The organism is Halocynthiibacter sp. SDUM655004 (assembly GCF_026015885.1).
GTDB classification, from domain to species: domain Bacteria; phylum Pseudomonadota; class Alphaproteobacteria; order Rhodobacterales; family Rhodobacteraceae; genus Falsihalocynthiibacter; species Falsihalocynthiibacter halioticoli.
Genome location: NZ_JAPDUG010000004.1, coordinates 1 through 115343 on the forward strand (window position 1 = coordinate 1; position 115343 = coordinate 115343).

The window sequence follows — 115343 nt, forward strand, 5'->3', positions numbered from 1 at the left end:
CTATCAATCCTGATGAGCACGGGAAAGGTACCGAACGCTCGCCGCGCTGAGCGCCCGATGTGGCAAAAAAATGAAACTGATAAATTACAGGGCGGAAACCAGACGTTCGCGGCGAACCGTACCAGTGTCCGCTAAGGGCCGTTCATGTATGTGCAGTTACGCTCGTTTCGAGGAGCTGCTTCGAGCAATCTAACGGCAGCAATGAACCCGATCCGGACGCAACTAGAATACACCGTTTGCGCCCGCAGTATCTCCAGTTCCGTATGGAATGCGATATCCTTTCGGCTCTGATGCTGTAACCACGTGCGACGGCGTCTGATGTGCCAATGTGAGTTGGTCGCAATACGCATTGGAGCCGGTTATGTCAGAGATTGTGAGTACAGCTCGAATTCGCTTCCGAACACAACATTCAACATGGTGGGCGAACACTGTTCTCAGCGATGCTTTGGAAAGCTCGCCAGCATAAGAGATTGCCATTTCAGTTTCGGGCTGTTCTTCAAGTGCTCTGCAATCTATCCTGCCCGCTTGAGAAGCTGAACAACAAGGAGCGTTTCGCATGAGACAGTTCTTTACCAGCCGCCCCATCGCCACTTCGCTGGTTGTCGTTGCGGGTTATTTCACCATCCTCGCAGCGCCGGCGATATGGTCTTCTCAGGCTTTCGGCGGCGATCCCTCCCGGTCGCCACAACAGGCTCCGATCGATCAATTGGCCGCCGAAATCCTGCTTGCGGCTTCTGCCGTTGCGATCGTTTTCCTCCTCGGCTGGGCGAGACAGGCGAGACTTACGTCACGTCCGGCGTGGAGCGGATTGGGGTACGCATTGGTTCCGGCGATGATCACGCTTGGTCTGTTCGGCGTGGCCATTCTTGCCGCCAGCCAGGGCGAAGCCGACTTCTCTGCCTTGATCTCCAGCGGCCTCCCGCAATCGATTCTGCTCCTTGTTCTATTTGTTGGAATTTTCGAGGAAGTTCTGTTTCGCGGCATACTGCTGCATGGATTTGAGCTCCGTATCGGCCCCGTGGCGGCGCTTTTTGCGTCCTCATTCGTCTTCGGAATCAGTCACTACGTTAACTGGATCAACGGGCAAAGCTTTGCAGCAACCCATCCACAGGTTATCCACGCCGGACTTTCTGGCATCCTCTATGGTGCAATTGCCCTCCGCACGCGATCGATCTGGCCCGGGGTGCTTCTGCATGCGCTATGGGATTTCGTGGTGACCATGAACCATGCCTTGATTGGCGATACTTTCGGCGCTGACCCAGATTCAACGACAGGTGGCGCTTTAGTGCAGGTCTTCGGCTTCTTGTTGCGCCACTTTGAACCGCTTCTGGGGTTGATCGTCCTTGCGGGGTGGTTTCGTTGGCAAAGGCGTCAGGCCGATCAGATGCAATGATTGTTTTCTCTGATCTGGATGACGGCCTCTGTCGATGGACACGAACCTGTCCCGCACTATTTGCCTATTTGGACACTCTAACGTACCCTCAAGGGACCCCGCAATCGAAAGGGACCCCCTAATCGAATCGTGCAACCAAAGTAATCGGAGACACCCATGTTCAAACAAATCGGACTATGCGTCGGCCTCGTCATTGCCGCCGGCGCGGCTCAGGCCTTTGACCGGCAGACAACCAACGCTCTTAAAGCCTGTCACGACTACATCTGGGATGTGCCGGAATTCAAGGACCTGCCGAATGCGGCGATATCAGTCTTTCCGGGCTCGGAGAATGGCGACAAAATCGTGGTCAACTGGAATGTGAACTGGGATCAGCCGGCTGTTCAGGCCGCTGGCAACTGCACGGTCATCAGCGGCAATGTTGAAGGTTTCGAGGACTATACCAAATGAAGCTGCGCGAAGAATCTACTGGTGCTGTAGTCGAGAACGACCGAAAACAATCGCGTGGACTGCGACTGCCCCTGTTGGCGGTGTCTGCATTCGGGCTCATCACCCTATGGGGATGTGGCGCAACGGAAGATGAGGTACGAACGGCCGCGACCGTCGGTGCTTCGGCTGCACTTGCTGCCGAAGCCTCGGAGGAGGCGAAGAAGGCCACAGACTATGACGCTATTGCAAAAGAAGCAGTCGCCGATGTCGATACCACCGGTTTCGATGCTCTTACCGACTAGACAATCCATCGCAGGGATCGCCGAGAGATGGGATCATTGAAATGGGCGGCTTTGCCGATAGGCGTGGCCCTTGTCATCACCCTGCTGTCTGTTCCCCAGGTTCGGTTCCTGTTCTTCGGGATGCCGGAGCAACGGTTGGATGGGCGCTCGATCGCGCTTGACGTTGCCGATGCGCCGTCAACGTCAGCGCCGCTTCGCAGCAGCGTTGAGCGGGCCTTGACAGATGCCGGGCTGAGCGCGGAGCCACTGCTCGGCGACATTGCAACCTCCGGACACCTCGCGCGCCTGGATGCGGGAGAGGTAACAGTAGACCAATTGCTGAACTATGCGGAGCATCTCAATGCACTGGCGCTTCGCACCAAGGAGGCGGGTCGCCAGATCCCGTCTACCTTCTGGGATGCTGAGACTGACCAGATGCGCGTCGATGGATGGACGCCATATCGGGTTGTTGCTGCACTAGCATCGACAGAAGGCCGACCATATATCGACGCGCTTGGAGCCGCCTTTTCCCGTTTCTATGATTTCAAGACTTCCGAGCCCGATGCCGGCGATACGGCTCTCGATACGGCTTTGGATTTGTTCGAGCCAGCCATCAGACTGATCGACGAAGTGCCGCGGGAACACATGCTTGAGACATCCGAGTACATCCGCAACAAGGAACAGGCCGCTCTATATCTTTGGCAGCAGCTCGTCGTCGGATCGTCGCGCCGCAATCCCCTGACACATATCAAGCTGTTCAATCACGGCTTCGCCCAGCGGTTTCATGTCGGGACCATCTGGCAATATGATACCGGAATAGCCCAGAATAATTCTGCGATCTGGGGAGTGTCTGGTTTTGCGCCTCGATATGTCGGCCCGCCTGAGAACAACAACCAGGTCGAGCACATGTCGATCAGCATGACCGTTCAGGGCATCCTGCGCGAACCGCTTCAGGTCCTTCAGGCCTTTGAAGAATTTGAACGTCTTGCGGGGCCCGTGAGTTCGGCAGAAACCGCTGCAGACGAAGCGTTGAATACTGCGGTTCGGCAAACTTTCGTTTCGAACCTTGAGAAAGGCCTGCAAGCCGCGGTGTCTGCTTTGAGAGAAACCCTCCGCGCCCCTTGAGCCCTTGCTTCACGTCCTTTGGCACCGTCGTCCCGGGTTGTTGATGCAGACCTCAATAACACCAGATTGAAGGCTCGTTAGCGCGTGCGAATTGATCGCGGCACACGAAGGCCCGGAGCACGGAAAGATATGCTCCTCGGGATGGTTGCCTTGTCCAGCAGCTCGATTGTTGAAGCCGACCGCCGCGAAGGAGAGGCTTTGACTCGCCCGACTCCGATACCATCGAATGGCTGGTCTCGTGAAGCTGCAACGCTGTACATAATGGCGGAATGGATGGCAGGTCTGGGCCGTTCGTGTCGTGTGACCTCGGTTGATTACCTATGATACTGCAAAGCGGAAAATGGCAGGAATGAGTCCGAAGCGGAAGTGGTTTGGCTTTGATGCTCGCAGGTGCTGCAAGCTGATCACTGACGCCGTGCGGGCACCACAGAAAGAAGAGCGGCCTTTCGTTGTAATCGCAGCGAAATCTGAAAGGGCAGGGACCGAGTTGCGATAAAGAACAGCGCTTGACACGCGACTATGCTTTACGCAGCCTATTGCTATCCTGGAGCCCGGGCGGGTCCGTTAGCTTAGCAATGCAGATAACGACGTGAAATTTCAAAAGTTTGTGTTTGTTGAGCAAATACCCGAGCTTTTCTTATACTGATATTCTGGATAGCAAAGACCGATATGTCTGAATTTTGTGGAACTCTAGACAACAATTATCTGCACGTGGCACTAAGCGATAGTGCCGTGGGCTGCCTTCGCGCGGCTTGCCAGTCAGGTGCGATGCCGGGCACTGTTATTGGCATCCCAGATGATCTCAGCCATGGCCCGCTGGACGATCTGCAAGTACGCCGCAGCTACTTTCAGAACTTGTTTATTCAAAGTGGCGCAAGACGAGAAGAGGCATGTGACATTCTTGCGTCCTGGCGCTGTCTTATGGCTGAAGCTGGCAGAATACAGACAAGGGAAGTTGTCGTTTGGGCTGGCGAAAACGTATCAGAGACTATGTTTCTTCACATGTTTTGCGACTGGATGCACGTTACCGATATTAAGCTATCGCATGTCAATGTTTCTGAAAGCAGCGACCAGCACTACGTCGCTATGTGGCAGCCGTCATATCTGGCCGGTATTTGCAATAACGCTCGCGAATTGAATAACGCAGAGCGGGAACATCATTCATCTGAATATCGGCGCCTTTGCGCAGAAAAGGGTGTATTGCGCCGATGGTCAGCGGGACGTGTCGCTACAATGCAATCCAACTTCTATGATGACCTGCTCTTGTCAAGCTGCACGACCGATTGGTCCGTTGCCGGTCGGGTCGTGGGTCTTGCAATGAGCCGGTGCGACGCACATAATCGGTTGAGCGATCTCTTTTTCGCCAGTCGACTGGCGGCCCTGATCGAGAACGGCTTGATTGAGGTCCAGAAAAAGACAGGTCGATTGTTTGAAAACAACATTCGCATGTCGGCATCGAGTCCAGCGCATGAATCGAAGGCTTGGCGCGGCTAGCCGTTTCCCAGGCTTTGCGCAGATAGTGCGTCAGCCACGCGAATTTGAGGATTCGTGCCCGATAGCGTCGCTCGCAGGAGCTCTCTGCAACTGAAACATGCAGCGCCAGACCAAGCCAGTAGAAGAGTTTCGAGTCGACCTGAGCGCGAAATTTGGGTTACGCTTGCCGAAGCGAACGTTGGCTTGAAAGTCTTGGGAGTGAAATATGAACTGTTGGGTATTGGTGGCAGTCATATTGATGGGGAGCTCGGGCAACCCGGCAGTAGCACAACCGCTTGAAGAAGAACCAAGGGCGTTCAATCCCTATAGCGAAACGGCCTTGGCGATTACCGGGCCAGTGATTTTGTCGACCAGCCGAATGGTCTTTGAGACAGGTAAGTTTCTAGAACTCGAGACCGTCAACCAAGCTGCTTCGGGTGCCTGGGGAGTTTCCGGTGACGTGCCTGTGGCACAAGTGTTCCAAGTTACAGGAGACGTAGGACCTCTTCGACGGGACAACAACCTCTGCGGAGATCAGAGCATAACCTACATGGCAGCTTGGGCGGAGGAACTCTCCGGCTTCGAGTACCTGGGAATCGCGATGTTCAGCGGTGCGGAGATGCCGGGTGGCGCAATCGCAGACGGCACCTGCGGGACCTATTTCTATTCGATCGATATTACAGAGGCACTAGCCCAAGCACTCAGGTTTGGACCGATCCTGGTCACAGAACGCGATCTGGTCAGGCTCGAGGTTCGGTATGAATCAAGCAATCAAGCACTTGTCCACTTTACTTTGGAACAAGGGATCGCAAGCGCGTTGGCTGCCTTTACCTCCGCCTCGGTTGGACAACACTTGGACATCTGGGTCGGCAACCAAATGTTGAACTCTGTCTACATTGCTGAAGCCGTCACGGGGGACCAATTCATCTTGCCGCTAAGCAAGCTACAAGCGGAGAACCTCGAACGGTTGCTAGGCGCAGAAATTCGCTAAGTGTCTGCCTTCAATTCATTTTAAGGACACCAAGGGTGCTGTCAGACGAATTCGAACTCGTCTCGACTAGGCCATTGAGTCTGCCCTTTTTGTCGCGCAAAGACCGCGCCACTCGATAAGCGCGACCGTGCGATTTAGCTTGAAATGATCTCTTTGGGAAAGGCTGCGATCCTGATTGAAGTGATTGAAAATGGATGCATGGACGGAGACGAATTTCTGCAAACTTCGCATCCTGCGAAAGCGGTGCATAGCTCGTTCCCTTCGTCGAAACGGGAGATGAGAATTCTCAGCGCGTTTGTTCTTCCAGCGTCCCGATTCCTGCTTAGTCGCATTACCAATTTCTTTCATCGCCGCGCCGTAGGAACGCAATTTATCCGTGACGACCACACGTGACTGACCATCCGCTTCATCGCGTTCTTCAAGAATTTAAGGGCTGAATCGCGATCCCGGCGCTTGGTGACATAGCTTTCCAGCACTTCGCCTTCGTGATCGACTTCCCGCCAGAGGTAATGTCGCTCGCCGTTAATCTTCACAAAAACTTCATCCAAATGCCACTGCCAATTCGAGTAACACGCTTTCTGCGAATCTCAGATGCAAACATTGGACCAAATCGGTTCCACCAAAAACGGATCGTTTCGTGGCTCACATCGACGCCGCGTTCATGCAGCAAGTCTTCGACATTCCGAAGCAAAAGCGGAAACCGGACATACATCATCACCGCAAGTCGGATGACCTCAGGACTGGTTTTAAAATAACGAAAAGGGGAACGTTTTGTCATGGAATGAGGTTAATGTCCCGCCCTACGCTTCACAACCGAGTTTCCTCTGACAGCGCCCCTCGGAAGGTATGGTGAACCCGCCAGTCGGCGCCGGTCAGGTCTATATGACGGCAAAACGCGACAGCAATGGCGAGCTTCTGCGCGCGGACCGGACGTACCGGCTGCATGTGCTGGCGGATGCGCCGATCAAGCAGTTCTGGTCGGCAACGTTGTACAGCGAAAACACACGCCGGCCGTACGACAACGGTGGCACCGAAATCCGTGACGGCAGCCTTGGCAGCCGGACCGAAGGCGTGAAGGTATTTGACGACGGCAGTGTCGATCTCTATTTTGGCCCGGAAGCGCCTGATGGCATGGAAAGCAATTTCCTCAAGACGGTCGGAGATGATGGCTGGTTCATCTACTTCCATATCTACGCACCGGAACAGCCGTTCTTTGACAAGACGTTCCAGCTACACGATTTCGAACTGATCAAGTGAGGACTTTCCCAAGATTGCCCAAACATCGAAGCTGGCCGGAGCTGCCGCGATCGCAACAGCGACGGCTCTCGGGTCCGCGAATGCTCAAGTTGACAACATCTCTGCCATTGCAGAGGAGGCATATATCTTCGCCTACCCAATGCTCTACAACTATCAAACGCTGTACAATCAGACCCAGGACGCAATGGACGCCGGTTACATCGGTGGGTTTTCGGAGTATCGCCACTACTCCCATCCCTACTCTCCAAAGGACACTGACATTGTCACGCCAAACAATGACACGACCTATTCCTGGGCTTGGCTGGATCTGCGTCGAGAGCCGATTGTGTTTGAGACGCCGGATCTCGACGAAGGACGTTACAACGTCTTTCAGTGGGTGGACCTTTACACCCACGTTTTTGCCAGCCCCGGCTCACGCCTCAATGGCGATGAGGGCAAAACTTTTCTGTTTGTCGGGCCTGACTGGGACGGTGACGTGCCCGACAGTATCGATGAGGTGTTGAAGAGCGAAACAGATTTTGTCGGCACCCTGACACGGACCAGCATTGTAGGCGTGGATGACATTCCGGCTGTGAAGGCGATCCAGCACGGCTATCGGTTCACACCGCTGAGTGCCTATGTAGGCAAGAAGCCACCCGCGCCCGCACCGGAGCCAAACTTCCCGGTCTGGCATGGGGCACTGGCACAATCGCCCGCCTTCATCACCTATTTGAACTTTCTGCTGGGCCATGTGGATCCGCATCCTGACGATGCAGAAGCGCTGGCCTCCTTTGAAGCAATCGGCATTTCGCCGGGGGCCGTGTTTGATGCCTCTGCTCTGGACAAGGAGACCCACGACGCGATCCAGTCCGGCATCGATGCGGCGCTGAAACGTCTTGAAGATCGCACGGCTACCAACAAGGACAACATCGGCCTGTTTGGTTCGCGCGCTTATCTCGGCACGGATTACGAATCCCGTGCTGTGGGAGCAATGATTGGTATCTATGGTCAGAATGAGGAGGAGGCAGTCTACTTCTCCTATTCCGCCGACACCGATGGCAACCCGTTGGATGGGTCCAAAACCTATACGATGAAGTTCGACCAACAGCCGGAGGTGTCAGAATTCTGGTCCCTGACCATGTACAACCTGCCGCAGCGGCTGCTTGTGGACAACGAGATCGATCGCTACTCCATCGGCGACCGCACGGAGGGGCTTGTCACCGATGGCGACGGCCTGACCATAACGCTCGGCCCGGATGACCCGGGCGAGGGGCAGAACTGGCTTCCGACCCCTGACGGACCCTTTTTCATGGTGATGCGCATGTACGGCCCCGGTCAGAGTGTCGTCGAAGGTACCTGGCCGCGCCCGGAACCGGGGTTGAGCTCGAACTGAACCAGGCAAGACAGAAGGCGGATCTGGCGGGAAACACCATCGTCCGCGCGCCTCCTGTCGAACGGCTTTGTCGATGCTGACTAGCCCTTGGCAGCGGCGTGCAGAAGACGGCGGCCTTGTCCGCTAGCTTCCCGATCGTGTGGTCCGCCTCGCATGTCCAGTTCTCGCCCGTTGTTTTGGTTCTCGATCGGAAATCGTGGGAACGCTGAGGATACGGCGAAGGTCCGGAAGGTCGGCATTCTACCAGCCCGTCCGGACCGTAGAATTGGTTACTCTGGGCTCTTCACTGCCGCTCACCGTTTCCACCCTGGAGGTCTGCTTCCGGTTACGAAGGTGATGCTGCACGTGCAAAGCGTTCTTGAATCTTGTCCGGCAGCTTTGCGCAGGTAGCGGAACAGTGACTCTCGGCCTCGAACGGCAGCAACGTCCGCATTGCAGTCATCGGTTTGCCTATAATGCTGCGCTTCACTCCCAATTTCCGCTTTGGAGAAGCTGCGGTTAGGCATCAATGATCTGAGCCAATGTCTGCAAAGGGCCGTAAACAGCAGCGTTTGCAAACGGCAGAGACGATGATGCCGTGAACGGCTTAGGGCCACTGAGGGCCCAAGAGAGCGCTATCCGGCCTCTCGTAAAGCATCAACAACCGATTGACGGCGACATTCGTCCTCAAAATGGACAACACGCTTCATTTCCATAATATCGGCCATCTGATCCGTCGAGAATAGTTCATTGATTGGTAGTAACGCATCAAGCAGGGGTTCATTCACAACCGCAAGCAATTCAGGCATGCGCGTTAACAGCGGTTTACCAGGGCCGACCTGAAAGAATGCTGCAGAAGTGTCTAGCTGTTCTTTGGTGAAACTCTGAACAAGAAAGGCTTGCCCTTCATCGCTTCGGTAATAATTCGCTAACAGGGCGAGTTCTTCGGGCGCTAAAACCTCTTGAAAGGCGATGATTGCATTTTCTTGGATTTTTTGCTCCAGATCTTGAAAATATGTACCGCCGATTTCATCCCATAACCTATCAGGGGCGATGATTTCTGCGCCAAGACGCTCAAATGCGGGCTCAACCTTGGCCAAGATGCTTTGTGATAGCAACTCCAGTTTTTCCTCATAATCTCCCAATATCATGTGTTGTCGAACGATATAGGCAGCGTCTTCCTCCGTGTCCGCCCGAGAGAAGGATGCTGTTCCAATAGCTAAACAAGTCATGAACGCAAAAAACTGTTTCATGATGCGATGCTTACCGAGATTTCTGTCAAAAGTAAGACGTCAGCCGAGTTCAGCGGATTAGGCTAGGGGTGACTTGTCAAGCGATGTCCGCCACAGCAAATTGCAGGAGAGGTGCGGGCATCAAGCGAACCCCAATGATTTGAAAGGAAAAGAGGAACTAGGCGCGGCGGCTACAACGCGAAACGGGATGACGGAAACAATATCAAGTTAGGGCCTTCCTTTTAGGCGTTGCTACGCCCGTTTCGAGGATCTGCTGCGAGCAATCTAACGGCAGCAATGAGCCCATACCGGGCATCTATTACGCTTTAGTGTTGGCGGCCGGTGTACGAGAAACTAATCGTCTACCGAACGAAGTTCACGCGCCGGGTTGCCCGCAACGATCATCCGCGACGGGACATCTTTCGTAACAATCGAGCCAGCAGCGACGACCGCGCCCTCTCCAATCGTAACTCCTGGCATGATGATTGCTCCTGCGCCGATCCAAGCATGATTTTCGACCGTAATTGGTAACGCGTAGTTTACAACTCTGAACGGAAGGGGGTCGCCCTCCTTTGGGGGTTGAAACCGGTCTTCTGGCCGAACGGGATGGGTGTCTGTAATGAACTGGACATTGGGCCCAACTGCAACAAAATCACCTAATGTTATGATGTTTGAGTCGAGAAATGTGGCGCCATAATTTACGAAAGACCACTTTCCAAGCTTTACATGTCGTCCGTACTGGATAGTAAAAGGTGAAAGAACTATCGACGGTCCACTTCCTTCTGCAAACAAATCTTTTGCAGCCTCAACTCGTGCCGGCAAATCATTGTTGGAGACAGCATCCAGCCGCGCCTTGGCCTTGCTCGCTTTAGATTTCAGTTCGAAAAGAAAGGGGTCGGCCCCATTGTGATGGCGTCCAGCCAGCATGTCCTCGTAATTCTTGTTTGTCATATAATCCATATCTCCACAGAGGATACGATGTGCGTCAGCCATTACTTTACTTGTTTTAGACTTTTCTAGCGACTGTTCAATGAAGCGCGGCTTCTAGCCCTTAATCCAAGAACGGCTTCGTCCGCGCTTCGGTCATTGATCTCCCAAGAATGCGGCGTTTTAGATGAACGTCCGCTTCTAGGCAGCTGCATTGCAGCGACGTCTAGATGTAGACGGCAGCAAAGGGCCGATTGTGTTAATCCTATCTGGACCGCAAGCCTTTGATACTGCAAAGCAGAGAATGGCATGAACGAGCCCATAGTACCAGATGCTGCGCCTTGGAGGAATGTCGGCTCTTGGTGATGTGTGGCCCGAGCCGGAAATTTCTGAGACGGCGCTGCTCATAACTTCGCTGGTAGATGTGGCGCTCACATTGCCAGAGATGGCGGGAATATTCATGCTGTCCGCGAAGGATGCTTGCCAGCGACAGCTCGGTCTCCCTGAAAAAACAGACGAAGATCGTTAACATCAAAAGCCAAGCAGATTGCAACGGTGAGAGAAAGCAGCATCGAATAGGCGGACCTATCTGGTATGAAGACTAACCACGCCAAGAGCGGAATCCACGGTACCAGATGCGCCAGCCCGAGAATGCGTCGAAGCCCCCCATCGTATCCCACCTGTCCCGCCAAAAGCGGGGCAGTCGCGAGGTAAGCCAAAAGCGTAACTTCGCCTATCCTATCGGGCAGCAAGGCAAATGCAGCTATGAACACACCATTCAGAAGTACCAGCCAAAGTCTAACCCACAGCGGCAGGGCCAACCAGGATGTCACAATTGCCCTAAAGTGTTGCTTGCTCGTGTGCCCATGCGCCTGAAGGCCGCAAGTCCATAGTTGTGCAACCCCAAGTCCCGCTACAAATGTGGCGACGATTACCGCCGCGGCGATGCCCCATGTCGTCGTTATCCAAAAATTTGTGACAATCAGTGCAAGTGTGGCGAGCCACCAACCAAAGTCGCCAATTGAAAACCAGATAACTTCAAACTCGCGGACTGTTTTGCGCCGAGAAGCGACAATCAGATGGACACCATTGGCCAGCAACCCGATGCCAAGGCCGAGGATAACTACTTTGGGAACCGCACCCAAGAAAGCCGCAATCACATGCGGAATGATGATGAAAAGTGAGCCAAATGAAATGCAGCTTGTTGCACGGTAGAGGCTTCATGGGTCTCACACAAAGTCAGTTGAGCTTTCTCAGCGCGCTGGATTGCGGGCCAAACAGCGCCTCGCAGATTGCAAATGATCTTGGAATTACCCGCCAAGCTGTCCACAAAACGGTCAAAGAGCTTGAAGTCTTGGGATGGTTGAATAGCGAAGCTGACCCGATCCGTCGCAATCAACGCATCATCACCTTCACGGATGAAGGGGAACGTTTGATGTCAGAAGCTCGCGCACTGTTTGAGCAGTTGGATGAACGACTTTTCGCCGGCTGGAAATCAAGTGAAATAGAAGCGGTGTTCTCGCTCTTACGAAGCCCGTTAGACGGCTAAGAATGTTTTCGCCGTATCGCCTTCCCCTCGTCGTTAGGAATACGTAACTTTGTATATGGCAGCAAAAGCGGACATTGTTGGGTTATGCTCTGCAGAATCCTGGTCATTATACAGATTTATTGGGCTTAGAGGTCAATCTATGCTGTCGGCCCGCGAACATAGCTGGTGGGTTAGATAAGCATTACTGGGTGACGACTGATACAAGGTCAGCTGGTATGGGAGCCAACCCCTATATACGCCCGGCAAAGAATATGAACGATGGGGCATACCAGTACAAATTACTGATCACTCTCAAGATAAGCCCACGCAATGCAGCGTGATGAGTAACGTCGATGAGCAATGTGTAAATGAAGAGCTCGTTATTGGGACACCGCTTGGGCGATTTACACCCCCGTTTAATCATTGCCAAGCATTTGCATATGGAGTGGTAAACCGTTGTCGATATGGACCACAGTATGGCATAGGTGTCCCGTCACCTACAAAAGGAGACTTTGGTGGCATCTCTATTCCCAGACACCCGACCCCTTGAACTGTGCAATGGGATCACGGCATGACATCCGCTGGACTAAAATAAATCTCCAGACGAACCCTGAAAGATAAGTATGAAAATAATGAAAGGTTGGCAAAAAATAGCTGTAGCTCTCTTTTCTGCGTTCGCCGCTTTCTTTTGTGTAGGGCAGGCGATTGCATTTTCGTGGCTGTCGTCTTTCCCTGAACGATCTGAGTGGCTTACAGCATATCAGACGTACTTTTGGGGGTTCAGTGCGCTCGCTCTTTGCTCACTTGGAGTGTCGATTTATGCGACTGTATCATTCTTTAGGAGCAGGTCACCGAACCAGCCCTAGACAGGTAAATTTCTACTGCACCTGGATTCGAATAGGAGCACCTTAAAGTATGACTGCAAGAATCGTCCTACGCCTCGCTTTTATAGCATCCATGGCCCTCTTTTCGAGCAAGGCTTGGAGCAATGAACTTCGTGACGCCCCATTTTGGGCAAATCTCCAAAGTCTCAATGCGTTGGTTCCAGAGCATCTCGCAGATAAAGGGTTAGGGGTCATCTTCGTCGACGTGCCGACTCCACGATTTTCATGGTTTCTTTGGCCTAAAGAAAGAAAAAGGCATGCTATTCTTTGGTTTAAAGTTTCCCATGAAACACATCTCTATGGTGGCCTATTTTTGACCGTATTGGATGCGGAAGGCTCCCCATTTTTCTTCCCTGTAGACCCTGTTATTTCATTGCCTTGTATTGATATCGATGAAGTGGTGAGATCTGTGGACGTCTTGGACCCCATTGACAGCTTCATTCGAAGCTTTTGTACTCAGTGATAGAAGAATCCGGTGTAAATATCGCTAGATATTCACTTAATCTAGCGCATTGAAACTTGCTTTTTGCAGTAAGCTAAAAAGCAACTCCAACGTTCTTGGGGGACTTCCTTTGGCTGTCGTTTTATGTGCAAGATCCATCCAGTTCGCGTGCAACACATGGTAGTCCTAGCCCTTTTTGCGTGCGATTTCTTCGGCCCATTCCGGCAGGGTAATGTCAGCAATGGTGGTGACGCGGGTCTGGTGCGGTCGGAAGATAACCAGGCCTTGCGGGGTTAGCTCTAGCTTATAAAAAGGGGTGTTATCTTGGCCCCCTAAAACAGCGCCACTATTTGTTGACGAAGGGAGTTCCAGAGAACGGCACGGAAACGGTATTCAGATGAAGATGCGCTTAAGATATTGCGCGAGATTGATGTCCATTTACACGATGGGCTTAATGTTGTTAGCGCGTGTCGCAAAGCGGGTATTTCCGATAAGACTTATTACTATTGGCGCAAGAAGTTCGGCGGTCTGGGGCGCCCGCAGCTTTCCGAGTTGAAGGCACTCAAGAAGGAAAACGATCGGCTGAAGTAAATTGTTGTGGAACTTCAGCTGGACAAGGTGATCCTGAAGGAGAGCCTTGATTATTTAAAGTCGAAGGTCTGACGATTGATGGGGTGCGTCAGGCCGTGATCCACACCCGTCAAAGGTTGAGCACTTCAGAGCGTCGAACCTGCGCCGTTCTGGGACCACTTCACAACCAAGAACCTATTCATCTAAAACAAAAAGAACCTTACTTGCAGTATGATTTTATATACTCAGATAGCAACTGAGCCAGTTTAGGTTCGGTTTTCTTTGAGACAACAACACCAGCTGAAATGTGAACGTCTTGCTTAAAAGCGTCCCCATCGCAGTGATACATAGTTTTACTTTGACGAACCCTGACAGGCAGCCCCATAACCGCGGATAAGAAGTTTTTCTTCGATGGCCAGAACCCAACATGCATGTCACCGTGGACTGGTGATATCCTCACACGCTCAACTGTCGAAAGGTCTATTGTCCACACCGTCTTTGCAATCTTTGAAGATTGTTGTGACGATTTGTCGTGCATTGAGCAATTTCTTGGATAGGCGTTGATAATCTCCAGCTCGCATTCTCTTAACTGGGACCTAATAATACTCGCCTCAGCTGTATTGGAAAATGTTGATTCAATTGCTTCAATTAAGCCATTTTTAGACTGAGATTCAAATGCGACCACCGACTGAGCGCAAAGATAAGCCATCAAAAACAAGATTAGTTTCTGCATGCGGGAAATCCTATCGAAGCAATAATTGATGATATGTATCACACACTTTTACACCTTATAAAACACACCCGATGTGAACTGGTCGCTTGTCGCGGGCGAGATGACTTTGGCTTTAGCCCCAGTCCGAACTGATTGGCCTCCGAAGTACACGGCTATGGGCTCTTCGTGATCCAGCTTGGACACACCTAGCCGCACGCCCCCTTCCCTCAAGGGGAGGGTATGGCTAATGTTGCTCAAACTGGGACGCGCTAATTTGGAGCAAGACATGAATTTATTGAGATGTCAGATAGGTCCCGTAATTGGGGCATGCTGTCTAACGCGATTTTCGTGCTTCAAGAAAGTATCACCTAGACTTGCTTGTGCCGTTTTCTTACACTCTCCTTATGGGCGAGTGGCCAACATACTCCAAAAAACAATGGGTTAAGGCGGTAAACTTTTCTGCGCTTTTTGGGTGGGCACTAATCTCAGTCCCCATGTCCGCTGCAACCGGTTTAAGCACTATTATATATGCAGCAATATATGGTTTACCCCTCTCTTTTTTCTGTTGTTGGTTGGTTGGTGGCTCTATCTTGTGGCGTGCTATGCGCTACCGGGTAACCTGGCTTAAAGCGATGTCGCTCGGCGGATGTATTGCGTTGATCCTTGCCATCGTACTTAATGCCGGAACTGCTTTCGGACACTACTTGGATTGGAAAAAGTCGATCGAACTAGTCACTTACTACTCGGGCGGCGAAGCTCAATCCTTGAATATTGAAAGCATATTTACCGCTAGTGAGTGGTTATTTGTCGCTTTGTCGACAGCTGCCCTCGTAGGTGTGGGTTCATTTGTCGCGTTTGTTGCCTGGCTGTTCGTGGGCGAGCCCGAAACACAGTCATCTTAAACTTAAGCTCTCTTTTTCTAATGAATTGATTCACCTGCTTCGGTTTGTGGCTTAGTTCCACTGTGTTGCGATTGCCCCGAAAGGGTGCTCGAAAGTATAGCGAGTGTTTCATTTGAAAAGGCTGCTTGGTGGTAAAAACTTTCATGGTCAAAATGAAGGGAAAGCTCCGCCCTACAAAGCATGATCCCATGCGCTCAGATGGATTGTTGCACGCGTAGTGATGAACACGATGAACTCAGAAAATCATATAGTGCGCAACGTGAAAATGCTAAACTAAAAAGCCTTGTTGGTCATAAATTTGCGTGGCATGGTCTCAGCATGCTGCGCATTGTTGGCCACTTATTTTTCGTTCTAACTTTGACAGTTCTCACCCAACTTGGCGGTCTGGCGTGGCTCATTGCCGCTTTCTTTCAACGGAAGATTTTCGCCTTCGCGGTCGTCTATTCCGCTTTAACCGTTTCAGCCGTGTGGGTTGCGCCGAGCTTTGGGCGGGTCGCTTTGAATTGTTTTGATGACGGGCCGCTTGAAGTTCAAAGCTGGATGTACTGTGTACTCAATCGCAACTATGTCGTCCCGGAGCTCCGTGACATTCTTGTTGAGACCGCAAACGAATTGGAGCGCCAGTTTCCGGGCACAAAAACGATTGTCCTAGACGCGAATTTCCCCTTCCTGAACGGGTTTCCCCTATTGCCGCATTTGTCGCACGACGATGGCGAGAAAGTCGACCTCGCCTTCTATTACAGAGACAAAACTGGGTATCTGCCGGGAGCGACGCGCTCTCCGATAGGGTACTTCGCTTTCGAGCAAGGCCCGACGGAATGCTCGGCAGCATGGCCGACTCTCAGGTGGGATTTAGCCGCGTTGCAACCAATGTGGCAGATATACGAACTGGAGGAAAAGCGTACCGCTGCCCTTATTCGGCTTCTCTCAGATCACAGGAGAGTACGAAAAATATTCGTGGAACCACATCTTGTGCACGACTTAAATGTAGCGAGCTCAAATGTCCGCTTCCAAGGTTGCAGAGCGGCACGGCATGACGACCACATTCACATCCAGATCAGGTAGCTTCTAGGGGCTGATATGGGGTAAGTGACCCTTAATCAGCGAGAATGTTTTTTTCGTCTTCAAACAAAGCAGCAACGGCTCCCAGTCGACATGAATTTCGTGGCTTGCAAATGTATTGCGACGCGACGAAAGTCGGCTAACGCATTCACTTGCCGGGGATTTTTAGTAATGAAGCAGGTTTTCTGTGGCTTTATTTTGCTCTTAGTCGCATCTCCAGCACTTACAGAGGTTTGTGGCACGACGCACCTAGATTTGGAGCCAAACTACGGCATCACCAATCAGTTTAAGGAGATGTTTGATTTCTTCTCCTCCCCGCTTGGTGTTGGTTTGATTGTACTGATCGTAGTAACCCTCCGCGTCAAAAGGCGATGGCTCTCTGTTTTTTCGGCAGCCCTAGTTCTTTTTGCAGCAGTTCTCGCGGCTGTTGATTGGTATCTGCTCAGAGATGAAATAATTCACGCCTCCCAGAAAGAAGTCAGTGCTGCCCCACCGTTCGCTACAATAGGATTGTTGCTATTACTCTCTATATGGCTTTTTCAACGCGGGAGACTACGCATTACGCAACGCCTAAACACTATTAACCTAAGCGACGATTATGATGACGTTGAAATGCTAATGGATATTGAAGAAGCATTCTCAATAAAAATCGAAGACAGCGAAGCGGAAAAACTTGAAAACATGGGTGACCTTTATGAGCTTGTGAGTGGAAAACTTAAGCCCCAATCAGATATTGATCCCGTTTGGCTACTGCTCTGTAGAATTGCACGAATTTATTCTGGATCAAAAGACCCAATAAACAAGAAGACAACGTTCTTTCCAGAGTCTGCAGAAAAGCGCGTAGAACTTTCCCAAAAGACAAGTAAATTCTCGGGCCAAGATTAGGCGTTTGCAGATGAATTTAGAGGCTTTCCTGATCCTGGAAATGGAACTCATGCGGTCGAGCGGCAAAGGCTAAGAACAGCGGTTTTGATGCCGAAACGCACGATTACAACGCAACGCAAGCATTGTTCGCTAGTTGAACTTTCCGGCGCGACGATCTCATTTTCGTTGGCTGGCTACAATTGCGTAATGCAATCTGAGGAAGCGAAACTGCCCAACATCTGTCGCAGCGCATCAGAATCTGCATGTTGTTTAACTATTTGATGTAACTCAAATTTTAGACTAACACTGGGTCAGATTCCGATATCGCCAATCTGACAAATTCGGGTAGACAATGACAAACTTGAATAAGGAAATGTTAGCAAAGCTAGATGGCTACGATGGGTATGAAATCGACGCAAGCGATGACCAGATAACCGTCTCCTGCAACAACCCCGAAAGCTTCGACGTGTCGATCTTTGCTTTTGACGAACAATTTCAGGTGAACTTCGCAGGTTGGCACGAGGTCTTTGACGATCAAGAGGAGGCAATGCGTTGTTTTGCGTTTGGCCTTTCACAACAATGTCGCCTCGAGGTGGTAAAACGTGGCAAGATGGAATGCAGCTGGACCATGCAGTTTTTGCAAGATGACACTTGGGTCGATGACAGCGTTACTGGTATGTTCTTAATCCCATTCTGGCGGCCAAAACAGATCGAATATAGGTTCAATCTTATCAAGAGAAAACCGTGCTAAAACCCCTTGAGCCGTGGTCCAATTTGGTGAGCGCAGTGTTGACTGGCCTCGAGTGTTCTGTTGATCAACTAAAAAGGCTTCTCAGAAACGTAACTACTCTTAGAAATTCGGGTGTAGATCGAAAAGACGCGGATGGCTCTGTTGTCCGAGATAACCACACAAGATGCGTAGAGTGTACTGTCACCGACGGAACCAGTGCAAGTGAATCAAAGATCCTGACTGAGCTATTGGTTTTTGGTTCTTTGCTGCTAATTAGTGTTGGGTACAATGCTATGGCACAACAAGTTGTTATTACGACTGATGGTGAATTCGGTGGCTTAGTTATTGGTCAATCAAAGCAACAAATTTTTAACGAACTCGTAAGTAGGCCAGATGTCCTGAGTGTTTGGCCCTCGACGGTATCACGCGTGTTTGACGTCAGCGCCTATGGGTCCAAATAGGGCAATTTGATAAGAGAGAGTTTATGGCTCATCGTCACCACTGAGGAGTGGACGATGAGAAAGACAACAAAAAGCCCTGGCGAGAAGATCGTCAAAGACATCAAACGTGCTACGCGCAAGCAATATTCATCCGAAGATGAAGATCAGGATCGTCTTGGAAAGCCATAGGCGTCCTCTGTCACCTCTGTATAGCGATTGCAGAGCAGAGTCTTGAGTTCCGTGACCGTACCTCTCCAACGCTTGTCATCCTGCATGAGCTTGAGGATCGCCAAGCCCACAGGGTGACCTTCCACAGTGGCGCAGTCGCTCCGGCATCGATTAGCCGCGTAGGACTCCAGAAACGCCCCGTCAGGCCATCCGCCCAATTGGCAAAGTCCACCATCCGTGGCCGCTCTGTGAGCGTCTCAGCAGGGAGGTTTCCAAGCGCGGTTGAGACAGCATCCAGCAATCCGTCCAGAATCCGTGGTCTTATCGCTGACCTGAGCCCCAAGTTTCCTCCAGCCTTCGGAGAGTCCTTGGGGTATACTTGATGGCGGCAAGCGGCCAGTTCGGCAGCGCCGTTGGTTTCAAGTTAAGTGAAACACCCTGCGACAACGGTTCATTCACGGATGAGTAGCCTTCACAGTTCGCATCCCGGGCGTGAGTAGATGTCATAGGTTCCGACCATGCCGCGGTGTTGATAGGTGTTCCAAGCGATGGAAAATTTGTCAACCTGTTGAAAATAATCCAAATAATCGAATGCGGCACCGTTAAAATAGGCTTTGTCAGGGCTGGTATCGACAATAACCACCTGCGGGCGTGTGCGAAAGAAATCGTCCAGAACCATCTCGCGGGCGTCATTGAGAATAGCGCGGTAGTTTGCTTGCTCAATCGAGTTTTCAGTCTGACTCAGCAAGTAGCTGGCACCAGGGAAAAGCCACAAAGTGGGCGCGCGGTTTGCCGGTTCTGCCTGTGCTAAATTGGCCAGAGGGAAGCCCGATGATACTGTTGAACTGAAAATTTGAAAACTGCGTTGGCCTGGCGGACAGATAAAATACGGCGCGGCATTGGTGGCGAAAGTGTTGGTATACGGTCCAGCCCTGAGCGCAGGCACCAATAGCACTCCGATGGCCAGAGTGGCGGACAACATCGGCCACCAATGTTGTCGTGCATGCGCGAGGCCCGTAGCGGCCCATGTCACCGCCAGCACCACGTAAAAGTTGGCGGGAATGCGTTGGTAATTCCAACCCTTGGATTGAAACAGGTAGGCTGCGATAGCGCTCGCGCCAACAAGGATCACGAGAGCGGTGGCATGGTTTCTCTGCGGTGTCAGCGCCATAAGTACCAAGGCGAATGCCAGTACCGCGATCAAGGTATTGGAGCGCACCAGCATATCTGAAAAGGGCGTGTCAAAAGCGCCATAAAGCTGAAGCGTACGAGGAATAACACTGTCAAAATAGGCTGGGTGCAGGATGTAAGAGGCTATAACATAAGCAACTAATAGCGCAGCGGGCAATACAAATTCGATCCTTAGCGTCGGGCGCAGGCTGCGAGCGCTCAGGACCTTGTAGATCAGGATTATCAGCGGTAACAAAAGGAAGTAATGCTTGAGCGCGACACCTAAAACCGCCCATATGGCGATGCCTGCACGTTGTGCCTTGCTCGGCGGATTTTCGAGTAAACTCATCACCAGAAATGGCAAAAAGAAGATCGTAAAAAGGTGGTCGCGTTGCCCGAAGTCACCAATTGGAAGCAAGACTAAACCGACCGCAGCGACGCCAAGAAAGATCCGACGTGAAAGAGGTGTTATCGTTGGTGAGTTCCGAAACAGGCTCCATGTCGTCAAAAGGGATACTGAAATCAGGGCAAAAACAAATGCTTTATAAACTGCGATTTCTGATAACCCAGAAACACCAGAAATCCAGACGGGTATAGCAGTCAGATAGAACGCCAAAGGCGGATTTAGCTCAAAGATTTCTTCATAGATCGGAAGGCCGTCAAGCCACCAGCGGGTTGAGATCAGATACCAGCTAATGTCGTGGCTTAGCATTGTGCCGGATAGCAAAAAGACGCCCAGCATTATGACGCAGATAGGGAAAAATAGATCGCGTGTCATGTGCGGAAAACAAAAAATTTCATCATTATGAACGAACATAACGGAATCACTATCAGCACCGACAAGAAGGACACCACCGGAGCAAAGCGGTAAAGCAACACCGGAATGATTAGCGATAGTACCAACCCCATAAATGTTGCGGCGGCGAACCTACAAGCTTCAAAAGGCGCCGCCCCAACGTTTCGGAATGTCAGGTGTTTGTGACCCAGGTATGCGAAAACAGCGGCGAATGCGTAAGCAATGACCGACGCAGTAATTGTATTGAGCCCCAAAAGGCTATTCAGTGTGGCGGCACAAAGAAAGTAAAGCGCCGAGTTGGCAGCACCCACTCCGACAAATCGAAGTGCCTCCCCTGATACTGATCCGAAAATCATGATACTTGCCCAATGGCCGCGTACTGTGCCCCAAGAGGTAGCCAATGCAATCGGCGCTCAATTTTTCTGAAGCCTGACTTGTTGGACGGGAAAAACACGAAATTGCGGGTTGCAACATCAATTAGCCCAGCCTTTCGCATGCGACGGCGCATATTGCGTGTACCGAGCAAAACAGCGTCGGCATCAAACGGGCAACGAGCAACGGACAGACGCGTGGCGGGATTGAGAGGGTTGTGTTCAATCAGGCAAACCAAACCGCCGGGAGATACAACTCGGTTTAACTCTGCCATGAAATTATCCCAATGTGCAGGCGGCACATGATGCATAACGCAAATTGACAGGCACATGTCAAAACTGTCGTCGTCGTAAGGTAGAGTTAGCCCGTCGTAGACTTCGTATTTGCGATCTGGGTTTTCGGTTCGAGCGCGAGCAATACTATCGATTGATACATCAACTCCTTCAACCGAAGAGAACATTGGAGAAATCAGAGGATGCAGCGCGCCTACACCACAACCAACATCCAAAAGCTTGGGATTCGGGCGCTCACTTAGGCGCAGAGCCAAAAGATCTTGAATCATCAGCGCTTTGGAGTGCTGAAAGAAACCATGCGACAGGCCAGAGAAGCTTATAGACTGCTCCACCGTGTCTATATAGCGATCACTGTAGGCATCAAATTGATCCTTAGCCATTGGAAACTCGATTTGAACTTGGCATTTGAACAACTTCCGCTACGCCGATGCTTTCCGTGACGAAATAAAGGGGGCGTTGTTTGCTCTCGTTATGGATGCGGCCAACATAAAGGCCGATTACGCCACTGATCAACAGGTTCATGCCTGAAAGGAATGACAATATAACGATCGTTGAGGCCCAGCCATCTATGAGCTCGTCCGTAAAAAGCGCCATAGCAAAAATGTATGCGCCATAGGTCATGGCACCCAGCGAAACGAGCGCACCCAACCAAAGTGCAAGCCGCAGAGGTGCGTCAGAAAACCCAACAACACCGTCCATTGCCAATCTCAGCATCTTCTTAAACGGGTATTTGGTTTCGCCGGCCACGCGCTCAGGGCGGTCAAACTGCACAATGGTCTGACGGAACCCGACCCACGCAAACATACCACGTAGGAAGCGATCGCGTTCTGGCATGGATTTAATCGCTTGAATAACCTTTGAGTCAACCAATCTGAAATCACCAACATCACGTGGAATTTCGACCGACGATAATTGCGACAAAATGCGATAGTACAAACTGGCAGTGAACTTCTTAAAGCGCGTTTCCCCTTCACGCGCTCGGCGTTGAGCATGAACGATTTCGTAGCCCTCCTGCCATTTTGCAATCAGGTCATGCACAACTTCAGGCGGGTCTTGAAGATCGGCGTCCATGATAATCACGGCTTTTCCACAAACTGTGTTCAACCCTGCTGTTACTGCAACTTGATGGCCAAAATTTCGTGACAAGCGGATCATTTTAATACGCGGATCTTGTGCTGTATATTCGGCTACAATGACAGCGCTTTGATCTCGGCTCCCGTCATCGACAAACACAACTTCACTTATCCCATCGATCTTGTCCATTAGTGCTGTTATCCGCTCCAACAGAGCAGGCAAAACTGCTTCTTCGTTCATGAATGGTATAACAAAGCTGTATGTGACGAATGAATTCATTGTTGTCTCTATGTGCATAGATGCTACCTAATGCGGTAAGGGTCCGCGATCTAATACAGAGTCTTATAGGAATGAGGCAGGATTTAGACTGTTTCTTGTCGTGAAATGGTTTTGAGTGAGAATAAATATTGTTTCTATTTTTTGGTTTCTAAAAGCAACGCATTCGAAACAGCAGAGACTAAAGCTCAGGTATGAATTATGAATGAAACAACCTCAGGCGGAGGCGAAGCTCACTTCGGAACGCCGCCGCTGACTTGGGTGCTGAGTTTCAGTCTGATCGTGAGCTACGCGCTGCTTTACCCTGTCACACAACCGGATCATTATAAATATCTTGTTCCCTGGTTGAGGGCGATAACCGGTTCTGACGGACATGATGTCTTTGCTACGGAATTTTCAAACTATACGGGCGGCTATATTAGTTTTCTTTGGCTGGTGAGTTTAGCCAAACCACTCCTGTCTGAACTGGCGGTCATCAAGATTACTGCAGTCATCGGCAGCGTTCTGGCCGCATTTGGTGTCACGCAATGCCTGGCCGCCGCAGGGTGGGCGGGACGAGCCCGCCTAAACGCAGGATTGGCGTTCTTATTGCTGCCGACGACAATGCTCAATGGCATTGGGTGGGGGCAGGCAGATGCATTTTTTACAGCCTTTATTTTGTACTCCATGGCCGCCGTTCTCCGGCAGCGGCCGTTGCTGGCCGGTCTGATGTTTGCCATCGCCGTGTCTTTCAAACTGCAGGCGATGTTCTTCGCCCCCTTTTTACTAGGGTATTTGCTAAAGTCTCCTGGTCGGATGCTGATATCTGCGGGCATACTTTTTCCCGTCTATCTATTAGTTAACGCCATCTATCTGGCAGCTGGGCGTGACTTATTGGAGGTTCTGACTATCTATGCTGGCCAAGCCCAGACATTTACCCGCTTGTCGATGAACGCTGGGAACTTCTGGTTAATGCTTGATATGCTTGGCCCGAACGAGCTTCTAAGCACACAGCATCGATCATTTGTGCTGGCTGGCTTGACTGCTGCGTTGGCTGCTGGCGTTGCGATTGTTTTCAAGGTTCTCAAAGCGCCGTTTACTCTACATGCAATGATCTATTACGCCAGTCTTTCTGCGATTTTAATGCCATTTCTGCTACCCAAAATGCACGAGCGGTTCTTCTTCCCCGCTGAAGCACTATTGTTTGTTGCCGCGCTAATGTACCCACGGTTTCTGCCTGTAGCAGTATTAACGCAACTCTCTGGAATCGCGATGTATTCGGTTTATCACGATACTCTTGGTGTAAGGGCGATACTTGGCTGGCCTTGGGTCGCGATTGCGGGGATCGTATTGATGGCGGCTGCTATCTACTTACTGTTGCGTTGGGGAAGAGTGGGTGGGGAAGAGAATGAATTTAGACGATGATTAGAATTTCTTGACCCAACCGCATAATTAACTGACTATGAATTCCTTAGACAAGGATGCCTAAAGCCAATAATTTTCCCGGAGTAGTCGCCTTTTCTCAGCGTTAAGCAGGCAAAGCCGAACCTCGCCATGTTGTGGCGGCCTTTTTGTGATCACCTAATTGGCTGTAGGATAACGCTCCCTGCAGAACCTTCAGTTCTAACGCGCAAAGGCATCATGCTACGAAAGCTAGCTAAAAAGTGGTTTGGCGCCATTTCAGCAACCACCCGGCATCTGTGTCTACTGTCTGACTGTATTAAGAGCGCACTCACAGCGAATTGTCGGCTTGAAATCTACTGAGATCGACAGAGCGGAATGACTTGGACGGGGAGATTCGCTGTATCGCCGAAGCCTTGCCGCTGCAGGCGCAAAAAGCGTGTTGAACATTCAGTACCTGTATCCACTACGATCGCAGACGTCCGCTTAGTCCCGCACAGCCGAGCTTGCCCCTACGCAAATGCTGCATGATGTTCTAACGGCCGGTCTGGTGAGGCCGCGCTGCAGCAAAGACGTCTTTGATGAAAGGCAGGTTCGGGCCGACTTCTGCCCCTAAACTTTGCTCGACAGCATAGTTCGACAACGGCGGTTGCGTACTCCCGTAACCAAATTTAAAAAGTACTTACAATAACTTACGACCAGTGAGGCGATAGCTTCGTTGGTCCCGTTTCCTCGCGGTTCTACAAGGCCCAGTGAAAAGGGCAGGTTCCAGTCATTCGCGGCAGGCGCGAATTCTGCATGCTGCCACGCTAATAGCATACACCGAGAGTTCACACTCTCATGAAGGCGATCAGTTGGCGAAGCTATTGGTTCGGCATTTCGACTACGCGTTGAATGTACTGGTCTGTTCGAGTTGTGACGAACTGTAACCGCGTCGCGCTACGGCGTTTTCGCGATTGATTGGCGAAGACCCAATGCAAGCCGAGAAGGTCATATTTCCTGTCAACCGCGATGATCTCGCCGAATTTGTAAGCGTGATGCGCAACTGCATTACCAGAATACTCCACCTGTCGCTGCAGAAGGGTGCATTGAATACGGCTATGGGCAGGTTACGATCACCCACAGGGCCATCGGAGTTTTCCGCGAAAAGCGCTTGACCTAGAGCGCACAGATTGCCTCTGTAGACATTGCGATGGACCAAATCACAGGTTTGTTCCTTCGCACAATAGTTCAAACAATGCTCTACTGGGGGCACGAAGAGGCTCGACAGGAGAATTCAGTGATGCGGGTTAATATCTGGACGGTTTTATGCGTACTGACTGCGACAGTCCTTCTTGCCGTTCCGTGGCTTGAGCTGGCTGGCGACGGTGTGGCGCTCCCTTGGGGCATTTATCTTCAGTTGCTCTTTGCCACTGGGTTTTTGTCAGTGACGTTAATGTCTGTCGCGATGGTACTGTCATTGCGAAACCCGCGGGTTGAGAATTGGGTCGGCGGGCTTGACCGAAGCTACCGCCTCCATCGGCGGGCAGCGCAGTGGGGCGTTGGTTTTGGGTTGGCCCATTACCTTATCAAGCTGGGTTCAAAGCAACTCCGCAAAGCCGAGCTTCTAACGAAACCGGAGGGTTATGACAGCGGCATCCCGGCATTCTTCGACCCATTGCACGATCTCGCCAAACTTGCCGGAGAATGGGGGCTGTATGTCGCGATTGCGCTTGTCGCGGTGGCTCTGATTCAAGCGATTTCCTATCGTCAGTTCGTGCGTCTACATCGTATCTTTCCAGTGATCTACCTCGGGTTCGTTCTGCACGCAGTCGTGTTTATGCCACTGGCCTACTGGATAAATCTAACGGGTGCGGTTCTGTCGGTGAGTGTGGTTGGAGGTCTGATTGCCAGCGGGCTAAGTCTATCTGGAAGGATCGGGCGATCCAGACAGGTGCAAGGGCGGGTTACTCAGGTTCAGCCCATCGGCAACGACGTTTTGGAAGTGATTATAGAGCCCGGCCCGGCCTGGCCCGGACATCAAGCAGGGCAGTTTGCCTTATTTACCTTTGACACCAAAGAGGGCTCTCATCCGTTCACACTTGCTTCCGCCTGGGAGAGCGGCGCGGGGCCGAAAAAGATCAGAATCGCCATAAAGGCTCTTGGGGATTACACCTCGACCTTGCCTGGGTCTTTGGCAGAGGGCGCGCCGGTCAGGATCGAAGGCCCCTATGGGCGGTTCGACTTCGATAATGGCAAAGGTAGGCAAATCTGGATTGCTGGCGGAATCGGGCTGACACCGTTTGTGGCTCGGCTGGAACACCGTACGGCCCAACCGATGGCGCTGGAGCCCGTAGATCTGTTTTTCAGCACACGCGGGGTATCATCAAACCTCCTAGATCGTATTCAAAAGATCGCAGAGGCCGGTCATGCACGGCTACACGTCGTCGACACAGGGCATGACGCGCCTATCGACGCAGCGTTGATCATGCAGGCAGTACCGGATTGGCATATCGCAAGCATCTGGTTTTGCGGCCCAGCAGGATTTGGTGATGCATTGGAAACGGCGTTCCACGACGCAAGCCTGCCGCGCGGGAAATTCCACCGCGAAGCATTCGCGTTCCGGTAGTCCATTTGCAAGTGCCATAAATAGGGCCGAACACACAGAGAAGTTGAAAACAGAGATGCGTGAGCAAGCATATTCAGTCCAACTCTCGATAGCCTCGCATGGCATAAAGCAGACGTTGAAATTGAGGGCAACTTAGTTCGCGCTCAAGCACGTCGTGCGATGGCAGAGCTAGAAGAACTTTTGCGAAGAGAGTTTCGGTGAGGCAGGACATTGGGCTTGGTCACCGGTATGTTCGTCCTGCTTGATTAATGAAGAAACTATCTTCAGATCAAAAAGTAGCTGGTGGAAATATTACCCCACCAGCAAAGATTTCGACCGTCGTCAAACTTTGACATTGTTCTTGGCCAAGCCATGATAGAACAGGCCGCCAAGAATGGCACCAATGACCCAAGCATACCCCGAAAGGAACGACAACCAAGGCACCCAGACAGTGGCAACCGAGAAGATGGCCGCCAAGCCAAAAGCCTTGACCGCGGCGTTATTCCATCCGTTCTGGTAATGGTATGTGCCACCGTCCAAGTTGTAGAGGTCTTCAACATTCAGGTGTTCTTTCCGATGCCAATAGTAGTCAACGATCATTATCCCGAAGATTGGCGCCAGCGTTGCGCCTAGGGTGTTGACGAAGCCGCTGATCCCGAACTGGCTGATGAAGCTGTTCCAGAAACCACCGATAACAAGCGCAAAGATTGATGTGATAAGACCCGCATTCCGAAAGCTGATCTTCTTGGGCGCCAGATTGCAGATGCCGTTAACAGCCGGAATGAAATTTGCCACTAGGTTGATGCCGACAGTAGCGGCAAAAAAGGTGATGGCCGCGATCACGCCCAGAAGCACACTGTCGGTGCGCTCGACGATTTCGGTCGGGTTAATGATTGCTTCACCGTAGACCACCGCCGCACCACCGGTTGTCATCAGCGCCAGTGCCGAGAACAGGATCATATTCAGGGGTAGACCCGCGAGGTTGCCCTTGATCATTGCCGGCTTGTCTTTTGCATACCGCGAGAAGTCGCTGAAATTGATCATCACCGCAGCAAAATAGGCCACCATCGTGCCGACAATGGCAATGAAACCCTTAAGTTCGGTCCAGAATGTTCCCTCGGGATTGGCGAAGATCGTTAAGGTTGCTTCCAGAAGCTGCCCGTCAGAACGTTGCCAAAGCACGATCACGAGGCCAATCATCACGAGATAGACAAAGGGACCAGCTATATTGAGGAAGGTTTCCACCCAACCCATGCCGCGCCAGAATATGAAGATGTGGAAGGCCCAAACGATCAGGAAAGAGAGCCAGTCGATACCTGTGAGACCCATGATTTGAGCGCCGCCCGCTTCGGCGCCGGTGATCGTCCGGATCAAAAGGGCAAGTGCCGTCGAGGCGAAGTAAACCTGTACCCCGTACCAGAAAACGGCGACCGTCGCCCTGAGGATGGCCGGCAGGTTTGACCCAGCGGTGCCAAGGCTGGCACGAGCGAAAACTGGGTAGGGAATGCCGTACTTCTCGCCCGCGGCACCGGACAGGTTCACCATCCACATCACAAACAATCCGGCAACGACCAGCGCCGCAAATGCAGTCCAGCCGCCAACGCCGTAGGAAATGAACAGCGATGCCACAAGTGAATAGCCGAACAGCGACTGCACATCATTTGCCCAAATATTGAAGATGGCGAACCACCCCCAGTTTTTTTCATCAGCGCCGACAGGGTTGAGCGTGTGCGTGCTGTCCCCCGAGAGCGTGTCGCCATGAGTGACGCGCATGTCATCTGTTGAAGCCATTTTTTTCTCCTGAGTCCGCTGAATGAGCGGCGATTGGATTTTCTGCAGAACCTCGTGCGAAGTTGTGCTTGTAGCTAACATTTTAGGTGGTAGTTTAGCAGTCATGCTATAAAAAAGAACAGGCAGGACTTTATTGATTTTCAAGATAGTCTTGAACGGGAGGTGAGATATGGAACAGCCACGCGATGGTCAGCTTTTGGCACATCAGGCGCAACTGGCTCTTTGGGAGGCACTTCGGGACGGTAGATTGCGTGATGGACAGTTTCTTTCCATGGCGCAACTTGTCGGACTTCTTGACTTTCCCATCGCCGCCATTCGCGAAGCGGTGAAGCAAGCCAGTGCGCAGGGATTGCTGTCTGCGTTGCCCAAACGCGGAATTCAGGTGATGGAGGCTCACCCAGAAGCGATCCGTGAATGTCTCGATTTTAGGATGGCGCTAGACCAAGAAGGTGCGCGGCGCCGAATTCGGATCGGCAACCTTGAAGGCCTGGATGCGTTGCGAGAGCGCCACGAGGGCATGCGGAATACGGCAGAAACGGATGCGGCGAAAGACCTGCCAACCCAAGCTATTAAGGTCGATTTGTCGCTTCATGACTATCTTGCCGAAGGTCTTCGCAATTCTCATCTGACGGCGGCTTATGCCGCAAATCGGATGCGCATGGCAATTATCCAGAACTCGCGCCCGTTTCTGCAGGACCGAATCTTTTCCGCAATGGAAGAGCACCTTGCGATTATTGATGCTATTGAAAATCGCGACGTCGAAACTGCGATAGATGCAATCCAGTATCATTGCGATCAGACGCTCCGTTGGTGGGGCATAACTTGAACTTCAAGGTACTTCCAACACCTAATGGATATTCGCGCTCAATTTGCACAGAAAACCGTCATTTGATTGGAAGTAACGAATGTGTACTTCGTGCACGCGGCTGCCGTTGAGAAGTTTCAAATGGTGCCGATGTGATAAATGTCGCTTTGTGGACCACGACCGCAGCATTTCTGTGGCCTGGCAGATGTCGTCGATGGGCCGTTCTTGTAAGAGTTGCTGCGCCCGTTTTGCGGATCTGTTGCGAGCGATCCAATGGCAGGTGCGAGCCTTCGGCACCAATTTTGGCAATGCAGCGAATGTCACCTGTCACGGTAGTGGCAATAAACGTTCAGCAGGCTCTTGAGTTATGAGGGGGGGTGTGGATGCACAAAATGAGGATTTTTGCAGGAGCGCTAAAAAAAGAGGTTCTTTGGGTAAGGCGCATTTGTTACGAACACATTAAAATGGAAAGATAAATGCTAAATCAACACACTCTTGACTCTTTCATGAATACTTTCATGGGCTACGGCGATTTCAATGCCGACACTTGGTTCATTGGTATGGAAGAAGGTGGTGGTAATAGCCTTGAGGATGTCCAGACCCGCATAGGCACATGGGCGGAGCGTGGAGGACGCATCCTTGAGGACTGCGCAGAGTATCATCAAGCGATTGGAGACGGTCATTTATTCACCCCTCCAGTGCGTACCGCACAACGCACATGGGATTGGCTTATGCGGGCACAACTCCTATCCGAGGGTAAGGCGCATGACATTGCTGCATCAAAAGTGATGCAGGTTGAGCGTTGGTTGCGTAGCGGGTCTAAAACTTGCGGGATTGAATTGTTGCCGCTTCCTTCACCCAAGACAAGCGTTTGGCACTACAACCAATTCTCAAACGATCCAATCCTACAAAATCGGGCCAGCTATAAAGCTGCGATGCTGCCAACGCGGATCACTGCTATCAAAAATGCTATTGATGCACACAAGCCGCGTAACGTGGTGTTTTACAGCAAACAATATCGGGCTTATTGGAAACAGATTGCGGGTAAGGATTTTGTCGAAGTTGACGGCCTGCGCATCACGCAGTCCGGCGGCACTTCTTTTATTTGCACCATACATCCAACGGCGCAAATAAAAGGTGTCGGCAAAAAAATTGCCTACTGGGAAAACATCGGTATGCGGCTGGCGGGCGCAGAATAGAAACTTGGTGTCCGCAAAACCCTCATCCAAAAACGACCCTTAGTTGACACCCAGGAAAGCAGCCATTTGCGCAGTCGCATCGAAGGTCCGCTTTGACACGCTTAGTCGACCTTCTCTCTAAGAAAACGCTGCATGAAGATCGAACGACCGGTCTGGTTAAGTTGCACTGCACAAACGCGTCTTTGATGAAAGGCATGTTTGGCCTTGAGAGTAACATCTCACAGAAATCAGAAGACTATGAGGCTGTTCGGCAGCTAAGACACCAATTTGACCTATGGCGCGGATCGACAATCCCGCGCTTCTTGGTGGGGGTTCGAATATGAGACAAAACCTAGGGCAATTTTGCTAGGTTTTTTGAAGAAGAACTTTTCATAGTCTTCGGCGGTAAGGCTTGATGTGCCAAGGCTGCCGCTTTTGGCGTTTAAGACTTGGCAGGCGGTTATTGATCGAACCACTATGCCCTCGGTATTGGTAGGGACATGGCAATGAATTCTAAAACATCGGATGAGAACGGACGCCTTTGGGGTGCGCGCGCATCAGACTGGGCCAATTACCAAGAGCGCGTACACGAAGCAGTCTACAAAGCCGTTCTAGATGCGGCAGATATCAAAGCAGGCACCCGTTTCTTAGACGTGGGCTGCGGCGCAGGATTGACCGTGAATCTGGCAGTCGCTCGTGGTGCCGAGGCTACCGGCTTGGATGCAGCGGATGATTTGTTGAAGATTGCCGCTGTTCGCACGCCAACAGCGGCTTTCCATTTGGGCGATCTCGAAGCCCTTCCATTTGGTGACGGGGAATTCGATGTAGTTTCCGGAATTAACTCCTTTCAATATGCAGGAAATCCGGTTTCAGCTCTGTCTGAAGCAAAGCGCGTCGCCGGCGAGAATGGGAAGATTGTGGTTGTTACATGGGGCGAGCCGCAGGGTATGGGCGCGGCAAAGCTTATCGGAGCACTCAAACCCCTGATGCCACCTCCTCCGCCCGGAACGCCAGGCCCCTTTGCGCTATCTGATGAAAGCGCGCTTCGCGCGTTCGCCGAGCAAGCGGGGCTCAAGGCGGTTGAGATTTTCGATATCGACTGCCCGTTTGAGTATCCCAACATTGAAACAGCGGTACGAGGTTTGAGTTCGGCAGGTGTCGCGGTCAAAGTGATGGAGATTGCGGGGGAAAAAGCCGTTGAAGAGGCTTATCGAAATGCCTTATCCGAGTTCCAAGCACCCGACGGAAGCATCCGTGTCGGTGCCGTATTCCGCTGTCTTATTGCAAAGTCAGCATCTGAAATATGAAAAAACCTATACTTTTTTGTCAGCATAAATTCGATGGGCTTTAGTACCACAGTTCCATCAAAGAAGTCCTTGAAGTTGTCGCGGCGGATTGGCAATTCGTCTGCTCTCTGACGTTTCAGCAATCAATATTGCACTGTGCATTGCATTCCGGTTCAGGCAAGTAGAACCCCCGCACCGTTTGCTTTGATGAAGGTCGGCGCTGGGCTATCCTCGGCGGAGGTAATATTCGAGAACAGCTCTATGCTAAGTAAACTCCAACGGCGGTAACGAAACCAAATTATCGTATGCGTCAAAGTGCTCAAATGACTTCTGTCTGCGATTTCAGTAGAGCCGTGTACCTTCATCTGATGTGTGATCATCCTCGACCTCTTGACGCGTTTGATCCCGGTCAACAGTGGATATCACACATTCAGCAAGTGTCGGAGCCGACTTCCTTTCGGGCCAGTGATCAGGGTGCCACATACGAGACTGGATGAGTGTTGTTTCCCCTGACGCGGTGGAAGGCTTCATTGGCGTGCCAGCGATGAACATTTATTTCGGCGGGGCGCTCCTAAGCTTTCCTTGAAAATCTTTGCTAATCGCTCCGAGTGCGGTTTCCCTCTAAGGTGCAAAAGTCTTGTGAAGGAAACGTGATCTAGGTCGCACGGCTCTGTATGCGCGAATACCCCTTTGGACGTCCGCATAGAGCCTCGACAGTAAAAACCGCGGGCGATCTGGAAGTTCTGTTTGGCGAAACCAAAGCGTTTCGTGAAGCTTGAAACTAAAGCTCCTATTTCGGGAACATAAAGGTCATTGTAAACCGCGCGCCCCAGCCCTCTGGCCCTGTGGGCGTAGATTCAGCCCAATACCGTAACCCGCCTGAGAGGCTAACCGGTTGTTTTCCAAAATTCACTACTTTGGAAACGCCAAAATTGATCGGTACGGACCACTGATCCTCTGTCCAGTCATAGGTTGATTCTGTATTAAGGAAGGCACCCCAAGCATTTGGCCAAGTGTAGACGAGGAAGGGCTGCATAAACGTTGAGCTGATTTCGGTTTCTCCACCTACGTCCCAGATATGGTTTGCCAGCGCGCCATAAGTCCAACCGCCGGAAATCCGCAGGGCCACACCCGTCGCGCCTAAACCCCATTCGCCAAGCCCAAACGGACCGTCATTCCAGCGCGATGTCGGAATAAGGACGACAGGACCCGCGCCCCAGATCCAACCACTTGATGTGGGTGCTTTGGGCGAGAAAAAGAAACTTTGAACAACATCGCCAACCCCGAATTCGGATCCGGCACCGCTTGGAATGCCGTCTGTCAATTGCAGCGGAACGATCGTACGCGAAATCAAATTCCAATCGTCGCTAAGGTCAAAGGGAATGACCGGCTGAACGTTCAAGGTCCAATTCGAACCGTCATCATTAGGCCCGTAGTTCTCGTTGTAGTTAAGCTGGAACGGCGCGCTAATAAGGGAAGCTACCGGATTCGAGAGTGTTTGGGCGAGCTCGCTAGCCGACTCTTCTTCAGCGGCCGCTCCTTGTGCGCCTAAAATGAGCGCGGCCATTGCTGCCAGTGCGGCACCCTGCTTTTGCGCCATGTATGAGCTGAGGATGCTTTTTGAAATACGTTTTAAATTTATCATATATATGTTCCCCCACTAGGGTGAGTTTCTGCCCCGTAATTGCTCTCGGCTTAATTATCCTTGACGGGGATGGCTTCTTTCGAAAGCATAATTCTAACACCAGCTTAACGCGATGAAGAGCTACCGCGTCAAGACAACATTTCGTTTACAATACGTTTAGAAAGTGGAATCTCAGTTCAAAGGAAATGAAATACTATTAACTGCCAACACATTAGGCGCGCGTTGATTGATACTGTGATCTCGTTTTCCACGCCGCATTCAAATTTCTAAGCCGTTATTTATACCAATTGCATTGGAGCCCCTCATGTTTAAACAAGACCGCCGCTCATTTTTGAAATCGGCACTATTTGGAGCAACCTGCCTGACGCCAATTGGTCAATTCGCTTTTGCGCAGAGTTCATCGCTGACTGACATCGGCGCGGCTATGGGAGTCGTTGATCAGGTTACCATCTACACCGCGCGCGAAATCGTCACGTTGGACCCCGATCAACCATCGGCGAGCGCAGTGGCGGTTGTGAATGGCCGCATTCTTGGGGTGGGTGACGTCGAAACCCTGACCGAGGCGCTGGCCGATCAGCCATATGAAATCGATGAAACCTTTGCAGATAAGGTGATCGTGCCGGGCTTCATCGCGCAGCACGACCATCCGGTGTTGGCTGGCCTATGTATGTCCTCCGAAATCCTTTCGATCGAAGATTGGGTGCTGCCCGCGGGTACTGTTCCTGCGGTGAAAGACAAAGCAGATTTTCTGACCCGCTTGAAGAGTGCCAGCGAGGCAATCGAAGACCCGGATGAGCCGCTTCTGACGTGGGGGTATCACAGCTATTTCTATGGAAAACTGACACGCGAAGATCTGGATGGTGTGAGCGAAACCCGCCCGATCATCGTTTTTGCCCGCTCCTGTCATGAGTTTACGCTCAATAGCGTCGCACTTGAAAAAGGTGGCGTTGATGAGGAATTGCTGTCCGGTTGGTCGCAATCTGCGCAGAACCAGTCCAACCTCGAAGAAGGGCATTTCTGGGAGCAAGGCGTTTTCGCAATTTTGCCAAGCATCGCGCCATTGGTGTTCAATCCCGAAAAATTCGTCGCGGGTTTGGAGCTGATGCGCGACTACATGCATGCCAAGGGCGTGACCTTCGGAAACGAACCGGGCGGGATCCTTTCAAAAGACGTCCAAGACATGGTGAATTCCGTCATGTCGGCGCCGTCAATGCCGTTCCGATGGACCTTTATGGCAGATGCAAAGAGCCTGATTGCCAAATACGACGATGACGCGACTGTTATTTCCGAAACGGAGAAGCTGGCCTCTTGGTACGGCGGCATGACTTCACTTGCAGAAGGCAGCGCCAAGCTCTTTGCTGACGGCGCAATTTACTCGCTGGCAATGCAACTGCGTGATCCGCTGCTGGATGATCAGGGGCATGGCGGCGTCTGGATGATGGACGAAGACAAGTTCCTGCGCGGGTTTCAGGTTTATTGGGACGCGGGCTATCAGATTCATATTCACGTCAACGGCGATGCGGGCCTCGACAGGGTACTAAATGCGCTTGAAGTCAACATGCGTCGGAACCCGCGGTTTGATCACCGCACCGTAATCGTGCATTTCGCAGTCAGCGATTCAGATCAAATCCCTCGCATCAAAGAACTTGGCGCTATCGTGAGCGCCAACCCTTATTATGTGCGGGCGCTCTCGGACAAATATGGCGAAGTGGGCCTTGGCCCGCAGCGCGCGGATTCCATGGTGCGCCTTGGTGATTTGGAAGAGGCAGGAATTCCTTATTCGCTGCATTCTGATATGCCCATGGCACCGGGCGATCCGCTATTCTTGATGTGGTGCGCGGTCAATCGGGTCACTTTCTCTGGCCGGGTTGCCGATGCGGACCAGCGGGCATCACGCGAGAAAGCCCTCAGAGGTGTAACGCTAGACGCGGCCTATTCCCATCGCATGGAAGACGAGCTTGGCAGCATTCAAGCCGGTAAGCGCGCCAATATGACGATCCTTGAAGAGAACCCTTTGACCGTAGACGCCATGAAGATCAAAGATATCAAGGTTTGGGGAACAGTGATGGAAGGTACCAAACTCAAAGTGGGCTATCAGGCACAAGAGGACGCCTTCCTTGCTCCAAATATTTCAACCGAGGCTCAAACGCGGGTAGCGCGCGCGGCACTCAACCATGCACTGTCTGTGGTTCACAGCCACCTCTAAATGATTATCGCGCTCGTGGGCTGAATTTTAGCCATGATTTCGAAGCGATCGCGTGATACTGGAATTATTTTGAACTATTTGAAGAGGTTGAGCGACAATTTGCTGCATTTCCCCCGCGTCACAGTCATTGACGCTATAATCAGAACCTGCAAAACTTCGACTCGCCGCTTCTATTTCGAATGCGGCTAGAACAACCAGAAATAGCGAGAAAGGATCAATTGAAAGATCATTGAAATCCGGCACTTGCTACGCTGAATTTCAGGCATATGTGCATGATGTACGATGCGCCAGTCTCTCTGTTGGTTCTGGTCGTCGTTCGTCCTGATAACGCTGATGATGGTCACCCAACCACCTCACCTCTCGCAAACATTATGAAGTGTAATTCTTCAACAGAGCCGAATTCATCAAACCAGAGGTCAACATGACAGATAATAGCAAACAAAAATCTCGGAAAGCGAAGTCCGGCCTAGACCGCCGAGAAGTCCTTTTTAGCGGCGCAGGTGTGGCTGCTCTCGGAGCAATGGGAGGCTTTGTCTTCGGTGGCCTGAGCCCGACACGTGCAGCAGCGCAGACGAGCGAACCATTCATTCAGCCGATCACCGAACGCACAACACCAATTTCAAAGGCGAAAGAACCGCTTCCATACGACGTGGCAAAGGAAGTACGTGCTCGTTTCAGCGTGCCCAACTGGCAATCCGCTGGGGATGACGGCGTTTATGTCAACATGCATTTCCCGTCGTTCAAGCCAACCGATATTGCGATGCCAAGCCATCCGCCACGTGAGTTGGAACGCGACATTCAACCTCAGCTGAAAGACCTGACCTTCACTCGGGAAGACGGATCGCAATCCGATACGCTTGATGGATATGTCTATGGCGAAAATCGGACGCAGGCGCTCTTGATGGCGCATAAAGGGAAAATTGTTTACGAAGCCTATCCTGGTATGAACCCATGGGATTACCACATTTGGATGTCCGCCTCGAAGACTTGCGTCGGTACGCTTTGCATCATCCTTGAGCGCGAAGGTCTTCTCGATCTCGAAGCGCCAATTTCTGATTATGCGACCGAACTTGCCGGCACGGCTTGGGATATGGTTTCCGTTCGCAATGCATTGAACATGGCGTCTGGTCTTGATGTTGAAGAAACAACCGAAGCGTTCCTTGACCCGAACAGCTGGATCGAGAAGTTCTTCGCATCTCTGTTTGGTGGCGACGGGAATGCATGGATTGAAATTCTCCAGTCCGTGAAGCCTCTCGACGGCGAAAAGCCGGGTGATCATTTCCGCTATTCAACCTCGATCACACAGGCGCTTGTTTTGGCGCTCCAAAGTGCTTCAAACCTGAAATACGTGGATCTCTTTAATGATCGGATCTGGTCCAAAATCGGTGTCAAAAACCAGTACATGGTTGGATTGGCATCAGACGGCACCGCAGTCGGTGGCGGTCTGAATATGACCACGCCAGAAGACATGCTGCGTTACGCGATGATCTTCACGCCAAGCTGGAACGTCGTATCCACGGAGCGGATTATTAGCGACGATCTGTTGCGGCGCATCCAGACACTGGGCGATCCAGCAGCCTATAAAGGCAGCACCGAAGAAGGTTATCACGCACAGTGGTTCGGCGAGAGCGGCGAACGCAACTCTGCGCAGTGGGACGTTGTCTTTGCCGATGGCGCCATGTTCAAGCACGGTAACATGCACCAAGGTATCTACAGCGACCCAGCCAGAGATTTCTGTGGGATGATCTTCTCTACAACGCCAAATGATCAGCCGGACTACACGCCGGGTTACCTCCGCGCTGCAGCTAAAATGCTGGCAGGTGGCTAAGCACTAAAGCTTGGAGTGGCGGCGCATCGTCTTCGCCACTCTAACGCATCAGGTGGGTTGCTGGGCATATCAATGCGCCCCTAAGTTGCGCGTCTGAAATTAAATTCAATTGAAATTTTCTTGAGGGTGCCCATACTGGCGCACATAAAATGAAGCGTTTTAACCTCAAGACCAAGAAACAAACAAAGGATTAAAGACATGCAAGAAACCATCGGATTCTTCGATATTATCTGGTCCATATTCTGGCTGTTCCTCATGGTGGCCTGGTTCTGGGTCATGATTGGCGTTGTCACTGACGTTTTCAGATCACGTGATTTGAACGGATTTGCAAAGGCAGCGTGGGTTGCATTTGTCATCCTCATCCCGTGGCTTGGCGTCCTCTGCTATGTTCTTATTCGTGGCGACAAGATGAACGAACACCGCGCCCAAACACTGGCCGAAATCGAGGACTCGCAGCGCGACTATATCCGCTCTGTCGCTCAGGTTTCTGCGGCTGACGAGCTTGAAAAGCTGGGTGCGCTAAAGGAAAAAGGCGTTATTTCCGAAGAAGAATTCAACGCGCAGAAGGCAAAAATCCTATCTGCTTAGTAGCGAGATTGGATGCTAAGCCACGATAGCTTCATTCTATTGGTGCTTAGGACTAGTTTACTGAAAGGCCTTGCTTCCGAGCGGGGCCTTTTTTTAATGAGTCTTAATGGTGCTCATCAATTTCGCCATCGCGAGAGAGCAAGATCGCAAGCCATCGCAAATTCGGAACTTCGGACGCGATAACCATCACGATGACTGTCAAAGGGACGGCAAGGAACGCCCCCAGTCCGCCCCATAACAGCGACCAGAAAACCAGCGAAACTGTGATGACGAAGGTACTCATATTCAAAGATCTACCCTGCATCATGGGTGTGAGAACGTTGCTGATTAATTGATCGGCGCCACCATAGATGACGATGACAGCAGCCAAAGGCCACAAGCTGTCGAACTGCACAAGGGCGACAAGCGAAGGGAGCAAGATGCCGATGAAAGCGCCAATATTTGGAATAAACCCGACGACGAAAATATTGATCGCGAGGAACGCAGCGAAGTCGAGACCGATGGCGCGGAATACAACGTATGCAACTGCGCCACTTAATAGGCTCGTCGTGGCATTGACCCACATGTAGTCTTTAATTCCATCCGCTGCCCGCCGAAGGATCACGGCAAGGTCCGCTCCTTCGGGATCGGACGAAGACAGCAGGGCGATTTTCTTTGTCCAGTTTGTTCGCTCTGCGATAAGAAACACGAAATATAGTGTCAGCAAGGCGACTTGGGCGACACTTCCCAAAAGGCCATTTGCGAGGAACATGACCAATGTTCCCACTTGCAGTTTGTCGGCTGCTTGCTCAATCGCTTCCACACCACGAACGCCAATAATGGCCTCGAGACTCACGAGAAGTTCGCCAAGACGCACCTGAAACTTTGGGAACGAGTCGATGATTTCTTCGGCAGCCGCGGATGAGACCAAAGCGAATAACCAAATCGCGATGATAAATATCACCGCCGCAAGAAACCGTGCTTTCCAACCTGAAACGGATTTCCCAAAGATCGAAACCTTTGCAAGTCTGTCCGTAAAGGCAGTTGCAAGAACAAAAATAAGAAACGCGACCGCTAGAAGCTTCAGCAGGTCGCGACCGAACCACAGCAAAGCAATAATGAACGGGACCCCGACTATGATCTTGAACCAATCAGGTGCAACGGCCTGCTGTGATTTCATTTTTCTTATCCCAGTGATTTCGGCGCGCGCATTTCCGCAAAGTTGAAACAACATTAGAAAACGAAATCTCAGCGCGCAAGCACCCACTGCTTTGGTTATGGCGCGCCGATTTCGCGGAGCCTCGTATATCGGCCGTTCAACGAAAATGCCTACTTCTAAAGGTCGTTTTTAGTTGAATGGAGACGGCGTATCTCGCAAACTTCAATTATTTAATGCGTCTCAATCTACTAAGTGATCAAGGAGATTAAGTTATGCGTATAGTTCATAGATTTATGACTCTGACGAGTTTCGCACTTTCAGCAGGAGCAGTCAGCGCTCAGGATATTGCCGACAGTATTTATATGGGCGGCCCCATTCTTACGATTAACGATGAACAGCCGAACGCCGAGGCTGTTGCCGTAAAAGATGGCCGCGTGCTTGCAGTGGGCTCGCTTGCTGACCTGATGGAGCATCAGGGGGACTCTACGGAAGTCTTTGATCTTGAGGGGCGCGCCATGCTTCCAGGATTTGTCGATAGCCATGGCCATGTGGTGTTTGGAGGACTTCAGGCGCTTTCCGCAAACCTGCTCGCACCGCCCGATGGCGAGGTTACAGATATTGCAAGCCTGCAGCAGACACTGCGCGACTGGGTTGAAGAAAACAGTGAGGTTGTGGAAAAGGCCGGCGTTATCATCGGGTTCGGTTACGACAACGCACAGCTTGCGGAGGTGCGGCACCCGACTAGAGAAGATCTAGACGCGGTCTCTGAGGACCTGCCGATTATTATTGTTCACCAATCCGGCCACATTGGCGTGGCCAACTCCAAGGCGCTCGAAATCGTTGGATTTGACGCATCGTCGCCAGATCCGGCAGGGGGTGTGATTCAGCGCGCAAGCGACGGTTCCCCGAATGGTGTCCTTGAGGAGTATGCGTTCTTTGGCGCTTTGGTGCCGATCCTTGCCCAGCTCGGTCCGGAAGCATTTGCTGAATTTGCCGTTGCTGGTGCTGAGCTCTGGGCGAGCTTTGGCTATACAACCGGTCAGGATGGCCGATCTTCCGGTGAGGCCGTGGAAACATTGAAAGCTATGGCAAAAGAAGGACGTATTCCGATCGACGTTGTGGCATTTCCTGACGTTCTAGAAGCGCAGGATTATATCGGCGCGAATGTTTCGCAAGACTATGAGGATGGCATTCGAGTAGGTGGCTGTAAGCTCACCATCGACGGCTCACCACAAGGCTTCACCGCGCTGCGTGATCGCCCATATTATAATCCAGTAGGCGACTATCCAGCAGGTTATAAAGGTTATGCTGCGGTCACCATGGAACAGGTTCAGGACGCCGTGGACTGGTGTTTCGAAAATGGCATCCAAATTCTGACTCATTCCAATGGTGAAGGCGCATCAGACATGCTGATCGCCGCTATTGGTTCTGCACAGGAGAAATATGGCGATCCGGGCAATCGGCCTGTCATGGTTCACGGACAATTCATGCGCGAAGACCAAGTAGACGCTTACAAGCGGTTGGGTGTTTTCTTGTCTGTCTTCCCAATGCACACCTTCTATTGGGGGGATTGGCACCGCGACCACACGGTGGGCCCAGTTAATGCCGATAACATTTCTCCGACAGGTTGGATTGTTGAGCGCGGCATGATGTTTGGTTCACACCACGATGCCCCCGTTGCTTTTCCGGATAGCATGAGAATTCTCGACGCAACCGTAACCAGACGGACGCGTTCGGGTGACATCCTTGGACCACAGCAAAGAGTTGATGTCATGACAGCACTCAAAGCGCTAACCATCTGGCCTGCTTGGCAGCATTTCGAAGAAGATGACAAAGGCTCAATTGAAGTCGGAAAGATTGCTGATTTCGTTTTGCTTTCGGATGATCCAACAGCCGTTGATCCGGAAACCTTGGACGAACTGCAGGTAATGGTCACAATCAAAGACAACGAAGTGATTTACGAAGCAGACGACTCGATCAAGAAAGGCGAGATGCGATCATCGCCGTTCATGAGTGATCCGGTGACTGCACACCGTTTTCTTCACGCGATGTATCAGGCAACCGGCGTAGAAAAACCATGGCTTCAAGGCCTCACCGCTCGCTTTCGATAAGTCTGGCGGGCGCTTTGAGCTCTGATTGGTAAAATGCCTTTGTGGCCAAAACTGTGAGGAAGGCCGGACAAACGTCCGGCCTTTCGCTTCATTTGATGCTGTATTGAACAAGTAGCGAGTGCACTCCGTCATCGTTTAGTATGAACAAAGACGTGCCGTCCGGAGAGAGGGCTACGCCCTCGGCGTTATCAAGATGATGAGTGCGGTCACCGTCGCGCCAAGTTAGCTCGTTTGAAATGACTTCCTTGCTGTCATTCGCCAAAAAATGAACCGATTTTCCTGTGTCGCTTACAATCCACAAGCCGTTTCTTCGGCTGTCAAATGCAAGGCCGGATACATCCTCTTTATGCGGTAGAACTTTGCTTAAATCGCGAGTTTTGACGACGCGGTCAAGCTCGGGCGTCATCTCGATTAACAGACTTGGCTTGTCCTCTTTGATAAGAAAAACCGAGCTGGTTTCTGGGTCAACTGTAATGCCTTCTAGCCCGTTGTCCGTATCTCGGAGGTGTTTGGCTATGCTCTTGAAGACAGGTAAATCGCCAATATCTATGGTCGCTGCATCGTGTGGATGTGAAATAGAAAACGCGACGACGGAAGCCGTACGTTCCGAAACAACCAGTAGCTTTTCAGAACCCGCTGCAACGGCAACACCTTCCAAATCCTTCACCTGAGGTCCGAGGTTATGGAAAGCAGAGAGGTCGCCGCTTGCAATGTCCAAACGAAAGACGGTCGGCGTGTTGTCTGAAACAATCCAAAACGCGCCGCCGTCGGGATCAAGGGCCAATCCCGATGGCTCTGTCAGGTCAATTTCTGGTTGGTACAACTTCAGGTGGGAGACATATTCAAGCTCAAGCTCAAGCTCAAGCTCAAGCGCGGCTACGGGCGACGCTGCAAGTCCAGAAGCCAAAGCTAAAGCCAGAACGCGCTTAGGCAATATACCAACCTTTCGCGCCGTGCCCTTCGTTTTCAAGCTCGTCGAGCGCCGAGGTGATTTGTTCTATCGCTTCGGCGTCGGCATGAGAGAGTACGAATTGTATTACCGGCTTAAAGTCAGCTTTGCTTGTCGAGATGATCCGAAACCCTTTTCTGGAGAGGGCGGTTCGAACAGGAGTAATGGCCGCTCGCAACGCTTCATCATCCGCAAACTTCAACTCAATAGTCGTCGTTTTGCGAAAGGAAGCGAAGTAGAGGGTCAGAACGCTCGCAACCGTTGCAACAAGCGCCATGACGGGCAAGTTAAGGCCAACTGTGAGCCCAACCAGCGTGACCATGATCACAAGCGTTCCATCAATAAGCGTGTTTGATGACATCCGAAATCGGAAGAGGCTGCCGAGGCCAAAAATAACAAACCCGATTAGGAAGCCATGATGCACAACGAGAAAGCCAACAAGCATCCCGATTAATCCAAAGAGGTACAGACTAGCCTGCACCCGCCACCCATGCGCTTCGTCGCGCATTGAGTTTGTGCGTGGATGAAACGCAAACGCAGATACAAGTATCAGAGTTTCGACCACTGCTAAAAAGAACTCAGAAATCTCTGCGGTATTCGAAATTTGGCGCCAACCAATATTTCGGATTGTCACCTCAGTTGGGAGAACCACTGTTCCGTCTGCTGCCTGTGCGATCGCCAGAGTCGGGAAAGTAATACAAAAGATGATCGCGCTGGCTAGGGAGAATGTACGTGTAATCATTATGCGTGCGGCCTGTATTCTTTGTTCATTTTTTCATCATTACGTCACCAGAAGGGACGGTATCAATTCGTCTGATAATGCGGTCGGGTGTGTTCAGGCGCTCTGGCAAAGTGCGCGTATCTATCACAGTTGTGAAATCGGGCCCCTTGAGCGCGGAAACATGGATTGTCCCGTCGTTTTCGATTTCAAGAACTGTGAAGCTTTTCGGGCCAGGTTGATTTGTTCCGATTAATCTTCGCGATCCTCCTCCCAGTTCCGCCTGTGAAACCACAGAGAAGGCATCGATTTGACCAGGATAATAGGCGTGATGATGGCCGGAAAGATAAAGATCGACGCCAATACCGTCGAGCAATTGCTCTAGCTCCGGATCTCCTATGATCTCCGGCAAGCGCTCAATCGTAAACGGCCAGAGAGGCAGGTGACTAAAAACGATCCGCGCTGGGCCAGCGCCATCGAAAACCGTGCTGAGCGCAGACATTTGAGCGCGGTCCAATTCACCAATTGTTGTTGCGTCAATCGAGACGATCCGCGCGGCTCCGATATCGAATGCATAGAAGAATGGGTAAGTGCCTGTTGCCGTGAAATTCAATTTCGGCATTTTCGATTTCCACTCGTCAGCATAGATGCGCCGCTCGGCTTCAAAACCTGAATAAGCTGATCCGTCGTGGTTCCCCGGAGTGACCGCAAGCGGAATACCCGCGCGTTCAAGCGGCTCCGTTACAACGTCATGAAAGGCGCGCCACATGGCCCGAACCTGATTTTCCGAGAGCGCAGGCCGCCTTTGCCCTGCCACCATATCGCCGGTTGATAAAACAAGATCAGGATTCAGCGCGATAATCGCATCAATAGCTTTGTGAACATTGCTTGAATATTTGGTTGAGCCATAGGAGCCGTTCAGGTCCGAGATAACAACGATCCGGATGCTCTCGGCGCTTACCTGAACTGTGGCAAACGCCCAGAAAAGGATGCCTATGAGAAACTTAAAGCGCACCACAATCCACAATGTCCGGCGACACCTCCCCGTTTAGAAAGAATACTTTCGGACTAAGGTCAAAACGCAGCTTATTCGCCAGACAGCTTTCGTGCAAAATTCCCGCTGCGAGAGCGGTGTTCTTAACAACTTGGCTCACCTCGGCATCTTTCAAACCAAGGCTTGTTGAAAGCCAATCGTAAATCGGTCCTTGTGACTGAAGGTCTTGATTAAGCGCAATCAAGCGTTCGTACACTTTGCCGTCGAAATGGCGCAGCTTTTCGAGCATCTGCGTCGTCTTTGCAAAGTTTGCATATGCCACCCGTCCGCCAGCATCATTGTCATTCAGATTTGTGCGGCGCAGCAAGATAGCGCCAGACGGGATATCACCATCGTTGATCTCGTGATGCTTGGCTTTCTTGTGCTCAAGTTCACCATTTTCGGTCCAGTAATAATAGGGCGTGAAGTCTATGTTTCCGACACGGTCCTGCTGGCTAAAAATAAAATCCAGCAGCACGATCTCAGAGAGTTCGCGCATCCAATAGACCATCTGCTCGCGAGAAACATCAGGGCCCAAGTCGCGATTGATCTGACTGTCACGCCGCCCTTTGGCAAGCCCTGTATCAATTGCCTCTACCAATGGAGCATCTTTTCTAAGCGCAAGGAACGCGGGTGTCTCTTGGAAGTCCAAGTTCTGTCCTTTTCCCCATCCTGACTTACGCGTCCCGTTGATTTCTGATCCGTATCGATGGCCCGGGCTTAACGTCAGAATGCCGTAGATTTGCTTGCGATCAGATGTGAAAATATCGTCCGTCGGGCGGTATGAAGACGGGTTTGCTTCTGCGTCAACGAGGTGTTTCCACCCTGCATAGTTCATGCGCGCGGAGCGATTATGTCCCGATAGCGAAAGCCCCGGTCGCGCCACCTCCGAGGTATGCATGGTGGCATCCATAGATCGCCAAACCGAGACTGGAACTTTTACCGTCATGTCGAAGTAACGCGAGAAGTGGTAGTAAAGCAAAGAGGAGGCTGAATAAGTTCCGCTTGTCCCTTCTGCATTCATGGTCAGCTTGAATTTTGCCAAGCTGTCTTTGGCAAGGTCGCGGGCGGACTTGCCTTCTTTACATGCATTGCGCTCAAAGGCTGTTCGATCGTTCGCATATGGCCCATCGGTGATGTCATAGACCATCATCCCGGGGCTCGTGCTCCATGTCTTGGGACAGAGTGCAATATCGGCGGCATAAAAATCGAGCGCGCAAAACGCGGCTTCGTCTTTGGTGTCGTCCTTGGAATATGTGCCGTTGGGGATTTGGGCTATCTGAATACAGCGTTCAGTTATGCCGTTGGGGCTTGAATAGTCCGTTGCATTGCCAAGGACAGCATCCGTCGCAAACGCAGGTTTCAGGGCAAGGCCCACAAGGGCAAAGGCAGCGGTGCGGAGCATCAAGCTTGTATTCCCTCTATTATTTTGGGCAAATCGCGGCGCGTTCGGCTTCGGAGATTTCCAAGGATGAATTGAGTTTGAACCGCTCAAACTTGGCGTCAATCCAAGCGTCACAGCCGTTTGCACACGGAGCGCCGTTTCGGGCTTCATCCCAATAGCTTTTTGCGCGTTCCTCCGACCAACCACAGAATTGAACCAGCGCCATTGCCGAAAGCGCGCCCGATGCATGGACACCCCACATGCAATGAACCAGAACCGGCCCCTTACTGGGAGCCTTGATCGTTTCATAGATCGCCTGCATCACGGCGTCTGGTCTCGATGATCGCGCAGAACCGTAATCTAGCGAACTTGAGCCGCATGAAGTTGCGCCATATTCTGTGTTCTTTCCAAAATCAGCGTAGAATGCTGTTTCGAACCCGCTTTCACAAAGCTCGACCCGTTGGGCGGTGGACATTCCTGTGCGGTCTTTATCGCCCCCCGAAAAACCAGCGCGATACAATACACCGGATAGAACCGGGCGAAAAAAGGTCATTCCTTCAGGGGCCGCGTCGGAGTTGCGCACGAGCATCGCACTTTCACTCGGTCCACCAGAACGCGATGTAACATCCGCATGGCCCGCTGACGCAAGTATGCAAAGGAGGAAACCTGTAAGCGTATTTCGCATCGTATCATCCCATGTTGTCTATCGTCAGTATTGAACACCCTGTGATTTGCATCAATACACTTGTTTAGGAGCGCTCCTCTCTCTCATCCGTTCAAGGTGATTTAGTCAATGCGTTTTGCCACGACAAATGGGCTCATGCGCGAGTTTGAGAGATAGCCGCTTTCCACGATCTCGAACCCTGCGTTCTTAATAAACTCAATTAGTTCGTTACGGCTTAATTGCGTTACGCGCGGGGCCACGCCGAGCAATGACAAAACGCGAACCAACTCGCGAAGGGCGATAAACTGGTCTTTTACACAGACGGTTTTTGAGATGAGTAAACCACCCGGTTCAAGTTGGCTGTGAACAGAATTCAAAACCGCAGGTATGTCATCCACAAGATGTAAAAGGCTAAATGCAAGAATGACGTCAAAGGAATGTTCGCCGACGATCTCTGTCGCATCCGCCCGTCGAAATACGACGTTCTTTGGCGCCTCAGCAGATAGCTTGCGGTTGGCGATATCGATCATTCCGGAGGAGATATCCGTGCCTGTAAAATGGGCGCAACTGTTCGCAAGATTGAGCGCAGTGCTGCCAGTTCCGCAACCAATTTCCAAAACGCGATCCGTGGGCGAAAGGAGGGCCTGCACGCGTGTGAGTTTGGCTTGATAGGCTATGGGGTCAGCAATTGGTTTGGCAGCATAGCTCGGTGCTTTGCGATCCCAAAATGCGGGCGATGTCATGATTTGGCTCCAATTTCGATAGGGGAGAATTTTGACTTAGAACGGATAATGGCTTCAGCAATTATTAGGTTGATCGTCCAGCCAAGGGGCAACAGCACGGAGCTGGCCACAGGGGTTAAGACGCCCGCGATGGCGAACCAAATACCTATCAATATCGCTTGTGTGCTTCCGGCAACGCCGATTGCGAATGCACGGATCATCCAAGCGCGATGTTTGGATTTTTGTCCTAAGGTTATGGACCGAACCGCCAATAGTACGGATCCCAAAAGCGCGACAGCAAACAAAACCCTTAGTGCATCAGAGACTTTGGTGGCCAATGGGCCAGTAGGGAAGCCGACAATCAACCAAATACCCGTTGCCGCGCTAATCACTGCAGACACCGCAGCGACACGCCCAATGAACATGTGCCATCGAAGAAACCTCTGACGTAACGGCCGAGAAAACTGAAAAGACGCTAGAACCAAAAACAATGACCCGAAGAGGATATGCGTGATGAGCACAAGTGGAAACTCCGCGAACCTTTCAGCGCCTTCCTTTGTATTTGCGCCATAGTTCACAATTGCGAGCATACGATTGGTCGTCGCCGCAATGGGGATGAGGCTAATTGTAATAAGCAACGTTGGAGTGAGCCACGGGGTTTCTCGAATTCGCATATCTGTCTCCTTTGTAGAGAGCCTAGATATGCAGATATCGTATGAATATTGCCGAATTTTGAACTTTTGATATACGTTCATGTATGAACTGGCAGGCGATATCTTTTGATTGGAACCAAATCCGCGCATTCCTTGCGACGGTTGAAGAAGGCTCGTTCAGCGGTGCGGCGCGCGCGCTGAACTCAACGCAGCCAACAATTGGGCGGCAGATAACTGGTCTCGAATCCGCGCTTGGCCTTTCGTTATTCGAGCGAACAGTTCGTGGTCCAATCCTAACGGACGCAGGGCAAGATCTCGTCGATCACGTGCGCACAATGGGTGAAGCTGCCTCGATGATTGCAACAGTTGCGACGGGGCGCTCGACCGATTTGTCAGGTGAAGTGTCTGTTACATCTAGCGATTTGATGGCCTCGTCCATTCTGCCGGCGATCCTGTTGGAGCTACAAAAGTCGTCTCCCGGTATTCGGGTTCAGATCGTCGCATCCAATGACATACGAAATCTTGGGCAGCGCGAAGCAGACATTGCAATTCGACATGTGCGTCCCGAACAACCTGATTTGATCGCAAAGCATATTGGCGACTTTCGAGCGAATTTTTATGCTGCTACATCCTATTTTGACCATGTTGGGCGACCAAAACTCGCCCGTGATCTCGGCGAGCACCGGTTTGTAGGGAGTTCGGATTTCACACGTATCATCACAATGCTCAAAGAGCGGGGTGTTGATACAAAACCAGAGAGCTTTGTCACCTACACTGACAGCGGATCAGCGATGTGGGAAATGGTTAAGGCTGGGATTGGGATAGCACTGCTGCCTGAAGCCTTGGGAGAAGTCGAACCGCAAGTTGAGAAAGCTCTACCTGACTTTCCGTCTTTTTCGTTTCCGGTCTGGCTCGTCACCCATAGAGAGCTGAAAACAAACCGAAGAATCCGGCTCGTATTTGACGCGCTTTCCAGAGGGTTAGCGCAAGCTTCATCAAGGTGAAGTTAGCGGATAGAAAATGGCCTCATCGCGAGGCGAATTGAATTTAACTGATTGCTTTTCCTTGGTGACAGGACTGAGCGTGACTGCTTAAATGGCCAAAATACTCTTCATGAGGTGGCGATATGACTGGCATTCCGGCGAGCATTGATGACACGCTCGCGCGCTTGTCTGAACAGGGCTATGTTTGCGGGCGCGATCTTGGCACGGTTGCTTTTCTGTCTCTAAAACTGGGCAAGCCGCTATTTCTTGAAGGGGAAGCGGGTGTAGGTAAAACCGAAATTGCCAAGGCGCTTGCCGCCATGCTGGGGCGAAAACTTATCCGCTTACAATGCTACGAGGGGCTGGATGCAGCTTCGGCAATTTATGAATGGAATTTCGCTGCCCAGATGATCGCAATTCGCTCTGCGGAGGCGTCAGGTGGGGCCAGCCGGGACGAGTTACAGACGGAACTATTCTCGCAAGATTACTTGATTAAGCGCCCGCTTTTGCAGGCGATGGAACCGCATTCAGAGGGGCCGCCGATCCTGCTAATTGACGAGGTCGACAGAACGGATGAGCCTTTTGAAGCATTTCTTCTAGAGGCGCTTTCTGATTTTCAGGTGACCATTCCGGAGATCGGGACGGTAAAGGCCGAGGAACCTCCTATCGTCGTTCTTACGTCGAACCGGACTCGCGAGGTGCATGACGCGCTCAAAAGGCGGTGCTTGTATCATTGGGTCGATTATCCTGCGTTTGAACGTGAACTGGCCATCCTTCATGCGCGAGTGCCTGATTGCGCTGCGACACTGTCAAAAGAGATCGTTTCGTTCGTTCAGGCCCTGCGCGGCGAGGATCTTTTCAAGAATCCGGGAGTTGCTGAAACCATCGACTGGGCGCAATGCCTGATCGCGTTGGATGCTGTGGCTCTATCCCCCGATGTCATCTCTGAGACATTGGGCGCGCTTTTGAAATATCAGGATGATATCGCCAAAATCGCGGGCTCCGAAGCAACGCGCATCCTGAACGAGGCGCGTCAGCAATTGGCACAGGCGTCGTGATCGATGCAAACGCTGCACGAAACCGATGGGCGGCTGGTTGAGAACATCGTCCATTTCGTGCGGGCGTTGCGCAAGGCGGGCCTGAAGGTCGGTACGTCACAAGTCAAAAGCGCGATTTCAGCTGTTGCTGCGGCTGGGTTTACCAAGCGAGAAGACTATTACTATGCACTGCGCGCGACCTTGGTAACGCGGCCAGAGCATCTGGAAGTCTTTCATCAAGTCTTTCAGATGTTTTGGCGCGATCCCGAATTTCTTGAGCGAATGGTGCGCTCGATGCTGCCCCTAATGCAAACGATGGCGCAGGAAGAAAATGCGCCAAAACCCGCGCAGAAGCGTGCCGCTGAGGCTCTGTGGGATGGCAGCTCCCAGCCTCAAGACCAACCCGAGCGCGACGAGATCGAAGTCGACGCGCAGCTAAGCTGGTCGGAAAATGAAATTCTCCGCGATCAGGATTTTGAGCAGATGAGCGTGGGGGAACAGGAAGACGCGGCCAAACTGATCCGTACGCTTTCGCTACCGGTCTCTCCGCTCAAAACACGGCGGTTTCAATCATCCAACATAGGCAGGCGTCCCGATACGCGCGCCGTTTTGCGCCGTTCGCTGCGCAAAGGGGGCGAGATAGATCGCCTATCTTTGAAGGTGCCGAAACGCCGCCCGCCCAACCTCGTTGCGATCTGTGATATTTCCGGTTCGATGGCGGTCTACTCGCGCATGATGATGCACTTTGTTCATGCGCTTACTTGGGCTCCCGCGTCAGAATGGGGGCGGGTGCATGGCTTTACCTTCGGCACGCGGCTTACCAACATCACGCGGGCCTTGGCGCACAAAGATGTTGATCAGGCGCTTGAGGCATTGGGAAAAGACGCGCCTGATTGGCAGGGCGGCACGCGAATTGGCGAGGCCCTTTTTCGGTTCAACCGCGACTGGTCGCGGCGGGTGCTGGGGCAGGGCGCTGTCGTGCTTCTAATTACCGACGGGTTGGAGCGCGGCGAGACAGAGTTGCTGCAAACCGAAGCCGCGCGGTTGGCGCGGTCCTGTCATCGCTTGGTCTGGCTCAATCCCCTGCTGCGGTTTGACGGTTTCTCGCCGCAAGCCAAAGGCATTCAAACCCTTCTGCCTCTCGTTGACAGCTTTCATGCCTGCCACTCTCTCAACAGTCTTGCTGATCTTGGTGCAGCTTTTGCGACAAGTGGTGACAAACGGCGATACGAGGCAATTCTGCGATCATATTGATCGGAAACTGAAAATTCTTGCTAAGAATCAATCGGTACCTATTATCGACTGGTATGCACATTTCTAACTTCCGCCACCTGTCATGGAAATGATTGGCAGCTATCGAATAAGAAAGCTAGACGAAGTCGTTTTGGCGGCTTTGAACAGTGCGGAACTGCTTGAACGTGACATCCTTAAATACAATGAAATAGCGAGCCGATTTTTTGGCTTCAAAGTCGAAGTCGGGGCTCCGGCGAAGGTGTTGATAGGAGGCAAGCTCAACAGCTTGATCAACGCCGTAGCCATTAATCAAAACAACGCTTTTTCTGAAAATTTTCACAAGCAATTAGCCAACACAGACCCGCCGGGAGATTAGCTCCGGCGGTCATTGAATATGCGGGCAACAAGACCCGTTCCAAAGGGAGGATTAAATGACCAACATTAAAATGACAGTGAACGGCAAATCCGTCAGTGGGGAGGTTCCCGACGAGACTTTGTTGTCGGAATTCCTACGCGAAAATCTACGCCTGACCGGCACGCATGTTGGGTGTGACACAAGCCAGTGCGGAGCCTGCGTCGTTCATGTGAACGGCAAGGCATTGAAGGCCTGCACAACGCTCGCGGCATCGCTGGAAGGCGCAGAAGTCACCACGATTGAGGGTCTTGCCAATGGTGGCGAGTTGCACCCGATGCAACAGGCATTCAACGACAATCATGGCCTGCAATGCGGCTTCTGTACGCCCGGTATGATCATGACCAGCGTCGATATGGTGAACCGCTACAAGGCCGAGGGAAAAGAGCTCACCGAAGAAGCGATCCGCGACGAACTTGAGGGCAATATTTGCCGCTGCACTGGATACCATAACATCGTGAAGTCGGTTGAAGACGCCGCCGCGAAAATGTGAACAAACCGGAGGACATGAACATGAAAGATGGAATTGGAGCACCGGTTAAGCGCAAGGAAGACAAGCGTTTTACAACCGGTAAAGGCAAATACACAGACGACATTCGGAACGATAATCAAGCTTATGCCGCCTTTGTTCGAAGTCCGTATGCACACGCGAGGGTAAAGGGGATTGATACCTCTGCGGCGTTGGCGATGGAGGGCGTGATTGATGTGCTGAACGGTCAGCAACTCACGGGCGATGGCATCGGAAATATCATTTGCGGGTGGGCGATTACGTCAAAAGATGGCAGCCCAATGAACATGGGTGCGTGGTCCGCTTTGGCGACGGAAAAAGTGCGCTATGTCGGCGATGCAGTGGCTGTTGTCATTGCTGAAAGCCAAGCGCTTGCGCGGATCGCGGCAGAAGCAGTTGAAGTTGATTACGAAGAGCTTCCTGTTGCCGCCAATATCACCGCCGCGATGGCCGATGGTGCGCCTCAAATCCACGACAACGCACCGGGCAACCAGATTTACGATTGGGAGCTTGGCGACGAGGCCGCGACGGATGCAGGGCTCGCAGAGGCAGCCCATGTCACCACGCTGAACATCACAAACAACCGCCTGTCGCCAAATCCGATGGAGCCACGTAGCGCCGTTGCCACTTATGATGACGCTGAAGATCATTATACGCTCTATACAACCAGCCAGAACCCCCATGTGGCGCGGCTGGTTCTTTCGGCGTTCTATAACGTTGCGCCGGAACATAAGTTGCGGGTCATTGCGCCGGATGTTGGCGGAGGTTTCGGGGCCAAAATTTATATCTATCCCGAAGAAATCACCTGCCTTTGGGCTTCTATGAAAACCAATCGCTCCATCAAGTGGACTTCGGACCGATCGGAGGCATTCCTCACCGACGCCCATGGCCGCGACCATATCACAACCGCGAAGATGGGGTTTGACAAAGACGGCAAAATTACCGGCTTTAAGATAGATACGCTTGCCAATATCGGCGCCTATATGTCGCTGTTCTCAAGTTCGGTGCCGACCTATTTGTATGCGCCGTTGATGTCTGGCCAGTACAATATTCAGAACATCCACTGCAACGTGCGCACCTATTACACCAACACAGTGCCCGTTGATGCCTATCGCGGCGCTGGGCGGCCGGAGGCGACTTATCTGGTGGAACGGATGATGGAAACTGCGGCGCGCGAAATGGGGATGGACCCAGCCGAGCTGCGGCGGCGCAACTTCGTACAGGAGTTCCCGCATCAGACACCCGTGCTCATGCAATACGACTCTGGTGATTTTCCCAAGATCTTGCAAATGGCGCAGGATGCCGCGGATATCGCTGGATTTGAGGCGCGGAAGGCCGAAGCTGCCAAACGCGGCAAGCTACGGGGCTTAGGCTATTCAACCTTCATCGAGGCTTGCGGGCTTGCGCCGTCCAAAGCGGCGGGCTCGCTTGGCGCGGGCGTTGGACTGTGGGAATCTGCGGAGGTGCGGGTAAACCCTGTTGGCTCCATCGAGATTCTGACAGGTAGCCACAGCCATGGTCAGGGGCACGAAACCACCTTTGCCCAGATCGTTGCCGACAGGTTTGGATTGCCTGTTGAGAATGTCTCGATCGTCCATGGAGACACCGACAAAGTACAGTTCGGAATGGGAACCTACGGGTCGCGCTCCGGTCCTGTTGGGATGTCGGCCGTCGTCAAGGCGATGGATAAGGTCGAGGCCAAAGTGAAGAAGATTGCTGCGCATACGTTGGAAGCTTCAGAGGACGATATCGTCATCGAAGGCGGCGAAGTCAAAGTCTCCGGAACTGATAAATCCATGGCATGGCACGAGGTCGGTCTCGCTGCATATGTTGCACATAACTTGCCTGACGATATGGAGCCGGGCCTAAAGGAAACGGCGTTCTTTGACCCTGTGAACTTCTCCTTCCCATCCGGTGCCTTTATCTGTGAGGTCGAAGTTGATCCGGATACCGGCCAAACCGAGATCGTGAATTTCACCTCTGCTGATGACTTTGGCACCATCATCAACCCGATGATTGTTGAAGGTCAGGTCCATGGCGGCGTCACCCAAGGGATCGGGCAGGCTATGTTGGAGCAAGTTGTCTATGACGAAGACGGCCAGTTGCTGAATGGGTCTTATATGGATTACGCCATGCCCCGCGCGGCGGATGTGCCGTCCTATTCGATCAGCCACCACGAGGACTCTCCGAGCCCGAACAACCCATTGGGGGTAAAGGGCTGTGGTGAAGCTGGGGCAATCGGCGCGCCGCCTGCGGTAATCAACGCGATTACCGATGCTATCGGCACCAACGATCTGGCGATGCCAGCAACCCCGCAGGCGGTCTGGAATGCAATCCAGGCGGCGAAGTAAGGGAGGATTAAACTATGTATCCGACAAAATACCACAAAGCCGCCAGCATCGACGACGCCGTTGCGGCCCTTAATGCGGGCGAAGACGCGAAGCTCTTGGCTGGCGGACAAACGCTCATCGCTGCGATGAAACAGCACTTGGCTGCTCCAAGCGACCTTATTGATGTGCGCGCAATTGACGGCATGTCAGGTGTGTCTGCGGATGGTGATACTCTGGTGATCGGCGCGGCAACCACCCACGCGGAGGTTGCCGGCAACGCTGATGTACAACGTCTCTGTCCCGCGCTCGCAGCACTTGCGGGCGGGATTGGTGACCCTGCTGTTCGTTATGCTGGCACAATCGGCGGTTCTATTGCCAACAATGACCCGTCTGCTGACTATCCGGCGGGACTGTTGGCGCTGGGCGCAACGATTGTGACCAATACGCGCGAGATCGCGGCCGATGACTTCTTTGAAGGGCTGTTCACCACTGCGCTTGAAGACGGTGAAATCATCACATCCGTCCGTGTGAATGCGCCGAAACGGGCGGCCTATATCAAATTCCGCCAACCGGCCTCGCTTTTTGCGCTTGTCGGCGTGTTTGTTGCCGATGGTGCGGGCGGTGTTCGGGTTGCGGTCACTGGTGCAGGCGAGGACGGTGTGTTCCGCCACGCAGGTCTAGAGGAAGCACTTTCTGCAGATTGGGCCTCCTCCGCAGCAGATAGTGTTTCTGTTGATAGTGATGGGCTCTTGTCCGATATCCACGGCAGCGCTGCTTACCGCGCGAACCTGATCAAGGTTCTAACCAAACGCGCAGTCGAAGCCAGTTAACCAAGACTTACCTCCTCCGCCGCGACCCAAGGCTGGTGCGGTGGGGGAGGTTCATTTTTACCATCGACTTATTTCTTGCAGCTCGAGCTTTACTGCCCGCGCACTTTTCTCAAAACGTGTCGCTTATTGCATCGCCTTGTTGATGAACTCCTCAACAACATTCGACATATCAAATGAGGTGCCGCCTTGCACTGGCGGATAGTCCGCGAGCGATTGAAGGTGCTGCCCCATCAAGGTTCCCATTGGTTGGATCAACCACGATATCTTCTGCATTAAATGGCCATATGCGTCGCTTGAATCGTAGCTTTCAAACGGATCCATTCGGATGTTGAATACGAGTGGTACAGTGCGCGGGATAACGTTGGCATAGTAATCTTCCTTGGTCGAGAAATGGAATTTCCACGGCCCCATGCGAACGGCTGTCAGTACGCTCTCGTAGTAATGAAAAATATGTGTGCGGTTAGATTTTTCCTGCTCGCCTTTCCAATATGCCAAATTGTCGACGCCATCGATGTACTGCTGTTCTTGCTCCATGGCTAAAGCGGCTATGTCTTCAATTCCTGAGGCTTTCGCCAATGTGGTGAACATATCTTGGTGGGCTTGGATGCCGTTGAGTATCTTGCCGGCCTCAAGCTCACCTGGCCAACGGATCATGGATGGAACTCGTACTCCGCCCTCATAGGTGGTCATTTTTTCGCCGCGGAATGGCGTTGTTGCGCCATGTGGCCACGAGGAATGTTCCGGCCCATTGTCTGTTGAATACCAAACGATGGTGTTCTCTGTCAGACCTTGCTCGTCGAGCCAATCAAGTACAATTCCGACGTCATGGTCATGCTGGAGCATGCCGCTGCCATGAATATCTGCCTCTGACGTGTATTCTTCTGCTGCATAGCGCCATTCGTCATTGAGGCGTGTGTAGAGGTGCATCCGGCTCGTGTTGAGCCAGACAAAGAATGGATCACCTGCCTCTTTGGCGCTCGCCATAAAGTCGATCGCGAGAGGGATCACTTCCTCTTCATCGAAGGTCTCCATCCGTTTTTGTGTCAGGGGGCCGGTATCCTCGATTGTTTGCATGCCAACCTTGCCGAACCGCGGGTGTTCTGTGGGGTCGTCCGTTTCGCTGGCAAAGCTATGTATTACGCCGCGCGTACCATATGTTTCTTCGTAGGCCTCCAGCGACCCTGCGAACTGCTCGCCGAAACGTTGGTAGTCGCGCTGTTCTGACTCTTCCTGCGTGTTCAGATGATAGAGGTTGCCGAAAAACTCGTCGAAGCCATGTATCGTTGGCAGGTGTTCATTTCGGTCACCCAAGTGGTTCTTGCCGAAATGACCGGTGCGATACCCTGCTTGTTTCATGTAATCGGCCAGCGACGGTGAAGCCTCCTGTAACCCGAGCGGAGATCCCGGTTGCCCCACTGTCGTCATACCAGATCGGATTGGATATTGGCCGGTGATAAATGCAGCACGGCCGGCTGTGCAGCTTGGTTGTGCATAGTGATCGGTGAATCGTATGCCTTCGTTTGCGATCCGGTCGATATTGGGAGTGGAGTATCCCATCGTGCTCATTCCATAGGCCGACAGGTTCTGCCATCCTATGTCATCGCCCCAGATTACAAGGACGTTTGGCCTATCTGCGTCTTGCGCAAAAACGGCTCCTGTAGAGAGGCTTACAGCTATTGTTGATGCAAGTAAGTTTAGTCGATAGCTCATCTTGAAGTACTCCTCTGCATAAAACTCATTGAGCAGCCCTTGTGGGTAAGATTCCGATTTGGCTGCTTGGAAAATTCTAGAATATCGAGATTGGATCAGCGCAGAAATCGGCGCCGACAGAGTTTCTTGCTCGATAAGATAGCTGAGAATCTGCGTTTGCTTCGGTAACGTATCCGTGAACAGGAGCGTCAAATGAGTTCTCCTGACAACGGACTCGACTCTCTGACATCAAGAAACTATTAAGAACAAATGCAGAACATTTAGGGGGTGTAGGTTGACTGAAGTGCGTCGTCGTGTTGTCTCGTTATGGTTCCCGCGGTTGGGAAGTGACCGAGTTCTGCGAACGAAGTCGGTCAGTGGCCCGTTTGTTCTGACCTTATCGCAGAATAATGCCAATCAGATTTACTGTCTGAACGCAGAGGCAGAACGGCAGGGCCTTTCCCAAGGAATGCCGTTTGCTGATGCGCGCTCGTTCTGTCCCAACCTGACAAGCCAAGAAGCGGATACCACCAAAGATGCTCTGTTTTTGAGCGCCTTGCGCCGGTGGGCGACGCGCTATTGTCCATGGGTTGGGATCGAAGGGAGAGATGGGCTTGTAATGGATATTACGGGCTCCGCGCATTTGTTTGGTGGCGAGGCAGGGATGCTGATGGATATCCGTCAGCGCTTGGCGCGAATTGGGGTTTCGGTTCAAATCGGTTTGGGCGATTCACGTGGGGCAGCTTGGGCGCTGGCGCATTATGGTGAGGGATGCGCAGAAATCGGTCAGCCGTTGGCGGCGCTTTCGCATCTGCCAGTTGCAGCTCTTCGGCTTGGTGATGATGCTGTGATGGGGCTTCAGCGGCTGGGTTTGCGTAGAATTGGTGAAGTTGAAGCGGCAGAACGAGCGCCACTCGCGCGTCGATTTGGGCCTGACCTTTTGCTGCGGCTAGATCAGGCCTTAGGGCGCCAGCCAGAACAAATCGCACCAGAAAACGACCCGCCTCATTATGGGGTGAGAATAACCCTGCCTGAGCCAATTGGGCTAGTTCATGACGTCATGGCGGGCGTTTCCCGATTGTTAAGCCGATTATGCAGCAAGCTGAAAGAGCAGGAGGTTGGCGCAAGAGTTCTATGCCTTACGTTGCGCCGCGTTGATCAAGATGCCCAGATTGTCGAGGTATGTTTGGCGAGGGCCCTAAGTGATGCAGATCGAATGCTGCCTTTGTTTGAGCGCGGCGTGGGCGAAATTGATGCAGGGTATGGCATTGATCAAATGCGGCTACAGGCCGTTCAGACCGAGGCTTTGCCGACCGTTCAATTGAGCCATGTCCCTTCAAAACGATCTGATCGATTGGCTGATCTTATTACGCGTTTGGGTACACGCCTTGGATTGGAAAATATTAGGCGGCTCTTGCCTGCTGATAGTCACATCCCTGAGCGCAGCTTTGTTGTTGCAAGCGCGGCGTATTCAGAACCAGAGAGCAGTTGGTTTGTTGTGCAGCCGCGACCAATCACATTGTTCCCGCCTGAACCAATAGCCGCGACGGAGTCGCGCCCTCCGTTGCGCTTCCGCTGGAGACGTATGCCAATGACCTCAGGCCGGATCGTCGGCCCTGAGCGTATCGCGCCTGAATGGTGGCTGGAAGATGATCTCTGGCGAACGGGTTTGCGGGATTACTGGCGGGTGGACACCACACAGGGGCGGCGGCTTTGGCTGTTTTATACGCCGCAAAGCCCCGGCTGGTTTGTGCAGGGAGAGTTTGCATGACCAAGCCAAGCCATACGTACTCTCAGGGGAGAGTTCTTCAGCAAAGAGCGCCGAGCGCGCAGATGCAGGCGCCAGATTATGCGGAATTGTGCGTCACAAGTAATTTTACTTTTTTGACGGGAGCCTCCCATACGGAGGAACTGGTCTCGCGCGCTGCTGAACTGGGCCTGTCTGCGATTGCTATTACGGATCGTAATTCTCTGGCTGGTGTCGTGCGGGCGTGGGCCGCATTGAAAGAGCTAAGCCGAGAAACTGAAGAGGATTTACAAATACGCTCACGAACGCGCGTGGATGCATCCTCTCGGCAGCAAGTAGAGAGCGGCGACATGATCGAGAAGCCGCGTCTGGCAAGGTTGCCTCGGCTTATTGTGGGCTGCCGTCTTGTTCTACGCGACAGCTCGGTAGAGTGGGTCGCTTTGCCTCGTGACCGTGCGGCGTATCAACGCCTGAGTCGGCTGCTTACACTGGGTAAGCGCCGCGCGGAAAAGGGCGAATGCTTTCTCTATGCCAAAGACCTTACAACGGCTTGCAAAGGCATGATCTTGATTGCGTTGCCGCAAAAAAAGCTTAGCGATGCTATCCCTGAAATTCAGAGCATGCGCCGATGTTTTCCAAGCCATGTTTTTCTTGGGGCGGTGCCGCGTTACGACGGTAGTGACCAATCCTATCTGAAGGCCTGTGCTGAAATTGCGCAAAAGGCCTGTGCGCCGATGGTTGCGATGGGTGACGTGTTGATGCACCGGGCCAGTCGGCGGAAGCTGGCGGATGTTCTGACGTGTATGCGAGAGCATATTACAATTGATCAGATCGGCACCCAAGCTTTGCCAAATGGCGAGCGGCGCCTGAAGGGCGGTGCTGATATGGCGCGTCTATTTCGAAACTATCTAGGGGCGATCCGCCGGACATTGGAGATCGCGGCCCAATGTAGTTTCGATTTGAGCGAGCTGTCTTATGAATATCCTTATGAGGAAATAGAGGGCGAAACACCCTATGCGCGTTTGGAGCGTTTGGCGCGTGAGGGGTTGGAGTGGCGTTATCCTGATGGTCCACCTGATCGTGCGATCAGTTTGATGACTAAAGAGCTGGCGGTGGTTAAAGAGCTGGATTTCCCAGCGTATTTCCTGACCGTCCATGAAATCGTGCAGTTTGCAAAATCACAAGGCATCCTGTGTCAGGGGCGCGGATCGGCGGCAAATTCGATCCTGTGTTATCTGTTGGGAATTACCGATGTTAGCCCAAATATGATTGCGATGGTGTTTGAGCGGTTCGTATCCAAACACCGAGGCGAGCCGCCTGATATCGATGTTGATTTCGAGCATGAGCGCCGCGAAGAGGTGATCCAGTGGATATATGAAAAGTATGGCCGCCATCGCGCAGGGCTTTGTGCCACCGTTATTCATTTTCGTTCACGTGCGGCTATTCGTGAGGTCGGCAAAGTAATGGGGCTATCACAAGATGTGACGGCCTGCCTCTCAAGTCAGATTTGGGGCATGAGCAATGGTGGAGTCGATCTGGACCGTGTCCGCGAGCTTGGCCTTGATCCAGATGATCGCAGATTAATGCAAACAATACATCTGATTGGCGAGATTATCGGCTTCCCTCGCCATTTGTCTCAGCATGTGGGGGGATTTGTTATCACGCGTGGGCGGTTGGATGAACTCGCTCCAATTGAGAATGCGGCAATGGAGGACCGCACTGTGATCTGTTGGGACAAGGATGATATTGATGCCTTGGGTATCCTAAAGATCGATGTGCTGGGATTGGGGATGTTGACGTGCATTCAAAAATCATTTGCTTTGATGCAGCAACACGAGCGCATCACGCATAGCATCGCCACAATTCCACAAGAAGACGAAGCCACATATGACATGCTGTGCCGTGCTGATGCGGTCGGTGTTTTTCAGGTGGAAAGTCGGGCGCAGATGAATTTCCTGCCTCGAATGCGGCCGCGTGAATTCTATGATCTGGTGATTGAGGTGGCCATTGTGCGCCCGGGGCCTATTCAGGGTGGTATGGTGCAGCCCTATATCAAACGACGGCAAGGGCTGGAAAAAGTAGAGCCATTTGGGCCCGAACTGGAAGCTGTTACTAAACGTACGCTGGGAGTGCCTCTGTTTCAGGAGCAGGCTTTGCAAATCTCGGTTGTAGGCGCAGGGTTTTCTGCCGAAGAAGCCGACCATTTGCGCAGGTCGCTTGCTACTTTTCGCCGAATGGGAACGATTGGTGAGCATCGGGAGAAGTTCATCACCGGAATGCTGCGCAATGGCTATAGTCTGGAAGTGGCTGAACGATGTTTTGGCCAGATTGAAGGGTTTGCCGATTATGGTTTTCCCGAAAGCCATGCTGCAGCCTTTGCGATGTTGGCTTATGTCTCCGCTTGGCTGAAGTGTCACCATCCAGCTATTTTTGCGTGTGCACTGCTAAATTCACAGCCCATGGGGTTCTATGCGCCAGCACAGATTGTGCGCGATGTCCGTGAGCATCAGGTAGACGTGCGCCCGATCTGTATTAACAATTCCGAATGGAACAACACGCTGGAGCGCCGTTCCGATGGTGCATTGGCTTTGCGGCTAGGTTTCCGACAGATCAAAGGGTTCAAAGAAGAAGATGCGGATTGGATCGTGGCGGCCCGCGGCAATGGATACCGTGATCCTGAAACTGTTTGGATCCGCGCGGGCGTTGCGCCGGCCGCGCTTGAACGGCTTGCGCAGGCGGATGCGTTTTTCGATATGGGTTTGACCCGCAGAGACGCCCTTTGGAAGGTAAAGGCTATTCGCAGCAACAAACCATTGCCGTTGTTTAACGATCCGATTGACGGGGAAGCCATTCAAGAGCCTCAGGTGGTATTACCGCCGATGCAGCTGGGGGAGGAGGTTGTGGAGGATTATGTCTCGACGCGTATGACTTTGCGGGCCCATCCCATGGAGCTGCTTCGTCCGTCTATTCCTGGGCTGGTGACGCATGATGCGCTTCCGAAAGTCCCGCTGGGCCGGTACTCCGTTTGTGGGCTTGTTATTACACGCCAGAGGCCAGGTACGGCGTCGGGGGTGATTTTTCTGACACTGGAAGATGAAACCGGAGTCAGTAATATTGTGGTCTGGCCCTCGGTATATGAGCGTTTCCGGCGCATTGTTATGGGTGGGCGGTTGTTGCGTGTTACAGGCTATCTCCAACGCGAAGGGATCGTTGTGCATTTGATCGCTCAGCAAGTTGAGGATTTTTCTTACCGCCTCCAAGAGCTTGGTCATCCTCAATCAGACGCAGTGACCACCGAAGGCCTGCGCGCGGATGACACCCCAAAATCCGCACGCCATCCCGCGCGTTCTAGGCATCCTCGTGAGCAGGCCAAGCAACTCTTCCCAAGTCGAGATTTTCATTAAGCGTTTGAAGATCGAGAGGGCTCTAAAAACGAAACGCCTCAAATCATTCAGTGTGGATGGGGTGGAAACGAACCTAAACCCAAGCGAAGCGGACATTTCTTTCCCGATACAACAATGTTAAGAAAGGGCCGGATTGACACACGCTCCCGCGCCAAGGAACAAAACTAAAGTGAACTCAACTTGCGTAACTTATGTCTCTGATGCGCGTTACTTACCGCTCGTCGCGGCGTCGCTTCTAAGCATGAATACATTCGCAACAGCGAGAGTGAATGTTGCTGTTTTTCTGATTGATGTTCCGGAGAATGTTCAAGCCGACATGCGCGCGTTTTTTGCAGGCAGTAAACTTGAGATCGCATGGATCAATCTTGATCTTGAAAGCCATTTTAGCTCGCTTGGATCGCTTCGGTCGTCCATCGATCGCATTCCACTATCCACATTCGGGCGGCTTGTCATCAACGACCAGTTAAACGGCTTTGACAACCACATCTATCTGGATGGCGATACGCTTCTATGTACCGATATTCATGCATTTGCACCGAACGGCGTAGAGGTGTTTGGCGCCATTGATGCTGGTTGGGATATGGAGACAAAGAAAGATCTCTTCGAGAAGAACCACCTGCCGCTGAACAAAGGCTATTTCAATGCTGGCGTTTACATTCTGAATTCTGGGTACTGGCGTGAAAACGACATGACCACGCAATGCATCGCACTGGCAACTGATACCAATGCCTATCTTCCGCTCGCAGATCAGGATGTGTTGAACCTTAAGTTCGGGGACAAATGTGACTGGTTCGGCGATAACTGGAACTTCAAAAAGGAGCGCTCCTGGACACATAAAGACGAGGCTCCAAACATCCTGCATTTTGCCGGGCGGCTAAGGCCTTGGGATAAAAGGGACGCGCGCGCGCCCGCATCTGTACGGTCGCTATATGCGGGTGTTTTCGAAACGCTTCCTGCTTCGGTGAAAACTCAAATAACGACGCTTGAACTACCCGAGAGGGAGCTCAAAAGGTCGAGGAAAGCGAATGTCCGTAAGTGGATTAGTCGCGAAGCGCGAAAAGAGTGCTGGAACCCAAAACACGACAAAGTCCTGATGCCACTCATGAACAAGATTTTACTTGATAGCTAACGTAAAATAGACTGGTTCTTGATTAAATAGATATCCGAATGCGCTCGTCAGGGCGCGTTCAATCATTTTATGGAACAGAATTTAATGGAGACAAAGATGTATCGAATTATTGCTTTTCTTGTTGCGTCGCTGGCGTTCGCGAGTGCGTCGATTTCAGAAGAACTCTGTGTGGCAGGGGTGTGTCAGGTTGAGGTGCAGTTTGATACGGGTTCAACAGAGCCGCTTCCCGAGGACGCCCAGGCATATGTTCAACTCCTTGACGTATCCTTGATGGACGTCGCAGCAGCGCCAATTGCAGGGAAGCGGATTGCGGTTTCTGAATTGCCGATGACGATTGACCTTTTGTTTGATCCAGCCGTGATCGATGAGAGGTTTACTTATGTCGCGACCGTAGAAATTATCTCAGATCGAAAGCGTATCTATCGAAATACGCAGAGCTATCCTGTTTTGACAAAAGGCGCGCAAAAATCCGTGAGTGTTATGTTGGACGCGATGCAGTAAGGCACGTTCCATTTTGGGCGCGAAAAGTTTTGTGATAGGGTGAAGGTGGAGCAATTTCTCTAACGACACCAACTTTTTTCTAACCAAGGATACTGACATGAAACTTGCTTATCTCGCTGCTGTACCGCTGGCATTTTCACTTGCTGCTTGCGTCGAAACTTCGGAACCCGTGGGCACACCTGCTGTCGGAAGTTCAACTGATCTGACCCCGTTCATTGGCGCAAAAGCAGGGCAAGCGGAAATGGGACTACAGAATCTAGGCTACGAAAACGTGCGGAGCAGTGGGCTAACATCTTATTGGTTTAACCGCTCTACGGGCGCATGTGCCGAAATCACCACGTCCGATGGCAGATATTCTTCAGTAAACATGCTGCCATCTGGCGATTGCTGATCGCATAAACACTTTCGGCCACCGTTAGGTATCAGACCTGACGGTGGCCTTCTTTCTAAGATAAGCTATGAAAGCGTGATGAAGCGGCCAGCCAATCGCGGCGCCGAGAAACACGCCTGTGGTGTCTGCGATGAGATCAGCCATTTCCCGCGAGCGGCCAACAGTGGGTTGGATGAGTTCGATGAGCGCGCCGTAAAGCACTGCCGCCAAAACCACTCGCACAAGCGCGCGCGGGTAAATCACCGCACAGGGTAGTGTCAGTCCGAAAAAGGCAAGCATATGGTATAACTTGTCGTCGCCGGGGAGCGACTTTGGAACGCTGACAGGCATCAGTGTAAGAAGTGCGATGACACAGCCAAGCACTACGGTTGCCCAAATTACAAATGCGCGACGTTGCTTTCGCGCGGGGCCAGTGTCTTGTTTGAAATACAACGCAGTTCTCCTGTTTGTCTCTTATTGCCTGTGGCGAATGGTTAGACAACGGCTTTCGAAGTCGAGTTAAAACGAAAACGGCGCCCCAAAAGAGGGCGCCGTTTGCTGTTTGGTTTAGGATTACCTAGCCGATGATAGCATTCAGTGTTGCGCTCGGGCGCATGACTGCTGCTGTTTTGGCTGGGTCCGTGTGGAAGTATCCACCGAGATCAGCTGGTTTGCCTTGTGTGGATGCAAGCTCTGCGAGGATCGTGTCTTGCTTGTCGGCGAGCTCTTTCGCGATGGGTGCGAAATGCGCGGCCAGTTCGGCATCCTCGGTTTGAGCGGCCAGGGCTTCGGCCCAGTAGAGCGCAAAGAAATAGTGGCTGTCGCGGTTGTCGAGTTGGCCAACTTTGCGCTGTGGCGATTTACCAGTGTCGAGGAGTTTCTCGGTTGCGGCGTCAACCGCTTTGCCGAGTACGGCTGCTTTGGCATTGCCTTTGCTGTCGGCGAGGAAGTTCAGAGATTCTCCGAGTGCGCAGAATTCGCCGAGCGAGTCCCAACGCAGGTGTCCTTCGGATACAAGCTGCTGAACATGCTTTGGCGCAGAGCCGCCCGCACCTGTTTCAAACAGGCCGCCACCGTTCATAAGCTTCACAATCGAGAGCATCTTGGCGGATGTACCAAGCTCAAGGATCGGGAAGAGGTCGGTCAGGTAATCGCGCAGAACGTTACCTGTCACCGCGATGGAGTCTGCACCGGTGCGAATTGTCTCAAGGGTCTGGCGTGTTGCCGCCCGAGGCGCGAGCGTGAAGAATTTGTCGGCTACGCCTTCGCGCTCAAGAATTGCGTCGACATACTTGATTAGCTCGGCATCATGCGCGCGGTTTGCATCGAGCCAGAAGATCGCTTCGGAGCCGGTTGCTTTCTGGCGTGAAATGGCAAGCTGCACCCAGTCTTCGATCGGCGCTTTGTTGGCTGACGAGGAGCGCCAGATGTCACCCTTTTCAACCTTGTGCGAATGAAGCACTTCGCCATTGGCCAGAACATAGCGGATTTCTCCGTTGCCGGGCGCTTCGAAGGTTGTTGGGTGTGAGCCGTATTCCTCGGCTTTTTGCGCCATCAAGCCAACATTGGAAACTGTGCCAGATGTTGTTGGGTCCAGCGCGCCGGTTTCTTTGAAATAGTTGATTGTCTCGTCATAAACGGGCGCATAGCAGTTGTCTGGGATCACACATTTTGTGTCTGCGGGCTTGCCGTCAGGGCCCCAACCTTTGCCGCCTGCACGGATAACCGCAGGCATCGACGCGTCGATGATGACGTCTGATGGCACGTGAAGGTTTGTAATGCCTTTGTCGGAGTCCACCATGTAGAGCGGTGGCTGACCGGCGAGGGCAGCTTCGATATCCGCGAGGATTGCGGCGGACTGATCTGCTGGCAGAGTCTCGACCTTGGCAACAAGATCACCGATGCCACTGTTTGGCGAAACACCGAGGCTCTCGAATGTGTCACCGTGTTTGGCGAATACATCCTCAAGGAACACAGACACAAAGTGACCAAAGATGATCGGATCAGAGACCTTCATCATTGTCGCTTTGAGGTGCACAGAGAAGAGAACACCTTCAGCTTTGGCTTTTTCGATTTCCGAGCGAATGAATGCCCGAAGAGCTGCCGCACTCATGAATGTGGCGTCAACAACTGTACCTTCTGCAAGGTTGATGCCGTCTTTGAGGAGAGTCACATCGCCATTTTCTGCGACGAACTCGATCTTGGCAGCACCAGCTTGATCGGCGCTGATGGTTGCGGACTGTTCGTTGGAATAGAAATCATTCCCCGGCATGGAAGCCACGTGCGTTTTAGAAGTAGAAACCCATTCGCCCATAGAGTGCGGGTTTTTCATCGCGTAATTCTTTACCGCGCGTGCGGCGCGACGGTCAGAGTTACCCTCACGCAGAACAGGGTTCACAGCGCTGCCCTTGATCGCATCATAGCGCGCGCGGATGTCTTTTTCCTCGTCGGTGGTTGGGTTCTCGGGATAATCCGGAACGTTGTAACCTTGGGACTGAAGCTCCGCGATTGCGGCAGTCAGCTGTGGAACGGACGCAGAGATGTTTGGAAGCTTAATGACGTTGGCCTCTGGTGTTTTAACCAGAACACCAAGTTCAGCAAGGTCGTCAGATTGGCGCTGCTCTTCGGTAAGGGCTTCTGGCACCGTTGCGAGAATGCGGCCTGCAAGCGAGATATCTTTAGTGCCAACGCTTACATCAACAACAGATGCAAAGGACTTAATGATTGGTAGAAGCGATGCGCTCGCAAGCTGAGGCGCTTCGTCTACAATGGTATACAATATGTCGGGCTGTTTTTTCTGTGTCATTCTATTTTGGCCTTTCTGCGATGGGCGGGAGCAGCGGCGCGCATGTATCGACGCCGGAAATTTCACTTAAAAGCGCGGCAAAGCTCGTAGCCTTTTGCGCAATGATGGATTGCGTAGCCGTTTAAATGAGGTTGCGGTAAATTTCAATTGCTCAGAGCCAAAAAGGGTTGCGCGAGATGCCGCAGCGCGCTTGTTATGTGGCAAATGCACGTAGGGGCTTACGATTGCATACTGACCTTGAGGGGGAAGAGATGGAAGATTTGGTGATCGCGGCGCCGGAGCAGGTGTTGCTTGATGTTGTTGGTACGCATGCAAAGTTTCCCGTTCGGCGGGTATATTGCATTGGCCGAAACTATGCGGCTCATGCGGTTGAAATGGGCCACGATCCAACAAAAGAGCCTCCATTCTTTTTTCAGAAGAACCCTAACAATCTAACGCAGGCGTCGGAATTTCCTTATCCGCCGCATACCAATGATGTGCACCATGAAGCAGAAATCGCAGTTTGCTTGGCTTCCGGCGGGGAAGGAATCCCAGAGGATGATGCTCTAAATCATGTGTTTGGCTATGCTCTTGCTCTCGATATGACACGTCGTGATTTGCAGGGCGCGGCGAAAAAGGCGGGGCGACCTTGGGAGATTGGCAAAGCATTCGAACATTCGGCGCCAATTGGGCCGATCCATCCGGTTGCCCAAACGGGTCATATTTCATCCGGGCCGCTCAAGCTCACAGTTAATGGTGCGCTTCGGCAAGAGGGCGACGTGAATCAGATGATCTGGAAAGTGCCGCAGATGATCTCTTATCTGTCGAACTACTTCGCGCTATCCGCGGGCGATGTGATCCTAACAGGAACTCCAGAGGGCGTTGGGGCTGTCGTTCCGCAGGATGAGATGTGTATCTCCCATCCTGCGCTGGGCGAACTTAAGGTGACTGTCATAACCTAAGCGTTACAGCGCCTGACCTGATTGGCGATCAAAATACCGAAGCTGGGCTTTATCGACGCTTAAGCCGACAGTACCCGTTTGCGCAAAGCTCCAAGGAAGCCGGGCAGTAAGTTTCGTCTCGGCAATCTCGAATGACAGATACGTGTCAGATCCCGTGTTCTCCGAAGATGTAACCTGAACTTCTATATCCGAGCCAATCGCGAAGTTCTCAGGACGGACGCCAAGCGTGATCTCTCCTGTAGCGGTTTCTGGAATCGTAACGCCAGTAAGTTCCTGACCGTCGCCAAGTTGAATGCTGTTTTTGCCTATAACAGTAGCAGGCACGAGGTTCATTGGCGGCGAGCCCATGAAATCGGCCACAAATGTATTGGCAGGGCTGTGATAGATTTCGGCAGGGGTGCCGACTTGTTGTACGAAACCGTCTTTCAGAACAACAATCTTGGTTGCCAGGGTCATCGCTTCGATTTGGTCGTGCGTCACATAAACGATCGAGGCGCCCGTTGTTTCATGGAGCCGTTTGATCTCCGCGCGCATTTCAACACGAAGCTTGGCGTCAAGGTTTGAGAGCGGTTCGTCAAAGAGGAATAGCTCCGGATCGCGCACAAGCGCACGCCCCATGGCAACACGCTGACGTTGCCCGCCAGATAGTTGACCGGGGCGACGATCAAGCAGGCTTTCTATTTGCAAGAGCTTGGCAACTTCATCAACTTTTGCCGCGATGCTCGCTTTGTCCTGTTTCCGAATTTTCATGCCAAAGGCGATGTTTTCGCCCACTGTCATGGTCGGGTAAAGCGCATAAGATTGGAAAACCATCGCAATATCGCGCTCGCGTGGCGGCAGAGCCGTAACTTCGCGACCGCCAATCATGAGGGTTCCTGCGGTTGTTTCCTCAAGTCCTGCGATGCAGTTCAGCAAGGTAGATTTGCCGCAACCAGACGGGCCGACAAGAACAAGAAATTCGTGTGGGTCCATTGTGACGTTGATGTCTTTTAGGACTTCAATCTGCCCGTAGGATTTTTGGAGCGCCTGAATTGAAAGCGCATGTTTGGTGTTTTCTACCATGAGGTTTCTCCTGATGCGGGGGCAGGGCCGGTTGAATCGCGGATGATCAACTCGGCACGCTCAATTGTCTGAAGGTCTTTCGGTTGTGCACCGTCCAAAAGATCGCAAATTGCCTTGGCAAGTGGCGCGCAAGCATCACGGAAGGGTGCGCGCGTTACGGTTAGGGCGGGGCTGAAGTTTACGGCTCGCATTTGTGGCACGGCGTCATCATGCGCGATAACCGATAGTTTGGACGGGATTGGAATATTAAGATCATTTGCCGCGCGATAGACACCCGCTGCGATAAGCGTAGAGGCGCAAATAATCGCCGTGGGAGGCAATCCTTCGTGCCCAGAAAGAAGTGAAAGTGCGGCGGAATACCCGTAATCCTCTGTCAGTACGCCGTGATGCACAGCGAACTCTGGGATAACCAAGCCCTTGTGGCTGGCAGCAGCTTTAAAGCCTGCAAGGCGCGAGGCCGAGAAGGTAAAGGAACGCGGGCCATTCAGAAACGCAACGCGCTGGTGGCCGAGATTGGCAAGGAGATTTAGCGCGTCACTTGCAAGATTCCTGTTGTCGATATCGAAATAGGCATAATCCGCGTTCTCGGTCCGGCCATGAACAACAAAAGGAATGCCCTGTTCTTGCAGGTAGGCGATGCGCGGATCGTCTTTTTCCGGTGCGTTCAGGATAAACCCATCAAGCGTGTTTTTCTCTACGAGACGTTTGTAAGGCATCAGGATTTCATCGGCCATCGAGGCATGAAACACCAAATCCATATCGCGACGGGCGAGCTGGTCCGAAAGGCCAAACATGATTTCATAGAACGCAGCATCCGTTGCTTGCGTGCTTTCCGGCTTGAGAATCATCCCCACCATACCCGAGCGACCAGAGACCAATTTCTTGGCGATTTGGTTCGGGCGGTAGTTCATTTTCTTCGCGGTCTCGGCAACAAGAACACGCGTTTTTTCACTGACTTCCGGGAAGCCATTAAGCGCCCGACTCACCGTTGCGGGCGAGAGGTTGAGGGCGTTGCCGATGTCCTTCAAAGTTGCCATTTAAATCTCCTCAAATCGATTTGAAGATATATCATCTATAAAAATAAGGCAAAAACTTTGTACCAGCGGACGCTAAAATAAATTCTTTCAAAACGCTTTGAAAAATTTAAACACGACGCTATGCTTTTTTGAGAATCAGACGAACCAACCAATTTCAGGAGGAGCGGCATGTCGGAATGGTGGCGCGGCGCGACAATCTATCAAATCTATCCGCGGTCGTTTCAGGACAGCACTGGAAACGGTATTGGCGATCTGAATGGGATCACAAAACGGCTTGATCATGTCGCTGCGCTTGGAGTCGACGCGATCTGGCTTAGCCCAATCTTCATGTCCCCGATGAAAGACATGGGATATGACGTGAGCGATTACACCGATATTGACCCGCTCTTCGGGACGCTTGCGGATTTTGATGCGTTGATTGCGCGGGCTCATGAATTGGGCCTTAAAGTAATTGTGGATCAGGTGCTCTCGCACACATCCGATCAGCACGAATGGTTCAAGGAAAGCCGTACATCCCGCACCAATGACAAAGCCGATTGGTATGTTTGGGCAGAGCCCTCTGCGGATGGTACGCCGCCCAACAACTGGCCCTCTGTTTTTGGTGGTGCTGCGTGGGAATGGGAGCCGCGCCGTCGGCAGTATTACCTTCATAACTTCCTTATTGAGCAGCCAGACCTCAATATGCACAACGCAGATGTTCAGGACGAAATCCTTAAGAGCATGCGCTTTTGGCTTGAGCGTGGCGTAGACGGGTTCCGGCTTGATACGGTGAACTACTATTTCCATGATACCGAGCTTCGCAACAACCCGCCTGCACCCCAGCATATTATCGACGAACAGGTCGATACCTACGGGATGCAAAACCACATCTATTCCAAGAACCGCCCCGAAAACATCGCGTTCCTAAAACGGATGCGTGCGCTGACGGATGAGTTTGATGCACGGATGATGGTTGGCGAAGTGGGCGATGGCGGCCAGACCGCGATTGATATCATGGGCGAGTACACGCGTGGCGATGACCGTTTGCACATGTGCTATAGCTTCGAGATGCTCGGCCCGAAATTCACTGCCGCGCATTTCCGCAATACGATTGAAGGCTTTCAAAAGGGTGCGCCCGATGGATGGCCGTCGTGGAGTTTCTCAAACCACGATGTTCAGCGCCACGTAACCCGTTGGTCGGAGTTTTCGGAAAATCCGGATGACCTTGCCAAACAGGCCGCGGCGATGCTCATGAGCTTTGAAGGTACCATCGGTATTTATCAGGGTGAGGAGCTTGGCCTTGCTGAAACTGAACTGGAATACAGCGAGCTAACCGACCCTCCTGGCCTGCGCTTCTGGCCAGAGAACAAAGGCCGCGATGGATGCCGCACGCCGATGGTTTGGGATGCGAGCGAGGATGGAGCAGGCTTCTCTGCGTCCAAGCCTTGGTTGCCGGTAAAAGAGCCGCAAAAGATGCGCTCTGTGAACACGCAAACACAAGCGAACGACAGCGTTTTGCACGCGTATCGCGAGACAATTGCGTTTAGGAAGATGAGCGATGCATTGGTCAAAGGATCGACCGAATTCATCGATCTTCCAGAGCCGCTCTTGGCGTTCCATCGTGTGGCGGAAGGTCAAACGCTTACCTGTGTGTTTAACCTTTCAAAGTCGTCACAAACGGTTTCACTCGGCAGTGAAGCAAAAATTTCCGGGCCGCATAACGCCTCGATTTCCAATGGTAACCTGATCCTTGGGCCAAACGGTTTCGCCTATTTGGAGTCCGGTGAAACCGCGGGCGTTACACTCAAGAAGACTGCTTAATCGGCTTTCTTAAAGCCAATCTAAAGGGAGAGAGATATGAAAAACCTCATGAAAACACTAGGCGTAACTGCCGCTCTTATGTGTTCTGCGTCCGGCGCATTTGCGTTGGAAGAAGGCAAGATCACCATCTGGATGGGTGCGGGCAAGGGCAACGAAAACCTTCAGGCCGTTGCCGATAAATTCACCGAAGAACTCGGCATCGAAGTATCGGTCGAAGTGGTTGACCCTGGCCTTACCGACAAATTCCAACAAGCAGCCTCAACCGGCGACGGCCCCGATATCGTTCTTTGGGCGCATGACCGCTTTGGCGAATGGGCAAAAGGTGGCTTGATCACGCCCGTTACACCAAGTGCGGATTTCAAATCCGGTGTCCTAGACACGGCATGGGATGCGGTTTCTTTTGACGGCAATATCTGGGGCTACCCAGTTTCGGTTGAAGCTATCGGCTTGATCTACAACACAGACTTGATCCCAACACCGCCAGCAAGCTTCGAAGAACTCAAAGACATCGAGCTACCAGAGGGTGTGAACACAATTCTTTGGGACTACAACAACACCTACTTTACTTTCCCGATGCTCATGGCAAACGGCGGTTTTGCGTTCAAGAAAGTTGACGGCTCATTCGATGGTTCCACAACTGGTGTTAACACCGATGGCGCGATTATGGGTGGCGATGTGCTGCGCTCGCTTTTTGATGACGGCATCCTGCCGGAAGGCGTTGACTATGGTGTAATGGACGGTGCGATGGCCCGTGGTGAAACCGCAATGGTCATCAACGGCCCATGGTCTTGGAATGGATACACTGACGCTGGCATCAACATTGCCGTTGCTCCAATTCCAACAGTAAATGGCCAAGTATCGCCTCCGTTCCTCGGGGTTTACTCCGCTGCGATCAACGCCGCCTCGCCGAACGCTGATCTCGCGATTGAACTGGTCGAGAACTACATGCTCACTGACGAAGGTCTTGCCGAATGGAACGCGCAAAGCGCGCTGGGTGCTTTGGCAGACATTTCCGCTGGTCAAGCACAGTCTGATCCAAAGGTCGGGGCAACGCTGGCGAATGCAGCCAACGGTGTTCCTATGCCATCTAACCCAGAGATGGGTGCATTCTGGTCTTCGATGGAGCCTGCTCTTGGCAACATCACAACCGGCGCCCAAGCACCGGCAGATGCGTTGAATGATGCGGCCAAGCGCATCCTCGGCGAATAAGAAAACCAGCGTCAGGAGCAATCCTGGCGCGTCTATCTTTCGGGGAGGCGGAGGATCATGGAAGCAAGCAGAAGCCAAAACGGCCATAACCCACTGCAAATCGCGGTGGTTGCGGCGCTGTCTCTGATCCTCCTCTATGGTGTATTTGCGCTTTACCTCGCCGGACAGGCCGTGATCGCTGTTATCGTTCTTGCGATCACAATCGGCTTCGCAATCATATTCGGCAGCAACCGTTTTTATGCCCAGCGATTTATTTTTCCTGGGATTGCTGCGATTATTTTGTTCATAGCATTCCCCGTAGCCTACACCGTTTACATCGGGTTCACGAACTACAGCAGCTTCAATTTGCTGACTTTCGAGAGGGTGACAGAAGTTCATCTTTCTAAGAAAGTGATCGACGAAGAGTCGCAACGGCCTTTCAGCCTTGTTCAGGACGGCGACTCTTATCAGATCTTCATCAAAGAAGGCGAAGGCGGCTACCTAAGCGAGCCAACCGATTTTGCCGCGCCCGCCAAACTGTCGGCTGCCGCTGTTTCCGAAGTACCAGCGAACCCGCTGAAAATGGGCGAGGTCGTCAAATTGCGTGGCGGATTGGCTCAGGTCGAAGTTGTGTTGCCGGATGAAACCGCACTGCGGAATTCCGGCCTCAGAAGCTTCGCAAGTGTTCAGCAGGAATACACCCAGACAGAGGACGGAACGCTTGTTTCGAATTTGGATGGCTCGACCCTCACGCCCGATCAATCACAAGGTTTCTATATAACGGAAACAGGAGAAGCCGTCGCGCCAGGTTGGCGCGTGAATATCGGGCTTGATAACTTCCGCCGCATCGCAAATTCCAAAGGTATCCGTGCGCCTATGGTCTCGATCTTCGTGTGGACCGTTGTTTTCGCGACCCTATCCGTTGGCCTTACATTCGCAGTTGGTTTGGCTCTGGCAATGGTGCTTCAGTGGCCACATCTTCGCGGGAAAACTGCATATCGTATCCTGCTTATTCTGCCGTATGCCGTGCCGGCTTTCATTTCGATCCTCGTATTTCGGGGGTTGTTCAACCAGAATTTCGGCGAAATCAACATGATCCTAGAGGGGCTTTTCGGCATAAGGCCAAATTGGTTTACCGATGGCGGACTCGCACGCTTGATGCTTGTGATCGTAAATACATGGCTCGGCTATCCCTATATGATGCTGCTAGCGATGGGGTTCCTGCAATCTGTGCCCGCTGACCACCACAAAGCTGCCGCCCTTGAAGGCGCTCCGGCGTGGACGGTCTTTCGCAAGATCACTTTGCCACAGATCATTCCGCCATTCTTGCCGCTTTTGATCGCAAGCTTTGCCTTTAATTTTAACAATATAGTGCTTGTCTTGCTGCTGACGCGCGGCTTGCCCGACATTCCAGGCACGATCATTCCGGCCGGAGAAACCGATATTCTTGGAAGCTTCACGTTCCGGATGGCCTTTATGGATAGCGGTCAGCAGTTCGGCCTTGCGGGTGCGATCACGTTCTTGATCTTCTTGGTCGTTGCCGCATTGGCCTATGCGAATTTCGTTGCGATGCGTCGCCAGGCAAGCAAGAGGGCAGCACAATGATTGTTGAACATAAATCGACCTTGCGCAGGCAGAAGTTCATCGCGCACGCCTTCCTTTGGGTCTTCATCGCGTTAGTTATGTTTCCGTTCCTCATGGTCGTTTCGATTTCATTTCGCGAGGGTAACTTCACAACGGGCGAGATTTTTCCGCAGAACCCAACGCTAGAGCATTGGTATCTTGCTTTTGGCCTCGATTACACGCGCGCGGATGGAACGGTTGTCACACCGCCCTATCCGGTTCTGCTCTGGATGTGGAATTCCGTGAAAATCGGCCTGATCGCTTCGGTTGGGATTGTGAGCCTTTCAACGATTTCGGCCTATGCCTTTAGCCGCATTAAGTTCCGCGGACGCTTTGCGCTGCTTGATAGCTTGTTCATTATTCAAATGTTCCCGACAACTCTGGCTCTAGTTGCGTTGTTCGCGATTTTTGATGGTCTCGGCGAAGTTTCTCCCGCCCTCGGGATCGATAGCCATTGGACGCTGATATTGACCTATATGTCTGGGATCACGCTCCATGTCTGGACAATCAAAGGCTACTTCGACAACCTCGATCCGGCGATGGATAAGGCGGCACAAGTTGATGGTGCCAGCCCGTGGCAAACGTTCCGGTACATTTTCCTTCCGCTTGCCGTGCCGATTATCGCAGTGGTTTTCGTTCTTTCATTTATTGGGGTGGTTAACGATTACCCGATCGCGTCTGTGCTCCTGCGAAGCGAAGACAATATGACGCTCGCGGTTGGATCACGCCTATATTTGAACGAGTTCAAGTATCTTTGGGGCGACTTTGCTGCCGCGGCTATTCTTTCGGGCTTGCCGATCACTGTCGTGTTTCTGATTGCTCAAAAGTACTTGGTTTCCGGCTTGAGCGACGGTGCTGTCAAAGGCTAACGCCTCGCGACGGAATAGAGCGTATAGCTATTCGTCTGGGTCACGACGCGGGCAGCTTCGGAGGCAGCAAGGCTGGCGGAATCATCAGTGCCGGTTGAACAGGCAACAAGGTCGGCGGCATCGTCAAGGAAATCGACAGTGAATGCGTTTTCTCCAACCAACTGACAGGTGTCTCCGGCGCCACGATATGGTCTTACAAAGTTAAGCTCTGGATCGGGCTCTGAAATTTGAGGCTGATCCATTGAGGATGGTGTGCACGCCGTTAGCGAAGATGCGATGACCATCAAAGCAGTTAATCCTAGAGGTTTCATCAATCTGTTTTCCCTATCTGTCAGTTTGAATTGCGAAGCAGGGCTTTGACGCGATCCCGCCCGAGTTCGATTTGACAGGACGCAATAGCAATTCCTGCCCCTGAACCGCCCCCAAACGTTGACCCTACAAAATCACAATGAGCTTTGCGGTGCGCCTCCCAAGCGTCTTGGCTCTTCGTAAGCGCGGGGTAAGCGATCTCTCGTCCTGTCACTTCATCGAGCTCTTTTGCGGAACCACTGGCAATATCCAGTGCGATTGCCAGAGCTTTATTTACTTGCTCAAGTTGCTGCGAAACGCAGGTCCCAATCTCAACTTGGCTTGACGCAGAAGTGCTGCATTCCAAGCTCGGATCGGCCCATGAAGGGGCTGTAACCGAGAATAGAGTTCCCAAAAAACAATAACGAAATGCGATCATATTCCAGCCCTTTCGGTTTCGGAATGCTAATCCTCTTATCGTTTTCTAAAATCTACTCTTACGCAAGGGGTAAGAAAAAACTGCTAATCTGCGAAAAACGCGCAAACCAGCTCTAGTTTACGACAAACTCTGCGTGCAATGCACCAGCAGCTTTGATGGTTTTGAGGATATCGATCAAGTCGCGCGGGGCAACGCCAAGTGCATTTAAACCTGCAACAACTTCTGACAACGAAGCGCCACTTGGCACCTCGGCAAGTTTGATCCCTGGGTCTTCGTTCAAACTTGCCTGTGTGTTCGCCACGACAATTGTGTCGCCATCGCTAAAGGGATTTGGCTGCACAACGCGCGGGGTCTCTTCGATACGAATGGTTAAGTTTCCTTGAGAAACCGCAACACGACTGATCCTGACATCTTCCCCCATCACGATCGTGCCTGATCTCTGATCTACAACAACTCGCGCTTTGCGTTGCGGTTCAACAAGTATGTTTTCGATTTTGCCAAGCGCATGCGCCGCAGAAGGCTCTCGTGTGGCGCGGATGCTGAGTTGTACTGTTCCGGCGTCAAGCATCTGCGCAACGCGTCGTCCGTAGGCCGCATTGATTGCCGTTTCAACTCGGCCGGCGGTTGTGAAGTCGGGGCTACGGAGTGCGAGTCTCATTTGATCCAGACCTGCAAAATTAAACTCCACTTCACGCTCAACACGTGCGCCTGCAGGGATAGTACCAGAAGTCGGCACGCCTTTGACCACACTTGCCCCGTCGCCATCAGCGGACGCGCCGCCCGCGATGATTGCGCCTTGGCTCACGGCGTATATTTGCCCGTCGGCGGCATTGAGAGGCGTCATGATTAAGGTGCCACCAAGGAGACTCTTGGCATCACCAATTGCAGAAACCGTGACATCGATCTTGCTGCCGGCGCGCGCAAACGGGGGTAGGGTGGCGGTTACCAAAACAGCGGCAACATTCTTGGGCCGAAGCTGCTCTCCCGTTATGTTTACACCCAGTCGTTCAAGGATGTTTGACATAATTTCTTCGGTAAACGGGGCATTTCGCAAGCCATCTCCCGTTCCGTTCAAACCCACAACTAGGCCATAGCCGACGAGGTCATTCCCACGCACACCGTCAAATTCAACCAAATCCTTGATCCGCACCGGTGCCGCATGCGACGGCGATGAAAAGCTCAGTAGGAACAAAGCTAAGGTAAGCAAAAAACGTTTCATCGTAAAAAATCCATCAAGCTAAGTTGCGATATCCGTGCTGTCATTGTGTAGAGCGCCTCTAGTTGGACCTGTGTGGCTTGAAGCTCGGCGGCGGTTTCGTAGGGGTCTTTTCCGAGAAGTTCAGATTTCGCTATTTTCAGAATGTCTCGCTCCTTGTCGTTATGTTGCGCCACATGATCGACCGTATTCTGGGCATGGCCGATTTCAGCACGAACGGCTGCGATTCCGGTTTCTCCGGCTAGCAGCAATTCGCCAGCAGTTTTCAGCAGGTTGCTGCGCTCGCTTTGTTGGCTTGCGAAGGCACCGTCAGACACTAGCGCCGCGACGGTTAACCCTTTTAACGTTGTTCGAATATCCGGATTGAGCGCAGTGATTTCATAATCAACCGTGCGCTCGGAACCGATAGGAATAGAACTGCGTGATTGAGTGGAGCCGGTGTATGCATTGGTTTCATATCCACCTCCGGGGGTGTCGAACCAATTATCTATTATCGTCATGAAATCGGCTTCCGATGTCGCCGCAGCAATTAGTGGGTTCAACTCCGCGATGATTGCATCTGCATTTACGAGGGCACTTTGGTTCGTGGCTTGTCCTGCAAATATCGATTGGCCAGCCGCGCGCGTGTTCAAAGCGGCAAATGCAGCATCCAAATTCCCTTTTGCACCACTAATCGCAGTGTCGACCAGCTGTGCATTTCCAGCGTTCGAGGCCATCAATAGCGACGGCGCAAACTCGGATGATACAACTTGAATTGAGCCAAGTGCGGATTGAGCGCTATCTAGGAAGAATGCTGCTTCAGCGTTGGTTGTCTTGTATGCCTCAAGTGCTGCGGCCGCTTCTTCGAAACTCGCAAGACTTGCAAAGTTGCCTTTGAGTGTCTTTGAAGTGTCGGCGACCTGTCCGCTTGCCAGTTCGAGCGATAGCTTGTGTAGGTCCGCTTTTAGATCAGAGTTTTGTAGCGTTAGTTGGTAGGCGTGAGCGCGATCACCAAAAGATACTGGCATCATAATCTAAATCCCCAACAGAAGATCAAACAACTCATCAATTGATTGGATGATTTTTGCGTTTGCAGCATAACTTCGCTCCACAAGCAGGAGTTTCTGCATTTCCTGGTCAGTGTCGACGCCACCTGAAAGTTCTTGTGTTCTCAGTGTTTCTGTTTTGGTGATGGCGTAGGTTAAGTCAGTTTCGGAAGCGTGTTTGGCGCTGCCGATTTGCGATGCGAAGTTCGTCGCGAGGTTTGCGAAACTGGTCGAGCCGCTGCTCATACTACCGGAAGCGATAAGCGTAGAATTTCGAAGAGCGCCAAGCATGCGATTGATCGTATCGGCGTTCCCGACGTCACCTTGAGAAACTGCGCCGATGCCGTCGCGAATCCTCCAAATTGCCCCTCCGGCCTCTGGGATGACTGCGGAGGAGACTGAAATTCGTTGAGAGATTGCAATTTCATTCAACGGATCGAAGCTGGCGCCGCTGTCGGTGAATAGACCGCCAGTTGAAGTAGGGTCTAATGCGGGGTCTGCAAATCGCTCGATAATATTACGAGCGATGGAGTCAATTTCGGATTGTGCGCTAACGAGCGTGTTGTCTCGAGCCTGAAACAGAGCAGAAAGAGAACCACCCTTGATGGCATTACGTTCCGCGTTTGTATTGATTGGCGTTCCGTTGAGGCTTAGCCCTGAAAGCGCGCCTGAACTGATGGTCATCTCGGGAACAATGGTCGGGGTAGAAGAGAATTCGAATGTTCCAGCTCTGCCATCAACGAGGATCGCGCCCATCTCTGTGAATAAAGCGACTGTCCCGTTGTCTCTGTCCGCAAGCTTTAAGGGGACAATGCTTGAAATCGCGTCAATCGCAACTTGCCGTTGATCAACGAGAGCATTGACGTCTCTATTCGTATTTGAGTGATTTTGAATTTGTTGGTTCAGATATTCGATGTGCTTAAGGCTCTTATTAAGGAAGGAGACTTGTTCAAAAATCTGATTGTCAGCTTGGACACGTAGGTTTTGGATATCGTCTGATATCGCGTTGAACTTACCGGCCAAGTCTTGCGATGCAGTGAGGACATTTTGAAGGCGGACTGTGGAATCCGGCCTGCTGCTGGCTTCAATCAGCGCGTTTTCAAATTGACTGATCGTCGCGCTGAGCGAACCTGCGTCGCCTGGGATTCCGATTGCGCTCTCAAGTTGGCCAAGAAAACTGCTCATTGTTGACGCGCTTCCCTGTTCGGATTGAGCAGAGCGGCGGTCAGCAATGAGGACGGGATCCGCGTGTCTCGTTGTGCCAACGACCGTAACGCCCGCTCCGTTTCTGCCAAGAGTTTGGGAGGAGAGTTCCAGTTCGCGACGGCCATAGCCTTCGGTCATCGCATTTGCGATGTTAGAAGACACGACCTGCGCTGATCGGGCTGAAGCGTTCAACCCGGTCATTGCATTTGCGAGGCTAGATGAAAGGCTCATGGTAAATGCCTAGGCGCTAGCTGGATTTATCGTTTGATGTTGGTTGTTTCTTGCAACATCTCATCGACTGTTTGGATAACCTTGGCGTTGGAAGAATAGGCGCGCTGCGTTTGAATTAGGTTGGTCAGCTCGCCAGCAACATCGGTCGTCGACCCCTCACGCGCAAAGCCAGAGACCTCGCCCGTTGGACCATCGCCCGCATCCCAGAGGAAAAATGAGCCGGAGTTTGGAGAGACTTGAAATGCCTGATTGTTGAGTGAAACGAGTGCATTCGGGTTGGCAACATCGACCAGCGGAACTTGATAAATCGTGCGCGTAAAACCTGTGTCATACGTAGCGTTGATATAGCCGTTCGGATCAATTTCCACTGACGTGAGATTTCCAACAGGTGACCCGTCTTTCGTAATCGATGTTGGTGCGAAGTTATCAGACAGTTGGGTAAGACCATTTGGATCGCCCAACGCACCGATCGCCATTTCTAGAGGGCCGCCGGCAACTGTAAGAGAGAGGTTGCCCGTTGCGGGATCGTATGCGCCGCCGTTGACTACAGCTACGGATTGGAGTGTGCCGCCATTTGCGCGACTGTCGTCGAACGTTAGTGTGTATTCGCCAATCGTTGCGCCACCTAACGCAGAGTCTGTGATCCTCATTGTCCATTCGTTGGAAGAGCCAGAAGCGGGAACGGTTGGGGAGAACGTAATGCCAAGTGTTTCCGAGGTTCCGAGGTTTCCGAAATATTCAACGGAAAGAGGCAGCGTATCGCCAGAGGCGCCAACCTCTGTTTCTGTGGCAGGAAGATTGACACCAAGGTTAAGGGCTGTGGTTGGATCACCGGCGGTTTGGTTTACGTTGATGACAACGGGTTCCAAACCTCCTGGAGTGTCTCGTGCGAAGGTTGGAATTGCGCCGTCTGCGTCAGCGGGCCAGCCAAGAAGCACAAGGCCGGACTCCGTTTTGAGAACTCCGTTTGCATCGGTGCGGAAAGAACCTGTTGTCGTCATCATCATCGGTTCTTCGCCAGTGGAGGACAGCGACACTTCGGTCGTTACTGGAAGCATACCGCGCCCTGAAACTGCGATGTCTAGCGGATGGCTCGTTGCCACAAGGGGGCCACGCTCGTCGATCAGGCGATTGGTCGTGGCGCGTACGCCGCCAGCGGAATAGGAACCAGAGCCCGCGATACCGTTGATTACGAATGATTGGAAATCGGCCGTCGCGCGTTTGTACCCAAAGGTACCGGAGTTAGCGATGTTATCGGAAATAGTAGCCAGCCGAGTCGCGTTGGCGCTAAGGCCAGCGACTCCTGCGCTGAGTGAGGAAGAAATAGTCATTGTACTGCGCCTTTCTGCTGCATCGACTAGGTGTCAAATGCGATCATTACCGGCGCGGGTTTAACATGCCCCTAACACATAAAATTCGAACTACTTTAGCGATTTTTCCGAGCGCAGGAGAATAACTTCCACCCGATTATTCCTTATATCCAACGGGTTAACTGTTGTTGGCTTCTGCGATCCAAATCCTGTTACACGTTGAATTCGTTCTTGTGAAGTTCCGGATTTTTCAAGCATTCGACGGGTCCGCATCGATCGGTCGACCGAGATGTCCCAAGTTTGTTTTTCGCGCGCGACGATTGGCGGTGTCCGCAAATGTCCGTTTATTGCGATCTGGTTGGTCGTCAGGGAAAAGACACGCGAGATGCTGTTTACTAACTCCTGCATAACCTCTGTGGGGGTGTCAGTTCCGTATTCGAAGAGGGGCGCGCCTCGAATATCGAACAGCTCGACAATCAGCCCTTCGTCGGAAATTTTTGAGACTATGTGGCGCTTGGTGTGATCAGATAATAGGCTTTCGCCTCCGGACCCAAGCAGTATTTTCTGCACTTCTTGGAGTTTCTTATCTTCGGCCGCTTTTGCGCCACTTGCTTCGGTTTTGGATGGCGCAGGCTTCGAGGCTTCTCCTTGGTCTACGCCATTGTTTCCGAGCGAGGGCTTAAGTTCCTCGGGTAACGGGTTGCTGGCTCCAACCCCGTTGTGGGGTAAGGTTTCCTCTGGAAAGGGGCTGTCGCCGCCAAAGAAACTACCGCCACCACCGGAATTTCGGTTGATCGTGATTGTTGGGTTGAAATAATCTGCAATCGCTTTGCGTTGCTTCTCTGTAGTGGCGCCAAGGAGCCACATAAGAAGGAAGAAGGCCATCATGGCGGTTACGAAATCCGCGTAGGCAACTTTCCACGCGCCGCCGTGATGGCCCGCGGCGATTACTTTCTTACGCTTTATTATGATCGGTCTTTTGTTGTCTCCAACATCAGCCATTGCATCACCCGTTTATTCACCCAAGCCCGTTCTAGCGGGTGAAGGTGAAGGCGCGCTTAATCTTTCAAATTCAAGCTATTTTGCTTCGTGTTTCGAAGAGATAGCAGTGCCTGCGGCCCATCCGGATGACCAAGCCCATTGGAAGTTGAACCCGCCAAGCCAGCCGGTCACATCAACAACTTCCCCAATGAAATACAAGCTCGGTTGCGTCTTACACTCGAGTGATTGGGAGTTGAGATCAGCGGTGCTGACTCCGCCGAGCGTGACCTCTGCGGTTCTGTATCCTTCGGTTCCTGTAGGGAAAAGCTGCCATGCTGTCAGGGTGTCGACAATTTCTCGTAGCGCCTTGTCACTTTGGTCCGCAAGGTTTCCATGCAGTTTGAGTTTGTCAGAGAAGTAGGCGGCAAGTTTCGCAGGCAAGAGCATTGCCATGCCGTTGGCCAGTGATTTGCGCCCATGCTCCCCGCGCAAGTCTTTTAGACGGGCAAACAAATCTTCTTCAGGTAATAACTGTACTTCGATTGGATCTGTTTCGCGCCAGTAGCTGCTGGCTTGCAAAATTGATGGGCCCGAGAGCCCTCGGTGTGTAAAAAGCAACCCCTCGCTAAAGCCGGTTTTATTCGCAGTTACGCGCGCAGGGACAGAGACCCCCGGGAGATCAGAAAGCTCTTTCTTCACGTCATCGCCGAATGTAAGCGGTACGAGGGCGGGGCGTGTTTCAACGAGCGATAAGCCGAATTGAGACGCTACTGAATAGCCAAATCCAGTGGCTCCCATTTTCGGAATTGATTTACCGCCAGTTGCAACCACGAGGTTTCTAGCCGCCAACTCCCGGCCATCTACGTTCACATGGAACAAGCTATTGCTGTGGCTAACTGATGCGACTTTTGCGTTGAGCTGAAGCTCAGCGCCTGTCGCTTTCATCTCCGCAAGCAGTAGTGCGATGATTTCCTTGGCGCTGTTGTCGCAGAAAAGTTGTCCGAGCGTTTTCTCATGCCAAGCAATGTTGTGTCGGTTCACAAGGTCGATGAAATCCCATTGGCTATAGCGGCTTAATGCGGATTTAACGAAATGTGGGTTCTCGGAAATGAAGTTTTCCGGACTACAATAGAGGTTGGTGAAGTTACAACGCCCCCCGCCGGAAATTCGAATTTTCTCTCCGGGAGATTTGGAATGATCCAGCAGCAAGACCTTTCCGCCAGATTTCGCGGCTTCGGCGGCACACATCATTCCGGCAGCACCGGCTCCAATAATGATTGCATGGTAAGGGTGTTGTTTGTTCATGCCTTGCTGAACCATAGTCGTCGTGAATGTGCAAGCTTCGGGGCGTTTTGCTTGAATACGGTATTGGAAAAGTAAAAAGCGGACCAAATTGGCCCGCTTTTGCTTTGCAATCGACTAAAATGTCGAAAGAAAAGATTAATCGTCGTCGTCGTTTGCTGCTGCGATAGCAAGAACAGCAAGGATACCGAGACCGATCAGAACACCCTGACCGGAGAGGCTGCTGCTGTTTTCTTCAACAACAACTGGCATTGGCTCTTCTTCAACAACAACTGGTGTACCAGCAAATGCGGAAGTTGCGGAAAGTGCGAGAACCGCAGTTAGTGTAGCAAATTTTTTCATCGTAAACTCCTAGTTTGGATTTAAACTGATGTGAATCCTATTTCGTGGAAAGCATCAGGTAAATGAAAAACGGGCCAGAAAAGGCCCGTTTAACTTGATAGTCGGTGACTCTCGGTCACACATTGGTTGCCCAATGTGGATTAGTCGTCGCTGTCGGAAGCAGCTGCGATAGCAAGAATAGCAAGAATGCCGAGACCGATCAGAACGCCCTGACCGGAGAGGCTGCTGCTGTTTTCTTCAACAACAACTGGCATTGGCTCTTCTTCAACAACAACTGGTGTACCAGCGAAAGCGGAAGTTGCTGTGAGAGCAACAACAGATGCGAGAGTAGCAAATTTTTTCATTTTTTAGCTCCATTAATGTGCACGTACGCGAATTTTCGTTTAGCCATTATAAAAGGCACCGTAAAGAAATTAAAAAAAAATTATTCGATTATCCGTTGTAGTGACACGTAACCAACAGTTTTAGAAACAAACTGCCGCGATTGGCGCACGATTCCGCGTGAATCCACCCAATAATCGTTGCTGAACTTTGATTCGGAGTTCGAACATTTTTCCCGAAAGTGCTCTGTTTTATAGGATTTTCCGAATACGGGCGTGTCTTTGCTACCTAGTGAACTCCAAGTGCAACTAAACTCTGTGCCAACAATATTCTCGTCATCAACAAGATAGTAGTTAATCCGCTGTTTCGTTCCGGTGTTGCGAACAGTCGATGGAACTTTTGCCGCAACCAGATCGTCACCAAATGCAAATGTCGCGGTTATAAAGCCATTCTTCTGTACAATCACAGAGTCTATGCTTGATCGCCAAGTTTCATAGGGCCCGTTAACTTCTTCGATACCAAGGAAGCCGTTGCCTTTGGTGTTTTCGATTAGAGCGAAACTGAGCGGCTTGTCGTAGTTCTCTAGCCATTTCTGAGCAGCAGCGAGGTCAGCTTGAGCTTGTTGTCCTGCTTCTGTGCCGTCGCCGGGGTTGATCTTGTCGACATAGGATTTGCCGAGTTCAAACAAAGTAGAGGATATGGTGACCTCGTCCTTGGCAGAGCCGCAGCTTACGAGCGTGGCGAGGCCGAGAATACCGACAAAATATGATTTCGAATTCATCGCCAGAACCTTCCCCAAGTTTCTTCGAGGTTTTCGGCGTGGTTGTCACGCACCTTGTCGTAAAGCCGCTGATCGACACGCAAGCGCGCTGCGCTGTTGCGCGATGTGGATTGAAGCGCGACAGTTTGTGTGCTTCGTGTAGGCTTGCCGGTGATCCAGTGATACGGCACCTCAAGAACAATACCTTTATTATAGGTACCGTCGCCAGTCGGGTCGTTCTCGCTTTCATTTGTGCGCGAGATAAAGGCCCCGATGCGCCAGCCGGATGCAAACTCGCGGTTGATCGCAAACGTCGCACCATAATCGCCGGCAAGGTAACGCCCGGCGTCAACCCTGAAGTCGAACCCGTTACTTGCTTGATAGTAAGCAGAGACATGTCCGGTGAATGTTTCGTAGTCTTGGAACCCGAGATAAGAGTCGTAATCACGCTGCTTAACGTAGTTCAGTTCAGCGCCGAACGCATAAGGTGTATCAACCGGTTTCCAAAGAAGCTCGGATGCAATGCCGCCAAACATGGGCTCGAGATATCCAACAGAGATACGGCCGTAGACGTCATTCTGTGGCTCGAAGTAATAGTCCATCGTTAGGTTAGTAAGCGAAACGGGGCTAAAGGCGTCATAGAGTTTCGCGTTGCTCCGTACTGGCGGCAGGTCGGTTGCTACCGGTTGAGGGTCGCCATCGCCGATCGATCCCACGACCTGAGCATTGATGCCGCCAGAAACTTCCCAACCTCTTGAAATTTCATACTTTGACGTCAAACGCCCACCAATACCCCACTCCACAGGTTCGTTTGGTTGGAAAATGTCAAAACGAACGTAAGGCGCGAGGCCCCAAGTGAATTTCGGATAGGTGCCTTCAAAGTAAATAATGTCATCGGAAGGCGGGCCGGCTTCTTCAAATGCAACGGACTGAAGCATTTGATCTTGGCCAGGTGGCCGCGAGACAAAGTCCTCAAGGTCGCTGCGGTCAATTACAACGGCAGTGGGGGCAAGCCCGTTGGCTACTGGAATAATGCGGAATGTTTTAACCGATGGCGGCATTGTTTGAGACAATGCCCGTGCGGACCGACCAACTGCTTGCGCGCTCGACATAAAGCTGCGGTTGCGAATGCGCGCTTCTACAACCGTTCCGTCAATATCGAGCCCTTCAAGAACAATGCGATCTGTTTCCATGAACTTCGCTGTGTTCTCGACCAAAAGCTCTTTCACGCCCGCTTGTTCAAGCCAAACAGTTGAATATTGCTCTGGATCTGCGGCGTAAGGAGGACGGGGCTTAACAGCACGCGGCGCGCTTCCAAGTCCAGTGGAGATGATCGGTTTCTTTGGATTAAACCGGAATGTAAGCTGCGCGGCCAACTCAGAGCCATAAAGCGAATAGGCACCAAGTGTGACATATTCATTAAAGGCGTATTCGGCGCCGAAGTTGAACGGGGATTTATGCTCGAATGCGTCTAAATTTTCTGTTTCCAGTATATGCGCGTCAGAGGAATATTCCGCCTTAAGCGTAAGCTTATCGATAGGGCGCCATTCGATACCCGCAAAGCCAGCCATTGAACCACGGAAAAGATCGCGCTCGTCAACACCGTTCGAAGACCGGCTGTCAAAACCATCGCTAAAGGAGTTGTACGATCCAAGTCGTCCCCACCCGATACCAGCGGTCGCGCGGAACTCTGGCGTGAAGTTTTTGGTCGCGGCGATAAATTCGTTGGAATAATAACCGGTTCCGGCAAGATCAGTGAGGCCGATTGTAACCGCAGGAACGAACTGGCTCTCCTTCAGGACATTGAAGCGCAAATCAAAGCTACGATCAAAATAGTCGGTGCCGTCAAGCCAATGGTTGTAACGGGAATAGCGTAGCGTAGCCGAAACGCGATCATGAAGCTGGAAGGTTTGGTTAAAGCGCGAAATCCCTGCAAAATAGGATGCGGTCACGGCTAGCTCCGCATCTTCCATCGCTTCACCAGACGGCATGTGGATCATGCCCGCCATACCATCGAGATTGTAAGACGGATCTGCCAATGCGGTTGTTATGGTCAGGGCTGCGATGGCAACGCCAACGAATGCGCCCGCACTCACGGGGCGTTTAATACATGGGATCGAAATGCGATCCACGCATGCGGATACTTTGTACTGTCTGCTCACGAAGTCCTACCATCGGCCGTTTTCTTACATAGAACACGCAGGATTTCGCCTCGCAAGTTTGAATTAAACGCGCACAAAAAGATGCATGAAACCGTTCTTTTTCGGCCACGTTTGCGAGAGACGGAATTTAGGCGGTATCAGCTTTGGTCGCGGGCCGCTTCGACCATATCGATGAGTGTCGGGAGCTGGACCATACCAGGGACAAGTTCGTCACCGATCACAAACGAGGGTGTTCCGCTAAATCCGAGCGACTGCGCCAAGCGATGAGATGTCGCGATGTGTTCGTCGATCTCGGGGGCTTCCATGTCGGTGCGCAGCTGATCAACGTCCAAACCTGCGGATTTGGCAATCTTGAAAACGGATTTCTCGTCAAGGCGGCCCTTGGCTGTCATCAGAGCGGTATGGAATTCTTCGTATTTCCCTTGAGCGCGCGACGCAAGTGCCGCCCGCGAGGCAACCACAGACCCTTCGCCCAAAATCGGCCATTCGCGATAAACAATGCGAACGTTAGAGTCTTCTTCGATAAGGGCAGTGACCTCTTCGCCAGCGCGTTTGCAATAGGGGCAATTGTAATCAAAGAATTCGATAACGGTTACATCACCGTCCGGATTGCCAAGTACGGGCGCGTTCGGGTCTGTTTCAAGCAGGACGCGCTGTTGGCTCAGGATATCCTTAGCCTGTTCGGCTTGCGCGGCTTCTTCTCGTTCCTGAAGGATTGCCACAGCTTCCATGACGATCTCTGGATTGGACCGGATCGTTTCCAGAACCAACTCTCGCAATTCTTCTTCACTCCACTCTGCTTGCGCAGGTACGGCGGCCGCAGAAAGGGCCAGAACTAGGGCGGCAAAGGAGTGGCGAAGCATGTTGGGATCCTATGAGAAGCGCAGTTGCTCCCCGTTAAAGGCGTTTCGAAGACGATGTGCAAGTGCAACGGGCGCTTTGTTGCACAAGAGATTGTGAATACGGGGCGGATTTGTCGCCTTTTGAAATCAATTGTTGCAGCGTATCACACCGACCTGATTTGCTTCTTTCTGTAAATGCAATGAGACTGTCGGCAAAGGCATAACGGGGTTTGTATGCGCGCTCTATTTGATAAACGAAAAGCTCAAGGTTTGTTGGCGGCTGGAGCGATGGCTCTTGTGTCTCTGAGCAGCTTTTCTGCGGACGCGGCGCAAAGTGATGTTTACACGTCCCCATCGCTCAATGGCGCACTGATAACCGCACAGGATGGCATCGCTCCTGGAGCAACGACGGTCTCCGCTGGTTTACACCTTGAAATGGCCGAGGGTTGGAAAACTTACTGGCGCAGTCCGGGTGAGGTGGGATTGCCGCCGGAGCTTGATTGGTCAGCGTCGGAGAACGTCGCCAACGTGGAGTTTCAATATCCAGCCCCAACACGTTTTCGCGCCTTTGGGATCGAGAATTTCGGTTACAACCACGAAGTTGTGTTCCCGCTCCAGATTACTTTGGAAGACGCTGGAAAGCCCGCGCGCCTAGCGGCGGATGTGGAACTTCTCGTATGTGCGGACACATGTATCCCGGATTCATTCTCTGTTTCGCTCGATTTGCCAGAGGGTGTAGGCATTGATGCAGATGCGGCGGGGCTGATCGGTACATATGCCGCGAAAGTGCCGCTTGAGGGCGAAGGCGTGCAGAATATGACTGCGGCTATTGCTGACGACGTTCTGACCGTGGCCTTTCAAACAAATAACCCAATGCAGGACATTGACGTATTCCCTGAATACGGTGAAATTTCAGCGTTTGGCGCGCCTGATATCCGCGTTGATGATAACAGCAAAGAAGTTTGGGCTGCATTTCCTGTTCTGGGGCTTGATGAGGCCGCAACAGAGCTGCGCCTGACTGTTACCGGATCTGAAACGGCAATCTCTTTTCCTGTCGAACTTTCGGACAATCCTGCCACGCCTCCTTATGACATCGCCCCCGCAGCGCAAGGATCGTCCGTGATTTTGATGGTGTTTGTCGCGCTGCTGGGCGGGCTTATCCTGAATGTGATGCCCTGTGTTTTGCCGGTCTTGTCGATCAAGCTCGCATCGGCTCTCAAGATGCGAGACAAATCGCCAGCCCGCGTGCGCGGCGGGTTTCTTGCCACGACGCTCGGCGTTTTGGCCTTCATGTGGAGCTTGGCGATTGTGTTGGTCGCAATGCGCGCGATGGGGCAAACTGTTGGGTGGGGGCTGCAATTTCAAAGTCCGATTTTCCTGACGATCATGCTCTTTGTGCTGGGTCTGTTTGCGGCGAATATGGTGGGTCTGTTTGAGATACAGCTGCCACAAAGCTGGACAACCAAAATGGCCGCGTCGCCAAATTCCGGCTATTTTGGAGATTTCGCAACAGGTGCGTTGGCGGCTGTTTTGGCAACACCATGCTCCGCTCCGTTCCTTGGTACAGCAGTCGCTTTTGCTCTCGCTGGCAATGTCTCTGATGTCTTGCTGATCTTCACCGCGCTGGGCGTTGGGCTATCTATGCCCTATCTGCTTTTTGCCGTGAACCCAGCCTTAATCAAAGCGCTCCCCAAGCCAGGTGCCTGGATGGATAAGGTGAAGATTTTCCTCGGCCTGCTGCTCGCGGGAACGGCTGTGTGGTTGGCGACGGTGCTTTATGGCGTAGTTGGGTTAGTGCCGACTTTGATTGTTGCCGTAGCCATCGGGCTCGCGATTGTGATTGTCGCCGCACCCTTAAAAATTGCGGGTCTAGTCAAAACAGGCGCGGTCGCGGCACTGTTTGCAGTGTCTATTATTGTGCCGCAAACCATGGCACCGGCAGCGGCCACCACCGTTCAAGCATCATATTGGCAGCCGTTTGACCGCGCCGAAATTCCAAAACTCGTTGCTGACGGGAAAACTGTTTTCGTCGATGTGACGGCGGACTGGTGCCTGACATGTAAAGCGAACAAAAAGATTGTTCTGGAGCGGCAGGATATCTCTGATGCATTGGGCGCGGAAAATGTTGTGGCCCTCATCGCGGATTGGACGCGCCAAGATGAAGATATCGCAAAATACCTGCGGTCGAACGGCCGATATGGTGTGCCGTTCAACATTGTCTATGGTCCACATGCTCCTGACGGCATTCCTTTGCCAGAAATTTTGACGCCTGACCTTGTTCGTGAGGCCTTGAGCGAAGCCGCAGGGAGTTAACGGCAGTTTCGGAGTCTCGTCGTTTCTGTGCTTCGTCTGGCACAGTTTGTGAACAACTTGCCGCATTCTCTGTGAAATAGCGCGTTTGAGGCGTTTTTCAGGCTCTCCCCCTAGAATTACGGGCTGTGCATCGCTATTGGCTCTCCGATACGCGAGAACAGGGCCGATACGGCCCGCAAAGGCCGGAGAGACTAATGACCGCTGACTTCATGACCAACGCGCGCCGAGACTGGCTCGGCAATGTTCGCCCTGATCTGATGGCGGGCCTTGTTGTTGCCCTTGCCCTTATTCCCGAAGCGATTGCGTTTTCGATCATTGCGGGCGTTGATCCCAAAGTTGGACTCTACGCGAGTTTCTCTATTGCGGTGATTACGGCGCTGACGGGCGGACGCCCTGGGATGATCTCGGCGGCAACAGCGGCGACAGCGGTTCTTATGGTCACGCTCGTGAAAGATCACGGGCTTCAATATCTTCTGGCCGCAACGGTTCTAGCTGGACTTCTGCAAATTCTCGCTGGTTTCTTGAAACTCGGAAGCGTGATGCGGTTTGTCTCCCGCTCGGTGATGACGGGCTTCGTGAACGCGCTTGCGATCCTTATTTTTCTTGCTCAATTGCCAGAGCTTAATCCGGCGACCCTCGGCGTGAACACAATGACCTACATCATGGTCGCGGGCGGATTGGCGATTATTTACCTGTTCCCCTACATCACAACAGCAGTTCCCTCGCCGCTGGTTACCATTGTTGTTCTGACAACGCTTGCGCTGGTGCTTGATATCGACGTGCGTACTGTGGGCGATATGGGAGCTCTTCCAGATACCCTTCCAGTGTTCCTGATCCCTGACATTCCGCTCAATTTTGAAACGCTTCAAATCATCCTGCCTGTGTCAGCGGCGATTGCTGTTGTTGGCCTACTCGAGAGCCTGATGACAGCGCAGTTGGTTGACGATCTCACAGACACCGTAAGCGATAAGAACCAAGAGTGTATCGGCCAAGGGCTTGCCAATACTGCGACCGGTTTTATCGGCGGTATGGCGGGTTGTGCGATGATCGGTCAGTCTATGATCAACGTGAAATCTGGTGGTCGCGGACGGCTTTCTTGTTTCGCGGCTGGTGTATTTCTCCTGTTCCTGATCGTTGTTCTTGGCGATTGGGTTGCAAAAATTCCAATGCCTGCGCTTGTGGCGATTATGATCATGGTGTCCATCGGGACATTCAGCTGGTCGAGCCTCAAGAACCTGCGCGAGCACCCCAAAGCAAGCTCGATTGTTATGGTCGCGACTGTGGTCGTCACCGTCTACACCCACAACCTCGCGCTTGGCGTACTGACGGGCGTGCTGCTGTCGGGTATCTTCTTTGCTTGGAAAATCGCGGCTGTGTTCCGCGTGACGTCCAAGCTTTCTGGGGATGGCCGCGCGCGTGATTATCTGGTCGAAGGGCAGCTTTTCTTTGCCACGGCGCCGGACCTTTCCTCTGCATTTGACTTTGGCGAGGCGCTCGACCGTGTGACAATTGACGTCAGCCGCGCGCACATTTGGGATATTTCATCGGTCGGCGCTTTGGATATGGTAGTGCTCAAGTTCCGCCGTGAAGGCGCAGATGTCGAGATTATCGGCATGAACGAAGCGAGCGAAACCCTGATGGGGCGTTTGGCGGAACATGACAAACCCGGCGCGCTTGAGCGCTTGATGGGCCACTAGGGAGGCAGAAGATGTCTAAGATTATCGCACTTGTCGACGGCTCCGTTTATTCGGAAAGCGTTTGTGATCATGCTGCTTGGGTGGCACTGCGCAAGGGCTCCACTGTGGAGTTGCTGCATGTCATCGGGCGCCGCGAAGGGTCCACAAGCAACCTTTCTGGCAACATCGGCCTCGGCGCGCGTAGCAAGCTGATGGAAGAACTGGCCGATCTGGATGCCAAGAAAGCCAAGCTTAGCATGGAGCATGGCCGCGCGATCCTAGAGGACGCCGAGAAGCGCATCCGCGAAGATGGCGTGACCGAAGTTGTGACACGCCTTCGCAACGGTGATCTTGTCGAAGAGATGCGCAAGGAAGAAGCGGACGCGGATGTCGTTATCGTTGGAAAGCGTGGCGAAGCGGCGGATTTTGCCAAAATGCACCTCGGCTCCAACCTTGAGCGCGCAGTACGGGCATCAACCAAACCTGTCCTTGTGACCACACGAGAGTTCCGTCCGATCAACAAGTTTATGATCGCTTATGATGGCAGCGCCAGCGCGGAGAAAGCTCTTAAGCATGTGGCGCAGAGCAAGGTTTTTGCCGGTCTGGAATGTCTTCTTCTGTTCGCAGGAACAGATACCGAAGCCAACCGCGCCACACTTGAGAAGGGCAAGGCAGAGCTCGAAAAGGCGGGATATACGGTTGATGCGCAATTGCGTGACGAGCAACCGGAGGTCGCGATCCAAGAGGCGATTGGTACGCAAGGCGTAGAGATGCTTTTGATGGGGGCATACCGCCATTCTCGGTTCCGGAATCTGTTTATTGGTTCCACCACATCGGAGATGATCCGTTCCTGTCACCTGCCTATGCTTTTGTTCCGCTAGGCCAAATTCACAAGAACATATCGAGCGGCCTACGGGGCGCTCAATTGCGCAGGCTATAAAAATTGCGCCAAGCCCCTTTAACCTAAGGCGCTAGTGCGTTATGAGGCCGCGTCTTTCATGACTCAAACGAAGGAGTCCCTCATGGGCTATAAAATCGTCGTCGTCGGCGCGACCGGAAATGTTGGCCGCGAAATGCTAAACATTCTGGCCGAGCGTCAGTTCCCTGTAGATGAGATTGCTGTGCTTGCAAGCCGCAAATCTCTTGGTACGGAGGTGAGCTTTGGCGACACGACGCTCAAGACGAAGGATCTCGACACGTTCGATTTTGAAGGTTGGGATATTGCGCTCTTTGCTGTCGGCTCCGAAGCAACCAAGACTTATGCGCCCAAAGCGGCGGCATCTGGATGTTTGGTGATCGATAACTCGTCGCTCTATCGCTACGACCCGCAAATCCCTCTGATTGTTCCAGAAGTGAACCCTGATGCGATTGACGAATATCGCAACAAGATGATCATCGCGAACCCGAACTGCTCGACTGCTCAGATGGTTGTTGCGCTTAAGCCGCTGCATGACCGCGCAAAGATCAAACGCGTTGTTGTGTCGACTTATCAGTCGGTGTCCGGCTCGGGCAAAGATGCAATTGATGAGCTTTGGAACCAGACAAAAGGCATGTATGTGCCGGGTCAGGAAGTTGAGCCCAAAGTTTATCCGAAGCAGATTGCCTTCAACGTGATCCCGCATATCGACGTTTTCCTTGAAGACGGTTCCACCAAGGAAGAGTGGAAGATGGTTGCGGAGACTAAGAAGATCATCGACCCAGCCATCAAGGTAACTGCAACTTGCGTGCGCGTTCCTGTGTTCGTGGGCCACTCCGAAGCACTCAATATTGAGTTTGAGGATTTCATCGACGAAGACGAAGTCCGCGATATTCTTCGTGAAGCACCAGGTATTATGGTTGTCGATAAGCGCGAAGATGGTGGCTATGTGACGCCGGTTGAATGTGTTGGCGATTTCGCGACATTCATTTCGCGTATCCGCCAAGACAGCACAATCGACAACGGCATCAACCTCTGGTGCGTGTCCGACAACCTCCGCAAAGGTGCTGCATTGAACGCGGTTCAGATCGCCGAGCTTTACGGCCGTCGCGTCTTGCAAAAGGGATAAACTCCCTTTCACCTAAGATTTTAAAGGCCTCGCAACCACGCGGGGCCTTTTTCGTTTGGGTACAGGCGGCCTCTGTGCGGCAACGATACTTACCAATACGAGCGCGACACCGGTGATTTGAACGAATGTTAAGTTCTGGCCAAGGACGACCCACCCCAAGGCAACCGCCGAAACTGGACTAAGAAAGCCAAGTACAGAAATTGCTGCCGGTGGGATGACTTCGATCCCCTGAAACCAAAGAACATAGGAAAGTGCGGCGCCAACAAAGCAAAGATAACCTATGCCAACGAGGTTCGTGTGGCTCAGAGATGGCAAGCCGCCCTCGATCCAAATGGATAATGGCGCCAGTAAGAGCCCACCTGCAGTTAATTGCCATGCCGTGAAAGTCAGGTTTGATACAGGCGGCTTCCATTTGCGGGTTAGCACCGTCCCTAGTGCCATCGATAGGGCGCCGAGTACGCCTGCTGCTACGCCAAGGGTATTTGCCTCTGCGTTGGGCGATAGGACGATGAGCGCAACGCCTGTAATCCCGACGAAGCTTGCGACAAGCGCATAAGCCTTGATCGGTTCGTTGATGATGAGGCGCGCGGCGAGAATGACGAACAGAGCTTGAACGGCACCTAAAGTCGCAGCGACCCCGCCAGGAAGAAGTTGCGCTGTAAAGAACAGGCAGGTCCAAAAGAACGAGAAGTTGAGAGCACCGAGAATTAGCATTCTCCAGAGCCAGACCCCGGTCGGTACTTTACGGACGATGGCAAGTAGGACCACGCCGGCGGGGAGTGCGCGCAATAAGGCGATGCTTGCGGGGTGCACGTCTTGGAGGAATTCCGTCGTTACCAAGTAGCTGCTGCCCCAGATGATAGGTGCAAGCGCCGCCAGAACTGTGATCCACCGCGGGTGTTGAAAAGGATTTTGCATCGTGTCCCCAAATATCTCTACGTCGAGATAAATGGATATAGTTTGACCTCGAGATAAATACAAGAAATAATCGATGCATGGATGATATTGACCGAATTGCCGCGCAGTGGCGCCGAGAACGACCAGACCTGGATGTAGAGCCGATGATCTTAATCGGGCGACTGAGCAGGATCGCCGCGATTTTCTCTGCTGAAATGGGAAAAACCTTTGCAAAATATGATCTTAACGGCGCGACCTTCGATGTGTTGGCGACGTTGCGAAGGGCAGGGGAACCCTACAGTCTGACGCCGAACGAGCTGTTGGCGAATATGATGATTTCCTCCGGAACACTGACCAACCGTATCGATCAGCTGGTGAAGATGGACCTCGTTGAACGGGTCAAAAACCCGAAAGACGGTCGGAGTGTTGTGGTGAGAATCACCCCCTCGGGATTCGCCAGAATCGACCGAGTCGTGACCGAACATGTGGCAACTCAAGCCCGGATTCTCGCGCGATTTCCGGCCGAAAACAGGGTCGAAATGAATTTTTTATTGACCGAGCTGTTGGACGGATTGTCGCAGGTAAGCCCAACGAGTTAACCTGTTGTTAATTAATGGTTTTTTAAGAATATTGGGCATTATGGCAAGCCTGTGTTTTCTTTGCGAATTAATCGCCATAATTGTGTCTCAATTGTGATGATCCCGCCATAATTGTGGACAATTTCAAATCCGGACTATACCGTTAGCTTATTCGAGTTGCCCAAAAGGGATCGGGATTATCCCTCTGAGTTCTCGAAAAATGTCTAGTCCTGAGTAACACTGGTTTAGCAAGAAAAATCCCGAACTTGAACCAATGATCAACTCTAGGAGATACAAGATGACATTCGCTAACCTTCAAGAAAAAGCTCGCCAAGGCCGCAAAGACGCACTCGCAAAGCGTGAAGAAAATCGCGCTCGCCGCAAATCTCTGGCAATGTTCTTTTCCAACCGTCAGTCCAAAGTTGACGACAGCATCGAAGTACCAGCACCTGTAGCTGCTGAACTGGATACGAATATCGCCGCCTAAACTACGCTAAGTGTAAGCGACGGTTTGTGTTTTACGAGTTGGTTAAGACGCGGGCGTCGGAAGATTACATTATACCGAGGCAAATTCACCGGTATCTTTATTGTAATACTCCAGCCCGCCTTTGCCGATATCGTGCCAAAGTCCATGCAAACTAAGCTTCTGCTGATCAACGGCATCTTTAACAAATGGGAACGACATCAAGTTTTCGAGCGAAACAAGCACAGCTTCTTTCTCAAGCGCACGAACCCGATCTGTTTCTTGTTCTAGCTGAGAGACGCGCTCAAACCCAGGACGAAGGATATCCATCCAACGACCGACAAAGCTTGATTTCTCTTCCAATTCCGGAGCTTTACCAGAACACATATCGTGGCAACCCTTCACACCACCACACCCAGAGTGCCCAAGCACAACGAGGTTGGTAACGTGTAGCGCGGTAACCGCATATTCAATCGCAGCGGAGGTTCCGTGAATATCGCCATCAGGCTTACAAGGTGGCACCAAGTTAGCAATATTACGGTGAATGAAGAATTCGCCTTGGTCGGCTCCAAAGATCGAAGTCACATGGACCCGACTATCACAACAAGAGATAATCATCGCACGCGGTCTTTGACCCTCGTCGGCAAGTCTTTGATACCAAACGCTGTTTTCGGCATATGTGGTGGCTTTCCACCCATTGTACCGCTTAACAAGATATGAAGGCAAAGGCATCGCGTGTTTCATAAGAGCTCCTGTATCCGTCGTCTTGTACGTTCTAGGGCGCATTTGTCAGAAATTCGAGAGAAATCTGACGCCGTCGTAAAGGCTTTATAAGGATCGTGGCGCAAAATTGTAATCGCCGTGGGGGCAGAAAGAAATAACCGGAGGGTGTGGTTTTGGTGGAAACAGTCGATATTCGACCCGATGAGGACGTACGACTTAATCCAGAGAGGCTGACGGAGTTGTTCAATCAGTTGGGCAATCGTGGAGCTGCGGATGTAGTTTGTCGCGCTATGGAAGAGCTGGCAGCAAGGCTCACTAAAATAGAGAAAAGCTTTTGGCAGGGTGAATATCAGGCCGTCAGCAAGGGCGCGCGTAGCCTTATCGCAATTGCAGAGCAGATCGGCCTTAACGGTCTGGCGCAAGTTGCGCGACATGTTTCTGTGACTGCGCGGACCGAAGACAAGACAGCGACGGCGGCAACAGTCGCGCGGCTTCTGCGTATGGGTGATCGTTCGCTTTCAGCTGTTTGGAATACACAAAACTTGAGCGGTTAGGCGCTTTGGCTTGCGGCTCGGCGTAGGCGCGGTAGTCTGTGGATTGAATTGATCAATCCACAGGCTCGAAATGACTCTCAAATTTGCGCAAAACAAAACAAACGCTACTCCAATCCACGTTGTAGAATCTGACGGGCTTTCCAACTTTGTTGAGGGCCTGTCTGGAAGTGCGCGGAACTGGGTGGCTTCACAGGAGTTTCGTGCAGGGCTGGGGCATTTCGTAATTGTTCCAAACGCGGATGGTGGCATTGACTCTGTCATTGCCGGGTACGGAAATGAAACTGTCCGAAAAAGAGGGCGGTTTCATCTCGCTACGGTCGCCGCGGTGCTGCCGGAAGGGAAGTATAAGCTCGAAACTTTTCCTGCGAGTTTCGATCTAGAGACGGAACTTCTGGGTTGGTTGCTATCTGGCTACAGTTTTGATCGCTATAAAACCCGTCCTGCTCACAAAGCATCGATCGTTGCGCCCGCAAATTGCGATGCGGCTAAGCTTGAGGCGATTGCAGCAGGCGAAGCCTTAACCCGAGACCTTATTAATACACCGACCTCTGATATGGGGCCGCCCCAACTGCAAGAAGCGTTTGAAACGCTTGCGGCACAACACGGCGCAGAAACAGTGGTGCGTGTTGGGCAAGACTTGCTCGATCAGAATTTTCCGATGATCCATACGGTCGGCCGCGCGTCTGCTCAGGAGCCGCGTTTGCTAGAGATGCGGTGGGGATCAAAAGGGCCGAAACTTACTCTTGTTGGTAAGGGGGTGTGCTTTGATACCGGCGGGCTAAACATCAAACCAGGCGCTTCAATGGGACTTATGAAGAAAGACATGGGCGGCTCAGCGGCGGTGCTCGGACTTGCACATATGATAATGTCACTCGGCCTGCCGATACAGCTTAGGGTTCTGGTTCCGGCAGTGGAAAATGCAATTGATGGCTCGGCGTTCCGGCCGCAAGACGTGCTTACTTCGCGCAAGGGCCTGACCGTAGAAATCAACAATACCGATGCAGAAGGACGACTTGTACTTGCCGATGCGCTGGCCTTGGCGGACGAGGAAGAAACTGACCTTATCGTATCTATGGCAACGCTCACGGGCGCCGCACGGGTCGCGGTTGGTCCGGACTTAGCGCCATATTATGTGGATGCTCAGTCAGATGCGTCAGCTCTCGAAGAAGCGGCAACAACGGTTGCGGACCCTGTTTGGCGTATGCCGTTTCATGACCCGTATGAGGCAATGATCGAACCGTCGATCGCGGATTTGGATAACGCTCCCAAAGGCGGCTTTGCGGGTTCGATTACTGCGGCTTTGTTTTTGCGCCGCTTCGTGACCGAGAATGCGCGGTACATGCATTTTGATATTTATGGGTGGCAGCCAAAATCGGCTCCGGCGCGGCCAGTTGGTGGCGTGGGGCAAGGAACACGTGCTTTGCTTGAGGCGCTCCCAAAACTGTTGGATCTGTAGTGGATCGGCGGGGGTATTTCGCGAACGAGCGTGTTGCGCATCCTGATGCAGAAGACGCTCCTGAAGCTGCGACCGTACAAACACCGATCTTGCGGCAATGCCGTGTTACCATAGCTGATGTTTGTGCAAGTTCCGGCGGTGCCCGCGACACACAATTGCTTTATGGCGAACAATTTGAAGTTCTTGAAACGATGCATGGCTGGAGCTTCGGCCGAACGCGCAAAGATGGTTATGTTGGCTACGTCGAAGCGGATAACCTCGGCCCAATAAGTGAAGCGACACATTCAGTTTGCGCGCGTGCGACGCATCTCTATCCAAAGCCGGATATGAAGCAGAAAGAAGTCGCAACGCTATCACTGGGCTCGATGCTCTCTGTTCTGTCAGAGGAGGGTGGTTTTGCGCAGCTTGCCAGTGGCGCATACATCCCGCTTCAGCATATTCGCCAAGTTAAGAGCGTAAACGATGACCCTGCCAGCGTCGCCGGCCAACTGCTCGGAACGCCCTATCTTTGGGGCGGTTCAAGTGCATTCGGCATTGATTGCTCTGGTTTGGTTCAAATGGCCTTGATGCAATCTGGCCTAAACTGTCCGCGAGATAGTGATCAGCAAATGGCGTTAGGCCACTCTGTCTTAGGCGAAGAAGCTATGAGACGCGGCGATCTTGTGTTCTGGAAGGGCCATGTTGGTATGATGCTAGATGAAGCAAGGCTGATCCATGCCAATGCACATCATATGGCTGTCGCAGTTGAGGCGTTTGCCGAGGCTCGTAAGCGTATCGGAGCAAAGGAATTTGGCGAAGTTCTTGATATTAGGCGCTTAGGTGACTGATCTGATTAGTTTTTTGTCAAGAATGCGCAGCACGGTTTTCAGATCATGGCCGCGTTTTAGAATCTGCCCGTCCATACCGATAATGGCGTAAAGCCCTTGTTTCTGGCGAAGTTTAGGCCGTTTTTCGATGCGATAGATAGGGTTTTCAGCGCTTCGACGGAAGACTGAAAACACGGCAACATCCTTTAGATGTGAAATCCCGTAATCGCGCCATTCGCCCGCCGCCACCATGCGCCCATATAGAGAAAGAATTATCGCCAGCTCTGTTCTATGGAACGCCACCTGCTGAGGCAGGTTATTTGGAGTGGGAAATTGCGCCGGTGGTTCTAGTGTCATTCTTCGAGATTGCGCCCAAGTCCGGCGAAAATCAAGCACTGCCCAAAGATTGCCTTTAAATGGTTCTCGTTTTGCCGCGACCCTTCCCCTTTCCGACCTCGTTTCGTGCATAGAAACAAAGTGCGAGCAAGCGCTGCCTCCGGTGGTGTGGCAATATCCCCCACCTACCTCCACATCGCCGGAGTCGGTTGCTCGAAGGTCTGAACCCCGCCGGTTGGCGGGTTTTTTGTTGGCCCTCTTCCAGAAACTTATTCGAATTTGCGATGCGGGCTTGAAACCGCGCCTCCAATACCTGACGCTGAGCTCAGATATTCTGGAGGATCAAATTATGCGAACACGTGCTGCTGTCGCGCTTGAGGCGGGTAAACCGCTTGAAGTTATGGAAGTAAACCTTGAGGGACCAAAAGCCGGCGAGGTGTTGGTCGAGATCAAGGCAACTGGTATTTGCCATACTGATGAATTTACATTGTCGGGTGCAGACCCTGAAGGAATGTTCCCTGCAATTCTTGGTCACGAAGGCGCAGGCGTTGTTGTGGAATGCGGCCCGGGTGTAACAAGCCTGAAGCCGGGTGATCACGTTATTCCGCTTTATACGCCAGAGTGTCGGGAGTGTGAGTATTGCCTTAATCCCAAGACCAACCTGTGCCAATCGATCCGCAGCACACAGGGCCAAGGCCTGATGCCTGACGGAACAAGTCGCTTCTCGATGCTCGATGGCACGCCGATCCTGCACTATATGGGATGCTCAACCTTCGCCAATCACACGGTGCTGCCCGAGATTGCGCTTGCTAAGGTTCGTAAGGATGCTCCGTTTGACAAGATTTGCTATATCGGTTGCGGAGTAACCACCGGCATTGGCGCAGTAATCAACACCGCAAAAGTCGAGATTGGAAGTCGGGCAATTGTATTTGGTCTTGGTGGTATTGGCCTAAATGTCATTCAAGGTCTGCGACTCGCCGGTGCGGATCAGATCGTCGGCGTTGATCTGAACGATTCCAAAGTCCCGATGGCAAAGCAATTCGGTATGACAGACTTTGTTAACCCAACTGAGGTGTCCGGCGATCTGGTTGGCCATCTCGTCGAGCTAACTGGTGGTGGTGCAGACTATACGTTCGATGCAACCGGCAATGTTGACGTCATGCGCACAGCGCTTGAATCGGCTCATAAGGGCTGGGGCGAGAGCGTGATTATTGGAGTTGCTCCAGCGGGCGCAGAAATTTCCACGCGGCCGTTCCAACTGGTAACAGGCCGTGTTTGGCGCGGTACGGCGTTTGGCGGTGCCTCTGGGCGTACTGACGTTCCTAAAATTGTTGATTGGTATATGGACGGTAAAATCGAGATCGACCCGATGATCACGCACACTATGCCGCTTGATGACATCAACAAAGGGTTCGACCTTATGCATGCAGGCAAGTCGATCCGTTCGGTTGTTCTGTACTGATTAAGGTATTGCTCGCGGCGGATTAGCCTTCGCTGCGGGCGCCATAACGCGCGAGGAACATGTCAACTGCACCATTCACAACCTTGTCGCGTTCTTCGTGGTTGAAGGACGCTTGCACTCCGCACAAAAGCCGCGGGAAAACGAATGATTTGTTGAGTTCCAGAAATTGCTCTGCGGCAAAGGGGATGTCGTCGATCTCCAAATCGCCCCGATCGCAAGCAACTTGCAGATAGGTCGATAGCCTTTCGCGGGCCAAAGCAGGACCGGATTCATAGAATTGCCTGCCGATTGCAGGGAAGCGGCTGTTTTCCGATACACAGATTTTGAAAATCGCAATGCCGAAATCGGAGGTCACGAAAGACAGGACTCTGTTTCCGACTTCTGTCAAGACAGCACGAGGGGGCGAAGCGAAGTCAACAACGTGCTCTGCAATTTCCGCCTGACGCAGACATTCGATCTCTGCGATCTTTGCAAACAAGAGCCGTTTGTCTGGAAAATAGCTATAGAGCGTGGCCTTAGAGACGCCAGCTTCCCGCGCAATGTCATCAACGCTGGCGCCTTCGAAACCATCACGAAGAAAGACGGTTTTCGCGCCTTCTAGGACTTGATCGAATTTGCGACCGCGTTTGATCACGTCGGTGAGCGCTGTCATTGGGTTCTCCTGCGAGTGCTTCGTCAAAGATAAACCACTCGGTTTAGTTTTTGCAAGGCGAACCCAATTTGAATTGCCGGTCTGTGGCTATCCGGCGTCTTGCTCACAGGCACTTGCCGTCGTCAGATCAGAACAGCCACGAGTACTGACGCTGTCATCTGCGGGGAAGGTAATTGTGCTGAAATTGAAGGGAATGCCATTTGCGAAAGCTGGCGCAGCCAGAGATGCAAAGAGGATTACGGCGGTTGTTTTTGCAAGCGAAGTCATAGTTCTCTCCTGAAACTAAACTGAACAGTTCAGATAGCTAAACTATTCAGTTTAGTTTGCAAGTTGAATCTGCACCGCATCAGTGAATAACTGGTTTCGATAGGCGATTGCTTGCGTTGATACCTGTGGCAAGATAGCCCTGAAAGGTAACGGAAAGACAAAAACAGGGTGGGTGTGCGATGAAAACAGTTTCTGAAAACAAGTGCTTTGGCGGCGTGCAGGGAGTTTATTCCGCACCATCAGCGGCCTGCGGCGTTGACATGACGTTTGGCCTGTTTCTGCCTCAGGAAGCAGAGGACGGCCCCGTGCCATTATTGTGGTTTTTGGCTGGCCTTACATGTACCCACGAAAATGCAATGACAAAAGCCGGAGCGCAAGTTTGGGCAGCGGAGCAAGGTATTGGACTGGTCTTCCCTGATACTTCTCCGCGCGGAGAGGGTGTCCCGAATGACGAGGCCTATGACCTTGGTCAGGGAGCTGGTTTCTATGTAAATGCAACGCGAGACCCGTGGGCAAAGAATTTCCAGATGTGGGACTATATTTCAGATGAGTTACCCGCGCTTCTTGCAGCAAATTTCGCAATTGATGCGGAGCGCCAGGCGTTGACCGGCCATTCGATGGGCGGCCATGGTGCGCTAACCTTGGCGATGAATTTCCCTGAGCGTTATCGTTCCGTTTCGGCGTTTGCGCCGATCGCCAACCCGACTGAGTCTGATTGGGGCATCAAACAGTTGAGCGCTTATATCGGTGAGAATAAATCCGATTGGAGTACGCATGACGCTAGTTTGCTGATGCGTGAACGCGGGTTTGATGGCCCTGTACTGATCGATCAGGGAACAGAGGATCAGTTTTGGGATTTGCTCCGCCCAGAGGCTTTGGCGTCGGCGATGGTTGACCGCAGACAAGATGGCCGGTTCCGTCTTCAAAAAGGGTATGACCACAGCTATTTCATGATCTCGAGCTTCATCGAAGATCACATAACAATGCACGCGGAAGCTCTCTATTCATGACGAAAATATACGTGGATGCGGATGCTTGCCCCGTTAAGGCCGAAATCGAAAAGGTTGCGACGCGGCACAAGATCCCCGTTCTTATGGTGTGCAACGGCGGTTTGCGGCCTTCGAATAATCCATTTGTAGAACTGGTGATTGTACCAGAGGGACCGGATGTGGCCGATATGTGGATTGCAGACCGCGCTACCTTGGGGGATGTCGTGATAACGAATGATATTCCGCTTGCTGATAAGTGCATCAAGGCGCAGGCACGGGTGCTTCGTCATAATGGAGAAACACTCTCGGAAAAGAATATCGGCGCGCAATTGGCAACCCGTGATTTGATGCAGGACCTGCGCGCGGCTGACCCATTTCGTCAAGGTGGCGGAAAGCCATTTGCCAAATCGGATCGCTCCCGTTTTCTAAACGCGTTGGAGCGCGAACTTCAGGCGCTTAAGCGACAGAGCTAAAACAGAACAAAACTGGAAAGGATTGAAATGCCAGTTGAAGCGGTAATCTACGACATCGGTAATGTCCTCATCGAATGGCAGCCCGAGCGCCACTACGACAAGACAATCGGCGAAAAACGGCGGCGTGAGATGTTTGAGGCAGTGGACCTACATGCCATGAATGACGAGATCGACCGTGGCGCGGCTTTTAAAGAGCGCATCTATGAGGAAGCGGAGAAACACCCAAGTTTCCGCGCCGAAATTCGCGACTGGTATGATAGCTGGATTGAAATGGCGAGCCCTGCGATCCCGCATTCGGTTAAGCTGCTGCGCACTTTGCGTTCAAAGGACGTACCGGTTTTTGCCCTCTCGAACTTTGGCGTTGATAGCTTTGCCTACGCAGAGACAAAGTATCCGTTCTTGGGCGAATTCGATCGCCGCTATATCTCTGGTCACATGAAACGGATCAAGCCAGAACCGGAAATCTATGAGATGGTCGAAAAGGATTGTGGCATCGATCCAGCGGGTCTTTTGTTTGTTGACGACAGGCAGGACAATATCGACATGGCAAGGGCAAGAGGCTGGCAAGCACATCTGTTTGAGGGGCCTCAAGGATGGGCAGATGAGCTTGTTCGTCAGGGCTTGTTGAATGCCGAAGAGGCTAGCGCCTAGCCTCGGCTCTGCCCTGTACGGGCAGATTTACGCCCAATAAATGTCCAGATCAAAAGATAGCCTTGTTGCGTGGGGGCGATACGCCAATTGTGTGGTAGATGGTAGTTTATGTGACGAGGAGCCCTTGAATGGTGTTTGCTGTTTTTCTGCTGATTGTGGTTCTCATCACTGTACCCATTGTACTGGAACGGCAAAGACAGCCGATCACCCGCGCCATGCGCGCAGAGGCACCTGGGCGGTTTGCCACGCTGTCTAATGGCGTAACCCATTACCAATGGGCGGGAACGTCATCCGGCAGGCACGTCGTTTGTATTCACGGGCTCACCACGCCAGCATTCGTTTGGACAGCGCTCGTCAAAGCATTTGCGCTAATGGGCTTTCGGGTCCTGACGTACGATCTTTATGGTCGCGGGTTCTCTGCGCGGCCAGAGGGCGAGCAGAACGCGGAATTCTTCCGAACGCAGCTCCGTGAACTGATTGAGGACCAGAAGGTTGACGATGATGTGATCCTCGTTGGTTACTCAATGGGAGGTATGATCGCCACGGATTATGCCGCGAACTTCCCTGATAAAGTAGAGCGCATTATTTTGGTTGCGAGTGCGGGGCTAGGCCAGAGGATAAAGCCTCTGGTTCGGTTGATGATTCATATTCCTGTTGTCGGCGACGGTCTTATGTATACGTTTGGCGGAGTGCTTTTTGGCAATTTCGAAGCGCCCCTCGCTGCGGCACAAGAGGCCAAACCGGAACTGAAGCCTTGGAACCTCCCAAGAGCGCAGGGGCAGGGATACTTGCCCGCTGTACTGTCGAGCTATCGGCATATGCTCTCGCAAGATCAACTCGATCTACACCGCAAGATCGCAGAGCATAAAGTTCCTGTCTTGGCCATTTGGGCAGAAGATGACAGCACAATCCCGCTTTCCGCAATGGGGCGGCTTGCTGAGGTCAATCGCGAGGCGAGGCAGGATGTTATTGCTGATGCAGGACATGGGCTGCCCTATACGAATAGCAAAGACATTGTGCCGATTGTGCAGGAATACCTCCGCAACGTCGTTTAGGCAGTGACCACGCGATTTTCCTTGATGGGGAGATGTACAATCGCGGAAAACGCACCGACCGCGATGCCGATCCACCAAACAGCGGTGTAATCACCGTAGATATCGTACATCCGCCCGCCGAGCCAAACGCCAAGGAAGCCGCCCAATTGGTGGCTGAAGAAGACGATTCCATAGAGCGTACCCATGTAGCGCAGCCCGAAAATGTGGGCGACGAGGCCGGATGTTAGTGGGACTGTCGCGAGCCACAGGCTGCCCATTGCGATAGAGAAGATGATAACGGTGGTTGGCGTGATCGGCAGCAAGATAAACATCGATGCCACGATTGTGCGAGCGGCGTAAATTCCGGCGAGGAGGTATTTCTTGGTGAAGTGTTTGCCCGCCCAACCTGCAAGCAATGTGCCCGCAACATTGGCAAGTCCGATCAACGAAATCGAAATTGCACCAAGCGCAGAAGTCGTTGTTATACCGAGCGTATGTAATGTGCCGCCAACGGCGATAGGCCCACACATTTCAGTAATGAGCGCGGGGAAGTGGGCGGTGATGAACGCCAGTTGGTAGCCGCAGGAAAAGAAGCCAAGGAAGATAAGAGTAAACGACGGATCGCGAGCAGCTTTTACGAGGACTTCGCCAAGGCTCTCTTCCAATTCCTGCCGAGTTGCGGGCTTTGGAGACCGCATAAAAGGAAGCAAGAGAAGCGTGGCCAGAATTGCAACGGCAAAGACTATGAATACCGATTGCCACGGCATTGAGCGTAAAAGGTACTCTGCAACGGGCGCTCCAAAAACCTGCCCGGCGGAGCCAGCTGCGGTTGCGATAGCCAGAGACATGGAGCGGTTCTCGTCACTGGATGCGCGGCCAACAACCGCAAGGATGATGCCAAATCCAGTTCCGGCAACTCCAAATCCGATCAAGATTTCAAGGGTTTGATGCGCCAATGGTGTAACGGCATAGGCGCTCCCGACAAGCCCAGCCGCATAAATCAGCGCGCCAGCGACAATGGCGCGTCGATCGCCGAACTTCTCGGCCAATGCGCCAAATATCGGCTGCCCGATCCCCCAAGCCAGATTCTGAATTGCGATCGCAAGAGAAAACTCCGCCCGCGCCCAGCCGAATTCTTCGGCAATCGGAATTTGAAACACGCCAAAACTGGCACGTACCGCAAAGCTTACGAGGATAAGGATACAGCCGGTTATTAGCACCGGAGTGATCAGTGGCGCGCGTGTGTCTTGCATAGAAGTCTCCTAATGCCGTTAAACGACTTCGCAAGCACACCCGTCAATTCATTTATTGTGCCAATACAGTTCAGCTTTTCTTATGCTTCAAGGAGATTTATGGGAAGGCATGGAGCAAACAATTCAATCCATATACGCCGCCCGCGTTGAAAGCGGAGAAATCCACAGCGACCCCAACCAGCTGGCAATTTTGCCTGATTTGGAGCGGCTTCGAAGCGATGTCTTGGAGAATTCGAAAGGCAAAGGGCTTTTCTCGGGGTTGTTTGGCAAGCGCGCTGAAACGCCGCGTGGCCTGTATCTTTGGGGCGGTGTTGGGCGTGGCAAGTCGATGTTGATGGATTTGTTCGTCTCATCGCTTCCTGAGGATCGAATTCGGCGCGTTCATTTTCACGCCTTCATGCAGGAAATACAAAACGCCCTTCATGTCGCCCGAAAAGAGGGTGCTGAAGATGCGTTGCTGCCCGTTGCCAAAGACGTTGCCGAAGGTTTGCAAGTCTTGGCGCTTGATGAAATGCAGATCACGGATATTGCGGATGCGATGATTGTCGGGCGCCTTTTCGCGCTTCTGGATGAAGCCGGTGTGGCTATCATTACTACGTCAAACCGCCCGCCGGACGACCTCTATAAGAACGGCTTGAACAGAGATCTGTTTCTCCCGTTTATCGCGCACATCAAAGAGCGGCTCGACGTGATTGAATTGGCCAGCGCGACTGATTACCGACAAGACCGTCTTGCCGGCGAGCAGGTCTATTTCACGCCTTTGGATGCAACGGCGCGCGAAGAGATTGATCGGATCTGGGAGCGCTTGACAGGGGGTGAATCTGAGCATCTTACGCTAACCGTCAAGTCACGCTCGGTCGAGATTGCGAAGTTCCACAATGGCGTTGCCCGTATGGGGTTCTATGACCTTTGCGGAAAGTTCCTTGGCCCCGCGGACTATCTTGCAATTGCCGAAGCCGTTCGGGTGCTGATCCTTGAAAACATTCCCACGCTTGGACGGTCGAATTTCAACGAGGCGAAGCGGTTTGTGACCCTGATTGATACGCTCTACGAGGCTAAAACACGGCTGATTTGCTCTGCTGCGGCGCAACCCGAAATGCTATATGTCGAAGGTGAGGGAACCTTCGAGTTCGAGCGCACAGCAAGCCGTTTACGAGAGATGCAGGACGCGAACTGGGGTAAGGACGCCTAGCCGTTATCTCGCAGGATTGCGCCCGCAAGATAAAGCGAACCACAGATTAGAATACGCGCGTTTGGTTCATCTTGGAGGATGCTTTGAATAGCGTCTTTCGGATTGGATGCGATCGAGGCAGACATCCCGACGTCTTTAGCAAAACCGGCGGTTTCCTCTGCGGTTAGTGTTGCTGCTTCGCCTGGGATAGTAACGGCAAACAGACGCTCAACATGACCGGAAAGTGGGCGCAGATACCCGCCGATGTCTTTTGTGTTGAGCATTCCACAAATCAAATAGGTTGGGCGTTTTGGCAAAGCGGCGAGCGTCTTGGCGATGGCATGACCTGCCGCTGGATTGTGACCGCCATCTAGCCACAGCTCGCTGCCCTGAGCGGCCTCAACCAATGGTCCAGTTTTTAGACGTTGCATTCGCGCGGGCCAAGTTGCCTTTGTGACTGCTGCTTCGCAAGCGGCTTCATCAAACCCGAGCGTGCGCAAGCTTGTGATAGCGATCCCGGCGTTTTCAATTTGGTGGTGCCCCGGAAGGGTCGGCAATGGCAAATCCAGCAAGCCGGTCTCGTCTTGATAGATAAGTCGCCCGCGCTCCTCGGATACATGCCAATGCTGACCGAAAACGCTTAAGGGAACGCCAAGACGATGTGCTTTGTGTTCAATAACTTCAAGCGCTTCATCTTGTTGACGGCCAACAACACAAGGAACGCCGCGCTTAAGAATTCCTGCTTTTTCGCCAGCAATTTCCGGCAATGTTTCGCCAAGGAATTGCGTGTGGTCGATAGAGACCGGAGTGATGACTGTAAGCACGGGATTGTCGACAACATTGGTCGCGTCCAAACGCCCGCCAAGCCCGACTTCCAAAAGGGTATAGTCTGCATCCGTACGCGCGAAGGCGAGAAGAGCGGCAGCTGTTGTGATCTCAAAATACGTGATGTCGGCGTCGCCATTGGCAACGTAACACTCGTCAAGGATTTCAGTAAGTGCGGGTTCGGAAATGAGCTCCCCAGCAAGCCGTATGCGTTCATGGAAACGCGCGAGATGTGGCGAGGTATAAGCGTGGGCAGTTTTGCCCGCGCCTTCCAATCCAGCGCGGATCATTGCTTGGGTGCTGCCTTTTCCGTTGGTGCCAGCAATGTGAATGACCGAAGGAAGGCGACGCTCGGGGTTATCGAGCCGTTCCAACAGCCTCCACATCCGATCAAGTGTCAGATCGATCACCTTCGGGTGCAACGACATCATTCGTTCAAGAATGACGTCCGAAGATTTTTGGTTCACTTTTCTTCTGCCTTCGGCGCTTCGGACTTAGCTTTAGAAGGTTTCGGCAGATCGCCCGCTACCGCAGGAGGAAGCCCCGTGAGCGCGCGCGTGATCGACGTTAGTTCTGCTTTGAGGTTTTTGCGGTGTGTCACGCGGTCGAGCATACCGTGGTCGAGGAGATACTCAGATCGTTGGAAGCCTTCGGGGAGTTTTTCGCGGATGGTTTGTTCGATCACACGTGTACCAGCAAAGCCGATAAGGGCGTTTGGTTCACCGATGTGGATATCTCCAAGCATCGCATAGGATGCTGTAACGCCGCCGGTTGTTGGATGCGTCAATACAACGATGAACGGCAGTCCTTCTTCCTTAAGCATCTCAACCGCAACAGTGGTGCGCGGCATTTGCATCAGGGATAGGATACCTTCCTGCATTCGGGCCCCGCCAGCAGCGGAGAACAGGATAAGGGGGCGTTCGAGTTTCACGGCGGTTTCTGCCGCGGCAATGATCGCGTTACCGACGTACATGCCCATAGAGCCGCCCATAAATGAGAAGTCCTGACAGGCGGCAACGATCGGTGTGCGGTTCATCTCGCCCTGCGCCACCAGCATCGCGTCTTTCTCGCCGGTTTTCTTCTGTGCGGCTTTAAGGCGCTCAGGATACTTTTTCTGATCCTTGAAGTGCAGGGGATCATGAATCACTTCGGGTACGCTGACTTCGGTGAAGATGCCACCGTCGAATAGATCGGCAAACCGGTCGCGCGGCGTGATGTGCATGTGATGATCACATGACGAGCAAACATTCAGGTTATCGGCCAACTCGCGGTGGAACAGCATGGTGCCGCATTCGGGGCACTTCTTCCACAAGTTCTCCGGAACTTCGCGTCGGGAAAACAATGAGTTAATTGTGGGGCGAACGTAGTTCGAAATCCAGTTCATCCTGAGCTTGTCCTGCAAGTTGGGGCGCGATGCATTGCGTTTGCCTTCAAATAATCAATGGTAGCATGAATTGCAATCAACGTCGAAGCCCAACGCGGATTGCAAGCCAGCTGACTCCCAAAAATCCAAGCTCAATGGCAAGCTGTATACCCGTCATTTCAATTTCGGTCGGCTCGGCAAGAATGGTGAAGAGCGAGAGTCCGCCCGTTTCATTTGGCAAGGAAACAAGTAGAATGCCTTTGACGTTATTAATAAAATGAAAGGCCATTGCCGCGCCGAGATTGCCGGTTCGGGCCGTTAAATCGGTTGCCACCAGCGCAAATACACCAGCCCAAAGCGCAACCATCCAAGCGCTCTCTCCATGAATGCTTGGGCTGTAATGACCAACGGCAAAGACGATTGCGGGCAACCCCATCCAGACCATCGGTGATGAAAGCCGGGCCGCAAGCTGTTGTGTCAGATACCCACGAAACAGGATCTCCTCAGCACTTGTCTGTACGAGCACGGCGCATAGCGAAACAGGCAGCAGGAGGAGCCAAAGCGAAAACGGCACATTTGGTACAAAACGTGCGGTTGCATCCTCTACGGGTGGGCCGGAGGGAATAACGGCCAGCGCGATTGTCAGCCAAAGTAGCGCTTTCGTTGCAATCCAGAAATCACGGCGCAATTGGGTGAGATCACCCAGCAGCGTCAACGGCGCGCGACCATGAATAAAACGTGTGGCGATCACCACGCCAATTGCGATGAAGCCGAAAGCATAGAGAATAGTCAGCGTCTGAGCGGTGCTGTAGCACTCAAAGGTTTCATTGCCACGTTCGCAAATCACCGGCCCCTCGATGGATGGTGCAATCAGCGAAGAAAGAAAAATCGCCAAACCATAGGCCGCGACGAATCCAACGACCGTTCGCCATAGCTCGCTGGTTGGTTTTGCGGGCGCAATAAATCCGTTTAGGGGGGCGTATGACATCAACACTCAAATCTATTTTTGCCGATACGCTATCTGCCGCATCTGAAATGTGCAATCGCGGCTTGTTAAAAAGGCGGTGAACGAATATTCCCATTGGCGACCAAGAAAAGGAAGCTAGACATGACCGCCAGCAAGTTTGACAAAACAAAATTACCAAGCCGCCATGTGACGGAAGGGCCATCCCGCGCGCCACACCGGTCCTATTTCTATGCGATGGGTCTGGACGAGACAGAGATTCACCAGCCGTGGGTTGGCGTGGCGACATGCTGGAACGAAGCCGCACCTTGTAACATCGCACTCAACCGTCAGGCGCAGTCGGTCAAGCTTGGCGTGAAAGCCGGCGGTGGTACACCGCGTGAGTTCACAACGATCACCGTGACAGACGGTATTGCCATGGGCCACGAAGGTATGCGCAGCAGCCTCGCCAGCCGCGAAGCAATTGCTGACACGGTTGAGCTGACGATGCGTGGCCACTGCTATGACGCGGTTGTTGGCCTCGCGGGTTGCGATAAATCCCTGCCCGGTATGATGATGGCGATGGTGCGCCTGAATGTGCCGTCTGTTTTCCTTTATGGCGGTTCGATCCTTCCGGGTCGGCTTGATGGCAATGACGTCACCGTTCAAGACGTGTTTGAGGCCGTGGGCAAACAGCAAGCTGGCGTTATGTCCAACGTTGACCTTGAGACGCTCGAAAAAGTGGCATGCCCATCTGCGGGCGCTTGTGGTGGCCAGTTTACTGCAAACACTATGGCCTGTGTGTCCGAGGCGATCGGCCTTGCGCTGATGAACTCCTCTGGTGCGCCAGCGCCCTATGAGAGCCGTGACCAGCATGCTTCTGCTTCTGGCGAAGCTGTGATGAACCTCATCGCAAAAAACATCCGCGCTCGTGATGTTGTGACTCGCAAGAGTCTTGAAAACGCGGCGCGCGTTGTGGCTTGTACTGGTGGCTCGACAAACGCTGGCCTTCACTTGCCTGCTATCGCTCATGAAGCAGGTATCGAATTTAGCCTTCAGGATGTTTGTGACATTTTCCGCGACACGCCGTATTTCGTCGATCTGAAGCCCGGCGGGAACTACGTTGCCAAAGACCTTTATGAAGTAGGCGGCGTTCCTGTTGTGATGAAAGAACTGCGTAAAGCAGGTCTTATCCACGAAGACTGCATGACTGCATCGGGCAAGACACTTGGCGAAGAGCTTGACCAGATCGAAGGCGAAGCCGACGGCAAGGTGATCTATCCTGTCGAGAAGCCGCTTTCGAAAACTGGTGGCGTTGTCGGCCTTATGGGCAACCTCGCGCCAGAAGGTGCGATTGTTAAGGTTGCAGGCATGGCTGAAGATCAGCAGGTCTTCACTGGGCCTGCGCATGTGTTTGAGTGCGAAGAGGATGCCTTCGCCGCTGTAAAAGCGCGCGACTACAAAGAAGGCGAAGTGATCGTGATCCGCAACGAAGGCCCCGCTGGCGGCCCTGGCATGCGTGAAATGCTCGCCACGACCGCTGCGCTCTCCGGTCAGGGTATGGGCAAGAAGGTTGCGCTTATCACGGATGGCCGCTTCTCTGGCGCGACACGTGGTTTCTGCGTTGGTCACGTTGGCCCAGAAGCGGCGCACGGCGGACCGATTGCACTCGTCAAAGACGGTGACATGATCACGCTCAACGCGATCACAGGCGAAATTTCGGTTGATGTTTCGGACGAAGAAATGGCCAAGCGTAAATCTGAATGGGTTGGCCCGAAACCAACGATCTATGCATCGGGTGCACTCTGGAAATACGCGCAACTCGTTGGCTCGACCCGACTTGGCGCCGTGACCCACCCGGGTGGCAATGCTGAAAAGCACCAATACGTCGATCTCTAAGACATAAGACTGCCGGAACGCGGCGTAGGTGCTGCATTCCGGATTTCTTAACTGTTCCTTTTGCGCCACCTGCTTTACTTAGAATAAAGCAGGTGGCGCAAATCGTTCTAGATCAGAGGTCGTTCAGAAACCAATGCAGAACAGGCTCAGAGACTTTTTCGCGGAGTTGTTTTTTCGCAGGGAGCTGTCCTATTGGACCCGCTGGGCGCGCAACGCTGAATCGATGCGATTGTCAAAGCTCCGCAAACTCAAGAAGCGCGGCAGCCAACTGCGGGCGCGTATTGACAAACTGAACCACACCGCAGAACAGCGGCTTCGGATGCCGCGAATTGGATCTGATGCAATCCATTCACGTTTGTATTCTGATTGGGCGTGGCGTCCTGCTCTGTGGAAATTACCGCTTGTACCTGCGGGGAAGGCGCCGCTTCACAACAAGGATTCGATAGGCAGCGAAGCCACCATTTTTCACGACAGCAGTAGATCAGAGATTGCAGTGCGGCAGGTCCGAAATCGGCAAAGTACGGACCTTGCCCCTTTTGGGATTCAGCTCGATGTGTTCGCCTTTGAGGGCAGCTTCCTGAGCCTTGTTGTAGATCTCCCTGTGGAGGCGGTTGAAGGGCTGAAGCAGAACCATCTCATTTGCTTGGACACGATCGTTGAGCTTGAACGCCCTATCGTGATTACTGCGCGGCTTAATGTGATGCATGGCCCGAATACCGAGCAAATCGTCCGCGAACTGCCTCTTTATGACTCTGAGGTCATGGTTGAGTTTGATCTTTCTTATACCGATCTAAACGAAAAACGTGTGGAGCGGATGTGGGTCGATTTGATCTTCGAGGAACCAGAGTTCAATCGCATCGAATTGCGAGACCTGACCTTTAGCCGCCGACCGCGCACGCAGATTTAGGAGCCGATGTGAGTAAGCTGACATTAGAGAAAACACGGATCATCGAAGGTGTCTGGGAAGGGCGTTTGACCCGCGACGATGGCTACGACGGCATTCCATTGGTGTCTGTGAAGCATCTTGATCAAGAGATCGAAGGTGTGATGCAAGACGATATCCCTAATGATGCAAACTCCTGGACCGTTAAGGTTCCGATCCCGGCGAACTTGCTAGCGGAGGGCGTGCACACCTTTGTTATTTTGGATGCAAAGAGCGGTGAAACGCTGAACAGCTTTAGTGTCATCACTGGCGAAGCTCTGGCAGAGGATATTCGAGCAGAGGTCGATCTTCTGCGTGATGAGCTTGATATGCTGAAACGTGCCTTCCGTCGGCATTGCGCGGAAACTGCGAATTAAGCACCACGTCCATTTGGTTTTCCACCAAAACTGACGCGGCGTTTCTGATGACAGACGCGAACGTAAGCGTAAACTCGCGGCTTCAGGAGGACCAGCCATGAGCCAATATCCAAATCTTTTGTCCCCACTCGATCTGGGATTCACCACATTGAAAAACCGTGTTCTCATGGGGTCAATGCACACTGGACTTGAGGAAACAAAAGACTGGAACCGTGTAGCTAGGTTCTATGGTGATCGGGCCAAAGGCGGGGTTGCGCTGATCGTCACTGGAGGCATGGCACCGAACAAAGAAGGTGGTGTATTCCCCGGCGCTGCGGGCTTGTTCACACCGCAAGACATTGAAAATCATCGTGTTGTTACCGATCGCGTCCATGCCAGCGGCGGCAAGATCGCGATGCAAATCCTGCATGCAGGCCGTTATGCCTATTCGCCTGACTGCGTAGCACCGAGTGCGGTGAAATCTCCTATTTCACCTTTCCCACCCAAGGAACTTGATGCAGAGGGCATTGAGAAACAGATTTCCGATATCGTTACGGCCGCCGCCCGCGCAAAAGAGGCGGGCTACGATGGCGTCGAAATCATGGGCTCAGAGGGATACTTCCTGAACCAGTTCCTTGTTACGCATACCAACAAGCGGACGGACGAATGGGGCGGCTCTTACGAGAACCGCATGCGTCTTCCGGTGGAGGTTGTGCGGCGCGTGCGCGAGGCTGTTGGGGCGGATTTTATCCTGATCTATCGCTTGTCGATGATAGACCTCATTCCAAACGGCAGTACGTTTGATGAAGTGGTGATGCTTGCCAAAGCAGTCGAAGACGCAGGCGCAACAATTATCAATACCGGAATCGGGTGGCACGAGGCGCGTATTCCGACGATCGCAACCTCTGTCCCACGCGCGGCCTTTAGCTGGGTGACCAAAAAGCTGATGGGGCAGGTTTCCATTCCGGTTATCACGTCAAATCGCATCAACACGCCGGATGTTGCGGAAGGAATATTGGAAGCGGGCGAAGCGAATATGGTTTCGATGGCGCGCCCGTTCTTGGCGGACGCAGATTTTGTAAATAAAGCGCGTGATGGCGTGGCCGACGAAATCGCGCCGTGTATTGCCTGCAATCAAGCCTGTCTTGACCATACCTTTTCGGGCAAGCTTACGAGCTGCCTTGTGAACCCGCGTGCCTGTCATGAAACCGAGCTTGAAATCTCACCAGCAGCCGTCAGGAAATCTGTCGCAGTTGTTGGCGCGGGTCCAGCGGGCTTGGCATCGGCTCTTGCTCTGTTTGAGCGCGGTCATGATGTGTGTCTGTTTGAAAAATCTAATGAGCTTGGCGGTCAGCTCAATATCGCGAAACAGGTTCCTGGCAAGGAAGAGTTTTTCGGCTTGGTGGATTGGTACAAAACCATGATCGCAAAGTCTGAGATCACCGTGAAGCTTGGCGAAGCGGCATCCGCAACCGAACTCGCTACATTTGATGAGGTCGTCATCGCAACAGGTGTCACGCCACGCGATCCACAGATTCCGGGGCAAGATCTCCCACATGTATTGTCTTACATTGATGTCCTGAAGAATGGTGCAGAGGTTGGCAAGAACGTTGCAATTATTGGGGCAGGCGGCATTGGCTTCGATGTCGCGGAGTATCTTGTTCATGACAATACAGATCACGAACTCGATCTTGAGCAGTGGAAACGTGAATGGGGTGTTGGAGATCCGGAGCTAACTCGTGGTGGCCTTGCCAAAGAGGGCCCACAACCGGATGCTCCCGCGCGGAATGTTGTTCTGTTGCAGCGCAAGGCCGAAAAGCTGGGCAAACGTCTTGGTAAGACCACAGGCTGGATTCACCGCGCAGCGTTGCAGATGAAAGACGTTAAGATGATCGGCGGCGTTAACT

Annotated in this window: 106 protein-coding genes and 2 pseudogenes (1 of these 108 running past the window's edge); 61 read left to right on the forward strand and 47 right to left on the reverse strand. The window is 52.4% G+C overall.

The genetic code is table 11. From position 1 onward, the window contains the following. The first annotated feature begins 556 nt into the window (after window positions 1-556). The 7 genes from N9C89_RS14520 (at window position 557) to N9C89_RS14550 (ending at window position 5689) form a co-directional block, all read left to right on the forward strand. Complete coding sequence (locus N9C89_RS14520; protein WP_263954722.1) at window positions 557-1393, forward strand: CPBP family intramembrane glutamic endopeptidase; 837 nt, start codon at window positions 557-559, stop codon at window positions 1391-1393. Window positions 1394-1549: 156 nt separating this feature from the next. Then, window positions 1550-1840 carry a hypothetical protein gene (locus N9C89_RS14525; RefSeq protein ID WP_263954723.1) on the forward strand — a complete coding sequence of 97 codons (291 nt, stop codon included), beginning with the start codon at window positions 1550-1552 and terminating at the stop codon, window positions 1838-1840. Further along, window positions 1837-2121, forward strand: a complete 285-nt coding sequence (locus tag N9C89_RS14530) for a hypothetical protein (RefSeq protein ID WP_263954724.1) — start codon at window positions 1837-1839, stop codon at window positions 2119-2121. The genes N9C89_RS14525 and N9C89_RS14530 overlap by 4 nt, the downstream gene beginning before the upstream one ends. Before the next feature lie 27 nt (window positions 2122-2148). Beyond that, window positions 2149-3225, forward strand: a complete 1077-nt coding sequence (locus N9C89_RS14535) for a hypothetical protein (protein WP_263954725.1) — start codon at window positions 2149-2151, stop codon at window positions 3223-3225. Between the two features lie 129 nt (window positions 3226-3354). Then, a complete protein-coding gene (locus tag N9C89_RS14540; RefSeq protein WP_263954726.1) occupies window positions 3355-3549 on the forward strand; it encodes a hypothetical protein in 195 nt (64 codons plus the stop codon). Window positions 3550-3894: 345 nt separating this feature from the next. Then, complete coding sequence (locus tag N9C89_RS14545) at window positions 3895-4719, forward strand: DUF1835 domain-containing protein (RefSeq protein WP_263954727.1); 825 nt, start codon at window positions 3895-3897, stop codon at window positions 4717-4719. 205 nt (window positions 4720-4924) lie between these two features. Beyond that, window positions 4925-5689 carry a hypothetical protein gene (locus tag N9C89_RS14550; protein ID WP_263954729.1) on the forward strand — a complete coding sequence of 255 codons (765 nt, stop codon included), beginning with the start codon at window positions 4925-4927 and terminating at the stop codon, window positions 5687-5689. A gap of 66 nt (window positions 5690-5755) precedes the next feature. Here the strand turns inward: N9C89_RS14550 and N9C89_RS14555 are convergent. After that, window positions 5756-6467, reverse strand: a pseudogene (locus N9C89_RS14555) (IS6 family transposase). A gap of 68 nt (window positions 6468-6535) precedes the next feature. Between N9C89_RS14555 and N9C89_RS14560 the strand changes: the two are divergent. Together N9C89_RS14560 and N9C89_RS14565 are read left to right on the forward strand one after the other, a co-directional pair. Next, window positions 6536-6946, forward strand: coding sequence for a DUF1214 domain-containing protein (locus tag N9C89_RS14560; RefSeq protein ID WP_263954730.1), 411 nt, complete (start codon window positions 6536-6538; stop codon window positions 6944-6946). A gap of 139 nt (window positions 6947-7085) precedes the next feature. Beyond that, on the forward strand, window positions 7086-8318 hold the full coding sequence (locus tag N9C89_RS14565) for a DUF1254 domain-containing protein (protein ID WP_263954731.1): 1233 nt from the start codon (window positions 7086-7088) through the stop codon (window positions 8316-8318). A 614-nt stretch (window positions 8319-8932) separates the two neighbouring features. Here N9C89_RS14565 and N9C89_RS14570 read toward each other — a convergent pair. From N9C89_RS14570 to N9C89_RS14580, 3 genes are all read right to left on the reverse strand, one after another. Next, window positions 8933-9550: a hypothetical protein gene (locus tag N9C89_RS14570; protein WP_263954732.1), complete on the reverse strand. Its 618-nt coding sequence runs from the start codon at window positions 9548-9550 to the stop codon at window positions 8933-8935. Between the two features lie 333 nt (window positions 9551-9883). Beyond that, window positions 9884-10489: a sugar O-acetyltransferase gene (locus N9C89_RS14575; RefSeq protein WP_317134937.1), complete on the reverse strand. Its 606-nt coding sequence runs from the start codon at window positions 10487-10489 to the stop codon at window positions 9884-9886. Window positions 10490-10914: 425 nt separating this feature from the next. Further along, the gene (locus N9C89_RS14580; RefSeq protein ID WP_263954733.1) at window positions 10915-11601 is read right to left on the reverse strand and encodes a hypothetical protein; all 687 of its coding nucleotides are present in this window, start codon (window positions 11599-11601) and stop codon (window positions 10915-10917) included. A gap of 77 nt (window positions 11602-11678) precedes the next feature. Here N9C89_RS14580 and N9C89_RS14585 point away from each other — a divergent pair, with 77 nt between their 5' ends. From N9C89_RS14585 to N9C89_RS16205, 3 genes and pseudogenes are all read left to right on the forward strand, one after another. Then, window positions 11679-12005, forward strand: coding sequence for a MarR family winged helix-turn-helix transcriptional regulator (locus tag N9C89_RS14585; protein ID WP_263954734.1), 327 nt, complete (start codon window positions 11679-11681; stop codon window positions 12003-12005). A gap of 894 nt (window positions 12006-12899) precedes the next feature. Further along, window positions 12900-13331 carry a hypothetical protein gene (locus N9C89_RS14590; protein WP_263954735.1) on the forward strand — a complete coding sequence of 144 codons (432 nt, stop codon included), beginning with the start codon at window positions 12900-12902 and terminating at the stop codon, window positions 13329-13331. Between the two features lie 369 nt (window positions 13332-13700). Beyond that, window positions 13701-13901: pseudogene (locus N9C89_RS16205) on the forward strand (transposase); the annotation flags it as partial. A gap of 199 nt (window positions 13902-14100) precedes the next feature. On the opposite strand, the gene N9C89_RS14595 reads toward N9C89_RS16205, so the two are convergent. After that, window positions 14101-14613, reverse strand: coding sequence for a hypothetical protein (locus tag N9C89_RS14595; RefSeq protein ID WP_263954736.1), 513 nt, complete (start codon window positions 14611-14613; stop codon window positions 14101-14103). Between the two features lie 473 nt (window positions 14614-15086). On the opposite strand from N9C89_RS14595, the gene N9C89_RS14600 reads away from it, so the two are divergent. The 4 genes from N9C89_RS14600 to N9C89_RS14615 all read left to right on the forward strand — a co-directional run bounded on the left by N9C89_RS14600 (window position 15087) and on the right by N9C89_RS14615 (window position 18171). After that, the gene (locus tag N9C89_RS14600; protein ID WP_263954737.1) at window positions 15087-15494 is read left to right on the forward strand and encodes a hypothetical protein; all 408 of its coding nucleotides are present in this window, start codon (window positions 15087-15089) and stop codon (window positions 15492-15494) included. 318 nt (window positions 15495-15812) lie between these two features. Continuing rightward, on the forward strand, window positions 15813-16559 hold the full coding sequence (locus N9C89_RS14605) for a hypothetical protein (RefSeq protein ID WP_263954738.1): 747 nt from the start codon (window positions 15813-15815) through the stop codon (window positions 16557-16559). 168 nt (window positions 16560-16727) lie between these two features. After that, window positions 16728-17441, forward strand: coding sequence for a hypothetical protein (locus N9C89_RS14610; RefSeq protein WP_263954739.1), 714 nt, complete (start codon window positions 16728-16730; stop codon window positions 17439-17441). Window positions 17442-17772: 331 nt separating this feature from the next. Beyond that, window positions 17773-18171, forward strand: coding sequence for a hypothetical protein (locus tag N9C89_RS14615; RefSeq protein ID WP_263954740.1), 399 nt, complete (start codon window positions 17773-17775; stop codon window positions 18169-18171). A 1059-nt stretch (window positions 18172-19230) separates the two neighbouring features. Here N9C89_RS14615 and N9C89_RS14620 read toward each other — a convergent pair. From N9C89_RS14620 to N9C89_RS14630, 4 genes are read right to left on the reverse strand one after another with little or no spacing between them, the layout of a single operon-like run. Further along, window positions 19231-20745 carry a hypothetical protein gene (locus N9C89_RS14620; RefSeq protein ID WP_263954742.1) on the reverse strand — a complete coding sequence of 505 codons (1515 nt, stop codon included), beginning with the start codon at window positions 20743-20745 and terminating at the stop codon, window positions 19231-19233. After that, window positions 20703-21080 carry a GtrA family protein gene (locus tag N9C89_RS16210; RefSeq protein WP_394358518.1) on the reverse strand — a complete coding sequence of 126 codons (378 nt, stop codon included), beginning with the start codon at window positions 21078-21080 and terminating at the stop codon, window positions 20703-20705. Before N9C89_RS16210 ends, N9C89_RS14620 begins: the two co-directional genes overlap by 43 nt. Next, window positions 21077-21769, reverse strand: coding sequence for a class I SAM-dependent methyltransferase (locus N9C89_RS14625; protein ID WP_263954743.1), 693 nt, complete (start codon window positions 21767-21769; stop codon window positions 21077-21079). The genes N9C89_RS16210 and N9C89_RS14625 overlap by 4 nt, the downstream gene beginning before the upstream one ends. Then, window positions 21762-22742 (reverse strand): glycosyltransferase family 2 protein, encoded by a 981-nt coding sequence (locus tag N9C89_RS14630; RefSeq protein ID WP_263954744.1) that lies wholly within the window; start codon window positions 22740-22742, stop codon window positions 21762-21764. The genes N9C89_RS14625 and N9C89_RS14630 overlap by 8 nt, the downstream gene beginning before the upstream one ends. 198 nt (window positions 22743-22940) lie before the next feature. On the opposite strand from N9C89_RS14630, the gene N9C89_RS14635 reads away from it, so the two are divergent. Together N9C89_RS14635 and N9C89_RS14640 are read left to right on the forward strand one after the other, a co-directional pair. Continuing rightward, a complete protein-coding gene (locus N9C89_RS14635) occupies window positions 22941-24143 on the forward strand; it encodes a glycosyltransferase 87 family protein (protein WP_263954746.1) in 1203 nt (400 codons plus the stop codon). A gap of 1258 nt (window positions 24144-25401) precedes the next feature. Then, the gene (locus tag N9C89_RS14640) at window positions 25402-26727 is read left to right on the forward strand and encodes a ferric reductase-like transmembrane domain-containing protein (protein WP_263954747.1); all 1326 of its coding nucleotides are present in this window, start codon (window positions 25402-25404) and stop codon (window positions 26725-26727) included. Window positions 26728-27048: 321 nt separating this feature from the next. Here N9C89_RS14640 and N9C89_RS14645 read toward each other — a convergent pair whose 3' ends face one another. Beyond that, window positions 27049-28479 carry an NCS1 family nucleobase:cation symporter-1 gene (locus tag N9C89_RS14645; RefSeq protein WP_263954881.1) on the reverse strand — a complete coding sequence of 477 codons (1431 nt, stop codon included), beginning with the start codon at window positions 28477-28479 and terminating at the stop codon, window positions 27049-27051. Between the two features lie 187 nt (window positions 28480-28666). Between N9C89_RS14645 and N9C89_RS14650 the strand changes: the two genes are divergently transcribed. From N9C89_RS14650 to N9C89_RS14660, 3 genes are all read left to right on the forward strand, one after another. After that, window positions 28667-29323: a GntR family transcriptional regulator gene (locus N9C89_RS14650; RefSeq protein WP_263954748.1), complete on the forward strand. Its 657-nt coding sequence runs from the start codon at window positions 28667-28669 to the stop codon at window positions 29321-29323. Between the two features lie 455 nt (window positions 29324-29778). After that, window positions 29779-30501: a hypothetical protein gene (locus tag N9C89_RS14655; RefSeq protein WP_263954749.1), complete on the forward strand. Its 723-nt coding sequence runs from the start codon at window positions 29779-29781 to the stop codon at window positions 30499-30501. 485 nt (window positions 30502-30986) lie between these two features. Then, window positions 30987-31787, forward strand: a complete 801-nt coding sequence (locus tag N9C89_RS14660) for a class I SAM-dependent methyltransferase (protein WP_263954750.1) — start codon at window positions 30987-30989, stop codon at window positions 31785-31787. A 321-nt stretch (window positions 31788-32108) separates the two neighbouring features. Here N9C89_RS14660 and N9C89_RS14665 read toward each other — a convergent pair whose 3' ends face one another. Both N9C89_RS14665 and N9C89_RS14670 read right to left on the reverse strand, forming a co-directional pair. Further along, on the reverse strand, window positions 32109-32297 hold the full coding sequence (locus N9C89_RS14665; protein ID WP_263954751.1) for a hypothetical protein: 189 nt from the start codon (window positions 32295-32297) through the stop codon (window positions 32109-32111). A 259-nt stretch (window positions 32298-32556) separates the two neighbouring features. Beyond that, on the reverse strand, window positions 32557-33411 hold the full coding sequence (locus tag N9C89_RS14670) for a transporter (RefSeq protein ID WP_263954752.1): 855 nt from the start codon (window positions 33409-33411) through the stop codon (window positions 32557-32559). A 304-nt stretch (window positions 33412-33715) separates the two neighbouring features. On the opposite strand from N9C89_RS14670, the gene N9C89_RS14675 reads away from it, so the two are divergent. The 3 genes from N9C89_RS14675 (at window position 33716) to N9C89_RS14685 (ending at window position 38033) form a co-directional block, all read left to right on the forward strand. After that, a complete protein-coding gene (locus N9C89_RS14675; RefSeq protein ID WP_263954754.1) occupies window positions 33716-35617 on the forward strand; it encodes an amidohydrolase in 1902 nt (633 codons plus the stop codon). A gap of 421 nt (window positions 35618-36038) precedes the next feature. After that, window positions 36039-37445 carry a serine hydrolase domain-containing protein gene (locus N9C89_RS14680; protein WP_263954755.1) on the forward strand — a complete coding sequence of 469 codons (1407 nt, stop codon included), beginning with the start codon at window positions 36039-36041 and terminating at the stop codon, window positions 37443-37445. Window positions 37446-37643: 198 nt separating this feature from the next. Further along, window positions 37644-38033 (forward strand): SHOCT domain-containing protein, encoded by a 390-nt coding sequence (locus tag N9C89_RS14685; protein ID WP_263954756.1) that lies wholly within the window; start codon window positions 37644-37646, stop codon window positions 38031-38033. Between the two features lie 103 nt (window positions 38034-38136). Here the strand turns inward: N9C89_RS14685 and N9C89_RS14690 are convergent, their stop codons facing one another. Then, window positions 38137-39192 (reverse strand): AI-2E family transporter, encoded by a 1056-nt coding sequence (locus tag N9C89_RS14690; RefSeq protein WP_263954757.1) that lies wholly within the window; start codon window positions 39190-39192, stop codon window positions 38137-38139. 251 nt (window positions 39193-39443) lie between these two features. On the opposite strand from N9C89_RS14690, the gene N9C89_RS14695 reads away from it, so the two are divergent. Next, window positions 39444-41282, forward strand: coding sequence for an amidohydrolase (locus N9C89_RS14695; protein WP_263954758.1), 1839 nt, complete (start codon window positions 39444-39446; stop codon window positions 41280-41282). 88 nt (window positions 41283-41370) lie between these two features. Here N9C89_RS14695 and N9C89_RS14700 read toward each other — a convergent pair whose 3' ends face one another. The 7 genes from N9C89_RS14700 to N9C89_RS14730 all read right to left on the reverse strand — a co-directional run bounded on the left by N9C89_RS14700 (window position 41371) and on the right by N9C89_RS14730 (window position 47426). Then, window positions 41371-42216 carry an SdiA-regulated domain-containing protein gene (locus N9C89_RS14700; RefSeq protein ID WP_263954759.1) on the reverse strand — a complete coding sequence of 282 codons (846 nt, stop codon included), beginning with the start codon at window positions 42214-42216 and terminating at the stop codon, window positions 41371-41373. Continuing rightward, window positions 42209-42973 carry a hypothetical protein gene (locus N9C89_RS14705; protein ID WP_263954760.1) on the reverse strand — a complete coding sequence of 255 codons (765 nt, stop codon included), beginning with the start codon at window positions 42971-42973 and terminating at the stop codon, window positions 42209-42211. Before N9C89_RS14705 ends, N9C89_RS14700 begins: the two co-directional genes overlap by 8 nt. Window positions 42974-42998: 25 nt before the next feature. Further along, on the reverse strand, window positions 42999-43964 hold the full coding sequence (locus tag N9C89_RS14710; RefSeq protein ID WP_263954761.1) for a metallophosphoesterase family protein: 966 nt from the start codon (window positions 43962-43964) through the stop codon (window positions 42999-43001). Further along, a complete protein-coding gene (locus tag N9C89_RS14715; protein ID WP_263954762.1) occupies window positions 43954-45387 on the reverse strand; it encodes a hypothetical protein in 1434 nt (477 codons plus the stop codon). Before N9C89_RS14715 ends, N9C89_RS14710 begins: the two co-directional genes overlap by 11 nt. 19 nt (window positions 45388-45406) lie before the next feature. Then, the gene (locus tag N9C89_RS14720; RefSeq protein ID WP_263954764.1) at window positions 45407-46051 is read right to left on the reverse strand and encodes a hypothetical protein; all 645 of its coding nucleotides are present in this window, start codon (window positions 46049-46051) and stop codon (window positions 45407-45409) included. Between the two features lie 101 nt (window positions 46052-46152). Next, window positions 46153-46773 carry a class I SAM-dependent methyltransferase gene (locus N9C89_RS14725; RefSeq protein WP_263954765.1) on the reverse strand — a complete coding sequence of 207 codons (621 nt, stop codon included), beginning with the start codon at window positions 46771-46773 and terminating at the stop codon, window positions 46153-46155. Beyond that, complete coding sequence (locus N9C89_RS14730; protein WP_263954766.1) at window positions 46770-47426, reverse strand: DUF2306 domain-containing protein; 657 nt, start codon at window positions 47424-47426, stop codon at window positions 46770-46772. Before N9C89_RS14730 ends, N9C89_RS14725 begins: the two co-directional genes overlap by 4 nt. Before the next feature lie 83 nt (window positions 47427-47509). Here N9C89_RS14730 and N9C89_RS14735 point away from each other — a divergent pair, with 83 nt between their 5' ends. From N9C89_RS14735 to N9C89_RS14765, 7 genes are all read left to right on the forward strand, one after another. Beyond that, entirely contained in the window at window positions 47510-48409 is a 900-nt protein-coding gene (locus N9C89_RS14735) for a LysR family transcriptional regulator (protein WP_263954767.1), read from the forward strand. Window positions 48410-48531: 122 nt separating this feature from the next. Continuing rightward, a complete protein-coding gene (locus N9C89_RS14740; protein ID WP_263954768.1) occupies window positions 48532-49446 on the forward strand; it encodes an AAA family ATPase in 915 nt (304 codons plus the stop codon). Window positions 49447-49449: 3 nt separating this feature from the next. Next, a complete protein-coding gene (locus tag N9C89_RS14745) occupies window positions 49450-50679 on the forward strand; it encodes a vWA domain-containing protein (RefSeq protein ID WP_263954769.1) in 1230 nt (409 codons plus the stop codon). 82 nt (window positions 50680-50761) lie between these two features. Then, on the forward strand, window positions 50762-51034 hold the full coding sequence (locus N9C89_RS14750; RefSeq protein WP_263954770.1) for a hypothetical protein: 273 nt from the start codon (window positions 50762-50764) through the stop codon (window positions 51032-51034). Between the two features lie 55 nt (window positions 51035-51089). Beyond that, window positions 51090-51563, forward strand: a complete 474-nt coding sequence (locus N9C89_RS14755; RefSeq protein WP_263954771.1) for a (2Fe-2S)-binding protein — start codon at window positions 51090-51092, stop codon at window positions 51561-51563. 20 nt (window positions 51564-51583) lie between these two features. Further along, on the forward strand, window positions 51584-53929 hold the full coding sequence (locus tag N9C89_RS14760) for a xanthine dehydrogenase family protein molybdopterin-binding subunit (RefSeq protein ID WP_317134938.1): 2346 nt from the start codon (window positions 51584-51586) through the stop codon (window positions 53927-53929). Window positions 53930-53943: 14 nt separating this feature from the next. Continuing rightward, a complete protein-coding gene (locus N9C89_RS14765; RefSeq protein WP_263954773.1) occupies window positions 53944-54738 on the forward strand; it encodes an FAD binding domain-containing protein in 795 nt (264 codons plus the stop codon). Between the two features lie 123 nt (window positions 54739-54861). Here N9C89_RS14765 and N9C89_RS14770 read toward each other — a convergent pair whose 3' ends face one another. Then, window positions 54862-56640 carry an arylsulfatase gene (locus N9C89_RS14770; protein ID WP_263954774.1) on the reverse strand — a complete coding sequence of 593 codons (1779 nt, stop codon included), beginning with the start codon at window positions 56638-56640 and terminating at the stop codon, window positions 54862-54864. Window positions 56641-56731: 91 nt separating this feature from the next. Between N9C89_RS14770 and N9C89_RS14775 the strand changes: the two genes are divergently transcribed. From N9C89_RS14775 to N9C89_RS14795, 5 genes are all read left to right on the forward strand, one after another. Beyond that, window positions 56732-58198, forward strand: a complete 1467-nt coding sequence (locus N9C89_RS14775; protein WP_263954883.1) for a Y-family DNA polymerase — start codon at window positions 56732-56734, stop codon at window positions 58196-58198. A 62-nt stretch (window positions 58199-58260) separates the two neighbouring features. Beyond that, window positions 58261-61578 carry an error-prone DNA polymerase gene (locus N9C89_RS14780; protein WP_263954884.1) on the forward strand — a complete coding sequence of 1106 codons (3318 nt, stop codon included), beginning with the start codon at window positions 58261-58263 and terminating at the stop codon, window positions 61576-61578. Window positions 61579-61747: 169 nt separating this feature from the next. Then, on the forward strand, window positions 61748-62707 hold the full coding sequence (locus N9C89_RS14785; protein ID WP_263954775.1) for a glycosyltransferase family 8 protein: 960 nt from the start codon (window positions 61748-61750) through the stop codon (window positions 62705-62707). A gap of 96 nt (window positions 62708-62803) precedes the next feature. Further along, window positions 62804-63208 carry a YbaY family lipoprotein gene (locus N9C89_RS14790; RefSeq protein WP_263954776.1) on the forward strand — a complete coding sequence of 135 codons (405 nt, stop codon included), beginning with the start codon at window positions 62804-62806 and terminating at the stop codon, window positions 63206-63208. A 97-nt stretch (window positions 63209-63305) separates the two neighbouring features. After that, window positions 63306-63599: a hypothetical protein gene (locus N9C89_RS14795; RefSeq protein WP_263954777.1), complete on the forward strand. Its 294-nt coding sequence runs from the start codon at window positions 63306-63308 to the stop codon at window positions 63597-63599. A 24-nt stretch (window positions 63600-63623) separates the two neighbouring features. On the opposite strand, the gene N9C89_RS14800 is transcribed toward N9C89_RS14795, so the two are convergent. Together N9C89_RS14800 and N9C89_RS14805 are read right to left on the reverse strand one after the other, a co-directional pair. Further along, a complete protein-coding gene (locus N9C89_RS14800) occupies window positions 63624-64031 on the reverse strand; it encodes a VanZ family protein (protein WP_263954778.1) in 408 nt (135 codons plus the stop codon). A gap of 124 nt (window positions 64032-64155) precedes the next feature. Beyond that, entirely contained in the window at window positions 64156-66384 is a 2229-nt protein-coding gene (locus N9C89_RS14805) for an NADP-dependent isocitrate dehydrogenase (RefSeq protein WP_263954779.1), read from the reverse strand. A 251-nt stretch (window positions 66385-66635) separates the two neighbouring features. Between N9C89_RS14805 and N9C89_RS14810 the strand changes: the two genes are divergently transcribed. After that, window positions 66636-67325 (forward strand): fumarylacetoacetate hydrolase family protein, encoded by a 690-nt coding sequence (locus N9C89_RS14810; RefSeq protein WP_263954886.1) that lies wholly within the window; start codon window positions 66636-66638, stop codon window positions 67323-67325. 3 nt (window positions 67326-67328) lie between these two features. Here the strand turns inward: N9C89_RS14810 and N9C89_RS14815 are convergent, their stop codons facing one another. Beyond that, window positions 67329-68387 (reverse strand): ABC transporter ATP-binding protein, encoded by a 1059-nt coding sequence (locus tag N9C89_RS14815; RefSeq protein WP_263954780.1) that lies wholly within the window; start codon window positions 68385-68387, stop codon window positions 67329-67331. Next, on the reverse strand, window positions 68381-69424 hold the full coding sequence (locus tag N9C89_RS14820) for a substrate-binding domain-containing protein (RefSeq protein ID WP_263954781.1): 1044 nt from the start codon (window positions 69422-69424) through the stop codon (window positions 68381-68383). The genes N9C89_RS14815 and N9C89_RS14820 overlap by 7 nt, the downstream gene beginning before the upstream one ends. A 168-nt stretch (window positions 69425-69592) precedes the next feature. On the opposite strand from N9C89_RS14820, the gene N9C89_RS14825 reads away from it, so the two are divergent. The 4 genes from N9C89_RS14825 to malG are packed head-to-tail and all read left to right on the forward strand — an operon-like array spanning window position 69593 to window position 74904. Then, window positions 69593-71224 (forward strand): alpha-glucosidase, encoded by a 1632-nt coding sequence (locus tag N9C89_RS14825; RefSeq protein ID WP_263954782.1) that lies wholly within the window; start codon window positions 69593-69595, stop codon window positions 71222-71224. Window positions 71225-71260: 36 nt separating this feature from the next. Further along, complete coding sequence (gene malE / locus N9C89_RS14830) at window positions 71261-72433, forward strand: maltose/maltodextrin ABC transporter substrate-binding protein MalE (protein WP_263954783.1); 1173 nt, start codon at window positions 71261-71263, stop codon at window positions 72431-72433. Between the two features lie 57 nt (window positions 72434-72490). Then, entirely contained in the window at window positions 72491-74017 is a 1527-nt protein-coding gene (gene malF, locus N9C89_RS14835; RefSeq protein WP_263954784.1) for a maltose ABC transporter permease MalF, read from the forward strand. Further along, window positions 74014-74904, forward strand: coding sequence for a maltose ABC transporter permease MalG (malG, locus tag N9C89_RS14840; RefSeq protein WP_263954785.1), 891 nt, complete (start codon window positions 74014-74016; stop codon window positions 74902-74904). Before malF ends, malG begins: the two co-directional genes overlap by 4 nt. Here the strand turns inward: malG and N9C89_RS14845 are convergent. The 13 genes from N9C89_RS14845 to N9C89_RS14905 all read right to left on the reverse strand — a co-directional run bounded on the left by N9C89_RS14845 (window position 74901) and on the right by N9C89_RS14905 (window position 87350). Then, complete coding sequence (locus tag N9C89_RS14845) at window positions 74901-75215, reverse strand: hypothetical protein (RefSeq protein WP_263954786.1); 315 nt, start codon at window positions 75213-75215, stop codon at window positions 74901-74903. The two genes, malG and N9C89_RS14845, sit on opposite strands and share 4 nt — an antisense overlap. Before the next feature lie 20 nt (window positions 75216-75235). Continuing rightward, complete coding sequence (locus tag N9C89_RS14850) at window positions 75236-75631, reverse strand: lysozyme inhibitor LprI family protein (protein ID WP_263954787.1); 396 nt, start codon at window positions 75629-75631, stop codon at window positions 75236-75238. A gap of 112 nt (window positions 75632-75743) precedes the next feature. Further along, complete coding sequence (locus N9C89_RS14855; protein ID WP_263954789.1) at window positions 75744-76850, reverse strand: flagellar basal body P-ring protein FlgI; 1107 nt, start codon at window positions 76848-76850, stop codon at window positions 75744-75746. Continuing rightward, window positions 76847-77857 carry a flagellin gene (locus N9C89_RS14860; RefSeq protein ID WP_263954790.1) on the reverse strand — a complete coding sequence of 337 codons (1011 nt, stop codon included), beginning with the start codon at window positions 77855-77857 and terminating at the stop codon, window positions 76847-76849. Before N9C89_RS14860 ends, N9C89_RS14855 begins: the two co-directional genes overlap by 4 nt. 3 nt (window positions 77858-77860) lie before the next feature. Beyond that, window positions 77861-79309, reverse strand: a complete 1449-nt coding sequence (flgK, locus tag N9C89_RS14865; RefSeq protein ID WP_263954791.1) for a flagellar hook-associated protein FlgK — start codon at window positions 79307-79309, stop codon at window positions 77861-77863. Window positions 79310-79335: 26 nt separating this feature from the next. After that, a complete protein-coding gene (locus N9C89_RS14870; protein WP_263954793.1) occupies window positions 79336-80640 on the reverse strand; it encodes a flagellar hook protein FlgE in 1305 nt (434 codons plus the stop codon). A gap of 90 nt (window positions 80641-80730) precedes the next feature. Then, window positions 80731-81621, reverse strand: coding sequence for a flagellar motor protein MotB (locus tag N9C89_RS14875; RefSeq protein ID WP_263954794.1), 891 nt, complete (start codon window positions 81619-81621; stop codon window positions 80731-80733). Between the two features lie 75 nt (window positions 81622-81696). Further along, window positions 81697-82905: an NAD(P)/FAD-dependent oxidoreductase gene (locus N9C89_RS14880; RefSeq protein ID WP_263954796.1), complete on the reverse strand. Its 1209-nt coding sequence runs from the start codon at window positions 82903-82905 to the stop codon at window positions 81697-81699. Between the two features lie 135 nt (window positions 82906-83040). Continuing rightward, complete coding sequence (locus N9C89_RS14885) at window positions 83041-83244, reverse strand: hypothetical protein (RefSeq protein ID WP_263954798.1); 204 nt, start codon at window positions 83242-83244, stop codon at window positions 83041-83043. Window positions 83245-83384: 140 nt separating this feature from the next. Then, a complete protein-coding gene (locus N9C89_RS14890; protein ID WP_263954800.1) occupies window positions 83385-83588 on the reverse strand; it encodes a hypothetical protein in 204 nt (67 codons plus the stop codon). 80 nt (window positions 83589-83668) lie between these two features. Continuing rightward, the gene (locus N9C89_RS14895; protein WP_263954801.1) at window positions 83669-84346 is read right to left on the reverse strand and encodes a YjbF family lipoprotein; all 678 of its coding nucleotides are present in this window, start codon (window positions 84344-84346) and stop codon (window positions 83669-83671) included. Further along, complete coding sequence (locus N9C89_RS14900; protein WP_263954802.1) at window positions 84343-86487, reverse strand: YjbH domain-containing protein; 2145 nt, start codon at window positions 86485-86487, stop codon at window positions 84343-84345. The genes N9C89_RS14895 and N9C89_RS14900 overlap by 4 nt, the downstream gene beginning before the upstream one ends. Window positions 86488-86624: 137 nt before the next feature. Beyond that, window positions 86625-87350 carry a DsbA family protein gene (locus tag N9C89_RS14905; RefSeq protein ID WP_263954803.1) on the reverse strand — a complete coding sequence of 242 codons (726 nt, stop codon included), beginning with the start codon at window positions 87348-87350 and terminating at the stop codon, window positions 86625-86627. A 213-nt stretch (window positions 87351-87563) separates the two neighbouring features. Between N9C89_RS14905 and N9C89_RS14910 the strand changes: the two genes are divergently transcribed. From N9C89_RS14910 to N9C89_RS14925, 4 genes are all read left to right on the forward strand, one after another. Beyond that, complete coding sequence (locus tag N9C89_RS14910) at window positions 87564-89642, forward strand: protein-disulfide reductase DsbD family protein (RefSeq protein WP_263954804.1); 2079 nt, start codon at window positions 87564-87566, stop codon at window positions 89640-89642. A gap of 209 nt (window positions 89643-89851) precedes the next feature. Then, window positions 89852-91339, forward strand: coding sequence for a SulP family inorganic anion transporter (locus tag N9C89_RS14915; protein WP_263954887.1), 1488 nt, complete (start codon window positions 89852-89854; stop codon window positions 91337-91339). Between the two features lie 11 nt (window positions 91340-91350). Next, complete coding sequence (locus N9C89_RS14920) at window positions 91351-92199, forward strand: universal stress protein (protein ID WP_263954805.1); 849 nt, start codon at window positions 91351-91353, stop codon at window positions 92197-92199. Window positions 92200-92340: 141 nt separating this feature from the next. Continuing rightward, a complete protein-coding gene (locus tag N9C89_RS14925) occupies window positions 92341-93363 on the forward strand; it encodes an aspartate-semialdehyde dehydrogenase (protein ID WP_263954806.1) in 1023 nt (340 codons plus the stop codon). A 12-nt stretch (window positions 93364-93375) separates the two neighbouring features. Here the strand turns inward: N9C89_RS14925 and N9C89_RS14930 are convergent, their stop codons facing one another. After that, a complete protein-coding gene (locus tag N9C89_RS14930) occupies window positions 93376-94281 on the reverse strand; it encodes a DMT family transporter (RefSeq protein ID WP_263954807.1) in 906 nt (301 codons plus the stop codon). 77 nt (window positions 94282-94358) lie between these two features. On the opposite strand from N9C89_RS14930, the gene N9C89_RS14935 reads away from it, so the two are divergent. Then, the gene (locus N9C89_RS14935) at window positions 94359-94859 is read left to right on the forward strand and encodes a MarR family winged helix-turn-helix transcriptional regulator (RefSeq protein ID WP_263954808.1); all 501 of its coding nucleotides are present in this window, start codon (window positions 94359-94361) and stop codon (window positions 94857-94859) included. Window positions 94860-95136: 277 nt separating this feature from the next. Next, window positions 95137-95325, forward strand: coding sequence for a hypothetical protein (locus N9C89_RS14940; protein ID WP_263954809.1), 189 nt, complete (start codon window positions 95137-95139; stop codon window positions 95323-95325). A 69-nt stretch (window positions 95326-95394) separates the two neighbouring features. Here N9C89_RS14940 and N9C89_RS14945 read toward each other — a convergent pair whose 3' ends face one another. After that, window positions 95395-96045: a carbonic anhydrase gene (locus N9C89_RS14945; protein WP_263954810.1), complete on the reverse strand. Its 651-nt coding sequence runs from the start codon at window positions 96043-96045 to the stop codon at window positions 95395-95397. A gap of 155 nt (window positions 96046-96200) precedes the next feature. Here N9C89_RS14945 and N9C89_RS14950 point away from each other — a divergent pair, with 155 nt between their 5' ends. From N9C89_RS14950 to N9C89_RS14960, 3 genes are all read left to right on the forward strand, one after another. Continuing rightward, window positions 96201-96578, forward strand: a complete 378-nt coding sequence (locus N9C89_RS14950; RefSeq protein WP_263954811.1) for a hypothetical protein — start codon at window positions 96201-96203, stop codon at window positions 96576-96578. A 70-nt stretch (window positions 96579-96648) separates the two neighbouring features. Next, complete coding sequence (locus tag N9C89_RS14955; RefSeq protein WP_263954812.1) at window positions 96649-98034, forward strand: leucyl aminopeptidase family protein; 1386 nt, start codon at window positions 96649-96651, stop codon at window positions 98032-98034. Then, on the forward strand, window positions 98034-98861 hold the full coding sequence (locus N9C89_RS14960; protein WP_263954814.1) for a C40 family peptidase: 828 nt from the start codon (window positions 98034-98036) through the stop codon (window positions 98859-98861). Before N9C89_RS14955 ends, N9C89_RS14960 begins: the two co-directional genes overlap by 1 nt. On the opposite strand, the gene N9C89_RS14965 is transcribed toward N9C89_RS14960, so the two are convergent. After that, complete coding sequence (locus tag N9C89_RS14965; RefSeq protein WP_263954815.1) at window positions 98850-99197, reverse strand: DUF2794 domain-containing protein; 348 nt, start codon at window positions 99195-99197, stop codon at window positions 98850-98852. The genes N9C89_RS14960 and N9C89_RS14965 overlap by 12 nt on opposite strands. Window positions 99198-99525: 328 nt before the next feature. On the opposite strand from N9C89_RS14965, the gene N9C89_RS14970 reads away from it, so the two are divergent. Further along, window positions 99526-100638, forward strand: a complete 1113-nt coding sequence (locus N9C89_RS14970; protein WP_263954816.1) for an S-(hydroxymethyl)glutathione dehydrogenase/class III alcohol dehydrogenase — start codon at window positions 99526-99528, stop codon at window positions 100636-100638. 22 nt (window positions 100639-100660) lie between these two features. On the opposite strand, the gene N9C89_RS14975 is transcribed toward N9C89_RS14970, so the two are convergent. Continuing rightward, on the reverse strand, window positions 100661-101290 hold the full coding sequence (locus tag N9C89_RS14975; RefSeq protein ID WP_263954817.1) for a TetR/AcrR family transcriptional regulator: 630 nt from the start codon (window positions 101288-101290) through the stop codon (window positions 100661-100663). 87 nt (window positions 101291-101377) lie between these two features. Further along, window positions 101378-101557, reverse strand: a complete 180-nt coding sequence (locus N9C89_RS14980; protein WP_263954818.1) for a hypothetical protein — start codon at window positions 101555-101557, stop codon at window positions 101378-101380. Between the two features lie 179 nt (window positions 101558-101736). Between N9C89_RS14980 and fghA the strand changes: the two genes are divergently transcribed. The 4 genes from fghA (at window position 101737) to N9C89_RS15000 (ending at window position 104725) form a co-directional block, all read left to right on the forward strand. After that, window positions 101737-102567, forward strand: a complete 831-nt coding sequence (gene fghA / locus N9C89_RS14985) for an S-formylglutathione hydrolase (RefSeq protein WP_263954819.1) — start codon at window positions 101737-101739, stop codon at window positions 102565-102567. Then, window positions 102564-103019, forward strand: a complete 456-nt coding sequence (locus tag N9C89_RS14990; RefSeq protein ID WP_263954821.1) for a YaiI/YqxD family protein — start codon at window positions 102564-102566, stop codon at window positions 103017-103019. The genes fghA and N9C89_RS14990 overlap by 4 nt, the downstream gene beginning before the upstream one ends. Before the next feature lie 27 nt (window positions 103020-103046). Further along, window positions 103047-103670 (forward strand): HAD family hydrolase, encoded by a 624-nt coding sequence (locus N9C89_RS14995; RefSeq protein WP_263954822.1) that lies wholly within the window; start codon window positions 103047-103049, stop codon window positions 103668-103670. Window positions 103671-103798: 128 nt separating this feature from the next. Then, a complete protein-coding gene (locus tag N9C89_RS15000) occupies window positions 103799-104725 on the forward strand; it encodes an alpha/beta fold hydrolase (protein ID WP_263954824.1) in 927 nt (308 codons plus the stop codon). Here N9C89_RS15000 and N9C89_RS15005 read toward each other — a convergent pair. Further along, on the reverse strand, window positions 104722-105957 hold the full coding sequence (locus N9C89_RS15005; RefSeq protein ID WP_263954825.1) for an MFS transporter: 1236 nt from the start codon (window positions 105955-105957) through the stop codon (window positions 104722-104724). The genes N9C89_RS15000 and N9C89_RS15005 overlap by 4 nt on opposite strands. Window positions 105958-106066: 109 nt before the next feature. Here N9C89_RS15005 and zapE point away from each other — a divergent pair, with 109 nt between their 5' ends. Then, window positions 106067-107149, forward strand: a complete 1083-nt coding sequence (zapE, locus tag N9C89_RS15010; RefSeq protein WP_263954826.1) for a cell division protein ZapE — start codon at window positions 106067-106069, stop codon at window positions 107147-107149. On the opposite strand, the gene N9C89_RS15015 is transcribed toward zapE, so the two are convergent. From N9C89_RS15015 to N9C89_RS15025, 3 genes are all read right to left on the reverse strand, one after another. Beyond that, the gene (locus tag N9C89_RS15015) at window positions 107146-108384 is read right to left on the reverse strand and encodes a bifunctional folylpolyglutamate synthase/dihydrofolate synthase (RefSeq protein WP_394358519.1); all 1239 of its coding nucleotides are present in this window, start codon (window positions 108382-108384) and stop codon (window positions 107146-107148) included. The genes zapE and N9C89_RS15015 overlap by 4 nt on opposite strands. A 32-nt stretch (window positions 108385-108416) precedes the next feature. Beyond that, a complete protein-coding gene (accD, locus tag N9C89_RS15020; protein WP_263954828.1) occupies window positions 108417-109337 on the reverse strand; it encodes an acetyl-CoA carboxylase, carboxyltransferase subunit beta in 921 nt (306 codons plus the stop codon). 76 nt (window positions 109338-109413) lie between these two features. After that, window positions 109414-110304, reverse strand: coding sequence for a CPBP family intramembrane glutamic endopeptidase (locus N9C89_RS15025; protein ID WP_263954829.1), 891 nt, complete (start codon window positions 110302-110304; stop codon window positions 109414-109416). Between the two features lie 120 nt (window positions 110305-110424). On the opposite strand from N9C89_RS15025, the gene ilvD reads away from it, so the two are divergent. From ilvD to N9C89_RS15045, 4 genes are all read left to right on the forward strand, one after another. Next, a complete protein-coding gene (gene ilvD / locus N9C89_RS15030) occupies window positions 110425-112158 on the forward strand; it encodes a dihydroxy-acid dehydratase (RefSeq protein WP_263954830.1) in 1734 nt (577 codons plus the stop codon). 133 nt (window positions 112159-112291) lie between these two features. Further along, the gene (locus N9C89_RS15035; protein ID WP_263954832.1) at window positions 112292-113065 is read left to right on the forward strand and encodes a DUF6478 family protein; all 774 of its coding nucleotides are present in this window, start codon (window positions 112292-112294) and stop codon (window positions 113063-113065) included. An 8-nt stretch (window positions 113066-113073) separates the two neighbouring features. After that, complete coding sequence (locus tag N9C89_RS15040) at window positions 113074-113457, forward strand: hypothetical protein (RefSeq protein ID WP_263954833.1); 384 nt, start codon at window positions 113074-113076, stop codon at window positions 113455-113457. A 97-nt stretch (window positions 113458-113554) separates the two neighbouring features. After that, window positions 113555-115343 carry the 5' portion of an NADPH-dependent 2,4-dienoyl-CoA reductase gene (locus tag N9C89_RS15045; protein ID WP_263954834.1) on the forward strand. The gene runs 239 nt beyond the window's last position, so only the first 1789 of its 2028 coding nucleotides appear in the window; it begins with the start codon at window positions 113555-113557; its stop codon lies beyond the right edge, outside the window.

Coding starts and splice junctions, on each gene's coding strand:
- N9C89_RS14520 (WP_263954722.1), top strand. CDS start 557: ATGAGACAGTTCTTTACCAGCCGCCCCATCGCCACTTCGCTGGTTGTC.
- N9C89_RS14525 (WP_263954723.1), top strand. CDS start 1,550: ATGTTCAAACAAATCGGACTATGCGTCGGCCTCGTCATTGCCGCCGGC.
- N9C89_RS14530 (WP_263954724.1), top strand. CDS start 1,837: ATGAAGCTGCGCGAAGAATCTACTGGTGCTGTAGTCGAGAACGACCGA.
- N9C89_RS14535 (WP_263954725.1), top strand. CDS start 2,149: ATGGGATCATTGAAATGGGCGGCTTTGCCGATAGGCGTGGCCCTTGTC.
- N9C89_RS14540 (WP_263954726.1), top strand. CDS start 3,355: ATGCTCCTCGGGATGGTTGCCTTGTCCAGCAGCTCGATTGTTGAAGCC.
- N9C89_RS14545 (WP_263954727.1), top strand. CDS start 3,895: ATGTCTGAATTTTGTGGAACTCTAGACAACAATTATCTGCACGTGGCA.
- N9C89_RS14550 (WP_263954729.1), top strand. CDS start 4,925: ATGAACTGTTGGGTATTGGTGGCAGTCATATTGATGGGGAGCTCGGGC.
- N9C89_RS14560 (WP_263954730.1), top strand. CDS start 6,536: ATGGTGAACCCGCCAGTCGGCGCCGGTCAGGTCTATATGACGGCAAAA.
- N9C89_RS14565 (WP_263954731.1), top strand. CDS start 7,086: ATGCTCTACAACTATCAAACGCTGTACAATCAGACCCAGGACGCAATG.
- N9C89_RS14570 (WP_263954732.1), bottom strand. CDS start 9,550: ATGAAACAGTTTTTTGCGTTCATGACTTGTTTAGCTATTGGAACAGCA.
- N9C89_RS14575 (WP_317134937.1), bottom strand. CDS start 10,489: ATGGATTATATGACAAACAAGAATTACGAGGACATGCTGGCTGGACGC.
- N9C89_RS14585 (WP_263954734.1), top strand. CDS start 11,679: ATGGGTCTCACACAAAGTCAGTTGAGCTTTCTCAGCGCGCTGGATTGC.
- N9C89_RS14590 (WP_263954735.1), top strand. CDS start 12,900: ATGACTGCAAGAATCGTCCTACGCCTCGCTTTTATAGCATCCATGGCC.
- N9C89_RS14595 (WP_263954736.1), bottom strand. CDS start 14,613: ATGCAGAAACTAATCTTGTTTTTGATGGCTTATCTTTGCGCTCAGTCG.
- N9C89_RS14600 (WP_263954737.1), top strand. CDS start 15,087: ATGTCCGCTGCAACCGGTTTAAGCACTATTATATATGCAGCAATATAT.
- N9C89_RS14605 (WP_263954738.1), top strand. CDS start 15,813: ATGCTGCGCATTGTTGGCCACTTATTTTTCGTTCTAACTTTGACAGTT.
- N9C89_RS14610 (WP_263954739.1), top strand. CDS start 16,728: ATGAAGCAGGTTTTCTGTGGCTTTATTTTGCTCTTAGTCGCATCTCCA.
- N9C89_RS14615 (WP_263954740.1), top strand. CDS start 17,773: ATGACAAACTTGAATAAGGAAATGTTAGCAAAGCTAGATGGCTACGAT.
- N9C89_RS14620 (WP_263954742.1), bottom strand. CDS start 20,745: ATGTTCGTTCATAATGATGAAATTTTTTGTTTTCCGCACATGACACGC.
- N9C89_RS16210 (WP_394358518.1), bottom strand. CDS start 21,080: ATGATTTTCGGATCAGTATCAGGGGAGGCACTTCGATTTGTCGGAGTG.
- N9C89_RS14625 (WP_263954743.1), bottom strand. CDS start 21,769: ATGGCTAAGGATCAATTTGATGCCTACAGTGATCGCTATATAGACACG.
- N9C89_RS14630 (WP_263954744.1), bottom strand. CDS start 22,742: ATGAATTCATTCGTCACATACAGCTTTGTTATACCATTCATGAACGAA.
- N9C89_RS14635 (WP_263954746.1), top strand. CDS start 22,941: ATGAATGAAACAACCTCAGGCGGAGGCGAAGCTCACTTCGGAACGCCG.
- N9C89_RS14640 (WP_263954747.1), top strand. CDS start 25,402: ATGCGGGTTAATATCTGGACGGTTTTATGCGTACTGACTGCGACAGTC.
- N9C89_RS14645 (WP_263954881.1), bottom strand. CDS start 28,479: ATGCGCGTCACTCATGGCGACACGCTCTCGGGGGACAGCACGCACACG.
- N9C89_RS14650 (WP_263954748.1), top strand. CDS start 28,667: ATGGAACAGCCACGCGATGGTCAGCTTTTGGCACATCAGGCGCAACTG.
- N9C89_RS14655 (WP_263954749.1), top strand. CDS start 29,779: ATGCTAAATCAACACACTCTTGACTCTTTCATGAATACTTTCATGGGC.
- N9C89_RS14660 (WP_263954750.1), top strand. CDS start 30,987: ATGAATTCTAAAACATCGGATGAGAACGGACGCCTTTGGGGTGCGCGC.
- N9C89_RS14665 (WP_263954751.1), bottom strand. CDS start 32,297: ATGAAGCCTTCCACCGCGTCAGGGGAAACAACACTCATCCAGTCTCGT.
- N9C89_RS14670 (WP_263954752.1), bottom strand. CDS start 33,411: ATGATAAATTTAAAACGTATTTCAAAAAGCATCCTCAGCTCATACATG.
- N9C89_RS14675 (WP_263954754.1), top strand. CDS start 33,716: ATGTTTAAACAAGACCGCCGCTCATTTTTGAAATCGGCACTATTTGGA.
- N9C89_RS14680 (WP_263954755.1), top strand. CDS start 36,039: ATGACAGATAATAGCAAACAAAAATCTCGGAAAGCGAAGTCCGGCCTA.
- N9C89_RS14685 (WP_263954756.1), top strand. CDS start 37,644: ATGCAAGAAACCATCGGATTCTTCGATATTATCTGGTCCATATTCTGG.
- N9C89_RS14690 (WP_263954757.1), bottom strand. CDS start 39,192: ATGAAATCACAGCAGGCCGTTGCACCTGATTGGTTCAAGATCATAGTC.
- N9C89_RS14695 (WP_263954758.1), top strand. CDS start 39,444: ATGCGTATAGTTCATAGATTTATGACTCTGACGAGTTTCGCACTTTCA.
- N9C89_RS14705 (WP_263954760.1), bottom strand. CDS start 42,973: ATGATTACACGTACATTCTCCCTAGCCAGCGCGATCATCTTTTGTATT.
- N9C89_RS14715 (WP_263954762.1), bottom strand. CDS start 45,387: ATGCTCCGCACCGCTGCCTTTGCCCTTGTGGGCCTTGCCCTGAAACCT.
- N9C89_RS14720 (WP_263954764.1), bottom strand. CDS start 46,051: ATGCGAAATACGCTTACAGGTTTCCTCCTTTGCATACTTGCGTCAGCG.
- N9C89_RS14725 (WP_263954765.1), bottom strand. CDS start 46,773: ATGACATCGCCCGCATTTTGGGATCGCAAAGCACCGAGCTATGCTGCC.
- N9C89_RS14730 (WP_263954766.1), bottom strand. CDS start 47,426: ATGCGAATTCGAGAAACCCCGTGGCTCACTCCAACGTTGCTTATTACA.
- N9C89_RS14735 (WP_263954767.1), top strand. CDS start 47,510: ATGAACTGGCAGGCGATATCTTTTGATTGGAACCAAATCCGCGCATTC.
- N9C89_RS14740 (WP_263954768.1), top strand. CDS start 48,532: ATGACTGGCATTCCGGCGAGCATTGATGACACGCTCGCGCGCTTGTCT.
- N9C89_RS14745 (WP_263954769.1), top strand. CDS start 49,450: ATGCAAACGCTGCACGAAACCGATGGGCGGCTGGTTGAGAACATCGTC.
- N9C89_RS14750 (WP_263954770.1), top strand. CDS start 50,762: ATGGAAATGATTGGCAGCTATCGAATAAGAAAGCTAGACGAAGTCGTT.
- N9C89_RS14755 (WP_263954771.1), top strand. CDS start 51,090: ATGACCAACATTAAAATGACAGTGAACGGCAAATCCGTCAGTGGGGAG.
- N9C89_RS14760 (WP_317134938.1), top strand. CDS start 51,584: ATGAAAGATGGAATTGGAGCACCGGTTAAGCGCAAGGAAGACAAGCGT.
- N9C89_RS14765 (WP_263954773.1), top strand. CDS start 53,944: ATGTATCCGACAAAATACCACAAAGCCGCCAGCATCGACGACGCCGTT.
- N9C89_RS14780 (WP_263954884.1), top strand. CDS start 58,261: ATGCAGGCGCCAGATTATGCGGAATTGTGCGTCACAAGTAATTTTACT.
- N9C89_RS14790 (WP_263954776.1), top strand. CDS start 62,804: ATGTATCGAATTATTGCTTTTCTTGTTGCGTCGCTGGCGTTCGCGAGT.
- N9C89_RS14795 (WP_263954777.1), top strand. CDS start 63,306: ATGAAACTTGCTTATCTCGCTGCTGTACCGCTGGCATTTTCACTTGCT.
- N9C89_RS14805 (WP_263954779.1), bottom strand. CDS start 66,384: ATGACACAGAAAAAACAGCCCGACATATTGTATACCATTGTAGACGAA.
- N9C89_RS14810 (WP_263954886.1), top strand. CDS start 66,636: ATGGAAGATTTGGTGATCGCGGCGCCGGAGCAGGTGTTGCTTGATGTT.
- N9C89_RS14815 (WP_263954780.1), bottom strand. CDS start 68,387: ATGGTAGAAAACACCAAACATGCGCTTTCAATTCAGGCGCTCCAAAAA.
- N9C89_RS14820 (WP_263954781.1), bottom strand. CDS start 69,424: ATGGCAACTTTGAAGGACATCGGCAACGCCCTCAACCTCTCGCCCGCA.
- N9C89_RS14825 (WP_263954782.1), top strand. CDS start 69,593: ATGTCGGAATGGTGGCGCGGCGCGACAATCTATCAAATCTATCCGCGG.
- malE (WP_263954783.1), top strand. CDS start 71,261: ATGAAAAACCTCATGAAAACACTAGGCGTAACTGCCGCTCTTATGTGT.
- malF (WP_263954784.1), top strand. CDS start 72,491: ATGGAAGCAAGCAGAAGCCAAAACGGCCATAACCCACTGCAAATCGCG.
- malG (WP_263954785.1), top strand. CDS start 74,014: ATGATTGTTGAACATAAATCGACCTTGCGCAGGCAGAAGTTCATCGCG.
- N9C89_RS14845 (WP_263954786.1), bottom strand. CDS start 75,215: ATGAAACCTCTAGGATTAACTGCTTTGATGGTCATCGCATCTTCGCTA.
- N9C89_RS14850 (WP_263954787.1), bottom strand. CDS start 75,631: ATGATCGCATTTCGTTATTGTTTTTTGGGAACTCTATTCTCGGTTACA.
- N9C89_RS14855 (WP_263954789.1), bottom strand. CDS start 76,850: ATGAAACGTTTTTTGCTTACCTTAGCTTTGTTCCTACTGAGCTTTTCA.
- N9C89_RS14860 (WP_263954790.1), bottom strand. CDS start 77,857: ATGATGCCAGTATCTTTTGGTGATCGCGCTCACGCCTACCAACTAACG.
- flgK (WP_263954791.1), bottom strand. CDS start 79,309: ATGAGCCTTTCATCTAGCCTCGCAAATGCAATGACCGGGTTGAACGCT.
- N9C89_RS14870 (WP_263954793.1), bottom strand. CDS start 80,640: ATGACTATTTCTTCCTCACTCAGCGCAGGAGTCGCTGGCCTTAGCGCC.
- N9C89_RS14875 (WP_263954794.1), bottom strand. CDS start 81,621: ATGGCTGATGTTGGAGACAACAAAAGACCGATCATAATAAAGCGTAAG.
- N9C89_RS14880 (WP_263954796.1), bottom strand. CDS start 82,905: ATGAACAAACAACACCCTTACCATGCAATCATTATTGGAGCCGGTGCT.
- N9C89_RS14885 (WP_263954798.1), bottom strand. CDS start 83,244: ATGAAAAAATTTGCTACACTAACTGCGGTTCTCGCACTTTCCGCAACT.
- N9C89_RS14890 (WP_263954800.1), bottom strand. CDS start 83,588: ATGAAAAAATTTGCTACTCTCGCATCTGTTGTTGCTCTCACAGCAACT.
- N9C89_RS14895 (WP_263954801.1), bottom strand. CDS start 84,346: ATGAATTCGAAATCATATTTTGTCGGTATTCTCGGCCTCGCCACGCTC.
- N9C89_RS14905 (WP_263954803.1), bottom strand. CDS start 87,350: ATGCTTCGCCACTCCTTTGCCGCCCTAGTTCTGGCCCTTTCTGCGGCC.
- N9C89_RS14910 (WP_263954804.1), top strand. CDS start 87,564: ATGCGCGCTCTATTTGATAAACGAAAAGCTCAAGGTTTGTTGGCGGCT.
- N9C89_RS14915 (WP_263954887.1), top strand. CDS start 89,852: ATGACCAACGCGCGCCGAGACTGGCTCGGCAATGTTCGCCCTGATCTG.
- N9C89_RS14920 (WP_263954805.1), top strand. CDS start 91,351: ATGTCTAAGATTATCGCACTTGTCGACGGCTCCGTTTATTCGGAAAGC.
- N9C89_RS14925 (WP_263954806.1), top strand. CDS start 92,341: ATGGGCTATAAAATCGTCGTCGTCGGCGCGACCGGAAATGTTGGCCGC.
- N9C89_RS14930 (WP_263954807.1), bottom strand. CDS start 94,281: ATGCAAAATCCTTTTCAACACCCGCGGTGGATCACAGTTCTGGCGGCG.
- N9C89_RS14935 (WP_263954808.1), top strand. CDS start 94,359: ATGGATGATATTGACCGAATTGCCGCGCAGTGGCGCCGAGAACGACCA.
- N9C89_RS14940 (WP_263954809.1), top strand. CDS start 95,137: ATGACATTCGCTAACCTTCAAGAAAAAGCTCGCCAAGGCCGCAAAGAC.
- N9C89_RS14945 (WP_263954810.1), bottom strand. CDS start 96,045: ATGAAACACGCGATGCCTTTGCCTTCATATCTTGTTAAGCGGTACAAT.
- N9C89_RS14955 (WP_263954812.1), top strand. CDS start 96,649: ATGACTCTCAAATTTGCGCAAAACAAAACAAACGCTACTCCAATCCAC.
- N9C89_RS14965 (WP_263954815.1), bottom strand. CDS start 99,197: ATGACACTAGAACCACCGGCGCAATTTCCCACTCCAAATAACCTGCCT.
- N9C89_RS14970 (WP_263954816.1), top strand. CDS start 99,526: ATGCGAACACGTGCTGCTGTCGCGCTTGAGGCGGGTAAACCGCTTGAA.
- N9C89_RS14975 (WP_263954817.1), bottom strand. CDS start 101,290: ATGACAGCGCTCACCGACGTGATCAAACGCGGTCGCAAATTCGATCAA.
- N9C89_RS14980 (WP_263954818.1), bottom strand. CDS start 101,557: ATGACTTCGCTTGCAAAAACAACCGCCGTAATCCTCTTTGCATCTCTG.
- fghA (WP_263954819.1), top strand. CDS start 101,737: ATGAAAACAGTTTCTGAAAACAAGTGCTTTGGCGGCGTGCAGGGAGTT.
- N9C89_RS14990 (WP_263954821.1), top strand. CDS start 102,564: ATGACGAAAATATACGTGGATGCGGATGCTTGCCCCGTTAAGGCCGAA.
- N9C89_RS14995 (WP_263954822.1), top strand. CDS start 103,047: ATGCCAGTTGAAGCGGTAATCTACGACATCGGTAATGTCCTCATCGAA.
- N9C89_RS15000 (WP_263954824.1), top strand. CDS start 103,799: ATGGTGTTTGCTGTTTTTCTGCTGATTGTGGTTCTCATCACTGTACCC.
- N9C89_RS15005 (WP_263954825.1), bottom strand. CDS start 105,957: ATGCAAGACACACGCGCGCCACTGATCACTCCGGTGCTAATAACCGGC.
- zapE (WP_263954826.1), top strand. CDS start 106,067: ATGGAGCAAACAATTCAATCCATATACGCCGCCCGCGTTGAAAGCGGA.
- N9C89_RS15015 (WP_394358519.1), bottom strand. CDS start 108,384: ATGATGTCGTTGCACCCGAAGGTGATCGATCTGACACTTGATCGGATG.
- accD (WP_263954828.1), bottom strand. CDS start 109,337: ATGAACTGGATTTCGAACTACGTTCGCCCCACAATTAACTCATTGTTT.
- N9C89_RS15025 (WP_263954829.1), bottom strand. CDS start 110,304: ATGTCATACGCCCCCCTAAACGGATTTATTGCGCCCGCAAAACCAACC.
- ilvD (WP_263954830.1), top strand. CDS start 110,425: ATGACCGCCAGCAAGTTTGACAAAACAAAATTACCAAGCCGCCATGTG.
- N9C89_RS15035 (WP_263954832.1), top strand. CDS start 112,292: ATGCAGAACAGGCTCAGAGACTTTTTCGCGGAGTTGTTTTTTCGCAGG.